The following is a 104,282-nucleotide window of genomic DNA, read 5'->3' as shown; positions in this document are numbered from 1 at the left end:
CTACACGCGATGCTCCGCACCACCACCCCCTACCAGCACAAACCGGCAGAGAAAATCGCCCTCGCCGCTTGACAGAAACCATAGGGACACCCCCCCCGGGGCGAGGTCGGTGCCGACGATCGCAGGTTGCGAAGCGGGCACAGATCCGCGGTGCCCGCCGCTGGGGGAGCGAAACCTCACCGGATGCGCTAAGGAGAGAGGATGAGTGGCTTCCGGCTCCATCGCAGACTGCTGCTGACCGCGGGTTCGGGTGCGTTCGGCATCACCGTCCTCAACACACTCACCGGCTGTAGTGAGACGGAGAAACCCGGCACCGGCACGCCGGCCACCGGCGCCGGCCCGAGCGCCGGTGCGAGCACCGGTGCGAGCGCCGGGCCGGGCGTCGACTGGCACCGCGTCGATCTCGACTTCGTCGCCGTCTACCTGCTGGTCCGCAACGGCGAGGTGGCCGTCGTCGACACCGGCACGGCCGGTTCGGCGGCCGCGGTCGAGGCCGGTCTCAAGGCCGCCGGCCTGGGCTGGGGCTCGGTCAAGCACGTCATCCTCACCCACCAGCACGAGGACCACGCGGGCGGGCTGGCCGAGATCGTGCCGCAGATCTCGGCGACCCTGTATGCGGGGACCGACGACGTCGCCGCGATCGACGCGGCCGGGAAGCAGATCCAGGGGGTCAAGGACGGCGACGACGTCTTCGGCCTTCAGATGATCGGCACCCCCGGGCACACCCTGGGGCACGTGTCGATCTTCGAGCCGGCGACCGGGGTGCTGGTGGCCGGCGACGCGCTGCGCAACCAGAACGTGCTGGAGGGCTCGGCCCCGCTGTACACCGCCGACGCCACGCAGGCGGCCGCCTCGGTGAAGAAGCTGGCCGGCCTGGACGTACGGACCATCCTGCCCGGCCACGGCCGGCCGATCACCAGCGGAGCCAGGGAGGCGCTGCAGAAGCTGGCGGCCACCCTCCCGTAGGGCCATCCCTTCGCCCGGCCGGGAATGTTCAGGTTCACCCGGTTCCCGCCGATCAGCACAGTGACGCCGGACGCGGAGTGAGTGTCAAGTGACGGAAACAGGGCTGACCGGGCTCGAACTGGTCGACGAACTCGGCCGTGGCGCGTTCACGATGGTCCACCGGGCCCGTCGCGGCGACCGCTGGTACGCGGTGAAACGTCCCCTCGCCGATGCGAGCGCCGATCCGGGGATCCGGACCGAGTTCAGCCGCGAGGCAGCGCTGCTGGCCTGCATCGACGACCCGGGTGTGGTCCGGGTGCACGCCGTCGGCGACCTCGACGGCGTGCCCGCGATGGTGCTCGACCACCTGACCGGCGGCTCCCTCACCGAGCAGCTCGGCGGCACGCTCAGCCAGGAGTGGGTGGTCGCGATGGCCGCCCGGCTGGCCCGTGGGCTGGCCGCCGCGCACCGCCTCGGCCTGGTGCACCGGGACATCAAACCGGGCAACATCATGGTCGGCCCGGACCAGCCGGCCACCCTGATCGACTTCGGTCTGGCCCAGATCGGCGGCGAACGCGGCGACACCGACGAGGCGGTCGGCACCTTCCTCTACAGCTCGCCCGAGCAGTCCGGGATGCTGAAACGGCCGGTCGACGGCCGATCCGACCTGTACTCGCTGGGTGTGGTGCTGTTCGAGTGCCTGGCCGGCCGGCTGCCGTTCGAGGCCGACGACGTGGGCGAGCTGCTGCGCCTGCACCTGGCCGCCCCGGTGCCCGACCTGGCCGAGCTGCGACCCGGCATCGACCCGGCACTGCACGCGGTGGTGACCCGGCTGCTCGCCAAGGACCCCGACGACCGCTACCCGGACGCCGCCACGCTGCTGGCCGACCTGCGGGGCTGCCCCGGAGGGGAGGCCGCCGCGCAGCCCGCGGTCACGAGCTGGCCGATGCGGGGCCGGGCCGAGGAGGCCGACCGGCTCAGCCGCCGCTGGGAACGCGCCCGCGCCGGACAGGGCGGGATCGCGGTCGTCCGTGGCGCGGCGGGCGCCGGCCGTACCCGGCTCGCCCAGGAGCTCGCCGCCGAGGCCACGGCAGGCGGGTTCCCGGTGTTCTGGGCCACCTGCCGCCCCGATGAGGCGTCGCCACTCGCCGCCGCCCGCGAGGCGGTCACCTTCTGGCAGGCCGGTGTACGCCGGCTGTCACCGGAGCAGCGTGCCGCCGTCGACGCGCAGGTCACCGAGGCCGCCACGACCGCCGGGCCGGGCCTGCTCGCCCGGCTCTTCGGTGACCTGATCCCGGCCGTCACCGCGGAACCCGCACCCGGCGGCGACGAGCACGTGCTCGGCGCCGGTGCCGCGTTCCTCGGTGAGCTGGCCACCCGGGCCGGCGGGCTGCTCCTGGCCGTCGACGACGCCCAGCATCTCGACTCCGGCAGCCGCCAGCTGATCGAGAAACTCGCCGCCGAACTGGCCGGGCTGCCGATCCTGGTACTGCTCACCGCCCCGGACGGCGCCGACGACCCGGCCGCCGGGCTGGAGAGCACCGGCACCCTGGAGGTGACCTGCGCGCCGCTGCCCGCGCCCGCCGTCGCCGACGTGATCGCCTCCCGCCTGCCCGGTGCCGAGGTCGGCGTCGAACTGGTCCGCCACGTGACCGCGCGCACCGACGGGACCCCGCTCGCGATCGTCAGCTACCTGTTGCGGCTGCTCGACGCCGGCCTGCTCAGCCCGGTCTGGGGCGGCTGGCGACTGGACCTGCCCGGCGCCGACGCGCTGCCCCCGGCCGCCGACGTCCGCGACCTGATCGCCGCCCGGCTCACCGGGCTGTCCGCCGAGACCCTGGACTGCCTGACCGTCGCCGCCGCGGCCGGCATCCGGTTCCGGCCCGAAGTGCTCTTCCAGCTCGGCGAGGCGGACCGGGTGCTCGCCGCCCTCGCGGCCGCGGGCGACCGGCACGTCCTGGAGCCCCGGCCCGGTGGCTGGTACGCCTTCGTCCACCCGCAGCTGCGCGAGGTCCTGCTCGACCGGGTCGGCGAGGCCGCACTGTGCCGGCTGCACGCCGACCTGGCCGCGGCCCTGGACCGGCTGCCCGAGGACCTGCGCGACGAGGGACACGCGTACGCCGTGGCCCGTCACCACCGCCGCGCCGGTGACGCCTCCGCACCGGAGGACCGCCGTCGCAGCGCCGCCGAGGCCGGCCGCCGTGCCCTCGCCGACCAGGCCCCGGCCGAGGCGATCCACTACCTCACCGACGCCGTCGACGGTGATCCCGCGGCCGACGGCGAGCTGCTGCACGTGCTCGCGCAGGCCTATCTGGCGGACGGGCGGTTCGACGAGGCCGACGCGGTGCTCGGCCGGGCGCTCGCGGGCACGGCCGACCGGCTGCAACGGGCCCGGCTGCTCACCACCCGCATCGAGCTGCACCACACCCTCTGGGACGACGAGAAGGCCCTGGACACGGCCCGGTCCGCGCTCGCCGAACTCCGCCGTCCGCTACCCGGCCGGGGCCTGCTCGCCCTGGTGCAGACACTGTTCATCGCGATGGCGGGCGGGCTGGTACGGCGTACCAGACTGGGGTTCGGAACCGCTCGCGGCCGGGACCGGGAGACGCAGGCCACGCTCGCCGCCGTCCTGGACGCCGGCGGTTATGCCGCCGCGGTCGGCCTGCGCCTGCGGGAGGCCGGCATTCTGGCGTTGCGGGCCATGTACGCGGTGAACCGGCTCGGCCCCTGCCCGGAGTACGTCCGCGTGTACGCCCTGATCGGCTACGTCACCGCGATGATCAAACTGCGCGGCACGAGCGACCGCTGCCTGAACCGCGCCGACGCGGTGGCCGAGGACCTCGGCGATCCCGGCCTGGTCGCCTATGTGGAGTGGCTGCGCGGTGTCGCACGGCTGTTCAGCGGGGCCGACGACGGCAGCGCCTGGGAGAAGACGATCACCCGGAACGCCCGCTGGTACGTGCCGGCCCAGCTCATCCCGGGCTACGCGACCCTCGGGATACGGTTCCTGCTGCGCGGTTACATCGACGAGGCGGCCCGCGAGTACGAGCGCGGCATGCAGCGCCTCGGCCACCACGAGCTGGCCCTCGGCACCTCGCTCGGCATGCTCAGCGTCATGGTGCCGGCCGGGCAGAGCCGTTTCGGTGACGCCGCGACCGCCCTGAAACGGCTGCGTGAGCTGTTCCCGCCGGGTGCCGGCACCCGCGTGCAGCGCGCCAACATGCTCACCGCGGCCGCCTGCACCCTGATCGAACAGGGTGAGGTCGGACCGCCGCTGGAGGAGATCTTCGCCGAGTTCCACGCGCTCGGGCTGCGCAACAGTGAGCTGATGCCGCAGCACCGGTGGATCTACGTCTACATGGCGCACGCCCGGCTGATCCAGTTCCGCTTCGCCTCCGACGCGGACCGCCCGGCCCGGCTCGCCGTCGCCCAAAAGGCCGTCAAGGCGCTCGGGCGGATCGGCGGCACCCCGCTGCTGCGCTGCGTCTACCTCACCACGAAGGCGTCCCTGCACCTGGCCACGGGCGACCCGCAGCGCTGCATCAAGGTCGCCGACGAGGCCGAACGCCGGCTGCGCCGACTCGACGCACCGTTCGTCCAGTACGAGGTGTTCCGCATCCGGGCCCGTGCCCTGCGGGCCATGGGGCTGGCCAACGAAGCCGACCGGCAGGCCCGGTTCGCGCTCGGGATGGCCGTCTTCCACGGCTGGGAGCAGCGGCGCCGGCAGACCCGTACCGAATTCGGCGTCGACGAGGGCGCCGGCACCCACCGCCGGACCGTCGCCGAACGTCGCCCGACCACCGGCCGCAACCGCCACCTGGAGGCGCTCCAGCAGGTCGGCACCGCGGCCGCCACCATCCTCGACCCGCAGCAGCTCGCGAGCGTCGCCCTCGACGAGATGCTGCGCATCCTCGGTGCCGAACGGGCGATCTTCTTCCTGGTCGACGACAACGGCGAACCGGTCCGCTACGCCGGCCGCGACGTGTCCGGCGACCTCCCCGAGACCGGCGAGTACGGCACCAGCCTGGTCCGCCGGGTCGCCGAGACCGGCGAACCCGTGGTGATCACCGGCACCGAGCAGGGCGCGGCCCTCGGCTCCCGCAGCGCCGTCGTGCACGGCCTGCGCAGCATCCTGATCGCCCCGGTCCAGTTCAAAGGCCGCATGGTGGCGGTGGTCTACCTGGACAGCCGGCTCGCCCGGGGCATCTTCACCGACGAGGACGTCGCCGTGCTCACCGCGGTCAGCAGCCACGTCGCCGTGTCCCTGGAGACCGCGCGGGCCGCGCAACTGCACTCGGCCGTCCAGGTCGCCCGCCAGCAGCAGGCGCTCGCCGAGATGCTGCGCGCCGGCCTGGCCGAACTCACCGCCATCCTCGAACCCGACAGACTGCTGCGCCACCTCTGCGGCATGCTGCGGGCCCAGCTCGGCGGCACGGCCGCCTGCCTGATCGGTGCCACCGGCGAGGTGCTGCACGTCGACGGCGCCGCGCCGCCGGACACCATCGCGACACCGGTGCAGCTCACCGTGGGCGACGCCCCCGAGCTTCTCGATCCATCCGAGACCGCGGGGGTACGGGGGAGGCTGCTCGCCGGCGCACCCGGTGTTCTCACGGTGCCGCTGATCGGCCGGGACGGCCCGGTCGGCATGGTGCTCGTCGGCGGATCGGCACTCGACGACACCAGCCGTCAGGTGGCGGCCGCGCTGTCCACCCAGGGCATGGCCGCCTACGAGAACGCGCGCCTGTTCAGCCGGGTCCAGGAACTGGCCACCACCGACGAGCTGACCGGGCAGCACAACCGGCGGCACTTCTACGCGATCGCCGGGGCGCTGGTGCAGGCGGCCGCCCGCAACGGCCGGCAGCTGGCGGCGGTCATGCTCGACATCGACAAGTTCAAGAACATCAACGACACGTACGGCCACGGGGTGGGGGACGAGGTCATCCGTACCGTCGCCGCCCGGATCCGTAGCCGTCTGCGCCACTCCGACGTCCTCGGCCGGTACGGCGGTGAGGAGTTCGCCGCGGTCCTGCCCGACCACGACGGTCACGCCGAAGACCTGGCCGAGCGCGTCCGCCTGGCCGTCTCGTCCGAGCCGGTGCCCACCCAGGCCGGTCCGATCCCGGTCACCATCAGTGTCGGTCTGACCAGTCTGGCCGACGAGAGCAGCACTCTCGACGAACTTCTGGCACGCGCTGATCATGCCCTTTACCGGGCAAAAGAGGCAGGACGCAACCGCGTGATGGTGGACTGACATCCTTGCATCCGGGCTTTACGCTCTGTGGTCATGCACACGCTTTCAGTGGGAGCGACCGGCGAGGAACGCGCGAGAGCCGTCTTCTCCGGTCTGCTGGCCGGCTCGATCGGGCTCGCGGTCGCCGTTTTCGGGTTCGTCTTCGCGCACGCCTTCTACCCGCGCGACTACTTCCCCCGCAGCCTGTTCCAGGGCGACCCCTCCGAAACCGGCTGGACCCCCGATCTCGGCCCGGACGAGTTCGAGCCCTCGGTCTCCTACTCCTCCGAATTCGAGTCCTCCGTCTTCGGGATCCACGGGACCGGCTCCCACGGCACCGACCTGCTCTTCGCGGGCGTCGGCCTGTTCTTCTTCGCCTTCGGCACGCTGTGGACGCTCTCCTTCCTCAGCATGATCGCGCGGACCTTCCGGGCCGCCGCCTGGCTCGACGGCACCCGCGCCCACGTCCGCGGTCTCTTCCGTACCCGCAGCATCGACCTGGCCACCGCCTACGTCCATCAGGGCGCCCACACCGTACGGATCGGTCACCGGGTCGTCTCGACCCCGACCCTGGAGGCCAGCGACCCGGCGACCGGCGCGAAACTCACCCTCCGTCTCGAAGGCCTCGGCTCCGGCCGGCTTCCCCCCAACGAGCTGCGCGCCCTCGCCGACGCGATGTCCCGTGGCCGGGGCGGCTCCGACAACGACCGGGACGTTCTCCAACTGGCCGAAAATCTACGCACCGGCGCCGTGTAGCAGCGCCCAGACCACCTTGCCGGTGGGTGTCGGCTCGGCGCCCCAGCCGGCCGCCGCGGCCTGCACCACCCGGAGGCCGCGGCCCCGTTCGTCGAGGGGCCGCCCCGGGCTCACCGGCGCCGGAGCCCGCAGCCGCGGCAGCCGCGGATCACCGTCGGACACCGCCAGGCACAGGCCGTCGCCCCGGCGGGTCAGCGTCACCCGCACCTCGGTCCGGGCGTGCTCGACCGCGTTGTGAACCAGCTCGGACAGCACCCGCCGCGCCGGATGCAGCAGGCCCGGCAGCCGCCAGGCCAGACAGGCGTCGGCGACCAGTGCCCCGGCCAGGCTCGCGGCATCCGGATCCGGCGCCAGCACCACCGTCAGCGTCTCCGTCATGACTGAACGCTAAGCGGCCCCCCGCCCCACCCCATTACCCCGACTAATCACCGCGCCGGTTGGCTTTCGCCGCGCCGGGCGCGCCGGTTGGTCCTCACCGTGCCGGGCGCGCCGGCTGGTTTTCGCCGCGTCACCGCCTCGGGCAAATCCGGCTGGCTGTCACCGCTGTCTCAGGAGGCCTGAGACAGCGGTGACAGCCAGCCGGATCGTGCGGATCTAGTCGCGGATGCCGGCCCGGGCGGCCAGGCCCCGCAGGCGGCCGTCCCGCCCGTACCGCGGGCGGGACAGCAGGGCCCGCAGTGCCTGGCGCGCGCCGTCCGACGCACACACCTGCTGCGGCGCGATCGTCTCGGCCCGGTAGAGCGCGGCCGCCGCCGCGTCGTCCCGGCCGCGCCCCTGGAGCAGAGCCCGGGCCAGGTCGATGAAGTAGGTGGCCCGGCGCTGCGCCGACGGCAGGGCCTCCGGACGGAACCCGGGCGGCGGTGCGCCGGCGGCCGGCCCGTCCCCGAGTGCCACCAGAATCGCGAGACGCCACATCCCCACGTTCGTCGGCCCGAAGCTGAACCAGTCGTCCGGTCGCTCGCCGGTGTGGGCCGCGACCCGCGCCGCCTCGTCGAGGTGCGCCGCCGCCACCGCGGCCCGCCCGGCCCGCGCAGCCATCTCCGCCCGGATCAGATGGTGCATGCCGTAGCTGCCGGCGGTAACCGGATCCGATCCGACGTACGGATGCAACCGCGCGATCCCCTCGTCGACGACCCGCTCCACCCCGGCGGCGGCGCCGACCGCCCGGATCCGCGCGTAGTTCGCCAGCCCCAGGTGGGCGGGTTCGCCGAGCTGCTCCGCCGTCCGCATCGCGACCCCGGCCGGAACGAGCGTCAGATCCGGATGCCCGAGCTGCACACAGGTCGCCACCGTCGTCGCACACACCTCGATCACACTCCGCAGATGCACCGGGTCGCTCCATCCGGCGGCACCCCGCGACGCCAGCACGCCCAGAGCCTCCGCGAGCGCCGGGACCAGCAGGTCGTAGCGGCACGCGCCGTAGAACCGGTCCAGAGCGGCCGTGTCCACGTCACCGGTCTCCGGCTCTGCGGTACCGGCCACCAGCGGCTCGGCCAGCGCGACGATCCCCGCCCGCAGGCGCGCGATCGCCGCCGGGCCCACCGGTGATCCCGTCGCCCCGTCGTCCGGCCACCCGGTCAGCTCACCGACCGAGATCTGCAACGCCCGGGCCAGCGCCTCCCGCGCGGCCCGTCGCTCCAGGGGCGCCGCTCCACTCTCGATCTGCGCCACATACCCCTGGCTGAATCCGGCCAGCTCCGCCAGCACCCGCTGACTGAGTCCCCGTCGAACCCGCCAGCGCCGCAGCCGCGCCCCCACATGCTCCATGTCGTGATCACCCACGCTCAGCAAACACGCCCACGAACACCGCACCGACGGACACCATGTCCGTCGATGACCCCCCGGCTGGCCTCCACCGCTGTCTCAGGCCGCCTGAGACAGCGGTGACGACCAGCCACGGGTCGTGGATCTTGTCCGGCTGGCTGTCACCGCTGTCTTAAACGGCCTGAGGCAGCGGTGTGGACCAGCTGCGGGGTCGTGGATCTTGCGCGGCTGGTTGTCACTGCTGTCTTGAGGGGCCTGAGACGGCGGTGAGGGCCAGTTGCGCCGTTGAGTGACTGCGGGCCGGTTTCTCGGCGCATCTCGGTGATCCGGGTGACTCTGGAATGCTGTGAGAAGACCACTGTCCGCGCTCGTGTGCGCGATCCTGCTGGCCGTTCCGGCGCCCGTCGCGGCCGCGCCTCCGGCGTCGGCCTATGTCATCCGGCCCGGCGACACCCTTTCGTCCATTTCCCAGAGGTACGACGTCCGCGTCGCCCATCTGCGTGAATGGAACGGGATCGCCCGCGGTGAGCCGCTGCGCGTGGACGGTCTGCTGCGCCTGACCGCCCCGAAGTCGCCGCTGCCGGCCTGGCGCACCCGGGTGCTCACGGTGACCGCCGCCGAGGCCAACGGTGACCCGGCCCGGAAGTGCCCGGTCCCGGCCGCGGATCTGCGGAAGATCTGGGTTCGTTATCTGGGTTTCGACGCCCGTGCCCACGACGGTTGGGTGATCATGCATCGCACGCTGGCGGCGCCGGTCCAGCGGGCGTTCCGGCGGCTGTACCGGTGGCGCTTCCCGATCATGGCGATGGCACCGATGGTGGTCGAGGACAAGACGGTGCTGACGCTGGGCTACGAGTGCCGGTTCGTGGCGGGCACCACGCGGTGGTCGCAGCACTCGTACGGCCTGGCGATCGACATCAACCCGCGCCAGAATCCGATGATCCGTGGCGACTACCTGGATCCGCCGAACAGCCGTACCTGGCTGGCCCGGGAGCGCTACTGGCCGGGGATGATGCACGAGGACGGGGCGGTGCCCGCGTTCACGGCCGAGGGGTTCTACTGGGGCGGCCGGTGGAAGACTCTCCTCGACTACATGCATTTCAGTACAAATGACCGCTGAAGACCCTGTTCAAGATCTCGGATCGGGGGGTACGAGAGGTGTGACCGTATCCGCCGGAAAGAGGAGATCAGATGAGTGCCGTCGCCAACCCGGCCACCGTCGCCGAGTGCCTGCGTGTCGGGGCCGGGTTCTCGCAGGGTGACCGGAACTGGATCGTCGAGCAGGTGGGCACGCTGGACACGCGACTGGCCGCCTTCCACGCCGACTCCACCGAACTCGAGATCTCGGTGAAGGACCGGGCGTCCCGCGGCCAGAAGGTCACCCTCGAGTGCTGGGTCAACGGAGGCGACAAGATCGTCACCACGTCGTCGGAGGAAGACCTGCACGCCGCGATCATGGACGTCCGCGACGACCTGCGCCGCCGGCTGAACGACGCCAAGACCAAGCAGGAGCCCCGCCACAACCGTCACCTGCGTGAGGTTCCCCAGCCCGCTGATCTCGAGGTCTGAGACGTAGTCCCGTGTGCCCCGGCCGGTCGGCCGGGGCACACGTGTGTCCGCCGGATGCCCGCAGTCGGAACGACATCGGTTTTTCGAGAATGGCACGGCACCTCGACGGGGCGGGCGCACGCGCCGCCCCGCGTCGGCCGTGCGCCCACCGGGAATCACTTATCGAAGTAATTCCGTCTGCAACTGTCAAGAATGGTTAATGAGCTTGACGCCGCATCCCGTCGAGGTGGTGCATACCGAAATATAAGTGCCCCGGTCGATGAGTGCCGTGGCTGGTGATCAATGCCACGTGCCTCGTCGGCATCAGTTTTCGCGAATGGGCCAGGCTTCACGAGTCGGTACGATCCGGGCGCAAGGCGGCGTGAATAGCCGTGCGGAATTGTTCGGTACTGAGAATTTGCGGGCGCAATGGAAATGCGTCGATATTCGTGTGGCGTACCGCGTACCGGATGAAGTGAAAAAGAAATGCCCCCGCCCTGAGGAGGGCGGGGGCGGACCCGATGTCAGGCCTGCGCGGGCCGGGCCTCCGGCGGCGCAGCCGCACCGGCGGGGGTGTCGGCCGGGGGAGGAGGCGGCGCGTCAGCCGGGGGAGGGGACGACGGTGGCGCGCTGATGGGTGGTTCGGCCGGGCCGGCCACCGGTGGCGCCGGATCGGTGAGCTGCTCGCGGAGGTAGCTCCAGATGACGGCGATCATCGCGGCGACCGGGACGGCCAGCAGGGCGCCGACGATGCCGTAGAGGCTGCTGCCGAGGGTGACCGCCAGCAGCACCACGCCGGCGTGCAGCCCCAGCCCGCGGCTCTGGACCATCGGCTGGAAGACGTTCCCCTCCAACTGCTGCACCACGATGATGATGGCCAGCACGATCAGCGCGTCGGTCCAGCCGTCGGTGACGAAGGTGATGACGACGGCGACGAAACCGGCGAAGAGGGCGCCGACGATCGGGATGAAGGCCGTCACGAAGGTCAGCACCGCCAGCGGCAGGGCCAGGTCGACGCCGAGGATCGCCAGACCGACACCGATGAGTACGGCGTCGAGCAGGCCGACCAGGGCCTGTGAGCGGACGAACGCGCCGAGAGCGTCCCAGCAGCGCCCGGCGACGGTGGGCAGGTCGGCGGCGAGCCGCCCGGGCAGTTGGCGGCGCAGCCAGGGCAGGAAACGCGGCCCGTCCTTGAGGAAGAAGAACATCAGGAACAGCGCGAGGATGGTGTTGACCAGCCCGTTGAACACCGAACCGACCCCGCTGAGGGTGGCGGTGGCGATGCTGCCGACACTCTCCTGGAGCTTGGTGCGGGCGGTGGTGATGTAGTTTCTCGCCTCGTCGTCGCTGATGTTCAGCGGCGGCCCCTCGATCCAGTCCTGCATCTCGGTGATGCCGGCCGTGACCTGCGTCGCCAGCTCGCCCGACTTGGCGGCGACCGGCGCCACGATGCCGACCATCGTGCCGATCGCGACCACCAGGAAGAGCAGTGTCACCAGGCCGGCCGCGAGGGCGGGCGGCCACTTGTGCCTGCGCAGGAACCGGACCGGTGGCCAGGTCAGAGTGGTCAGCAGCAGCGCGATGACGACCGGCCAGATCACCGACCAGGCGCCGCCCAGCATCCGCCAGGCGACCCAGCCGGCCAGCAGGACCAGCAGCAGTTGCAGCGAGATGCTCGCCGATGTGCGCAGCGCTGTCCGCGTCTTTCTCGAATTCAAGCCGGTGCCCATGTGATCACCCTAGAAGCACCGGCCGCGGGCTGCGCGCCGGGACGCGCAGCCCGTACCGATCAGAGACCGAGAGCGAACCTGATCAGGTCCCCGATCCGGAACTGTCCGGTGGCCGGGGCGATCGGGGCGGCCGGGCGGAAGCCCGGATTGACCGAGAGATAGCTGCTCTTGTCGGCGTCGAGGATGCCCAGGATGACCTCGGTGACGATCCGGCCGCCGACCGGGCCGAGGCGCTCGCCGGCGTGGGTCAGCTCGGCCTCCTTGAGGATGTAGAACCAGAGCGGCGCCTTGCCGTTCCATCCGGCGTTCGCCGGGTCGGGGAGGCCGAGCTGGGCGTTGGTGAGCGGGGTGACCCCCATCCGCGTGGCGACGTCCTGGCCGGCGGGCAGGCCGAGGCGGCTGCCGCGGATCAGGTTGCGTTCGGCCAGCGACGGCGTGCCGTCGTCGACGACCGTGGTGGGCAGGTTGAAGAGCGGCAACGAGAGCTTCCCGTCGATGCGGCGGGACGCGTTGCGCGGCGCCGCCGGCTTTCCGGGTACGTCGAAGAAGTGCCACCAGTCGATCTCGAGGCGGGCCGGCAGTGGCCGGTTGCCCCGCAGGTCACCGCCCGGCTGGCCGAAGATCGCGGCCGCCGAGGTCTGCCCGTTGCGCTGGTTCATCAGGTATCCGGCCCGCACCATGCTGTGCCCGAACCGGTAGGCGGCCACCGAGTACTCGATCGGCATCATCGGCCGGTGCGGGTTCTTGGGCTTGTAGAACTCCCGCTTGACCTTGCCCTTGTTGTCCAGGAACCGGCCGATGACCTCCGGCCCGGCGATCCTCTCCAGGAAGTCGTGCACGATGATCCACTGGAAGTGCCAGCGGGTGATCCGCTGCGCCTCCGCCAGGCTGGTCGCCAGGCCGGTCGCCAGGATGCGGTTGTGGAACTTCGCGAACGCCAGGTGGAGCTGCGCGACGATCAGGTTCTCGTCGTTGCGGGCGTCGCCGATGATCGCGGTGCCGTCGTCGCGGCGGGGCAGGTCGTCGACGCCGTCGGCATTGCGGACGATCTTCATCCGGGTGCGGTCGGCCTCGTACAGGCCGGGGTCCACGGCCGGGCCCCGGCCGTAGAGGGAGCCGAGGTCGAAGAGCGGCGTGTCGAAGTTGGTCAGCGCCAGCGGGTCGGCCTGCGCGTCGGCCAGCGGCGTCCGGTCGAGGGTCATGTCGTGGTCGATGAACTGCCCGAGGAACGTGAAACCGGCCGGGATCCGCGAGTTGTCGAGGTCGGCCGGGTTCGGCGTGTTGGGCTCGCCCATCTGCACGGCGAGCGAGCGGAGCAGGTCGTCCGGCGGCTGGTACGCGTCGGCCTGCTTGAACATGATGCCGAAGCGGCCCTCCTTGTCCCGGCCGGCCTTGACCGCGATCTCGCTGCCCCGATTGGCGGCGACGGCGTGTTTCCAGTCGACGGGCACGGCGCCCGGGGCGGCGGCGTGGGCGGGCGTGGCGGCGGCCTGGGCGGGCGTGGCGATCCCGGCGGCAGCGGTGGTGCCAACCGTCGCCGCGACGGCGGCGGTGCCGGCGAGCAGGGTGCGCCGTTCGATGTTCGTGTCAGCCATGGTCGCTGAAGGTAGTCAGATACCTGGATCATTGCGACATCGTGGTACACGATCGGATGGATGGTCTAAACCGTCGCGGGAACAGTCCGAAACCGCCCGCGCCGGATGCCGTTGAGTACGTGGGCGGGCCGCTCACGACGTCGTGGGCATGATCCTTCCGACGGTGATGTCCCGGGTGCACAGCCGTACCGCGGGATCGTGGACGGTGAGCTGCACCGCGTCGCCCGCGCCCTGCACCCGGAAGTAGATCTGGTTGAGCCCGCGGCGCACCTCGAACCGGTGTGACCCCTCGCCCAGCCGGAACGTCACCGTCGAGTCGCCCGAACTCAGGTATCCGACGTAGACCCACCACGGCCAGTCGGCGGCGGGGGCCCGCAACGGGATCCGGGCGGCGGTGCCGAATCCGGCCTGGTGGCCGCAGCCGTCGTCGGGGCCCGGGAGGATGTCGATGCCCTGCACCGTCGCCGGCCGGATCCGTCCGGTCTCGTCGAACATCGACGGTGCCTCGGTCTCGGTCACGAAGGTCGGCCGGAGCGGCGCCGCGCGGAAGAAGTGCGACTGGAGATTGTCCGGATAGAAGTAGCCGGCGACCACCTGGTACGGCACGGTGTCCTCGACCAGGTCGGTGCCGGGCACCATGGTGGCGAGTTCGGCCTGCGTCGTGTCCAGATAGGCCTTCGCGTGTTTCGTCTGCCAGTTGTCGTTGAACCGGGCGATGCTGGTCAGCGTGCCCATCGACACCGTCACCGCGGCGATCACCGCGGCGACCAGCCCCACCGCGTAGGCGCCCGGTTCCCGCAGCGCCGGCGGCACCGCCCACACCGCCGTGTCCTTCTCCGCCCGGTCGCGCAGCCCCAGCAGGGCGACGCCCACACACAGCGCCGCGACCACCACCGCCTCCGCCACGTACCGCGGGACCAGGGCGCCCAGGGTGCCGAGCGCACCGCCGAGACGGGTCACCACGAACAGGGTGGTGACCATGGCGACGTATGTGAACAGGAGCAACCAGGCCCGGCTCGCTGTCCGGCGGCTCCGCACGGTCACCACGACCAGGGTCAGCAACGCCGCCCAGGCCAGCCAGATGCCCAGGTCGGGCGTGGCGACCAGGGGCGGGCCGTCGCCGGCGTACTCCCAGACCCAGGGGCCGCCGAGCAGCCCGGGCACGAGGGTGGTCCCGATGAGGTCCACCACGAAGGTGACCACGCCGCTGGGCGAGCCGGGCTGCTGCAACTGCGGCCGGGGCAGCGACATGTAGTACGGAACGTAGGCGGCCGTGACCGCGGCCAGTGCCAGCCAGCCGACCCAGAACCGGCGGATCGCCGACCAGATGCTCGCGAACGTGCGCCCGGTGCTCAGCAGGAAGACCGCGAACAGGAACACCAGCGGAATGATCAGCAGTGCCTTGGTGTCGAAGGCCAGGCCGAACAGCACCGCCAGCACCAGGGTGATCGCGTGGCGATGACGACCGGTACGCGCATACCGCACCTGCGCCCCGAGGGCGACGACCATGGCCAGCTGCACCGGCAGCATCAGCAGGCCGACCATCCACAGCGAACTGACCTCCAGGGTCAGCGGGCTGAAAAGGAACATGCACAGGGGAACGAGCAGCGCCCATCCCGGGCGCAGCAGGGAACGCAACAGCCGGTAGAAGGCCACACTGACCGCGGCCTGCCCGACGACGAGCAGCAGCAGCCAGGGCCACCCCTCGAAGCCGTCGACCCGTACGAGCAGCCAGGCCACCAGCAGACCGCCCGGCATCAGGTGGTCGTTGAAGACACCGAGCAGGAAGTCGGGGGTCAGTCCGGTGTCGATCGCCCGGTTGGCGATCACGAACTCGTCCTGGGAGAACCAGCCCCGGTCGGCGATGGCCGCCCGCCATGCCACCGACGCCACGATCAGTGCGATCGCCACCGCCCGGACCGGATCCGCCTTCGCCCAGCGGGCGAGTCGGCCGGGTTCCTCCGACACCGGTTCCTCGGTGGAACGTTCAGCCACTCGGGGCTCTGGCTTGGACATGATCGATAGAGTGCCACACCTCGATGACCAGTAGTGACCCGAGTCAGTGGCCGTTCGGATGGTGCCAGAGACACGTCGGACGGTCAGCCGCCGATCCGCCGGACTCGTTTGTGGAGAGAAGGTACCGGCACTTGTTCGTAGGTGTCCGAATGGGACAGCGGCCGTCGGCCGTACGACCGGCGGCGATGGACGAACGCGACCTGGCCGGCCATGGCAAAAGGCCCGCATTCCCAGTGATGGGGAATGCGGGCCTTTCAGCTGGAACCGAAGCGGTCAGCTCGTTGACTTGCTGCTCTCGCTGTCCGCGCCGACCTGGGTGACCGGCTCGGTGATCTCCTCGTGCTTACCGCCCGCCGCGTGCTTCGCCGGCACGGCCCGGCGGCCGGTGGTGACCATCCACAGACCGGCGATCAGCAGGAGCGCGCCGAGCACCGCGGCACCGATCGGCAGGTAGCGGCTGATCAGCAGAACCTGCGACTTGTTGGCACCCGCCGACTCGACGCTGTTGGTGACGGTCTGGTCGGTGTACGCGAACACGGCGTCGAGCAGATCGGTGGGCTGCCCGACGTTCGGGACCAGCTTCTTGCTCTGCTGCTCCTGGACCTTGACGAAGGTGCCGCTGACCGGCTCCACCCAGATGGTGCGGGTGTTGGCGTAGGTGACCTGGCCGCTGGTGGCGTCCGGGGTCGCGAACGCGCTGAGCAGCGACTTGATCCGGTCCTCCGAGAACGCCAGCGGCGTCGTCGGGATGACCTGCTCGAACTTGTAGGTCTCCAGGCCCTGGATGTCCTCGGTGCCCTTGTATTCGATCGGGAGCGCCTTCTTCAGGTCCCGGTCGAAGTACTGGTAGGTCGTCTGCTCGGTCCCGAACGGGAACTTGTAGAGCTGACCGGTGAAGGACACCTTGGCGGGGGTCGCGGGCTTCGCCACGTCCTCGAGTTCCTGACCGGGCCACTCGACCGCGCCCGCGGTCTTCCGGTCCAGGGCCAGCCGCGCCTGGTACTTGTTGATGTCCTTGCCCTGCTCGACCCACTTCACGGTGCCATTGGCGCGCCAGATGACCGTATTGTCGTCGATCGTTCCGCTTTCGAGCTCCAGGTCGGTGGTGTCCATCAGAGTATTGATCTCCGTGGTCGACTGGAGCGTACCCGTCTCGATCTTGACGATCGGGGTTTCGCCACCCTCGGTGAAGAGGAAGCGTGCGTTCTTCGCTTCGGCCACGCTCGGCTTCAAGCAGTCCTCGGTGACCCCCGGCGCGCACGATCGGAGGTCATAGGGCAGCCGGGCCGCCGACGGCGCCACGTAGAACGCCACCCCCGCGGCCAGCACCACCGCGAAGAAGCCGATGCCGAACAGCACGGCACCCAGACGAGCTTTCACTGATCCTCCCATTCAGACGGCCGACTGCTATCCCTTAAGAGTGAGCCCGTCGCCGATAATGACCGGAGGTTACTCGTCGGTTACATGGTTACGGAACCCTTGGACGGCACATGTCTGCACCGATTTCAACGCCCACCCTGCACCGCGTCCCGGCCCTCGACGCAGTCCGCGTGATCGGCTCGGTGGCCGTCGTCGGACATCATGTCGGTTTCGCGACCGGCGTGAACACCTCCGGCGGTGACTGGGCCGGCTGGCTCTCCCGCCTGGACGCCGGTGTGGCGGTGTTCTTCGTGCTCTCCGGCTTCCTGCTGTTCCGTCCGTGGGTCCATGCGAAAGCGACCGGGAAGGCAGCTCCGGACCCGGCCAGATATCTCTGGCGCCGGGCCATGCGTATCCTGCCGGCCTACTGGGTGGCCGTGGTGGTCTGCCTGTTCGTCCTGCCCCGCAACGCGGACGTCACCAACGCCGACTGGATCCGGCACCTCACGTTCACCCAGATCTACGAGGCCGGAAATCTCAAGCACGGCCTGAGCCAGACCTGGAGCCTCGCCACCGAGGTGGTCTTCTACCTGCTGCTCCCGGTGTTCGCGACGTTCCTGATGTCCGGTCGCCACCGGTCCGGCCGTCCGTGGACGATCGTGGGCGTCTCGGTGCTGATCACGGCCGCCTGGGTCGGCCTGATCGCCGGTGGGGTGCTCACCCCGACGCCGCACACGATGTGGCTGCCCGCCTATGCCCTGTGGTTCGGCGCCGGCATGCTGCTCGCCGCCGTGCACGTCGGGCTGCGCGACGGCCGGATGCCGCGCTGGGGCTTCCTGGACGCCATGGCCGCGGCCCCGCTGGCCTGCTGGGCGGCGGCCGTGGCGGTCTTCGCCATCTCCACCACCCCGGTCGGCGGGCCGAACGGCCTGGAGGAGCCGACCGCCGGTGAGTTCGCCGCCAAGCTGGTTCTCTACACGCTGCTCGCGGTCCTGATCGTGGTACCGCTCGCCTTCGGCCCGGAGACCAGGACGAAGCTGGCGCTCGGCGGCGGCACGGTCAAGTGGCTCGGTGCGGTCTCCTACGGCCTGTTCCTGTGGCATCCCTTCGTGATCGAGTCGATCTACTGGGTCACCGGCCGGCCCGAATTCTCGGGTTCCTTCCTCTGGACCTTCGTCATCACCCTCGGCGGCGGGCTGGTGCTCGCCGCCGTCTGCTACTACCTGATCGAGAGCCCCTGTCAGCGCTTCAGCCAGCGCTGGCCGCGGACGCCCCGGCCGGGCAGCACCGAGAGCCAGAGCAGGACCGCGCAGGCCAGCGCGGTCAGCTGAGGCAGCGCAGCGGTGTGCCCGCCGATGCGCATCGACAGCCAGGCGGCGAGCGCGAAGAACACCACCGGCAGCAACCAGTCGGCGAGCAGGCTGAGCCGGCTGAGCCGCCTGCGGTCGTACGTTCCGAAGTACGGCCGCAGCGCCCGCAGGACCAGGATGGCGGCCGCCATGATCAGCGTCAGGCCGACGGCCGCGCTGCCACCGGCCAGCAGCAGCGCGATGCCGCCGAACAGCGCCGGCACGAGCAGGTGCCGGCGGCCGCGGACACCGGCCGGGGCGGTCGCGGCCGGCCCGCGGGAACCGGGCAGACGGCTGGAGCCGGCCAGCACCGCCACCACCGCGACCCCGGTGAGCAGCAGCGCACCGCCGCTGATCGCCGTGGTGTAGATCCGGTCCGGCCCGAACCGGAGCACCACCTCGCCGGACGCGCCCTCCGGCACCAGCCACGCCTGCTGCCAGCCGTCCACCTTGACGACCGGCAGTTCCTCGCCGCCGATGGTCGCGGACCAGCCCAGGTTGGCGTTCTCCCGCAGCGCCAGGACCCGCCGGCCGGCGTACGGCTCCAGATGCAGCCGCCGCAGGGTGGCGTTCCACGCGTCGACCCGGACCGGAACCTTGACCGAGGTCGTCGCGGTGGGATAGCTGACCGGGTCGACCCCCTGCCGCGTTCCGGTGGTGACCGGTGTGGCGCCGCGCGGGGTGAGGGTCACCTGCGCCGGTACGGCCACGGCCGACGCGGTCGCCACCAGGTGGGCCTCGCCCGCGCCGATCGGCAGCGCCTTCCGGGCGTCGGTGCCGCAGACGAGTGCGTCCACCTCGCGTAGCTGCAGCAGGTCGCGCCGGCTGGCCACCAGTGAGGTCTGCCGGATCGACCCGTCGACGGAGATCCGCGGTCCACTGCCGCAGCCCAGGTCGACCTTGGCGGCCGCCGCGTTCAGCACGGGCTCCTGGTCGGGCAGGGCGGTGAGCTCGCTGACGGCGACGGGCAGCGTGCGCTGCGAGTTGCGGTACGGGTCGTAGCTGCCCGCCGGCAGCGAGTCGGAGATCAGCACGGTGAGTTCGCTGGTGTTCATCGGCGGCGTGAAGGCGAGGATCCCGTCGGCGTTCAGGAACCCGGTCCGGATGTCACCGGTACCGATCACGGTCACCTTCAGCGGCTGGGCCGCGGCCGTCCCCGGGGTGAGGGTCAGCCGGACCCCGGAGACCTCCCGCCGGGCCGGCCAGACCAGGCGCAGCCAAGGCTCCCGGTCCTCGTCGGCGGCGTGCCAGGCGGTGCCGGGATCGCCGTCGGCGACCGCGCCGGGCCGGGTGGCCGGTTCCGGCACGCCGATGCTGGACGCGGTGACGGTCGGGCGGATCCCGCGGGTGACCGAGGCCTTGCCGCCCGCGTCGAGCAGCGCGTTGAGCGCCGATCCGGGGCGGGGCCGGGCCCGGACGGCCACGTCGTAGTCCGCGGCGACAGGCTGGGTGGTGGCCCGGTTGATCTCGGTGCCGTCCTCGGAGGCGCGGGCCAGGTCGGCGTTGCAGGCGACCCGGCCGTCCTCGCCGAAGTAGCACGCGGGCACGGCCGGGGCCGCGGTGAACACCATGGTCGGCGCCGTGCCGGCGATCGGTGTGGCGGGCACCCGCAGGGTCCGTTCCGCGCTCACCCCGGGGAACGCCAGTTCGGTGATGCCGACCCCGCCGAAACCGAGCCGCCGGTCTAGTACCTCGTCGAACGAGATCCGGATCCGGTCGGTGGGCAGGGTGCGGCCCAGCGGGACGGTGGTCGTGATCTTCGTGTCGACCGCGCGGCTGACCGGCGGATGGCCGGCGGCGGTCACGGTGACCCTGGTCGGCATCGAGTCGGTGCCCTCGTCGAACCGGAGGCTCACCGAGCTGATCACCCGGGGGGCGTTGAACCGCACCTCGAACCACTGGTCGGTGGCGATGGTGCCGGGTGCCGACCGCCAGGAGGTGCCGGTGTCGCCGTCCATGGCGGCGTACGGCTGGTAGGCGGGACGGGCCCCGCTCAACGGCTGGGCGTCGGAGAAGGCGCTGGAGGCGGTGATCGAACTGATGCCCCGGTACTCGGCGACGGTCTCGTTGCCCTCGGCCCAGGCCGGCAGGTAGTCGCGGGCCGGAGCACCCAGAAGGGCCTGGTCGGTCGCCTGCATGGTGGCCGAGGCGCTGTCGTGGGACAGGCCGAAGGCGACCTCGCGGCGGCGCAGGCCGTCGGTCACGATGGCCGGACCGTCCGGGGTCGCGTCGGTCCGGTCTCCGGCGAGCACCGTCGGACCCTCCGGCAGCACTCCCGCGTTGGCGGCGGCCAGCACCGACTCCGGTCCGCCGACGACGGTGGTCAGGCCGGCCGCGTCGTACGCCACCACCGGCTCGGCCGCCTCCTCGACGGCCCAGATCTCCAGGGTGCGCATCTCGACGTCGAGCCCGTTGTCGATGTAGATGCCCGGTAGCCGGCCGCCGCCCACGTGCGGCCCGAAGGCCCGCACCGGCCGCAGACCGGGTGATCGGGACAGCGCCTGCCGGACGATGACCGGCTGGGTGGCGCCGGATCGGCCGTACGCCAGATCCGAGCGGAGCAGCAGGTAGCGCACACCGGACCGGCGCAGGTACTCGGCCAGCCCGGCGGAGCCGGAACCGCTGGTGAGGGTCTGCTCGATGGTGTCGAGCACCCGGATCGTCTCCGGCGGCGTCAGCGGGATCGAGCTGCGCACCCCCCACCGCTTGTCCAGGAGCGGCTGGGTGATCTCGTCGCTCGGGCTGCCCCACAGATAGCGGGGGAAACGGGAGCCGGGAACCACGAGGACGTGCTCCTGGTCCAGGTTCTTGTTGAGCCAGGCGGACGCCTCCCGCCAGTATCCGGGCACCTCCTGGAAGCTGCCCTGGGCCGCCAGTCCGCCGCCGAGTGCCGGTGCGGCGACACCGGCGACCGCGATCAGGGCGATGCCGCCGATCCCGGCGGCCCGCAGCTGGGCGAGCCGGAGCCGCGGGCGGGGGACGGTGGCGGCGGCCCGGCTGAACAGGGTCAGCAGGTGGGCCATCCCGAGGATCAGCGGCAGGCGCACCACCACGTCGAACTTGTGCACGTTGCGCAGCGGGGCGCCGGCCGCGTCCAGGAATGCCTGCTGCTTTTCCGGAAAGAGCCCGGAGACGCTGCCGATATGGCCCAGACCGACGAGGGCTAGCCCGCACAGCAGGCCGGTGATCAGGAACCAGCGGTGCGGCATGCCACGGCGGGCCAGCCCGGCGACACCCAGGCCGGCGACGACCAGGGTGGCCAGGATCAGGCCCTGTTCCGTGGCGATCCGCCAGGCGGCCGTCCACGGCGCCCCGAACGAGCTGGAGAGGTAGGCGTGCCAGTGCGACGCACCGCGCAGCACCGAGACCATGTCGGTCGGCGCCGTCGTCACGTTCGCGGTCTCGATGTAGTCCAGGAACGGCGGGCTGTAGCGGCCCAGCACGAGCAGTGGCCCCAGCCACCAGGCGGTGGCACAGGCGACCGCCACACCCCAGGCCAGCAGGGCCTTGACGCGCAGGCTGAACGGGCGCAGCCCGAGCAGCCACAGGCCGGCGAGCGGCACGACGGCCAGTACGGCGGTCGCGTTGACGCCACCGGCGCAGGCCACCGCGATCGCCGAGCGGGTCACCGCGCCGGCCAGCGGCCTGCCGTGCGCCAGGCCGACCAGGGGGATGAGCACCCAGGGGGCGACGGCGCTGGGCCACGCCTCGACGGAGATCGGGCCGAGTTCGGTGATCATCCGCGGGGAGAGCGCGAAGGCGACGCCGGCGAGGAGGCGGGTCCACGGCGAACCGATGCCGAGACGCTCGGCCAGCTTCACCACGCCGGTGCAGGCGACCGTCATGACGATCGACCACCAGAGCCGCTGGATCACCCAGGCGGGCAGCGCGATCGACTTGCCCGCCAGGAAGAAGGCGCCCATCGGCCAGAGGTAGCCGTACGCCTGGTTCTGGAGTTGCCCGAAGGTTCCGTTCGGGTCCCAGATGCTCAGGGACCGGCCCAGCCACCCGGCCGGATCGACCACGAGGTCGACCTTGGTATCGATGACGATCTGGCCGGGGTCCTGGAGAAACGCCAGCGCGGTCAAGCCGAGACAGACGGCGATGAGGCGCATCCGCCACACCGCGGCCGGTGCGACACCGCCCACGGGAGCTGGCCCGGACTCTGCCCGTGGGTGGCGCATTTTTCTCCCTGTTCCGCCATTGCGGTGTTACTGGACAACCCCATAGTGTGACGCGACCCGCGAATATTACTCGCTAGTAGAGGTGACTGTGGACGTACCGGCGGCCGGAACCCGGCAAGTCTTGTTCCTCAACTGGCGGGACACTCGCAACCCCCACGGTGGCGGATCAGAAGTCTACGTGGAGAAGATCGCCGCGGAACTGATCCGGCGGGGGCACCGGGCCACGCTCTTCTGCGCAGCTCACAGCGAGGCTCCCGCGGATGAGGTGACCGAGGCCGGGCTGCGGGTGCTGCGCCGCGGTGGGCGTCACACGGTCTATCTTCAGGCCGCGCTGCTCTATCTGATCGGCGTTCTCGGGTTCGGGCCGTTGAGCCGGCGGCATGGCGGCCGCCCCGACGTGATTGTCGACGTCGGTAACGGTTTGCCCTTCCTTTCCCCGCTCTGGGCCTTCTGTCCGGTGATCGCCCTTGTGCACCACGTGCACCGGGAGCAGTGGCCGGTGGTGCTGACTCCCAGGCTCGCCAGGATCGGCTGGTGGATCGAGTCGTGGCTGGCGCCCCGGGTGTATCGCCGGTGCCGGTACGTGACGGTCTCCGCGGCGTCCCGGGACGAGATGGCCGTGCTCGGCATCGACCCGGAACGGGTCACGATCATCCACAACGGGACGCCGGAGATGCGGCCCGCCGCGCCGGTGGCGCGCAGCGCCGAGCCGTCCCTGGTCGTGGTGGGCCGGCTGGTCCCGCACAAGCGGGTCGAGATGGCGCTGGACGCGGTGGCCGGCCTCGTCGGCGAGTTCCCCGGCCTGACCCTCACCGTGGCCGGGCAGGGCTGGTGGGAGGACGAACTCCGGGAGTACGCCGTCACCCTCGGGATCGCCGACCGGGTGCGGTTCGCCGGCTTCGTCAGCGACGAGGAGAAGCGGGTCCTGATGAGCGAGGCATGGGTCGCGCTGACCCCGTCGCTCAAGGAGGGCTGGGGCCTGACCATCGTCGAGGCCGGCGCGGTCGGTACGCCCAACATCGCGTTCCGGGGTGCCGGCGGTGTGGAGGAGTCCCTGGTCGACGGGCGGACCGGGCTGCTGGCCGACGATCCCGCCGACTTCACCGCCAAGGTGCGGCTACTGCTCGCCGACGATGCTCTGCGCGCCGAGATGGGCAGCGCGGCACGGGTGCACGCGGATCACTTCACGTGGCCGTCCGCGGGAGAGAAGTTCGCCGCGCTCGTGATGCGGCCGGTGATGGTCCCGGCGACAACGCCGGGACCACGCACTCACCTGGTTCCGTAGACGCCCGTCGTCAGGGTCGCCTCGTCGACACTGGCCGCGGCCTCGGTCGGCGAGCTGATCACGCTCGCCGCGAGAGCGGCCGTGCCGAGGATGCCCAGCGCGAGGGCCGCGACCCCGGCGACGACGAGCGGTAGGGTCTTGCGCATTCTTGACTCCTCCTGTGGACCATGTGCTCTGCGTGCGCGGGACGCTACCACGTAGTAACTTCCCTGCGAAGGGTGTTCTCGAACAGATCCAGGTCGGTCCCGTCGTGCACCAGCCGTAATCCGGTCAGAGAGGCACTCGGGATCGCGGGAGCCCCCACGACCCGTTGCACCACCACCCAGCGCACCCCCAGATCGGCCAGTGGGGCACCGGTTGTGAGAGCTTGCCGGACCGCGGCGGCCCGGCGGTCCTCGCCGCCGACCACGATCCGCCCGACCAGCAGCCGGTCGTCGGTCAGCACATCGGCGTCGAGATAACGCGGCAGCGGATCGAGCACGGTCCGACCGTGGTTCCACGGATAACTGTGATAGGCGGCGAGCGGCAGTGACACCACCGGACCGGGATCGGCGGCCACCAGGCGGGCCACCACCGCGAAGTCGGCGGGATAGGCCACCGGCCGCAACCGGTTCCCGGCGCCGAACGCCAGATCCGGCTGCAACGCCACCGGCAGCAGCAGCGCGGCACCCAGCACCACCCGGCCGGTCGCGCGGTCCGCGATCCGGGCCGCGGCACGTTCCGCGCCGAGCGCCGTCCCGAGACAGAGCAGAAGGGTGTACGGCATGACGAACTTCTGCCCGTCCCGGAGCAACCCGGCCCCGGGCACCGTCATGACCAGCCACTCCAGGAGATCCCGCACGCCGGGAACCACCCCGAGCAGGGCTGTCGCGAGCCCGCCCGCAGCCAGCACCGTCAGCCGCGTGGCGGTCCCGGCCGGCCAGCGTCGCCACAGCTCGTGCAGGCCGAACCCGGCGAGCGCCAGCACCACCAGCGTCCCCAGCGGGGCCAGCACCGACGCCCGGCTCGGCAGCACCGTCTGTGCGTTCCACGTCCCACCGGTGCCGAGCAGTGCGCCGAGCGCCCCGGTCCAGTCGTTGCCGCGGGCGGCGAACGCGGCCACCCCGTCCGGGTCGCTGCGCCCGTCCGCGTCGGTCAGCGCGGCCGCCAGCAGCCACGGGGAGTTGAGTAGCAGGGTCACCCCGGCCGCGAGCCAGGACGACGTCAGCACCACGACCGTGGCCAGCGCGATCAGGCCGCCGGTCGGCGTGACCGCGGCGAGCGCGGCCCAGCCCGCCAGCGGCAGCAGCGCGCGGCGATCCCCGGCACGCACCCGCAGCGCGGCGGCGGCCAGCCAGGGCAGCGCGGCGTACGCCAGCAGCAGACCCCACTGCCCGAGCAGCAGCCGTTCGGCGAGGTACGGCGCCCATGCGTAGGCGACCGCCGCGACCAGCCGGGTGCCGGTCCGCTCAGCCGGGACCAGACGGCCCGCGCCGAGGGCGGCGAGCAGCAGGATCGCGGCCAGGAGCAGCCGCTGGAGCAGCCAGCCCGGTACGACCTGGGTGGCCAGCGAGACCAGCGCGTCCAGGGGAACCGCCCGGGGCAGGGTCGCCGACGGCAGGACGAGGTCCCAGCGCAGCGGCTGCCGCGGCACGAACACCATGTCGTAGGAGAGCACGTAGCCGGGCGCGGCCAGTGGAGCCAGCACGAGCACCATGACGAACAGCGCGGTGACCGGTAGGGCGAGCCGTCGCAGGACGAACCTCCTCTCCTCGGGTCGCTCCCCTAGTGTGATCCACGCATTTCAGCACGATGAAGCAGGGACGAGCATGGCGAAGCTGAGCAGTATCGGTACGGCGGGACTGGCGGTCACCGTCGCCGGTGTGCTTGCCAACGGGCTGGCGTACATCGTGCCGGTGGTCGGCGCACGCCGGCTGACCGCGGCCGACTTCAGTGTGCTCGCCACCCTCCTGGCGATGACCGCGATCGTCGGGGTGGCCAGCACCGGCCTGCAGATCGCGGTGGCCGTGCACCGGGCCCGTAACGGACCGTCCCCGGCCGGCCGTTCCACTGTGCTGACGATGGCGGCGGCGGCCGGCGCGCTGCTCCTGGTCATGCCGGTCGCGGTGGTCGTGCTGCGGCTGCCGGTGCCGGCGACGCTGCTGGCCGCGGTCTCCACGGTCGGTGTGGTCGCGGCCGGGCGCTGGCTGGGCGAGATGCAGGGCGACGAACGTTTCCTGCCGCTCGCGGCCGGGCTGGCCGTGGTGGCCGGCGGCCGGTACGGCGGGGTGGTGCTGGGACTGGCCGCCGGGGCGGGCCTGACCACCTCCCTGCTGATCGGTGCGGCGACGGCGATCCTCGCTCTGCCGGTGTTGCAGCTGCTGGCCCGGCGGCCCGGGACGCCCGTGCACGGCGAGTCGATCGCCGTGCACGCGGTCTTCACGGCGGGCGCCGCCACCCTCGCGACGCTCGTCGTCTCGTACGCCGATCTGCTGTTGTCCCGTCGTTTCCTGCCGCCGGACGCGTCGGGCGCCTACGCGGTCGGCACCGTGCTGACCAAGGGCGCACTGTGGGCGCCGCAGGTGGTGACGGTGCTGGCGCTGCCCCGGCTGGCGCAGGGCGACCGGCGGACGCTGCGCCTCGGTCTCCTGCTCGTCGGCGCCTGCGGTGCGTTCCTGGTGACCGCCGCCGCGCTGGCCGGTGGCCTGGCGTTCCGGCTGGCCGGTGGGCCGGACTACGCGGGCCTCGGCCGGTACGCTCCGGTCTTCGCGGCCACCGGCGCCTGCTACGGGCTGGTGTTCATGCTGATCAACGCCCAGGTGGCGGCGGGCGCCCGGTGGCCGTCGGCGCCGCTGTGGGTGGTCACCGCCCTGCTGGTCGCGGTGGTCTGGCTGGCCGTCCCGCACACGGTGGCCGGCATCGCCTGGAGCGCGTTCGGGGCGGCGGTGGCCGCCCTGACCGTGACAGGTGCGCTGGTAGCGGTACGACTCCGGACATCCGTTACCGAAAGGCAATCTGAAAGTGCGACCCTCAGCGTCGAATGACAGCGGACGGGGGTCTGGGCATTGCGTACGGTGACGCGTCGCGTCCTCATCGGCGGCGTCGCCGCCACACTGGTCGCCGGAGCGCTGGCGACGGCCGTGGCGAAGTCGGTCGATGTCGGCGACGAGGAGGGCAGGTTCTCGGCCGGTGACCTGACCACGATGTTCCAGGAGTACGGCGACACGTCCGGCACCTGGCTGGGCGCCGACCGGACCGCCTCGGTGGCACTGTCCGGCGGCCGGACGCTCTGGCTCTTCTCGGACACCTTCCTCGGCCGGCCCGGTCCGGACGGCTCCCGGCCCCGCAGTTCGGGGCTGATCAACAACTCGGCGATCGTCCAGCAGGACGGCCGGCTGGACCGGTTCCACTACGGCGGAGATCCGTCCGCCCCGGCCGCGCTGGTGCCGACCCCGGCCGCCGCCGAGTTCAACTGGATCGGTGACGCGGCGGTCGCCGGTGGCCGGGTGCAGGTGCTGGCGAACTCGTACCGCCGCTCCGGGGCCGGCCCCCTGGACCACAAGCTCACCGGGACGATGCTGGCCGAGTTCAGCGAGGGCAGCCTGACCCCCGGCCCGGTCCGGAAACTGCCGCTCGGTGACCGGATCTCCTGGGGATCCGAGGTGATGACCGAGGGCGGGCGCTACTACATCTACGGCACCGAGGGGTCCGGGGCGATGAAGTTCGCGCACGTGGCCCGGACGGCCGGTCCCGATCTGGGCGGTGCGTGGGAGTTCTGGAACGGCAGCGGCTGGTCCGCCGCCGAGAAGGACTCGGCACGACTGCTCAGCGGCGTGGGCACCAACTACGGGGTACGCCGGGTGGGCGACCAGTATGTGCTGGTCACCCACGAGAACAACCTGATCTTCAGCGCCGACTTCGTGGCGTACACCGCGGACTCCCCGACCGGGCCGTTCAGCGGGCCGCACTATCTGTTCCGCGCGCCCGAGGTCGCGCAGGGGCACATCGTCTACGACGCCGATCTGCACCTGGAGCTGTCGCGCAAGGGACGGCTGCTGGTGTCGTACAACGTCAACAACCTGGACGAGGCGGTCACCTACGCCGACGCCGGGGTGTACCGCCCCCGGTTCGCCGAGGTCGCCTGGCCGCCGGCCGGCTCGGCGCGGGGCCCGGCGGCGCCCGGCGGGCTCACCGCCGTCGCCGACGGTGCCGGCACGGCGAGCGTGGCCTGGCAACCGGTCGCCGGCCAGGACATCTCCTACCGGGTGTACCGACGCGACGTCACGGCCGGGCAGACCCATTTCGTACGCCTGCCCGGTGACGGTCCGGGCTCGGCCACGACCTATCGCACCGAATTCCTGACCAACGGCCACGACTACGAGTTCGCGGTCACCGCCGTCTCCGAGCGTGGCGAGAGCCCGCTGTCCCCGCCCGCCGGGATGCGGGCGACCGTGCCGCCACCGGACGCCCCCGGCACGGTCGAGGTCCGGGCGCTCTCCGACGGCCGGGTCACCGTGCGCTGGGGGGAGGTCCCGTTCGTCCAGTTGTTCCGGGTGTACCACCGGGACCTCACCGCCGGGCAGCGCAAACCCGAGGCGGCCGGCACCTATCCCGGAGTCAGCGCCACCATCGGCCCGCTGCGGCACGGCCACGAATACGAGATCACCGTCGTCGCGGTCGGCGGCGGCGGGGACAGCCCGCCGTCCGCGGGTGTCCGGGTCACACCGCGCGTGGCCCCACCGGCGGCACCCGGGCAGCCCGGCGCCGTGGCACGCGAGGACGGCTCCGTCCGTCTCACCTGGCCGTCCGTGGCACCCGGGCTGTCCTACCAGGTGTTCACCCGCGAGGCCGGCACCGGCGGCGACTGGGGCGTACCCGGACTCACCGACCGGACGACCTTCGACACCGCCCCGCTGCGGCACGGCCGCGAGTACGAGTTCGCCGTCGCCGCCGTCAACTCCGGCGGGGTGGGCGAGAAATCGCCGCCGGTACGGATGCGGGCGGTGGTGGCCGCGCCGGTCAAGGCGCCGACCCGGCTCGAGGTGGAGGTGGAGGTCGAATCGGGCACCGCGGAACTCACCTGGCGGTCCGCCGGTGCCGAGTGGTACCGCATCTTCCGCCGTGACGTGACCGCCGGGCAGAAGGAGTTCGTCCAGGAGGAGATCGCCGTCAAGGGCACCAGGGCGGTCGTGCACAACCTGGCCGACGGCCACGAGTACGAGTTCGCGGTCACCGCGGTCAACGACGGCGGTGTCGGGCCGCGCTCCGAGGTGGTCCGGGTCCGGCTCCCGTCCGTGGCGCCCACCGAGGTCACCGCCCGCAGCGACGAGCCCGGCACGGCCACGGTCGTCTGGACCGAGATTCGCCGCGGACTGACCTACCGGGTGCAACTGCGTGACGCGACCACCGGGGAGTCGTGGCGGACCGACCCGTACCCGGTCACCGGAAACCGGTACCGGACCACCATGCTGCCCGGCGGCCGTCGCTACGAGTTCCGGCTCCAGCTGCCCGACGGCACCATGTCGGCGACGGCCACCACCACCATCCGATGACCCCCGCCACTCACAACGGCCGGGCGGGGGAGGTGACCTTCGGGTAATCGGCGACGCACCTTCAAGTGACCACGTGGAAACCGGGCCTTTCTAGGTTTGGTGGCGAGCTGAACGTGAAGGGGTGTCCGTGGCTGCCGATGTCACCGGAGTGCGAACCGTGTGCGGATACTGCGGCGTCGGCTGTGGGATGGTGCTCGACGTCGCGCGCCAGGACGACGGCCTGCTGAAGGTGATCAAGGTGAGCGGGGACCGGGACCACCCGGCCAACGCGGGACGCCTGTGCACCAAGGGCGCCACCAGCGCCGACCTGCTCGCCGCGCCGGGCCGGCTGGACACCGCCCTGATCCGCGCCGACCGGGGGGCCACCCCGTCGCCGCGGGGCGTGGACGAGGCGATCAGCGAGACGGCCCGGCGCCTGCGCGCGATCATCGACGAGCACGGCCCGGACGCCTTCGCCATGTACGTCTCCGGACAGATGACCCTGGAGGCGCAGTACCTGGCGAACAAGCTGGTCAAGGGCTTCATCGGGACCAACAACATCGAATCCAACTCACGGCTGTGCATGGCCAGCGCCGGCACCGGATACAAACTGTCGCTCGGCGCCGACGGGCCACCCGGCTCCTACGACGACCTCGACCACGCCGACGTGTTCCTGGTGATCGGCTCGAACATGGCCGACTGCCACCCGATCCTCTTCCTGCGGATGATGGAACGGGTCAGGGCCGGGGCCCGGCTGATCGTCGTCGACCCGCGGCGTACCGCCACCGCCGAGAAGGCCGACCTCTTCCTGCAGATCCGGCCCGGCGCCGACCTGGCCCTGCTCAACGGCCTGCTGGGGTTGATCACGCCGGACCTGGACTTCATCGGGTCGTGGACCGAGGGCTGGGAGGCGATGCCCGGGTTCCTGGCCGACTATCCGCCGGACCGGGTCGCCGAGCTGACCGGGCTGGCCGAGGAGGACATCCGGACCGCGGCCGAGTGGATCGATGCGGCCGGGAACTGGGTCAGCCTGTGGACCATGGGCCTCAACCAGAGCACCCACGGCACCTGGAACACCAACGCCCTGATCAACCTGCACCTGGCGACCGGCGCGATCTGCCGTACCGGCAGCGGCCCGTTCTCGCTCACCGGCCAGCCCAACGCCATGGGCGGCCGCGAGATGGGCTACATGGGCCCGGGGCTGCCCGGTCAGCGGTCCGTGCTGGTTCCCGCCGACCGGGAGTTCACCGAGGCGGTCTGGGGCGTACCGGCCGGCACCCTGCGCACCGACGTCGGCAGGGGCACCGTCGACATGTTCGAGCAGATGGCCGCCGGGCGGATCAGGGCCTGCTGGATCATCTGCACCAACCCGGTCGCCTCGGTCGGCAACCGGCGAACCGTCATCGCCGGCCTCGAAGCCGCCGAACTGGTCGTCACCCAGGACGCGTTCGCCGAGACCGAGACCAACGCCTACGCCGACATCGCGCTGCCCGCGGCCATGTGGTCCGAGGCCGACGGCATCATGATCAATTCAGAGCGCAACCTCACCCTCGTCCACCCGGTGGTCCCGGCACCCGGCGAGGCGCTGCCCGACTGGCAGATCATCGCCCGCGTCGCGGCGGAGATGGGCTACCGCGAGGCCTTCACCTACGGTTGCGCCGAGGAGATCCTCGAAGAGATCAAGACCTTCACCAACCCGCAGACGGGGTACGACCTCCGCGGCATCACCTACCAGCGGCTGGCACAGGGCCCGGTCCAGTGGCCGGCCGCCCCCGGAGGCCCCGACCGGAACCCGGTCCGCTACCGCACCGACGACGGCGGCCTGCGTTTCGCCACACCCGGCGGCAGGGCCGTCTTCCACGCCCGTCCGCACACCGACCCCGCCGAGATGCCCGACGACGACTACCCGTTCGTCCTCAACACCGGCCGTCTCCAGCACCAGTGGCACACCATGACCAAGACCGGCAAGATCGCCAAGCTGAACCGGCTCAACCCGAAGCCGTTCCTCGAGATCAACGCCGTCGACGCCGAGCGGTACGAGATCACCGCCGGTGACCTGGTGGAGATCGCCTCCCGCCGCGGCCGGGCCGTACTGCCGGCCGTCGTCACCGACCGCGTCCTGCCGGGCACCTGCTTCGCACCGATCCACTGGAACGACCTGTTCGGCGAGTACGTCAGCGTCAACGCGGTGACCAGTGACGCGGTCGATCCGCTCTCCTTCCAGCCGGAACTGAAGGTGTGCGCGGTCGCCCTGACCCGCGTCGCCGCCGCCCCGGCGCCCGCCCCGACCGGCGCCGCACCCGGCGGCCCCTCCGCCGTCTTGCCCGGGGGCCAGTCCGCCGTCTTGCCCGGGGGCCAGTCCGCCGTCTCGCCCGGGGGCCTGCCCGCTCTGTCGTCCGGTGGGCCGTCCGCTCTGTCGTCCGTTTCCTCGTCCGACGGGCCTTCCGCTTCTTCGCCCGACGAGCCTGCCGTTTCTTCGTCTGGTGGGCTGTCCGTTTCTTCGGCCGACGGGCCTGCCGTTCCTTCGGCCGGTGGGCTGTCCCTCTCTTCGGCCGGTGGGTCCTCCCTCGCTGACGCCGTCTTCTCCGTCGAGGCGAACGCCTTGCTCGCGCGGCTCGGCCTCGACTCGGCGCCGCCCGTCCTCGACGAGGGCCAGCGGCGGTATCTCGCCGGGTTCCTCGCCGGTGCCACGCTGCGGCCCGGACCGGCGGCGCTGCCGGCGAACGCCCCGTTCGACCCGGACACGGCCATGTGGGTGAACGGGCTGCTCGCGGGCGTGCTTCCGGCCGTACCATCGCCGGGTCTCCTGCCCACCGTGGCGCCGGGCCTCCCGCCCGCCGTGGAGCCGCCGGCGGTCCGTCTCCAGGTGCTGTGGGCCTCGCAGACCGGCAACGCCGAGGATTTCGCGCGGGTCGTCGCCGGACGCCTCGCCGAGACCGGGCGCCCGGTGACCGTGCTCGGCATGGACGGCCCGGCCGCCGACCTGCTCGATCCCGGCGCGGACCTGCTCGTGGTGACCAGCACGTTCGGCGACGGCGACGCACCCGACAACGGGTCGACGTTCTGGGACTCGCTCGCCGGCGACACCGCACCCCGGCTCGACGGGCAGCGGTTCGCGGTCCTCGCCTTCGGCGACTCCAACTACGACGACTTCTGCGGACACGGCCGCCGCCTCGACGAACGCCTCGCCCAACTGGGCGCGGTCCGCCTCGCCCCGCGCGCCGACTGCGAGCCGGACTTCGAATCCACCGCCGACGGCTGGCTCTCCTCGGTCCTGACCGCCCTGGCCGACGCCCCAACAGCCCCTACCCCACCGCCCGCGGCACCCATTACGTCGCCTCCCTCGCCGCCTGCCTCGCCCCTTGCCCTGCCTTTCGCCGGTTCTGCGTCGCCTATCGCTGGTCTTGCCTCGTCATCTGCGCCGCTTGTTTCGCTTCCCGCTGGCCTGGCGCCGCCCGCTGCGTTGGGTGCATCCCCTCCCGTGCCGCTCCCGTCGCCGCCTGCACCCCTTGCGTCACCTGCGGGACCCTTTGCGTCGCCGACTGCACCCTTTGCGTCGCCGACTGCACCCTTTGCGTCGCCGACTGCACCTCTTGCGTCGCCTGCTGCACCTCTTGCGTCGCCAGCTGTACCCCTTGCGCCGCCGCCTGCACCTCTTGCGTCGCCTGCTGCACCTCTTGCGTCGCCCACGGCACCCTTTGCGTCGCCTGCTGTACCCCTTGCGTCCTCCGCTGCATCGGTTGCGTCGCCTGCCATGCCGCTTGCTTGGCCCGCTGCATCCGCTGCATCCGCTGCGTCGCCGGACGGAGCGCTTGTGGTGGCCGCGGCGCCCGATGTGTCCGCTCCGGTCGTGACCGCGCTCGCCGGGCCAACGAAGGCCGCGCCGCTGGCCGCGGCTCTCATCGGCAACCGGCTGCTCAGCCTGCCCGGCTCCGCCAAGGAGGTCCGGCGGTTCACGCTGGACACCGGCGGGATGCTCGACTACCAGGCCGGTGACGCGCTCGGCGTCTGGCCGGTCAACTGTCCCGAACTCGTCAGCGAATGGCTCACCGTCACCGGCCTGCCCGGCGACGCCGTCGTCGAGCTCGACCGGCTCGGGGCCCTGCCGCTCGCCGATGCGCTCAGCCGTCACCTCGACATCACCCGGGTCACCACCGACCTGCTCAGGTTCGTCGCCGAACGCAGCGGCTCCCCGCAGATCCGCACCCTGCTCCGCGCCGACAACAAGGGCGAACTCGCCAAATGGACGTGGGGCCGCCAGGCCGCCGACGTCATCGCCGAACACCCGGTCGACGCCACCGCCCAGGAATGGACCCGCGTCCTCAAGCGCCTCCAGCCCCGCCAATACTCGATCAGCTCCACCCCTCTCACCGATCCCGGCCTGGTCAGCCTCACCGTCTCGGTGGTCCGCTTCGACAACCACCGCGGCCGTCCCCGCAAGGGCGTCTGCTCCACCCACCTGGCCGACGCCCCCGCCGGCGCCGCCGTACCGGTCTACGTCCAGCGGGCCCCGCACTTCCGCCCACCGGCCGACCCCAACACCCCGATGATCATGGTGGGTCCGGGTACCGGCATCGCCCCGTTCCTCGGTTTCCTCCAGGAACGGCAGGTCACCGGCGCCCCCGGCGGCAACTGGCTCTTCTTCGGCGAGCAACGCAGCACCACCGACTTCTACTACGCCGAGGAGTTGGAGGCCCTCCGCGCCGACGGCATCCTCAGCCGGCTCGACGTGGCGTTCTCCCGGGACCAGCGATCCAAGATCTACGTGCAGGACCGCATGCGCGAGAAGGGCGCCATGCTCTGGGCGTGGCTCCAGGCCGGCGCCCACTTCTACGTCTGCGGAGACGCCAGCCGCATGGCCCGCGACGTCGACCGTGCCCTGCACGACATCGCCGTCAACCACGGCCGCCTCACCGCCGAGGCCGCCACCGCCTACCTGAAACAGCTGGCCACCGACAAGCGCTACGTCCGCGACGTCTACTGACCGGGCCCCGCGTCCGAGACGTCTACTGACCGGGCCCCGCGTCCGCGACGTCTACTGACCGGGCGCCGCGTCTGCGGCTTCCACTGAGCTGGCCCCGCGTCGCGGCGTGTCACTGCCTTGCCGGGCACGCCGGTTTGTGGCGGCGTCGATAGCCGGTGTCGTGTCTGTTGGCCGCTCGATCCCGCCCGGGGTGATCGGCCTGCCGCAGGTCGCCGACGGGCAGGTCGCCGACGGGCAGGTCGCCGCCGCCTTCAGCGCACGGTGGCCAGCGCACACAATCGCTGAATGTGGGCTTCCGCTTCGTCCTGGCACGGATAGGCGCACACGATTGACAGATCGTGGGCGTTCACCACGGTCAGGGCGATGACAGGGACGCACACAACGCTTGTGTGCGCCCCTGCCATCGCTCGCAGACCACTGACCCCGTGCGGTGCAGCCGATACCGCCCTCTCCGCGGGCGGTAACCACCACAACTCATCGCCATGGGCCGCCAGCCCTGGACCCGAGATCCCTCCAGACGTTGCGAGGGTCAGGCCATGCGGGCGACGGCCGCCCGGAGGCGGGCCACGTCCCGGCGGCGTTGTTCCATGGTGGTGGCGATGCCGACCAGGAGCAGACCGCCGACCGCGAGTGGCACCCAGCGGGGCAGCAGATCCCAGAACTGCACGAGTTCGTGCAGGGCGACGAGCAGCAGCGTTCCGCCGCCGGTGACGACCGGGGCCTGGAGGCGGGCCCGCGCACCGGCGAGTAGCACCACCAGCGCCCCCACGCCGAGCAGCAGCCGGCGCAGGTAGTGCGGTTCGTCGGCGGTGCTGTTCGCGATGACGGCGAGGGTCGGCAGGAACGCGGCGGCCAGCGCGGCGCCGTAGGCACTCCAGGACGGCAGTTCGGGCCGTCCACGACGGGCGAACCATCCGGCGACGACCGCCAGCGCGGCAGCCGGCAGGGTGTACACCTCGGTGGTCTCCACGTCCCGCGACGACAGCAGCAGCCACCAGCCCACCAGAGCCACCGATCCGGCGGCGACGGCGTACCCGAACCGCCCCCGCCGGGTCTCACCCGGCCGCAACGCCCGGACCGTGAGCACCAGCGCCCACAGCTTGCAGACCAGCGCCGCCCACCCGAGGCTCTCCGTGAGGAAGACCGCCACCAGCGCGGACGCGTGCCCGACGACGAGCGGCGCCCATGCCTCCCCCGGCCGGCGGGACGCCAGGACCCACTCCAGGGCGACGACCGAGGCCGCGGCGGCGAGGACGAGCAGCGGCGGTCCGGCGATCCCGAGGTCGGCGAGATCAGCGATCGTGTACGCGACGACGACCACCGAGACACCCCCGGCAAGCCAGCCCGCGACCCGGTCGGACTCCGCCCGAGCGAATACCCCGCCGGCCAGTCCCGCCCCGAGAACCAGGACGAACGCGGCGATCGTCGCCCCGTGCCCCGCTGTCGACCCGGCCACCCCGGCAGCGGCCAGTGCACCGAACAGCACCGTCAGGAGACTGCCCACCGTGTGCCGTGCCGGAGCCAGCGCGACTCCGAGCAGCCCGGCCAGCCCGGTGATCAGTCCCGCGATCGGCACCGCCGGCCACGCCGCCCCGCCCGCCGCGAAAACCAACGGCACGAGCACCGCGACAAACGGCGCCGCCGCACACGCGGCGATCACATCAGCCGAAATCGGAACCCCGGCCGGGCCGCCATCCGAGCCCGGAATCCCGATCGGGTCGCCGTCCGAGCCCGGAACCCGGGTCGGCCCACCAGCCGAGCCCGGAACCCGAGCCGGTCCACCAGCCGAGAACGGAACCCGAGCCGGTCCACCGCCCGAGCCCGCGGCTCCGGCTGACTCGCTCCGCCGACCACCGGCGGAGCCGGCACCCGCGCGATCCGACTCAGCACTGAAGGCCTCCGGCGACGAGCCGCCGGGAAGGGGTCCCTCGAAAGCCGCGTCGCCCGGGGCTGCACCGCCCGGGGCTGCACCGCCCGGGGCTGCACCGCTCTGGGCTGCACCGCCCTGGGCTGCGGCGCCGGAGACCGCAGCGCCAGAAGTCGCTCCGCCCGGGGTTGCCCCGCCAGAAGTCGCTCCGCCTGGGGTTGCACCGCCAGAAGTTGCACCGCCCGGGCTCGCGTTGCCCGGAGCTGCACCACCCCGGGCCGCGCCGCCAGAAGTCGCGCCGGGATATCCCGGCGCAGCGTGGCCGGCGACCGGCCCGCCGGGTGCGGAGTGGAGGGTCGCGGAGTCCGAAGTGGTGCTCCCGGCGGGCCGGGAGACCAGGACGAGGGAGCCCGAGCGGACGAGGAGCCGGCTACCGGCCGAGGCCGCGAACCCGGCGGCCGTAAGGGCGAGCAGAGACGACCAGGCAACCGGCGACTGCTGCGGTGCGATGCCCGACCAGACGTTCCGGAGGGCGGCCCACGGTTCGAGGAGTACGACGGCCAGGTCCACGGTGGTGAGCGCGAGCAGCGCCAGCCCCGGCAGGACGGCCGCGAGGGCCCCGGCCGCGGACCGGGCGGCGGGGATCGGCAGTAGCGCGACGATCAGCAGGAGCGCCGCCGCCGAGTACAGCACAGCCGGGTCGTCACCGGCTGCCGCCCACATCGGCGCGAAGCCCGTCACGACGAGAGCGACCCCGAGCGACTGCGGACCATAGCCGGGAAGCCACCGGTGGACCGCATGCGCCACGAGGCAGAGCAGCACCGCTGTACCGAGCAGAACCCGGACCCGTCCGGTGACCGGCACGTCCGCGGCGAACAGGGTCAGCCACACCGCCGCGGGTCCGGCGAAAAGTCCCGCGACGAGCGCCCCGGCACCCACATCGACACCGCGGGGAGCGTTGCGCAGCCCGAGAGCGGCACCCACCCCGAGCACAGTGATGACCCCGAGGACCGCGGCGATGACCTCGGCGTTCCCGAACCCGGTGACTACCGCATGCATGCCCCCGACCAGGCAGAACGTAATCCGGTAGCCGGTGTCCCGCAGCGTCTGGGCACGAGCGGCGAGCCCCAGCGCGACCGCGGCGATGACCAGCCCGGCGACCGTAGCCGTCCACCAGGCCAGCCCGAAGGCCGCCGGAACGATCAACCCCACCACGGCGAGAGCGGTCAGGCCCAGGTTCGTGTGGGTCCGGCGGGGAAGCATGAGCGCGTACGCGAGAGCGGTCACGACCGCGGCGACGACCAGATCGGGTCCCGGCCCGGCGACGGCCCGTTCCAGCGGCGCACCGAAGACGGGCCGTGCCGCTTCCGTGCTGCGAATGGCCCCCGCCACCGCAGCCGACAAGACGGTGACGGCCGGAGCCACCCCGACCAGAAGCGCACCGACCCAGGCCCCGAACCCGGCCTCACCGGACACCCACCGTCGCAGCCAAGCAACGCCTGCCGCGTCCCCCCAGGAGCCGCCGCCTCCGGAGGAGCGGACGCCACCGGAGGAAGCGGCGAGGCCGGAGGAAGCGGCGAGGCCGGAGGAAGCGGCGAGGCCGGCGGAAGCGGCGAGGCCGGAGGAAGCGGCGAGGCCGGAGGAAGCGGCGAGGCCGGCGGATGAGGTGGCGGAGGCCGACGAGGCCTCCGAGGCCGCTGGGGTGGCAGTGGCGGAGGAGGAAGCCAGCGCGGTGGCGTCGGAAGAAACGGTGGATGCCGCCACAGAGCCGGTGGTGGGAGCGAAGAAGGGCGAAGCGGCCGACTCGGTCGGCGGCGGGCCGGGGATCGTGGAGATGGGCCGGGCGGGCGGCGCCCACATGGCGGTCGAAGCGAGGAGCGGCCGGGCCCGGGGAAGGGCGGCGGTCACCGCGGCGAGGACGAGGGCGACCACGGCGAGCCGCCCGGCCGCCCAGTCGGAGCCTTGGGCGCCGATGGGCAGGGTCCAGGCCCAGCGGGTGGCCGCGAAGCCGGCGGCGACGACGAGCAGCCCCGCGGCGAACGCCTGGGCAACCGGCCGCCGGGCCAGGATCGACCAGGTCAGCAGAAGGATCGGCGGCAGGAGCAGGGCCGTCCCGGCGACCGCGGCCGGCCCCGGCCGGGTGGCCACGACGACGTCGCTGAGGGCGATGAGTGTGCCTACGGCACCGGCGAGGACAGCGCAGAGGTACGCGAGCACCCCGATCCCGTCAGCCTTGAAGCGGGCCGTCCGGAAACGCAGGACGGCGAGGTCGAGGGCCGCGACTGCGGTGAACGCCAGTGACCAGCCGGTGAGGTCGGCACCGCCGGCGGCGGCCAGGAGCGGGAACACCGGCTGGCTCATGAACAGCGCGGCGATCCGTGGCCCGCGGAGTCTCGTCACGGACGCGTAGCCGAGGGCGAGGACCGCGGTGACGGCGAGGACCGTGGCCACGTACCCCCAGGGGTCGTAACGCCGCACCCACAGGAAGTCGACGGCCCACGCCGCGTAGCCGTCGAGAAGGATCATGAGCAGGCCGACGGCGGCGAGGGTTTCCGCGGCGGCTGTGAGGCCGCGCCGGACGGCGAACGGCGGCACCGCGAGGACCGCGACGGTGGCGCCGGCGAGCAGCAGCGCCCGTCCGGTGACGCCGACCTGCGCCCACGCGACGGCGGTGAAGACGGCGGCCGCGACGACGAGGAGCAGCCCACCGAGGGTGAACAGGACGTTCTGCACGGTCAGGGTGCTGAGGCGGGGCTCGACCGGCGCGGGTGGGACGACAACGGCAGGGGCTGGAACCGGTGCGGGAGCGGGGGCGGGGCTGCGCCGGTCGACGACCCGCGCGGCGATCTGGTTGCGGGTGGCGCGCGTGTCGTGCAGCCGCCGGTCGAGGGCGGTGGCGTGGGCGCGGGCGTCGTGGAGCTGCCGGGTGAGGTCGGCGATCTCCCGGTCCAGGCGGATTACTTCGGCGGCGTCGGCGTCGGGGCCGGCACCGCAGCCGGGGCAACCGTCCGGGAGGGTCGCGGTGGCGCCGCATCGAGGGCAGGGGTACGAGGTGGTCACGGCCGTCCCGGGAGAGGTGAGCTGGGAAGGACAGCTTGGCGCATCGACGCAAGCCCGGGCGGGACATTCCTCCGCGGTGAGCGCGGGCGGTGAACCCGGTTCCGCCCGCGCCGGTAGTAGAGGACGAGACCCGCCGCACGGAGGAGGCCCACGCGTGAGCGCCGCCGACCTGATTCTGATGGCCGACCGGATCCACACTCTGTCCGGTGACCGGGCCCCGACCGCTGTCGCGACGGCCGGCGGCGTGATCACCGCGCTCGGCGATCGGGCCGACGCCCGGGACTGGCGCGGCCCGCACACCGAGGTGCTCGACCTGGGGGACGCCACGATCACCCCGGGCCTGGTGGACGGGCACTTCCACCCGGTGATGGGGATCGGCCTCACCCGTGGTGTGGATCTGTCGTCCGTCCGTACCGTCGAGGGGCTGAAGGCTGCCCTGCGCTCCGCGGACGTGGCGCCGGGCGGTTGGCTGGAGGGCTGGGGTCTCGATCCGAACGCCTTCGCGGGTGCCCCGATCACCCATGCGCCGCTGGTCGAGGCGGTCGGCCCGGACGTCCCGGTGTTCCTGCTGCTCTTCGACGCGCATGCGGCGCTGGTCAGCCCGAGGGCCCTGGCGATGGCCGGTGTCGACGGGCCGCGGACGTTCATGTCCGGCGCGAGTGTGGTCTGCGACGCCGGCGGTACGCCGACCGGGCACCTGCTCGAACCGGAGGCCCTCGATCTGGTCCGCACCCTGCTGCCGGACGACGCCCCGGCCGAGCGCCGGGCCCGCCTGACCGATCTGCTGCGGCGGATGGCGGCGTGCGGGCTGACCGCGGCGAACGCGATGGATTTCGAAGCGGATTCCCTCGACCTGTTCCGGGCCCTGGAGGACGAGGGGGAGTTGCCGGTCCGCTGGCGGTTCGCGCCGTTCGTGATGCCCGGAACCGGCCGGGACGGCCTGGACGCGGTGCTCGCCCAGCAGCGTCTCGCCGGCCGGCGCTGGCGGGTGGAGGGCGCCAAGTTCATGATCGACGGGACGATCGACGGCGGCACCGCCTGGCTCGACGAGCCGGACACGCACGGTGAATCGACCGCCTGCTTCTGGCCGGACCCGCGCGACTACAGGTCCGCCGCGGCGTTCCTGGCCGGGCACGGTGTCCCGCTGGTCACGCACGCCATCGGCGACGCCGGGATCCGGTACGTGCTCGACACCTACGCGGAGGTGCCCGCCACCCCGGTTCCGCACCGGGTGGAACATCTGGAGACGATGCCGTCGGAGCTGATCGGGCGGTTCGCCGCGCTGAACGTGACGGCCGGCATGCAGCCCACCCACTGCACCGGTTACATCCGGGCCGACCACAGCGACAACTGGTCGACCCGGCTCGGCAAACGCCGTGCCGACCGCGCGTTCCGGGCCCGTGACCTGCGCGATCAGGGGGCCCGTCTGGCGCTCGGCTCGGACTGGCCGATCGCGCCGTTCGACCCGCGCGCGATCCTGGCCGCGGCCCGCCTGCGCCGGCCGGCGGGGGAGCCGGGTGTCGAGGCGGTGCTGCCGGAGCAGGCCCTCACCGCCCGGATGGCCCTGGAGGGCTACACCAGCGAGGCGGCCGCGGCGGCGGGACAGGCCGGCCGGTCCGGCCGTCTCGTGCCCGGTCACCGCGCCGACCTGACGGTCTTCGGTCTCGATCCGCTGGCCGCCGACCCGGACGAGTTCGCCGAGTCCCCGATCGCCCTCACCGTCGTCGACGGCCGGATCGCCCACCGGGCGTAGTGGCCCGCCGCCCGGTGGATGCCGGCGCCCGACTTCGACCGCACCACGTGCCGGCCGACGGTCACACGCCGGGTTCCCGGGCAGTGTTTCTGACGCACCACGTGCCGGCCGACGGTCACACGCCGGGGTCCCGGGCAGTGTTTCTGATCCGGGCCGCCTGCGCGATCTGCATCGCCCGGCCCCGCTCGAGAAAACCGGTGACCAGGCGCAACTCCTCGGTGGTGTATCGGGTGAGCAGCCGGTGCCCGGCCTCGCCGATCGGACCGTAGAGCCGGTCGATCACCTCGGCGGTCTCCGGGGTGACGGTGACGACGGCACGGCGACGGTCGTCCGGATCGGTGTCGCGGCGCAGGTGACCGGCTGCGACCAGCCGCTGGATGGCCGCCGTGGTGGCTGCCGGGCTGAGCCGGGCGGCTTCGGCCACAGCACCCGCGGTCATCGTCCCGGCCGCGTCGACCAGCCCGAGGATCCGCAGGTCGGTGCGGTTGACGGCGAGTACCTCGGCGACCGCCTCGTCGACCTCGTCGGTGGCCGACCCGAAGGCCGCGGCGGCGTCGGCGGCGGCTGCCAGGGGAGTCTGCTCGCCGGACGGCCGGACGGCACGTCGGCCGAACACGGATTGTTTCGACACTCGAAGGAATATACCGTACCGTGGACATAATGCTTCGATCATCGAAAGGATTGCCGTGATGGCCACTGCGCTGCGATTGCCCCGCTGGCTGCCCGCCGTCAACCGGGTGGTCCGGGTCCTCAGTCGGCTCGGGTTGCGACTGGGCACCGTCCACGTGCTCACCGTTCCGGGCCGGCGCTCCGGCACGCCCCGTCCCACGCCGGTCTCCCCGCTGATCGTCGAGGGCCGCCGCTACCTGGTGGCCGGGCTCCCCGACGGGGACTGGGCCAGGAACGTGCGCGCGGCGGGACGGGGTGATCTCGCCTCCGGGCGCCGGCGGGAGCACGTCCGGCTCACCGAGATCACCGACGGGGGAACGCGGCGTGCCGTGATGCGGGCGTTTCCCGCCGAGGTGCCCCACGGAGTGCCGTTCTTCGTGCGGATCGGGCTGGTCGCCACCGGCGGTGCGGACGAGTTCGAGGCCGCTGCCGACCGGGTGGCCGTCTTCGAAATCGTCACTATTACGTCCTAACGTACAAATGATATCTAGCCTGTAAGAATGGCTCTCATAACACATAGAACATTCAAGTTCCCTGCCGTCCTCGCCGTTTCCGCGGGACTCGGCCTGTCCTCGATCGCCGGCCTGCCCGCTCCGGCGAGCGCCGTGGCTCCGGTGATCGCGGGTGTGCCCGAGCCGCCGGACCGGCAGGAACAGCTGGAGAAGGCGCTCATCACCGGGAAGGATGTGCCTGCCGGGTACATCAAGCAGGACGAGGAGGGCTTCGCCGAGATCCTGGCAGCGATGCTCACCTCGGAGGAGCTGAGCGGCAATCCCTGCGAGGCCGCCGACGACGTCTCGGCGCTGACCGCCACCGGTCCGGCGATCCCGACGGATGAGCCGGTTCCCACCGTCCCGCCCGCGGACGTACCGGGCCCGTCCGCGCCGGAGCCGGTCAAGGCCAGCCCGCCCCCGCCGCCGGTGACCGAGCCCGACTTCGACGACGTCCCGCCGACGGCCGGAGTCGCCTTCACGCACGAGAAGACCGGCGCCGTCATCGTCGAGGCGCTGTCCGCGGTCGGCGAGGACGAGGCCCTGCAGCTGGTCGACCATGTTCAGGAGGTCCTGGAGGACTGCCCGCTGATCGAGGTCGAGGGCGCCAAGATCATGACGCAGCCGCTGGCCTGGAATCCGCAGCTCGGCGACGAGTCGATCACCGGGATCGTGACCCTGGACGCCCGGTTCTTCGGCATCGACATCTCGGCGCGGGTGACGTTCGCGCAGGTCGCCTACCGCGATGTCGCCCTGACCGTGGGCCTGGTCGGCGCGAACGACCCGAAGGACCGCGAACTCAAGAAGATCACCCGGGCCGCCGTGCGCAAGCTCGTCACGACGTCCGGCGTTTCCACCGTGCATTGATTCAAGTCGTTCCGCGCACCTGCCCACGAGGAGGAGACCGATCGGGTAGGTGATCAAGTTCCGAGACGGGCACCCCTTGCCGCGCGATCACCGCCGGCTCAGGGTGCCCGTCCCGCTCTCCGCCGGCATCCTGGCCGCACTGGAAGGTAGCCGTACAAAAACCCTCGGTGACCTGCGGCAATGCCGCCGCGACACGCGAATGTGATCGCTCTCACTTTCCCGACGTTGACGCCCTGCACCACGCCCTGCCGCCACTTCACGACAGTCTCGATCGCATCGCCCGGCGCCGATTCTGCGCCAAGATACTGCGCGGCGGCCGCGGGGCCGCCGGCATGCGAGCGGGAGGAATCCGCGTGGACGGGCGTGACGGCGGGCAGCCGCTGGATCCGGCGACCGGGGAGCGGCGCCGGCCCTCACGGGCGGACAGCCTGCGGCTCACCCGCATGCCACAGATTCCGCGTGCCGCGCCGCCTCCCGGCCAGGGCGGTGGTCCGGCCGGTCCGCCGGCTCCCGCCCGGCCCGTTTCGCCACCCGAGGCGGTACGCCCGAAGCGCCCCACCGCACGCCGCCGGGCCTGGATCGTCGCCGGGGCCGTGCTGCTGCTCGCGGTACCGATCGCCCTGGCCGCCGTCCACCGCACCCGGGAGCGGCCCCCCGCCGCGGCAGCCGCGCCCGTCCCCATGGAGTCCACAGCGGAGCCGGAGACTGCCGCCCCGTCAGCGTCGCCACCGGCGATCCCGCCGATCACCGGCGTCGCGTCCTCCGCACCGGTCACACCGTCGGCGAGCGTTCCGGCGTCCGGCGTGCCCAGCGCGAAACCCGGCGTGACGGGTAGGGCGAACCCCTCCGGGGCGAACCTCGCGCTACAGGGCACGGCGAGTGCATCCGGCTCCGAGGGGGACCCGTGGAAGCCCGCCAACGCCATCGACGGCGATCCGTCGAGTCGCTGGTCGAGCGGCTTCTCCGACACCCAGTGGTTCCGTGTCGACCTGGGCCGGAACTGGCAGATCTCCGAGATCGTCCTGGTGTGGGAGCACGCCTACGCCACCGCCTACCGGGTGGAGACGTCCCGTGACGGCAAGACCTGGAAGCGCGTCTACTCGACGACCACCGGCACCGGCGGCACGGTGAAGATCAACGAAACGGGCGTCGCACGGCACGTCCGGATGTACGGCGTCAAGCGGGTCAGCACCTACGGATACTCACTGCTGGAACTCGAGGTCCGCTGACCCCGGGCAACGACAGCCGGGCACCTCCTCACCGGTTCCCAGACCGGGCCGGGATCTCCGTCGCGCTCCACCGTAGCGCGGGAACGATCGTCCGGCACCTGTCACCGTACGTAGTGGACACTCGGTTCCGTCACACTCCCACCCTGCGTGACCATCGATCGATCCCCCCGTGGTGGGGTTCCGGAATATTTTTTCGAGCACTTCCCGCACGTACCGTGAGCTGCGCTTTTGATGCTCCTTTCCGGGGTCGTAACGGATCCTTTCGGACGAGGGCGTTGAACCTCTCGGCGGCCGCCGCCCGTATGGCCCCCCAACCGACGGCATGGATGTTCAACGACGAGGAGTGATTATGAGGGCGCGCTCGTACCGACGTGACAACCCGGACAACCGGCGGAAGACGATCGGCGCGGTGGTGATCGCCGGAGTGCTCGTGGTCAGCGGCGTGGCCGGTGTCCAGTTCGCGAACGCCAGCACCGAGAAGAAACCCGAGGCGGCGGCCGCGGGCGTGATCTCGGTGAACGGCGAACAGTTCGACATCTCGCAGTGCACCGAGCTTCAGGTCGACGGCGCCAACGTGATCTGCAACGGCGAGGAACTGGCCCCGGTCGAGCAGCAGGCTCCCGGCGAGGCTGCCGGGGACGCGGCCGTCGCCCTCGAAACGGCGTGCGACACGTTCGCCGCCGACGCGGCCGCGGCCGCCGGTGAGGCCGGAGCCGAGGACGCCGCCGAAGCCGCCGAGCAGGCCGCCGAGAACCCGGCCGCCGCCAAGGCCGAGAACCGGGCTCTCGCCAAGAAGTACGCCAAGGTCCTGAAGGCCGCGAAGAAGGAAGCCGCCGGCAAGAACGCGAAGGGTAAGGACAAGAAGGGCGCCGAGGCGGGTGCCGCCGAGGAGCAGGGCGCCGCTGAAGAGGGTGCGGCCGAGGAAGGCGCGGCCGGCGAGCAGGGCGCTGCCGAGCAGGGTGCCGCCGACCAGGCCGCCGCTGCGGGTGTCGCCGTCACCTCCGCCCAGCAGGCGTTTCTGCAGTCCTGCCTGGCCCTGGCCGACGCCAAGGCGGTAGCCGCTGCCGCCGGTGCCGGTGACGCGGGCGCCGAGGACCAGGGTGCCGCCGAAGAGGGCGCTGCCGAGGAGGGTGCCGCTGACGAGGGTGCCGCCGAGGAGGGCGCCGCGGGCGAGCAGGGTGCCGCCGAGGAGGCCGCCGGACAGCCGGCGACCACCAAGCGCCGCTGACCCTGCGATGACGTGACGGTGGTGCGGGCGACGAGGCGGAGCCCGTACCACCGTCACTTTCGGCATTTCCGCCCCCCGCGGCCGGCTGACCCGGATCGTCCGTGACCGGGCCGCGCGACCGGCGGCGGCCCTCCACTTCGGATCCGCCGGCCGGTGCTCGTGCCGTCGGTGCGCCGCTATCGTTGCGGGATGCCGGTTCGTCATGCGGTGCCCGGGGATGCCGCCGCGCTTGCGGTGGTGCACGTCCGCACGTGGCAGGCGGCCTACGCCGGGCTGATCCGGCAGGACCATCTGGATTCGCTCGATCCGGCCCAGCGTGAACCCGGATGGCGGCGGTGGCTGACCGGCCTGCGGCCACCCGCCGCCATTCTGATCTGGGGCGACGGTGTCACCCCGGACGGGTTCGTGGCCGTCCAGCCGAGCCGTGACCCCGACGCGGACCCGGCGGTGACCGGCGAGATCACCGCGATCTACCTGCTACCGGCCCATCAGGGGTCGGGCGCCGGGCGGGAGCTGATGACGGCGGCCGTGGACCATCTGACGTCGGCCGGCTTCCGGCGGGCGACGCTGTGGGTACTGACGACCAACGCCCGGGCCCGGCGGTTCTACGAGGCGGCGGGCTGGTCTGCGGACGGTGCGTCGAAGGTGGACACGTCGCACGGGTTCCCGTTGGAGGAGGTGCGCTATGGCCGTACCCTCGACGGGTCTTGAGGATCTGATCTTCGAAGCCGCCGGTCAGGGCTTGCGGCCGACCGCTCCGTAGATCGCGACCTGATCGGCCGGTGGTCGCTGGTGGGCCGGAACTTCCGGGAGCCACTCCGAGACCGGGACGATGCCGGGGCCGATCAGGCCGAGACCGGTGAAGAACTCGGCGAACTCGGCGCGGGTGCGCGGGTGCGCGTCGGAGCGACCCTGGGCGATCATCTGGCGGGCGACCGCGGCCGCCTCCGGGTCGCTGAAGTCGAGGGTGAAGTTCGACGCGGCCAGGTAACTGCCGGACGGCAGGGCGGCGAGCAACTCCCGGACGGCCGCGCGGGCCTGCGCATGGTCGGCGATGAAGTGCAGCACCGCGATCAGGACCAGCGCCACCGGCCGGTCCAGGTCGAGGGTCTCCTTGAGCTGCGGGTGACCCAGGATCGCCCGCGGATCACGCAGATCGGCCTCCAGATACCGGGTGGCCCCCTCCGGACTGCTCGTGAGCAGCGCGCGGGCGTGCACACTGACCATCGGATCGTTGTCGACGTAGACCACCCGGGCGTGCGGGACCCGGCGCTGGACCACCTCGTGGGTGTTCTCGGCCGTCGGCAGGCCGGTGCCGATGTCGAGGAACTGGTCGACCCGTGCCTCCTCGGCCAGGAAACGCACCGCCCGTTGGAGGAACGAGCGATTCTCCCGGGCCGCGAGCCGCACCGAGGGGTGGGCCCGCTCGATCATGTCGCCGGATTCCCGGTCGGCGGCGAAATTGTCCTTGCCGCCCAGCCAGTAGTTGTAGCGGCGAGCCGGATGCGCCGTCGACGTGTCCAGCCCCGCCGGCACCGTCTCGTCCACCACGGGTGCCCCCTGATCCGTGTCGATGTCCAGCGACTTTACCGCGGATCCACATAGGAGCGGTGAAATCTTCCGGAAACTTTCGCGTTGGACCCCGGCTGCATCCGGCTCAATGTGCCGGTATCCCCGAAGTTCGACATGCATCGATCATCACAGGCATCGTCGAAGCGGCCGGCTGACACACACAGCCGGTCCATAGCCTCCGGTGCTTGCATGATGGCGTGACACCCACCGGCCGGCACATCGGAGGAACCGTGACTGCACAGCACCATCCGGCTTATCAGGGGCGTCCACTCCCCAACCCGGACGAGGAGATCTTCGACCAGGGTCTCGGGTTCGACCTGGGCACCCTGATGGGCCGGCGGCAGCTCCTGCGGGCCTTCGGCATCGGCACGGCGGCACTCGGCCTGGCCGCCTGCACCTCCCCGTCCTCGCCGACCGGATCGTCCGGCTCCACCGCCTCGCCGGCCTCGTCCGGCTCCTCCGCCCCCTCGGGTGCCTCAGGCTCGCCGGTCGCGCCGGCGGAGATCCCGGACGAGACGGCCGGGCCGTACCCCGGCGACGGCTCCAACGGTCCCGACGTCCTCGAACAGAGCGGCATCATCCGCAGCGACATCCGCTCCAGCTTCGGCGACGCCAGTGGCATCGCCGAAGGTGTGCCGATGACCCTCGAGCTGTCGATCAAGGACCTCGCCGACGGTGGTGCCGCGTTCGCCGGAGCCGCCGTCTACATCTGGCACTGCGACCGGGCCGGCCTCTACTCGATGTACTCCGGCGGCGTCACCGAGGAGAACTACCTGCGAGGCGTCCAGATCGCCGACTCGGCCGGGAAGGTGAGGTTCACCAGCATCTTCCCGGCCTGCTACCCCGGGCGGTGGCCACACATCCACTTCGAGGTGTACCCCGGCGAGGCCGCCATCACGGACTCCACCAAGGCCGTCGCCACCTCGCAGGTCGCCATCCCGAAGGAATACTGCGACGCGGTCTACCGGGAGAAGGGCTACGAGGCGTCGATCACCACCCTGGCCCGGCTGACTCTCGAGAGCGACATGATCTTCGGCGACGATGCGGGCGCCAAGCAGTTGGCCACCGTCACCGGTGACGTGAGCAGGGGATACGCGTTGTCGCTCAGCGTCGGCGTGAACCCCTGAACGTCTCCGGCTGCCGGGGCCGCCCCACGCGTCATCCGGTGAAGCCGGACAGCCACTGTCGCCCGGCGTGCATGAAGTCGCGACTGGTCGTCGTATCCGGCGCCCACGCCTCGAAGCCGTGCGGTGCGCCGGGAACGGCGTGGAAGGTGGCCGGCACGCCGGCGGCGCGCAACCGCTCCGCGTATGCCCGGTCCTCGTCGTGGAACAGGTCGACGTCTCCGACGCCGATCCACGCCGGTGGCAGCCCGGTCAGGTCATCGCGGCGGGCCGGCACCGCATGAGCGGGGGGTTCTTCCGTACCGGTCGCGCCCGGTTCGGACCCGAGGTAGGCGCCCCACCCGTACCTGTTGTGCCGGTTGTTCCAGACCCGGTGGCCTATCTCGTCCAGGTCGCGGCGTGCCGCCGTGCGGTCGTCGAGCATCGGGCAGAACAGCCACTGTGCGATCGGCTGCACGCCGTCTTCGTCGTGCAGCCGCTGCGCCAGCGCCGCCGCCAGGCCGCCGCCGGCACTCTGGCCACCGACGATCACCCGGCCCGGATCGACACCCAGCCGTGCGGCGTTGCGCAACAGCCAGGTCCAGGCCCGATGACAGTCGTCCAGTGGCGTCGGAAACGGGAACTCGGGCGCCAGGCGGTAGTCGGCCGCCACCACGACGATGCCCAACTCGGCAGCGGTGCCGCCGCAGAACCGGTCATCCTGCCTGGCCGCGCCGAGAACCAGGCCACCACCGTGAATCCAGAGCAGCGCGGCCCGCGAACGGGCCTGCTCCGGCCGGTGGACCCGGACTCCGGGCGCTCCGGGAATGGCCTGCTCGGTCACCACGCCGGGGGAGGTGACCGACCGCATCAGAGGCAGTGCGAGCCGGGTCAACCGCCGGAACCACGCGGACTCCAGCGGCATGGTCGGCATACGCCGCACCGGCCCACGCAGGTCCGGCGCGATCCGCGACAGTTCCATCCTCCGGCTCGACATGGGTCAGAGGACCTTGGTGCCGTACATCTCGCCGAGGGGGTCGGCTATCAGTTCGATCCGGGCGCCGTCCGGGTCCTGGAAGTAGACGGAGACGTCGCTGTGGACCGCATGGTCGACGGACGCGGCGGTGAGACGCTGGACGATCTCCGCCCATCGGGAGGGCTCCACGGAGATGGCCAGGTGGTGCAGGCCGCCGAGGACCTCGGCGTAGGGGCCCAGGTCCAGACCGGGTAGGTCGAAGAAGGCGAGGAGGTTGCCGTTGCCGATGTCGAAGAAGAAGTGCGACGAACCGGGGTAGTCGCGGTTCTCGATCAGTTCGGTGAGCGGAAACCCGAGGAGGTCCTGGTAGAAGCGGACCGTCTGCTCCACGTCGCTGCTGATCAGGGCGGTGTGGTGAAGGCCCCGGGCGGTGGATGGTGGCCGTTCGGCCGGCGGGCGCAGGTGTTCCTCACGGATGCGGTGGCGGGTCGCCTCGAACGCGGCGAGGTCGGTAGGAGAGTCACCCATTCCTGGATCTTGCCCTGTGGCGTACCGGTCTCTCCCGGCAACTCCCGACTTGAGCGGCACGCGGCAATAACGACCACTGTGCTGGTTCCGGAAATCGTTCGGAACCTTGACAGAGGATTGGCGGCGATGGATGAATGTGTTCAACCCTGTGTGAGCCCGTTCGGTCTTGCGGGGTTCCGGTTGTCCTCCCGGTTCTGTTCGTCCGCTCTCAGCCTCCGTTGTCCGGCATGTCCGCCGTGACCAGGCGGTTCATGTTCGCGGAACTCGGTGTGCCCGTTCCCCTGAGGAGTCCGATGCGCCGATTCGTCGCCCGTACCTCCGTGGTGCTCGCCATGGCCGCCACCGGCCTGGTCGGTGCCGCCGCGCCCGCGGCGGCCGTCGTTCCGAAGACACCGCCGCTCACCACGCCCTGGACCAGCCAGGTCTCCACCACCAACCCGCTGCCGGAGTATCCGCGGCCGCAGATGACCCGGCCGGACTGGCAGTCACTGAACGGCGAGTGGCAGTTCCTCAACCCCGCGACCGACCCGGCCGGCAACGTCAACCGCAACGCGGCCCCGCCGATCGGGCAGACGCTGCCGGAACGGATTCTCGTGCCGTATCCGGTCGAGTCGGCGCTGTCCGGGATCATGCGCAACGACAACCGTGACCTGATGTTCTACCGGCGGACCTTCACTGTGCCGGCGGGCTGGGCGGGCCGTCGGGTGCAACTGCACTTCGGCGCGGTCGACTACGAGGCCACCGTGTGGGTCAACGGTGTGCAGGTGACCACGCACAAGGGCGGCTACGACCGGTTCGAGGTGGACGTCACGCCGCAGCTCAACGGCGGTACCAATGAGATCGTGGTCCGGGTCTACGACCCCACGAACGGGCGTGGCGAGGAGCAGCCGTCCGGTAAGCAGGTCGACAACCCGAGCGGGATCTTCTACACGCCGACGTCGGGGATCTGGCAGACCGTCTGGCTGGAGCCGACCCCGGTCTCGTCGGTCTACTCGGTCGACATCTATCCGAACATCACGGCCAACACCGTACGGGTGCGCGTCTTCACCCGGGGGAACGTCACCGGGCACAGCGTCTTCGCCGAGTCCCTCGCCGGAACCACGGTCGTGGGCAGCGCCACCGGTGGATTCACCGACTTCACCGTGCCGGTGCCGAACGCCCGGCGGTGGTCGCCCGACGATCCGTATCTCTACCACCTGCGGGTCAGCCTGCGGAACGCGAGCGGGGCGACCGTCGACCAGGTGACCAGCTACTTCGGTATGCGCGAGGTCGGCACCAGGCTGGTCAACGGGGTGCTCCGGCCCACGGTGAACGGTGAGTTCGTCTTCCAGGCCGGCACCCTCGATCAGGGCTTCTGGCCGGACGGGTTGTACACGGCTCCGACCGACGCGGCACTCGCCTTCGACCTGCAGAAACACAAGGACCTGGGCTTCAACATGGTGCGCAAGCACATCAAGGTGGAGCCCGCCCGGTGGTATTACCACGCCGACCGGCTCGGCCTGCTGGTCTGGCAGGACATCCCGTCCGGCGGAGACGACACCAAATCCGCCGCACAGATCGCGCAGTTCGAGACCGAGGCCCGGGAGATCGTCGACGAGCACCGCTTCTCGCCCGCGGTCATCACCTATGTGCCGTTCAACGAGGGGTGGGGCGAGTGGAACCTCGCCGAGACCCAGCGGGTCACCCGAAATCTGGAGAACTACGACCCGACCCGGCTGATGAACGCGCATTCCGGCTTCAACTGCTGTGCCTCCAAGGGCGACCCGGGCACCGGGGACATGATCGACTGGCACGTCTACACCGGACCGGACGCACCGTCGCCGTCGTCCACGCGGGTGTCCATCCTCGGCGAGTTCGGTGGGCTCGGCCTGCGGACGCCGGGGCACGAGTACAGCCCCAACGGACAGTTCTTCGCCTACGAGCAGATGTCGAGCAACGCTCAGCTCAACGACCGGTTCACCGGCATGATCCGAGATTCGGAGCGGCTGATGACCGGCAAGGGTCTCTCCGGCTTCGTCTACACCGAGATCACCGACGTCGAAGGTGAGTACAACGGGCTGTTCACCTACGACCGTCAGGTGCAGAAGGTGGACACCAACCAGGTCCGGGCCGCCCTGACGAGCCTGATCCGGGCCTCGAAGAACCAGAACTCGGCGACGCCGCTGACCCTCGGGCACGTACGGTCCTTCCAGGTCACCACGGCCGGCTACACCGATCGGCATCTGCGGCATGCGAACTCGGTGGCCCGGACCGATGTGATCAGTGGTGACGGGGCTCGGCAGGACGCGTCGTTCCGTACCGTCGCCGGGCTGTCGGACCCTCGGTGCTACTCGTTCGAGTCGGTCAACGTCCCCGGCCGGTACCTGCGGCACGCCGACAGCCTGGTGCGCGTCGACGCGGACACCGGTGGGTCGTTCGCCGCGGACGCCACCTGGTGCGGCCGGCCGGGACTGGCGGCCGGTGGGATCTCGTTCGAGTCGGCCAACCTGCCCGGGCGCTACCTGCGGCACGCCGGTGGCCTGGTCCGCATCGACGCCGACACCGGTGGCACGTTCGCGGCGGACGCGACCTGGAACGTGGCTAACCCGGCGCTGTGGCGCAGTGCGGTGCTGCTCCCATTCGACGTGCGCCGGTCGCTTCAGGTCACCACCTGGGGATACACCGACCGGTACCTGCGGCACGCGGACAGCCTCGGCGGGACCGAGGTGGTGAATTCCGGCAGCAGCGCCCTGCTCAAGGGCGACGCCACCTTCACGCTGCGCCGTGGGCTGGCCGATGCGTCGTGCTACACGTTCGAGTCGGTGAACGTTCCGGGGCAGTATCTGCGGCACGCCGCCAGCCGCATCCGGTTGGCAGCCAACGACGGGTCGGCGCTGTTCGCGGCCGACGCCACGTTCTGCGCCCGGCCGGGGCTGGGCGGGGCCGGTGTGACCTTCGAGTCGATCAACTTCCCGGGCCGGTTCCTCAGGCACTACGACTCCCAGGCCTGGATCGCCTCCGGCACCGGATCCGGATTCGAACGTCCGCTGACGCTGAGCGCCGACAGCAGTTGGACCGTCGCCAGCCCCTGGAGCGCGTAGCCGCACCCGTTCCCGGAACGGCCGTCCGAGACTTGCTCGGGCGGCCGTTCCGGCTTCCGCCCGGCAGCGGATGGGGCGAAACGGCAGGGGAGGGCGGCTGCGGTGGGCGGGAAGTCCGGCCCGTACCGAATAAGAAGGGAAGGATCTTTTCGGACTGGTCCCATGGAGGTATCGAAGCGGTAAAATGAGCGACCATGGGAGCGCTCCCAACGCTGCTCTCTGTCACCCGGCGAGTCCGTGGGGTGGCTCCGACGGCAATGGGGGAGGACCTGTTGCGCTACGGGCATTTCGACGATGAGCAGCGCGAGTACGTCATCGAACGGCCGGACACGCCACTGCCGTGGATCAATTACCTCGGCACGGACGCCTACTTCGGGATCGTGTCCAACACCGCGGGTGGCTACTCGTTCTACCGTGACGCCCGTCTGCGGCGGCTGACCCGTTACCGCTACAACAACGCGCCGCTCGATGTGGGCGGCCGTTACGTCTACGTGCGCGACGACGTCAGCGGCGACTACTGGTCGCCGTCCTGGCAGCCGACCCCGGAACGGGAAGTGGACGACTACGAGTGCCGGCACGGGCTGTCGTACACGAAGATCGGCTCGTCCCGCCGGGGCATCCGGGCGGAGACGCTGTATTTCGCGCCGCTGGGCGAGACGCTGGAGGTCTGGCGGGTCCGGGTCACCAACGACCGGACCGATCATGCCGAGTTGTCGCTGTTCTCGTCGGTCGAGTTCTGCCTGTGGGACGCGCAGGACGACGCCACGAACTATCAGCGTAATTTCAGCACCGGCCAGGTCGAGGTCGTCGACGGGGTGATCTACCACAAGACGGAGTACCGGGAGCGCCGCGACCACTTCGCCTACTTCGCCTGCTCCGAGCCGCTCGCCGGGTTCGACACGCAGCGTGAGGCGTTTCTGGGTGCCTACCGGGGCTGGGATCGGCCGGTCGCGGTGGAGACCGGTCTGTCGAAGAACTCGGTCGCGCACGGCTGGCAGCCGATCGGCAGCCACCACGTGCGACTCCGGCTCGCGCCGGGGGAGACCCGTGAGGTCGTCTTCGTCCTCGGCTACGCCGAGAATCCGAAGGACGACAAGTTCGACCCGCCGGGCTCGCAGACGATCAACAAGACCCGGGTGAAGCCGGTCATCTCCCGGTGGCTGCGGCCCGAGGTCGTCGATCAGGGGTACGCCGACCTGCGCGCCTACTGGGACGGACTGCTGAACGGTCTCCAGGTGACCACGCCGGACGGTGACACGAACCGCATGGTGAACGTGTGGAACGCCTACCAGTGCGTGGTGACGTTCAACATGAGCCGGTCGACGTCGTTCTACGAGTCCGGCATCGGCCGTGGCATGGGCTTCCGTGACTCGAACCAGGATCTGCTCGGGTTCGTGCACATGATCCCGGAACGGGCCCGCGAGCGGATCCTGGACATCGCCGCCACGCAGAAGGAGGACGGCGGCGCCTACCACCAGTACCAGCCGCTGACGAAACGCGGTAACAACGACATCGGCGACGGCTTCAACGACGACCCGCTGTGGCTGATCCTGGGCGTGGCGGCCTACGTGAAGGAGACCGGCGACCACACGTTCCTGGACGAGCCGGTGCCGTTCGACAACGTGCCGGGCAGCGAGGTTCCGCTCTACGAGCACCTGCGCCGCTCGCTGCGGTACACACTGGACCGGCTGGGCCCGCACGGTCTGCCGCTGATCGGCCGCGCCGACTGGAACGACTGCCTGAACCTGAACTGTTTCTCCGACACTCCGGGCGAGCCGTTCCAGACCACCGAGAACGCGTCCGGCGGGGTCGCCGAGTCGGTGTTCATCGCCGGTCTGTTCGTGCTGGCGGCCAAGGAACTGGCGGTGATCGCCGGACTGCGCGGCCAGGACGGCGAAGAGGTCGTCTACCGGGCGGCGGCCGAGAAGATGGCCGGCACGATCACCGAGCACGGGTGGGACGGGGCCTGGTTCCGCCGGGCGTACGACTTCCACGGCACCGTGATCGGCTCGGGCGAGAACGACGAGGGCCAGATCTTCATCGAGCCGCAGGGCATGTGCGTGCTCGGCGGGGTGGGCCTGGAGGACGGGCTGGCCGTGAAGGCGCTGGACAGCGTGGCCGAGCGGCTGGCCACACCGCACGGGATCGTGCTCCAGCAGCCGGCCTACTCCAGCTACCGCATCGAGCTGGGCGAGATCTCGTCGTACCCGCCGGGATACAAGGAGAACGCCGGCATCTTCTGCCACACCAACCCGTGGATCATGATCGCCGAGGCGATGGTGGGCAACGGGGACCGGGCTTTCGACTACTACCAGCGGCTCAACCCGTCGGCCCGCGAGGACATCAGCGAGACGCACCGCTGCGAGCCGTACGTCTACGCCCAGATGATCGCCGGCCGGGACGCGCCTACCCACGGCGAGGCCAAGAACTCGTGGCTGACCGGCACCGCCGCCTGGAACTACGTGGCCATCAGCCAGTGGATCCTGGGTGTCCGCCCGGACTTCGGCGGTCTGCGGGTCGACCCGGTGCTGCCGGCCGGCTGGCCGGGGTTCACCGCGACCCGCGGGTTCCGTGGCGCCACCTACGAGATCAGCGTGACCGGCAGTGGCCGGGTCACGCATCTGCTGGTCGACGGTGAGCGTGTGGAGGGCACCCTGGTCCCGCCGGCTGAACCGGGCGCGGTGGTCCGGGTGGAGGCGGTACTGGGCTGATTCCACACGCCGGACCGTTACCTTCGTGGCGGTCGAACGGCGTGTCGCGAGCCGGATGCGCACCGTACCGTGTGGAGGGTCGGACAGTGCCGTCGACGGGTATGGAGGGGCACCCGGCTCGCGGAGGAACCAGTGAACGAATGGACCAGATATGGTGCGAACAGCCCGATCCCAGCCCGGTTGCGCAGCCGTCGGCGGCCGGTGATCTGGCTGTTCATCGGCGTGCTGCTGGTGGTCGGCGCGATCCGGCTGATCGGGGAACACAAGCCCGGGGCCGCCGGTGTCCTCGGGTTCGCCGGTGGGGTGACGATCCTGGTCCAGACCGGCAAGCTGATCTCCCGTACGCGGACGCTGCGCGGACGGCCGCGCCTGGCGGCCCGTCGCGGCTGGACGTATCGCGCGGAGGATGCCGCGTTGCCCGCGTCGACCCGGCTGGAGCAGTTCCTGCGCGCCGCGCCGCCCGCCTTCGCGGTGGTCGCCGGCACCGCGAACGGGGTGGAGTTCGTCGTCTTCGACCAGACCCGGGACATCGGCGGCCATGACACGTTCTACCTGGCCCGGCTGCCCCGGCCGCTGCCGGTGGGCCGGGTGTCGATCGCGGACGGCCGGCTGATCGGTGGTGACATCGGCACGCCCGAGGTGGCGGCGCTGTTCACCAGGGACCTGTTGCAGCGCATCGAGCAGGCCCTGCCGGGCTGCGGTTACGTGGTGACCGGCGAGTGGGTGAACACGCCGGTCACCGCCCTGCTCAGCCCGCGACCGCGGGAGATCGAGCAGCGGATCGACGCGATGACCCGCGTCGCCGCGCTCCTCTCCGACGCGGCGGACGAACTGACGTCGGCGGGCTGAATCCGGGGCTCAGCGGGGTAACCGCAGGCCGGACATGCCGCCGTCGACCGCGAGGGACATCCCGGTGGTCGCGCCCGCGGCCGGGCTCACCAGGTACTGGATGGCCGCGGCCACCTCGTCCGCGCTGACCAGCCGCCCGGTCGGCTGGCGCGCGGCCAGCCGCGCCTTCTCGCCGTCGGGATCCTCGGTACGGGCCAGCAGCCGCCCCACCCACGGGGTGTCCACGGTTCCCGGCGCCACACAGCACACCCGGATCCCGTCGCCGACCAGGTCCGCCGCCATCGCGAGGGTGAGCGCGTGCACCGCGCCCTTGGACGCCGAGTAGAGCGCCCGCTGCGCCAGCCCCGCGGTCGCCGCGATCGACGACAGGTTCACGATCACCGGGTTCCGGCTGCGGCGCAGATACGGCAGCGCGGCCCGGCTGGCCCGCGCGATCCCGGTGACGTTCACGTCGAGCACCCGTGCCCATTCGGTGTCGTCGTTGTCCTCGACCGTGCCGACCGCGCTGACCCCGGCGCTGTTGATCAGAAAATCGACGCCGCCGTACGTCTGCGCGAGCTCGGCCATCGCCGCGTCGAGGGACTCCCCGTCCGCCACGTCGCATTTGATCGAGTGGCCCTGCCCGGCATTCAGGTCCAGGACGCCGACCTTGGCCCCGGCCAGGGACAGCCGTCGTGCGCAGGCCGCCCCGATCCCCGAACCACCGCCGGTGATCGCCGCGACGAAACCGTTCAGCTCCATGCCGCCCCCTCCGGGTACGCGTACCGGACCAGCGACTCGGGTCGCATCCGGGTGGAGAAACCGGGCGCGGTCGGAGCCCGGTAGGCGCCCCGCTCGACGACGACCGGGTCGGTGAAGTGTTCGTGCAGGTGGTCGACGTACTCGATGACCCGGTCGTCGAGACTGCCGGAGACTGCCACGTAGTCGAAGAACGACAGGTGCTGTACCGCCTCGCACAGGCCGACCCCGCCGGCGTGCGGGCAGACCGGCCGGCCGAAGGCGGCGGCCAGCAGCAGGATCGCGATGTTCTCGTTGACACCGGCCACCCGGCAGGCGTCGAGTTGCACGAAGTCGATCGCGTCGGCCTGGAGCAGCTGCTTGAACATGATCCGGTTGGCGACGTGCTCGCCGGTGGCCACCCGGATCGGGCCGCCGCCGGGGCCGGCCTTCGTCAGGGCACGGCGGATCGCGGCGTGGCCGAGGACGTCGTCGGGGCTGGTCGGCTCCTCGATCCACCACGGGTCCCAGGGGGCCAGGGCGGTCATCCAGTCGATCGCCTCGGTCACGCCCCAGCGCTGATTCGCGTCCACGGCGATCCGGATGTCGGGGCCCACGGCGTTGCGGGCGAGCGCGAATCGGCGTACGTCATCGGTCTGGTCTGCCCCGACCTTGAGTTTGATCTGCCGGAAGCCGTCGGAGACGGCTTGTCGCGCCAGCCGGTCGACCTTCTCGTCGGGATAGCCGAGCCAGCCCGCCGACGTCGTGTAGGCGGGATACCCGACCTCTCGGATGTGGCGCGAGCGGGCCGTGCGCCCCGGAACCGCGTCGCTCAGCAGGTCACGGGCGGCCTCCGGGGTGAGTGCGTCGGTGAGGTACCGCCAGTCGACCAGGTCGACAAGTGCCTCGGGCGACATCTCGGACAGCAGGGACCAGAGGGGCCTGTTCGCGATACGGGCGGTGAGATCCCAGGCGGCGTTGATCAAGGCTGCCACCGCGAGTTGCATGACCCCCTTCTCCGGCCCGAGCCAGCGGATCTGGGAGTCATGAGTCAGCCGGCGGGAGAATTCCCCCAGGTCGCCGATGTCGATGCCGGTGATCAGGGGCGCCAGGGCGTCGAGAGCCGCCCGGCAGACCTCGTTGCCCCGGCCGATGGTGAACGTGAAACCGTGTCCCGCCCACCCGTCCTCGGTCCGCAGGATCACATACGCCGCCGAGTAGTCCGGATCCGGATTCATCGCGTCCGAGCCGTCCAGCTCCCGGGACGTGGGGAACCGGATGTCGAAGGTCTCGACCGCGGTGATCCTCATCCCTTCACCCCGGTGCGCTGTCGCCCCAGCCCGTCGATCTCGATCTCCACCACGTCGCCCGGCTTGAGATAGGGGAAGCGGCCGGACAGCGCCACCCCCTCCGGCGTACCGGTGTTGATCAGGTCGCCCGGTTCGAGCACGGTGAACTGCGACAGGTGCCAGATCAGAAACCCCACGTCGAAGATCATGTCGGTGGTGCTGGAGTCCTGCCGGGCCTCGCCGTTGACCCACGACCGCAGCCGCAGCGGGAAGCTCACCTCGTCCGGGGTGACCAGCCACGGCCCGAGGGGGTTGAACGTCTCGCACGACTTGCCCTTGGACCACTGGCCGCCCGAGCGGTCCAGCTGGAACTCGCGCTCCGACACGTCGTTGACCAGCACGTATCCGGCGACGCAGGCCAGCGCCTCGGCGGGCGACGACAGGTAGCGGGCGGTCCGGCCGATCACCACGCCCAGCTCCACCTCCCAGTCGGTGCGCCCGGATCCCGGCGGTAGGAGGATGTCGTCCTCCGGGCCGACGACCGTGTTCGGGGCCTTGTAGAAGACGATCGGCTCGGCCGGTGGGGCGGCGCCCGACTCGGCCGCGTGCGCCGCGTAGTTCTGGCCGATGCAGAGGATCACGCCCGGCCGGGCGATCGGCGGCCCGATGCGGCCGCCGTCCACGTCCGCGGGCGGCAGCGCCCGTGGATCGCCCCGGTAGCCGCCGGCGGCCAGGAACGCCGCGTCGATGTCGGCGGTCACCGGCGTCAGGTCGTAGAGCGAGCCTTCGGAGTAGAGGACCGGCCGCTCGGCGCCGGGTGGGCCTACCCGCAGGTATCTCAACTACAGCTCCCATCGATAGACACGGGCGGCGTTGCGCCCGAAGATCCCGGCGGGCCGGCCGCCCAGGACCGCCGTCATCAGGTCCACCACCTGCTCGTACGTGGCGACCAGCTCGCAGACCGGCCAGTCCGACCCGAACATCAGCCGGTCCGGTCCGAACAGCTCCCGCGCGGTCTGCACGCACGCAGCTGGGGCGTCCGGACCACCAGCTCGTTGACCAGGCCGGCGGCCGCGACCGTGGACAGCCCCGCGCGTACCGAAGGCTGGGCAGCCGGTCCAGGCCGTCGGCGGCCGGCCACGGGTGGTCGGCCGTCCAGAAATGCTGGTGCGCGTCGACGACGATCACGGCACCGGCACCTCCGGATCCAGCAGCCAGGCCGCGGCCAGATCACGCCACAGGCCGCCCGGGATCTTCACCGACGCCATCGCGGCCGCGTCCGCCGCCTCCTCCGGGGAGCGCATCCCCACCAGCACCGACGCGACCGCCGGATGGCCGAGCGGAAACTGGAGGGCGGCGGCGCGCAGCGGGACGTCGTAGCGGTCGCAGATCTGCTCCATGGCCTGCGCGCGGGCCAGGATCTTCGGGGGCGCCGGCTGGTAGTCGTAGGTCGCGCCGGGCACCGGGGCGGCCAGGACGCCGGAGTTGTAGACGCCACCGACGATCACCGAGATCCCGCGGCGGTGGCATTCCGGCAGCAGGTCGGCCAGGCCGGACTGGTCGAGCAGGGAGTAGCGGCCGGCGAGCAGGAAGCAGTCGAAATGACCGGTCCCGGCGAAGGCGGTCAGCATCGCGGACTGATTCATGCCCGCGGAGATCGCACCGATCGTCTTCTCCCGCTTCAGGGACCGCAGGGCCGGCAGCGCCTCGGTCATCGCCTGATCGAAATGATCGTCGGGATCATGCAGGTGCAGGAGGTCGACACGGTCCAGGCCGAGCCGTTCGAGACTCTCCCGGTGCGAGGCGCGCACGCCCTCGAACGAGAAGTCCCACGAGATGTCGCCGCCGCCCTCGGCCCATATCCCCGGCGTCTCCGGATCGCCGGGGAAGATGCGGCGGCCGACCTTGGTGGCCAGTGTGAAACAGTCCCTTCCCCGGAGCGCGGAACCCGCGCGCCGCTCGGACAGCCCGGCGCCGTAGAGGGGGGCGGTGTCGAAGAACCGCACTCCACGTCGCCACGCCTCGTCGACGGCGGCCGCTGCCGTGCGGTCGCCGACGGCTGAATAGAGTCCACCGATCGGCGCCAGCCCCATGCCGAGCCGGGTCACGGTGACCTCGGTGCCACCCAGCGGCACCCTTGCGAACGGATCCACAGAAGGGTCCTTTCGTAGATCCTATAGGATCTACGAAACTGTTTAATGGTTGTCGATGCAGTAGTCAAGCCGACACGGGAAGAGAAGATGATCCGCCGCTCAGTCCTCAGCGACGACGTCCACGAGTCGCTGAAGTCGCTCATCCTGGAACACCGGCTCGCCCCGGAGGACCGGCTCAACATCGATGCCCTCGCCCGCCAGTTCGACGTCTCGCCCACGCCGGTCCGCGAGGCCCTGGCCAGACTCGAATCCGAAGGCCTGGTCCGCAAGCGCCCGCTGGCCGGTTACACGGTCAGTCCGCTGCTCACCCGCGACGAGTTCCATCAGATGTTCGACATGCGCCTGATCCTCGAGGGCTCCGCCGCCCGCTGGGCCGCCGAGCGTGCCGGCGCCGAGGACCGGGCCGCGATCACCGCCGAGGCCGCCCGCCCGGCCCCCGAGGAGCAGATCGACGCCGACGGCCGGCGCTCCCACGCCCGCTTCACCGCTCTGGACGCCCACTTCCACGACGTCGTCGCGGCCGGCGCGGACAACCCGCTGTTGCGTGACGCGATCACCCGGCTCCACGCGCACCTGCACCTCCATCGGCTGTACTTCCCCTACACCGAGACCCGGACCACCCTCGGCGAGCACCGCCGCGTGGCCGCCGCCATCGCCACCGGGGACCCCGCCGCCGCCGAGACGGCGATGCTGGCCCACCTGACGGCCGCCCGGGACCGCCACCTCCGGGCCTTCGGCTGAACCCATCGCGCGCAAGCACGCGGGGAGCCCGCGCACGGCCGGCGGTTCCGCTCACTAAACCTCAAGACGGCACCGGGGGCGTCGAAGAGCACCGGTATGCGGCGGCTGGGGAACCTCCTGATCGGCCGGGACGCGACGTCGTACCGGCCGGCTGAGACACGTGCCGGCCGTACCGTATCGGTGGGCTTCGCTGTCCTGGCCGTGGGTTTCGCGCTCGGTTACGTGACTGGCGGGGTGTCGGTGCGCACCAGTCTGATGCTGCTTTCCGGCATGATCGCCGCCGTGTCGATCGCGGCCGGCCTGCGCCGGCACCGGGTGACCGACCAGCGTCCGTGGGTTCTGGTGATCCTCGCCCTGCTGCTGCTCACGGTGTCCAACGCGGCATGGTTGTACGCCGCGCTGGCGGGTCTGGTGAGGCCGCCGGACCTGCTGGTCGTCCCGCCGCAGCTGGGCGGCTACGTGTTCATGCTGGCGGCCAGCCTGCTGATCGTGCTCCGGCACGCACCCCGCGACGCGAGCGGCACGATCGACGCCGCCGTATGGGGCATCGCCCTGGCCGCGCCGGTGTGGGAGTTCGCCTTCCGGCCGCACATGCTGCGCGCCGGGATGGGCACGGCCGGGCTGTTCCTGGTGCTCACCCAACTGCTGGTGCTGCTCGGTATCTGCGGCGCCCTGCTGCGGGTGGCCCGGACCAGCGAGGCCGGGCGGGCCTGCCTGAACTACCTGTTCGCGTCGCTGGGCTGCACCATCCTCGGCATCGGGCTGATCAACATGGGGCCGGTCACCGGCGACAACGCGTCGCTGCCAGCCCTGTCCTTCGCCATCGGCTATCTCGCCCTCGGTGCGGCCGGCCTGCACCCGAGCGTGAAGCAGCTCAGCGAGCCGGCCGCGAACCTGGCCCCGCCCACCCCGAAACTGCAACTCGGCGTGCTCGGTACGGCGCTGCTGCTGATCCCGCTGTGCGGCGCTCTCGGCCAGTTGCTCGGGCAGCCCGCCGACGGACTGCTGCTGACGATCGCGCCGCTGCTCAGCATCCCGCTCGTCCTGGTGCGGATCAGCCGGCTCAAGCACGCCCTGATCTACCAGGCGACCCACGACGAGCTGACCGGCCTGGTGAACCGGCGGCAGCTGTTCACCGAGATGCAGAAGGCGATCGCCGCGCACGCCGGCGGCGCACCCGGTGACCTGGCGTTGATCTACTGCGACCTGAACGGGTTCAAGCCGGTCAACGACGAGTACGGCCACGAGGCCGGTGACGCGGTCCTGCGCGCCACCGCCCGGCGGATCACCGAAGCGGTCCGGACCGGGGACGTGGTGGCCCGGATCGGCGGCGACGAGTTCCTGATCTTCTGTGTCGACGCGGACGACGCGACGGCGCGGGCGCTCGGTGACCGGATCGCCCGGTCGATCGCGATGCCGGTGCCGTGGGGCGGCAGCGAACTGGTCGTCACCGCCGCCGTCGGCGCCGTCACCCGGACCGAACGCCGCATCGTCGCGCCGGACGAACTGCTCGCCGCCGCGGACGAGCGGATGTACGCCGACAAGCGTGCCTCAGCGCAGGGCCGGCAGAACCTTCGCCCCGAACGCCTCGATGAACGGCATCAGGTCCTGCCCCACGTGGTGCAGGTAGATCCGGTCGAAGCCGAGAGCCGCATAGCCTCGTAGCCACTCGACGTGCCGTTCCAGGTCGGCGGAGATGTTGACGACCTCCGCCACCTGCTCGACGGTGACGTTCTCGGACACCACGTCGAATTCCTCGGCGGTCGCCAGATCCCAGCAGACCGGCGGTGGGAAGGTGTTGCTGCGCCACTGGTCGTGCGCGATCGTCTCGGCCTCCTGCTGCGAGCCGGCCCAGCTCAGGTGCACCTGGAGGCAGATCGGGCCGCGGCCGCCGGCATCCCGGTAGGCGGCGATCATCGCGCGCAGCTGCTCCTCGGGGGCGTTGACCGTGACCAGTCCGTCGGCCCATTCCGCGCACCAGGCGGCGGTGGTCGTGCTGGTCGCGGCGCCGATCAGCGGTGGGGTGACCTCCGGCCGGGTCCAGAGGCGCGCCCGGTCGACGGTGACCAGCCCGTCGCGGGACACCTCCTGCCCGGCGAGCATGTCGCGGATGACGTCGACGGACTCGCGCAGGCGGGCGTTGCGGACCTCCTTGCGCGGCCACTTCGCCCCGGTGATGTGCTCGTTGCTGAACTCGCCGGAGCCCAGCGCGGCCCAGAACCGGCCCGGGTACATGCTGGCGAGGGTGCCGATCGCCTGCGCGATGATCGCCGGGTGATAGCGCTGGCCGGGCGCGTTGACCACCCCGAACGACAGGTTCGTGGCCTGGAGCGCGGCACCCAGCCAGGACCAGGCGAAAGCCGACTGGCCCTGGCGGGCGCTCCACGGCGAGAAGTGATCGGAACACATGGCGGCGTCGAACCCGGCGCGCTCGGCCGCGATCATCGCGTCCAGAAGCGCGCCGGGTGGGATCTGCTCGTGCGAGGCGTGGATGCCGTACTGGGTCATGGACCTCTACATACCCATTACTCCGGTGCCATGACCAGGATTCCCAGGCACATCTCGTCGCTGGTGCCCTCACCCCACACCACATACCGTGCCGGCAGTTTCTGCAGCTGCGGCAGCTGCTTGCGCAGCGTCGCATCGTGGGTGCAGGTCACCCGGACGGTGTCCCCCTTGGCGATCCTGATGGGCTTCGCCAGGGGTACGAGCGCCTGGTTGTCGAAGTTGTACTCCGGGACGTCCAGCAGGGTCTGCGCCTTGGCCGTCCCCGGGTTGAGTTCGACCTTGATCGCCCGGCCCAGCAGGTGCATGTGCCCGGCCGCCATGTAGACCGTGCCACCCTGCTCGATCGGCTGGTCACAGCTCTGTGTGTTGCCGGATTTCGGGGCGGCCCCGCCGTTGCACCACTGGTTGAGCTGTTTGACCGTTTCCGCGGACTCGGCGCCGAACCGGGTGCCGACATCGGCGACCGCGGCGTCCCGGTCGCAGAGCGCGCCGGTCTCGCCCGGGGCGCAGGGCAACTCGATCGGGGCCATCACCAGGCCGGTCTCCAGCGGCTTGAGCCCGGCCGCCGAGGAGATCCGCATCTGCATGCCGGACGCGTCCGCCCCGGGGCTGCCGTCGGGGGCCCCGAGCAGGTTGTAGTGCACCTGCATGACGAGCTTGCTGCCGGGCGGCATGGTGAACCCGAACCCGGACGGCATCAGCGTCTCGCCGGCGCCCGGCGCCCAGTGCGCCACCCAGGCGGTCTGCCCGTCGACACCGCTGTCGCCGAAGCAGGTCCACCCCTCACCGGCGGTCCCGGCGTCCACCTTCTCGGCGGATTTCGCCTGCTCGGGGCTGAGCCGGTAGAAGATCGCGTGGTGCACGATCGCCGCGTTCTGCGGCAGGAACTGGCTGCCGGTCAGGTAGGCCGACTCGGTCAGCCCCGGGTCGACGAGGAAGCACCGATACTCGTCGGTGCCCCCGTTCGGTGCGGCCGGGGTGTACGGCGTCTTCAGCCCCACCTCGACGAACCGCTCGCCCTGGCGTAACGGGCTGGCCGGTGGCGCCGAGCCGGAGCTGCTGTGACCGGTGTGCGGGCTGGCCGGCGGCGCGACCGCGGCCGGCTCCGGATCGTTGGTGCCGCACGCGGCGAGGAACAGCGTGGCGGCGAGAGCGACGGCGGTGGCGGGGCGGGCGAACCTCACTGCGGGCCTCCCAGGGCCGGACGACGAATCCGCCTCATCCTTTCAACCTTCACCCGCGCCCGCATATCCGTGGTAACCCGGACGAGACCCTACTAATTGATCATCAGGGTGGAATCAGGGTCCTACACTCGGCGGTGCCTCGGCTGTCTCCACCGGCGCGATCGGCCGCTCCGCCGGTCCCTGGTCGTCGCGCACCGCGGCGAACGCGGCGAAGCAGAAGAAGATCACGACGGCGGCGGCCGCCACGGCGATCCCCGCCCACAACGCGGTCCGGGAGACCGGCCGGTGGGGTGGCGCCGCGGGCATCGGCGGCGCCGTCGGGTACAGCGCGGGGGCGGTGACCCGGGGCAGGTCGGTCTGGGTGTCGGCGGCGGCCACGATGCTCTCCGGGTCGCCGAGGCGCTCCAGGATCGTGCGGACGTCGGCCTCCGACTCCGCGCCGGACTCGGCCCGTGCGATCTCGATGTGCTCGCGCAGATCGCCGATCAGCTCCTCGCGGCGCCCGGCGGGCAGTCGGCTCGCGGCCCGCTCCACCCGTGCCAGGTAGGCGGCGACCAGTTCGTCGGTCTGGGTCATCTCAACTCTCCGTTCCCAGGATGCGGTCCACACCGCTGCGGAAGGTGACCCACTCGGTGCGGAAGTGGGTGAGAGCCGCTTCGCCGTCCGCCGTGAGGGTGTAATAGCGCCGTGGCGGGCCCGCCGGAGCCTCGCGCCAGGTGGTCGCGATCCGGCCGTTGCGCCGTAGGCGCGACAACAACGGATACATCGTCCCCTCACTGGTGGTCATGCCGAGTCCGTTGCTGAGCTGGTGCACCAGCTCCACGCCGTAGAGCTCGCGCTTGTCGAGAAGCGCGAGCACGCAGTACTCGATGGTGCCCCGGCGCAGGGCCGTGGTCAGTGCCGCTTCGTCTGTCACGCCCACAAGGTACCTTGCGCCGCAAGGTACGGCAACGAAAAAGGGGCTGGTTCCCACCGCTGTCTCAGCGCCGCTGAGATAGCGGTGGGAACCAGCCGGATCGTCAGCTGGTGATACGGAACGTGGCGTCGGCCCTCTCGGTGGCGGTGCTGATCGGGTCGACGCGCAGCAGGTAGTCGTAGTGCCGCAGGTAGCGGGTCGGGTAGTTGTACGACTGGAACGACGACCAGGAACCGTCGGCCAGCCCGGCCACCTGCTTGAACGTGGCGTCCGCGGCGAACGTGGCGGTGCCGTCGTTCGCGGCGAGCTGCCCGTCGTAGCCGTAGTGCCGCAGGTAGTGGCCGGGGTAGTTGACCGACTCGAACGACACATGACCCGAGCTGTTCGCCAGGCCGGGGACGATGCGGAACTGGGAGTCGCGCAGCGGGCTGACGTTCGCGTCGATCCGCACGTCGAAGTTCGAGTGCCGCATGTACCGGGTCTGGTTGTTGTACGACTGGACCCGCTTGAGCGTCGTGGTGCCCGCGCCCCACTTGGCCAGCACCCGGTTCTCCTCGGCCGCGGTCAGGTTCAGGATCGAGCCGTGCCGCTTCTTGGTGGTGCCGAGGTTGTAGTCGCTACGGGTCGCGAAGTTGGCGGTGCTGCCCAGGTTGGTGGACCGCACCGGCATGTATCCGCGGCCGGTGGCGTACTGGTCGACCCAGAGGTGCCACTCGTTGGCGCCGTTGGTCTGCGCCCACATCGGACCCTCCACGACGTTCCCGCCGGTCGCGCCGTTGGAGATGCCGAGGCGCTGGAGGTCGCCGATCCTGGTCCACGCGCCGAGGATCGAGTTGCCGCCCTCGATCGTGATCTGCCCGTCGGCGGACGCCCGGTAGTAGCGGTAGCCGCCCAGGCTGTTGGCCACCTCGACGATCTGGGTGTCGATGATGCCCTGGCCGGATCCCCGGTCGATGTAGAGCTGCGGGGCGGTCACGGTACGGAAGTCGCTGGTCCGGACGTACCAGATGCGGTGCTTGGTGACGCCGTTGAGCGCGGAGTTGGTGGCCCAGTAGATGACGTAGTCGTTGGTGGCCGGGTTCCAGATGGCCTCCGGCGCCCACGCGTCACCGGCGCCGGAGATGCCGCCGGCCACGTTGATCAGCCGGGGTGCCGACCAGTTGACCAGGTCGGTGGACTCCCAGACGACCAGGCTCTTGCTGCCCCTGGTGGAGGCGTCGCTCCACGAGGTGCCGGCGGCGATCCGCAGGTCGGTCGCGATGATCCAGTACCTGTCGCCGTTGGGGGAGCGGACGATGGCGGGGTCGCGGACGCCCTTGGTGCCGACCGTGGACAGCAGCACCGGGCCGCCGGCGTTCAGGTCGGTCCAGTTGCGACCGTCCTTGCTGTGGGCGAGGTAGATCTGCTCACCCTGGCTGGACTCCCCGATGAAGTGGGCCATCAGGTAGCCGGTGAACGGATCGAGGGCGCTGGCGGGGGCGGCCAGGCCTGTAAGGAACAGGACGAAGGTGGCGAGGAACGCGCTGGTGCGACTGAGGACTCGGGGCATCGAAACTCCGATTGTTAGCGCTAACGCACGGGGGATTGTTTCGAAGTGTTGACGCACGTAACTTTCTTGTCAAGAACTCGGCTGGCTCTCACCGCTGTCTCACGGGCGTCGAGACAGCGGTGAGAGCCAGCCGGAGACCCGTCAGCACTCGGTGACGTTGACGGCCAGGCCGCCGCGGGACGTCTCCTTGTACTTGTCCTTCATGTCGGCGCCGGTCTCCTTCATGGTCTTGATGACCTTGTCGAGGGACACGTGGTGGCGGCCGTCGCCGCGCAACGCCATCCGCGCGGCGGTGACGGCCTTGACGGCGGCCATGCCGTTGCGTTCGATGCAGGGGATCTGGACCAGCCCGCCGACCGGGTCGCAGGTGAGGCCGAGGTTGTGTTCCATGCCGATCTCGGCGGCGTTCTCCACCTGCTCCGGTGTCCCGCCGAGCACTTCGGCGAGCCCCGCCGCGGCCATCGCGCACGCCGAGCCGACCTCACCCTGACAGCCGACCTCGGCACCGGAGATGCTGGCGTTGCGCTTGAAGAGCATGCCGATCGCACCGGCCGTCAGCAGGTACCGGACCACGCCCTCCTTGTCCGCGCCGGGCACGAAGTCCAGGTAGTAACGCAGCACGGCCGGAATGATCCCGGCGGCCCCGTTCGTCGGCGCGGTCACCACCCGGCCGCCGGCCGCGTTCTCCTCGTTCACCGCCATCGCGTAGACGGTCAGCCACTCCATCGCCAGCTCGGCCCGGTCCCCGGCCACCCGCAGCTGACGGGCGGTGGCCCCGGCCCGCCGGCGCACCCGCAGGCCGCCGGGGAGCACACCCTCGGCGTACAGGCCGGCGTCCACGCAGTCGCTCATCACCTGCCAGATGTCGAGCAGGCCGGCCCGGATCTCCGACTCGGTACGCTGCACGCCCTCGTTCGCCAGCATCAGCCGGGAGATCGACAACCCGGTGCTGCCGGCGTGCGCCAGCAACTCGGCGGCCGTGCCGAAGACGTAGGGGACGGTCGTGTGCGCAGGCCGTACCACATCCGTGGTCGCGCCGTCGACGACGAACCCGCCGCCGACCGAGAAGTAGGTCCGGCGTGAGATCTCCGAGCCGTCGGCGCGCAGCGCCGTGAACAGCATCCCGTTGGGATGCCCCGGCAGCACCCTACGGCGGTGCAGCACCAGGTCGACGCCGACCTCGCGCTCGCGCAGCAGCCGCAACCGGCCGTCCGCCCGGATGCGCGCGGCACGCGCATCCGCGGTGATCACGTCCACCGTCTCCGGAGTGTCACCCTCGAGACCGAGCAGTACGGCCTTCGGCGTGCCGTGCCCGTGCCCGGTGGCCCCGAGCGACCCGAACATCTCGGCACGAACCGTGGCGACGTGATCGTCTCCGGCCAGACGGCCGGCGAAGAGGCGGGCCGCCCGCATCGGTCCCACGGTGTGCGAACTGGACGGGCCGATGCCGACGGAGAACAGATCGAAGACGGAGATGTGCTGCTCAGGGCTCACGATGCACTCCTTTGTGCGTCGACGGCCGGGGGAAGCCGACGGACGTGGTTACGTGAGCGGGGGTGCCCGCGGTTCAGCGACGGTCAGTCGCAGACGCCGGCCATCGGGTTCTTGCGGGCCACCACCACGGGCAGCTCGTGCCGCCGGTGATGGTCGGTGTGCAGCCAGCGCATCATCGGATACATCGCCAGCAGGAACCGGGCGGTCATCCAGGCACGGACGTACGATCCACGCCGCAACCGGCCGATGTGCCGGGCGTACCCGCGCTCGGTCATCAGCAGGTAGTGCCGGAACCCGGCGAAATCGCCCTTCACCCGGCGTGACGACGTCCCGGCCACCAGCCGCCGGGCGTACCGCACCGCATAGCCGCCCTCCCGCAGGTGGATACCGAGATCCAGGTCCTCGTGGAACCGCTCGTCGGTGCAGAGGGTCGCCGCCACCGCCAGCCAGATCGGCCGCCGGATCGCCATGTTCGCCCCGAAGACCCAGTCGAGACGCCCGTTCGGAACCGTCCACAGACCGCGGATCAGCGCGTCGCCCCGGGCCGCCACCCGTGGCAGCGTCACGTCGTAGTAGCGGACCGGCCCGGTCGCCGCGTCCACCGACGGATCACCGAACGTCGCCTCCACCGCGGTCAGGTGGTTGGCCGGCAGCCGGGTGTCCGCGTCGATGCGCACGATCACATCTCCGGTCGCCGCGTTCAGGCCCCGGTTGCGGGCGTGCTGCACCCCCTGGCGTTCCTCGCGGAGAACGATCACCCGGTCCCGGAAGCCGTGCAGGATCTCCGCGGTCCGGTCGGTGGAGTTGTTGTCGACGACGATCACCTCGTCGGCGGCCCGGGACTGCGAAAGAACAGCCTCCAGGCAGGCGCCGATCATTGCTTCTTCGTTGTACGCGGGAATGACGACGGAAATACGCAGCCCGGACATCGGTCCTCCGATTGACGCATCGGCCTGCAGGATTTCGCGCCGGTGGCGGACGCGACAACGCAGGTTGGGCGACGAATCGGTGGCGCTTCGATGAGCGTCAGGCGGTGATCGGAGTCCAGGTCGGGAACTTCGGCAGGCGGTTGTCACCCGAGGAGCGGCCACGGAGCCGCCGGTTGATCCACGGCAGGACGTGCTCGCCGTAATAGCGGGCCTCGTTGAGGATGCGGAAGGCCGGTGCCGGGCCGGGGTCGAGCGTGTGCGGCGGGGCCGGGTGGCCCAGGGCGCCCAGCACCAGGGACGCCACCCGGCGGTGACCGGCCGCGTTGAGGTGCAGACGGTCGACCGACCAGTACACCCGGCGGCGCAGCTCGACGTCGCGGAAGCAGTCGACGAAGGTCACGTCGTAACGGGGGAGGAGCTCGGCCACCGCGGCGGTCAGGATCTCGCCGCGCTGCCGGAAGGTGGCACCGAACGGCAGGTGGTCGGCGGGGTCGGCGCCGCTGAGCACGACCAGCCGGACCCCGGCGTCGGCACAGCGCCGCACGGCCCGCTCGGTCAGCTCGATCAGCCGGTCCAGTGACACGCCGCGGCGCAGCATGTCGTTGCCGCCGCCGTTGAAGGTGATCAGCGTCGGGGCGGGGGTGAGCGCCAGGGCGGCCTCGAGCTGGTCGGTCACGATCGGTTCGAGCAGGCGGCCGCGGATGGCGAGATTCGCATACTCCACCGGGCCGTCGGCGATCTCGGAGAGGCCGGCGGCGACCAGGTCGGCCCAGCCCCGCTCGGTGCCGTCGGGAAGGGTGTCGCCCAGACCCTCGGTGAAACTGTCGCCGATCGCCACGTAGCGCGTCATCTGGTGCCCCCGCTGATGAAACCGTTCCTGATCGGCGTCGACGCTATACGACCGAACGGTCGCAAAGCTAACCTCCACGGCGGCGACCTTCGTCACGCACCACACCGGCCGCCGCCGCGGGACGGCTACCCGGGCCAGTCCACGCTGAGGTACCTGGTCTCCTGGAACTCGCGCAGACCCTCCCGGGCGCCCTCCCGGCCCAGACCGCTCTGCTTGACGCCGCCGAACGGCGCGGACGGGTCGGAGACCAGACCGCGGTTGACGCCGACCATGCCGGCGTCGATCGCCTCACCGAGGCGCAGCGCACGGGCCAGATCACCGGAGAAGACGTACGCGGCCAGGCCGTACTCACTGTCGTTGACCAGGTCCAGCAGCTCGTCCTCGGTGGACCAGGTGGTGATCGCCGCGACCGGCCCGAAGATCTCCTCCCGCAGGATCGCCGCGTCGGCCGGCACGTCGACGAGCACGGTCGGCGGGTAGAAGTGACCGGGCGCGTCCGGCAGGGCGGCCCGATGGCTGATCCGGGCACCGGCCGCGACCGCCTCGTCCACGATGCGGGTCACCCGGCGCAGCGCGGCCGCACTGATCAACGGCCCGATCGCGGCACCGGCGGAGGCCGGCCCGACACTCAGCTCCGCCACGGCCGCGCCGAACCGCGCCACGAAGACCGCCGCGATCGACGTGTGCACGTAGAACCGGTTCGCCGCGGTGCAGGCCTGCCCGCCGTTGCGGAACTTGGCGATCATCGCCCCGGCGACGGCCGCCTCCGGATCGGCGTCGTCCGCGACGATGAACGGCGCGTTCCCGCCCAGCTCCATCGACGAGTTCACGACCCGGTCGGCGGCGTGCCGCAGCAGCACCCGGCCGACGGCGGTACTGCCGGTGAACGAGATCTTCCGGACCCGCTCGTCATCCAGCCACGCGCCGACCACACCGGACGAGCCGGTGGTGGTGACCACGGTGAGCACGCCGTCCGGGAGGCCCGCCTCGGCGAGCAGCGCGGCGACGGCCAGGGCGGTGAGCGGTGTCTCGGCGGCCGGTTTGACCACGGCGGTGCAGCCGGCGGCGAGCGCCGGGCCGATCTTGCGGGTGATCATCGCGGCCGGGAAGTTCCACGGCGTGACCAGCGCGGCGACACCGACCGGCCGGTGCGTGACGAGGGTACGGGTGCCGCCCGCCGGCGATTCACCGAAGTCGCCTCCGGGCCGCACCGCCTCCTCGGCGAACCAGCGGAAGAACTCGGCGGCGTAGGTCACCTCACCGGCCGCATCGGTCAGCGACTTGCCGTTCTCCCGGCTGATCAGTTCCGCGAGATCGTCGCGATCGCGGATCATCAGCTCGAACGCGCGGTACAGGATCTCCGAGCGACGGCGCGGCGGAGTCCTGGACCAGGACCGGAACGCCGCGGAGGCCGCGTCGACCGCATCGACGGCATCCGCGATGCCCATGTCCCGCACGGTGGCGACCACCGCCAGGGTCGCCGGGTCGACGACCTCGAATGTCACCGCATCCATGTTCACGCCGTTCAGTCTCGGGCCGCCGGCCATGCCCGTCCATTACCGTGACGGCAGCCTGACTATGCCGGGGAGGCATGATGGAGCTGCGCCATGTCCGATACTTCGTGGCGACCGCCGAAGCCGGCACGGTCAGCGGTGCCGCCGCCCGGCTGCACCTCACCCAGCCCGGCCTCTCCCGGCAGCTCCGCCAGCTCGAGAAGGACCTCGGCGTGCCGCTCTTCGACCGCTCGGCCGGCCGGACGGAACTCTCCACGACCGGCCGCGCACTCCTGCCGCAGGCTCGTGACCTGCTGCAACGCGCGGACGCCCTGAGGGTGGCGGCGTCCTTCCACGCCCTCGGCCGACTGGAACGACTGACCATCGGCGCGCCCACGGTGACCCTGACCGACGTGGTCGCCCCGTTCATCGCCACCCTGGCGCCGGACGATCCGACCATCGACGTCCTCGGTGCCGACGGCCGGAACCCCGCCGACACCCTGCGGCTGGGCGCGGACCTGGCGATCGGCACGATCCCGGCGTCACCCCCGCTCCACCAGATGCCACTCGCGGTCCTGCCGGTCTGGGCCTACGTCCCCGCCGGCCACCCGTGGGCCGGCCGGACCGGTGTCCCCCTCCCCGAACTGCTGGACGAGTCCCTGATCCTGCTACCGCCGACCTTCACCGCCCGGCAGTCGCTCGATGCCGCGTCGAGCGACCGGTCGTACGGACCGGTCATCGAAGCCGCCAACGGAACCGTCGCCCAGGCGCTGGCCGCCGCCGGCCGCGGTATTGCGGTCGCCTCCGACGACCCCCGGTTCGGACTGATCCCGCTGGCGGTGGAGACCGGCGGCCACCGGCTCTCCATCCGGCTGCGCGCCGTCTGGGACTCCCGCCATGCCGCCGCCGCCACGATCGAGGACTTCGCCGCCCGCCTCGGCCACTTCATCCGCGCCCGCTACCACGTCTCCGTCTCCTGACCGGGCGCCTCGCCTCCGGCCGTCCGGTCGACATCGTCCAGGTGATCTCAGGTCCGGCCCCGGGGTGCCGATTCGCTGCGGCATGGATCGCGTTGACCTGGACGGCCGCTGGTTCGGCTCGGGACACAGCACCCTGACCGATCCGGCCGCGGCCGGAGCCGAAGCGGCCGCCGCCGCGCTCGACGGGCGTACACCCGTGGTGGTGTTCGTCTTCTGTTCGGTCGGCTATCACGTGCCGGAGCTGTTCGACGGCATCCGGGCGCGGGCCGGTGCCGACACCGTGATCGTCGGGTGCAGCACGTCGGGGCAGCTCGGGGGCGGTGCGGTGAGCCGGGACGGGGTCTCGGTGACCGCGTGGGGCGGGGCGGGGTTCGCCGTACGCACCCATGTGTCCCGCAACGTCTCGGGCCGCCTGCGTGACGCCGGGGTGGAGGCCGCCTCCTGCCTGGGCGCCGTCGACCAGCCGCACCGCGCGCTGCTGATGCTCTGCGACGGGCTGACCGGCAACCAGCACGAGATCGTGCGCGGCGCCTTCTCGGTGGCCGGTGCCGCCGTGCCGCTCGTCGGCGGCTGCGCCGGCGACCACCTCACCTACGTGCGCACCTATCAGTTCCACGGCGGCCGCGACGGGGTGGAGATCCTCTCCGACGCGGTCGTCGGCGTGGCCGTCGGCTCGGACGCGCCGCTCGGTGTCGGCATCGCCCACGGGTGGCGCAAACAGGGCGACGCGATGATCGTGACCAGCAGCCGGGAGGGTCGCGTCTACGAACTGGACGGCGAACCGGCCCTGGACGTCTTCCTGCGGCGGCTCGGTGTCGACGAGTCGATCCTCGACGACGACGAGGCGTTCCGGCACGCGGCGTTCCTGCACCCGCTCGGTCTCTCCCGGCGCAGCGGTGAGGACATCCGGGTCATCCACGACGGGGACCGGGACGACCGCTCGGTGTTCTGCCTGGCCGATGTGCCGCAGGGCGCCCTGGTCTGGCTGATGGAGAGCGACCCCGGATCGCTCACCGACGCGGCCGGACAGTCCGGGGCCCAGGCCCTGCAGACGCTCGACGGCGGCCCGGCGCTCGGGGCGCTCGTCTTCGACTGTGCGGCCCGCCGGGTGGCCATCGGCGAGGACGGGGTCGGGTCGGAGAACGACGGTATCGCCAAGGCGATGCCGGATGTGCCGTTCGGGGGCTTCTACACCACCGGTGAGATCGCCCGGGTCCGTGGCGCGCTGGGCATGCACCACTTCACCGTGGTCACGCTCGCGCTGTCCTGAAGGGGTCGACGTGAACCACTGGTCCACACATCAGCTCACCGAGTTCTTCGCCGCCGTCTGCGAATCCCAGGACGAACGCGGCGCCATCACTCTCGCCGTGGAACGCGCCGCCGAGGTCCTGGAGGCCGAGGTCGGTGCGGTGCTGCGCGGCGACCGGGTGGAGGTGGCCCGCGGCGTCGACCGGGACCTGCTCGACGTCGCCCTGCCGGCCGGTCCGCAGGCCGTGCTGTCGCTACCCGGGCTCGACGACCTCAACATCGGGTCGGCCCGGTTCGGCACCGAACCGCGCGGCCTCCTCATGGTGGCCCGCGCCGGCGACCCGCTCGATCCGGAGGAACGGCAGCTCCTCCAGGCCATGGCACAGACCCTCGGCCTCGCCCTGTCCAACATCGCCCTGCTCACCGCGGAACGCCGGCTACGGGCCGAACGCGAACGCGAATCCGCCGAACGCCTGGCCCTCGTGCAGTCGCTGCGCGAGGCCCGGCACGACTCGCTGACCGGCCTGCCGACCCGGGTGCTGTTCCTGGAGATCCTTGCCGAGAAGCTGCACACCACCGCGCCGACCGGCGTCCTCTTCATCGACCTGGACCGGTTCAAGGCGGTCAACGACAGCCTCGGCCACCGGGCCGGCGACGACCTGCTCGGCCACGTGGCCGCCCGGATCCGGGACTGCCTGCGGCCGGTCGACACCGGCGCCCGGATCGGCGGCGACGAGTTCGCGGTGCTGCTCGACGACACCGGCGCGGAGAACGCGGTCCCGGTCGCGTGGCGGATCATCGAGTCGCTGCGCCGCCCGTTCCGGATCGCCGGACGCGACGTGTTCATCGGCGCCAGCATCGGCATCGCCACCGGCACCTCCGGGTTCGACGCCGACGACCTGCTCGGCAACGCCGATGTCGCGATGTACCGGGCCAAGAAGGACGGCCCCGGCAAGGTCGTCGTCTTCGAGCCGGCCATGCACGCCGAGGCCCTGGCCCGGCTCACCCTGACCGCCGACCTCAGGCACGCGCTCGCCGCCGACCAGTTCCGGCTGCTCTACCAGCCGCTGATCCGGCTCGACAGCGGCCGGGCCACCGGCGTCGAGGCGCTGATCCGCTGGTCGCGTCCCGGTTCCGGGTTCCTGCCGCCGGCCGGGTTCCTGCCGCTCGCCGAGGAGAACGGCATGATCGCCGACATCGGCCGCTGGGTGCTGCGTACCGCCGGGGCACAGGCGGCCCGGTGGCGGCGGACCATCCCCGAACTCACCCTCAACGTCAACGTGTCCGGCCGGGAACTCGTCGATCCGGGTTTCGCCGCCGACGTCGAGCGGACCCTCGCCGACTGCGGGCTGCCGGCCGCCGCGGTCACCCTCGAACTCACCGAGTCGGTGCTGATGAGTGACCCCCGTACCGCCGTGGCCAGCCTCACCGACCTGCGTGACCTGGGCGTCGGCCTGGCCATCGACGACTTCGGCACCGGCTACTCGTCGCTGTCCTACCTGCAGCGGCTGCCGGTCGACGAACTCAAGATCGACCGGGCGTTCATCAGCCGGGCCGAACCCACCACCGCCGACCTCGCCGTCATCCGGACCGTCGTCGAACTGGCCCGCGCCCTGAAGCTGCGCACCGTGGTCGAGGGCGTCGAGACGGCGGCACAGCACCTGGCGATGCGTGAGTTGGGCTGCGACTACGGGCAGGGTTACCACCTCTGCCGGCCGATCGAGCCGGAGAGCGTACCGGCGGCCTTCGCGGGGCCGCTGACCGACTGACACGGGCCCTCCCGTCGCGGTGATCACGCCGGGCCGGGTGGTCAGCAGGATCGAGGTGTTCTCCGCCGCCGGGACCGGCCTAGGCTTCGTCCCCGTCTACCGGTCGATCTCCTGATCGGCGCCGCCGGGCCGGCGACGATACCGGCCCGGCGGCATCCCGAAACGGCGTTTGAACGCCGCCGCGAACGCGAATTCGGAACCGTAGCCGACCCGCCCGGCGACCGCTCCGACGGTCAGGTCGGTGCGCCGCAGCAGCCCGGCCGCCATGGTCATCCGCCACCAGGTCAGATAGGTCAGCGGCGGCCGGCCGAGCAGACCGGTGAACCGGCGGGCGAACGGCGCCCGCGACAGCCCGCCCGTCGCGGCCAGGCCGGCGACCGTCCAGTTCCGGCCCGGCTCGCGGTGCATGGCGTGCAGAGCCGCGGCGGTCACCGGGTCGGCGAGGGCCGCGGCCCAGCCGGTCCGGTGCCGCCCGCCCAGACAGGTACGCAGCAGGTGCACGAGCATGGTGTCGAGCAGCGCCGGGATCAGGGCGTCGCTGCCCGGGCCGGGTTCGGTCAGCTCGGCCGCCAGATGGTCGACGACGGCGGCCAGCCGCGGATCCGACCCGGCCGGGACGTGGATCAGATCCGGCAGGTCCCGGACCAGCGGGTGCACCAGGTCCGGATCCAGCTCGTACGCCCCGCACAGCGTGACGGTTGCGCCGGCGCCCGCCCGGGGCGGTGGTCCGCCCGCCGGGGCCGGGGCGCAGGCCGGCGCGATCGGCCGGGTGCCGGGCGCATCGGCGAGCGCGTGCCCGTCCCCGTGGGCACGGAACACGATGTCGCCCTCGGCCAGGCGCACCGGCTCGGCCCCGTCCCGCAGCAGCACGCAGGACCCGCGCAGCATCACGTGGAAACCGGCCGCCCCGGGCACCGGCGCGAACTCCTGCGCCCACGGCGCCTGCCACGCCACCAGTGCCGATCGGGCCCGCCCGGTGCGCATCACGGCGAGCACGTCACTGAGCACGTCCATGCCGAGACGATCGCACAGGAAAGCGAGACCGTGAAGTATTCATCGTCTCGGCGGCTCTGCCTACGGTGCTGTCATGAGAGCGATGCGCATGCACGGGTACGGCGGACCCCCGGTGATCCACGACGACGAGATCGAGCCGCCCGTCCCGGGTCCCGGCGAGGTCCTGCTCCGGGTGGAGGCCACCACGTTCAACCCGTCCGAGGCCGGTCTGCGCCGTGGGCTGCTGCGGTCGGTCGTCGCGCTCGATCTGCCGTACACCATGGGTCTGGATGTCGCCGGGACCGTCGTGGCGGCCGGATCCTCCGGCCTCGCCGTGGGGGACCGGGTGATCGGCCGCCTCGACGGAGGCGCCGCCGCCGACTTCGCGGTCGCCCCGGCGGACGTGCTGGTCCGCGTGCCGTCCGAGGTGGACCTCGCGGAGGCGGCCGCCCTGCCGATCGCCGGGCTCACCGCGTGGCAGGCCGTCTTCGAGCACGCCGCGGTGACCGCCGGGCAGCGCGTCCTGATCAACGGGACCGGCACGATCGGCCGGTTCGCCGTCCAGCTGGCCCGGCACGCGGGCGCGGACGTCGTCGCCGTCTCACCGTCGCGTGACGTCGACCCGCCGACCGGGCCGGTGGACGCCTTCCTCCATCTCGTCCCGGCCGAGCCGCGGCACACCGCGCTGATCCGGGCCGGCGGGGTGCTGGTCTCCGCGACCACCCCGGCCGCCTGGCTGCCGGCCGGTGACTTCCGGGCCCGGCACTTCATCGTCCGCAACGACACCGCGCAGCTCGCCGCCCTGCTGAACCTGGTCGCCACCGGTGCGGTCGGCATCACCATCGCCGCCCGGCGACCGCTCGCCGACCTGGCCGCCGTCCACGAGGAGGCGGAGAACGGCCGTCTGCCCGGGAAGACCCTGCTCCTGCCGGCCGCCCGGTGACTGACCGCCTCGATCACCCCCGCGGCGGCGGTGGCGTGCCGGGACCGGCCGGGAGGCCCGCGACGCGCAGGCACTCCGCGCACGCCGGCAGCGTGGTGATGTCCACGCGCGTGTCAGTGAGGTGCATGTCGTAGGCGATGTCGATCGCCCACTGATCGTGGCCCCAGACCGGCCGCCCCGGAGCCGAACACAGGGTGAGCCCGATGCTCCCGCCGTCCTCGCCGGGGGCGTCCTCCAGAGCCACGGACAGATGCCGCAACGTGCCGTCCGTACACGGTCGAGGTGTCATCGGATCCTCCTGCCACCGGATGTGTCACCGATCCCCGTGACAGCGAAGCGTATCCATGTCCCGCAAGCGGCCGGGCGTCGATACGGTGGGCCGGTGGGGAGCCTTCTGGCGCTGGCGGCGGCCGCGTTCTGCTACGTCGCCACGGAGACGATGCCGGTCGGCATCCTGACGCTCATCTCGGGAGACCTCGGCGTCCCACCCCAGGCGGTCGGTCTTCTGATCACCGGGTACGCCGTGACGGTCGCCGTGGTCACGATCCCCCTGACGTACGTCACCCGGAACGTCCCCCGGCGCCGCCTCCTGATCGTCCTGTCGGCCGTGCTCGCGCTGGCCGACCTGCTCTCCGCCGTGTCGCCGTCCTACCCGGTCCTGCTCGGCGCCCGTCTGCTGGCCGCCCTCTCCCAGGCGATCTTCTGGGCGGTGGTGGCCCCGGTCGTGGCGGCCATGTTCGACGTCGCGGTCCGGGGCCGGGTGAACGCCGTGGTGTTCGCCGGCGCGTCCCTCGGCCCGATGCTGGGCGTGCCGGCCGGCACCTGGATCGGTCAGCAGTACGGCTGGCGGGCCGCTTTCCTCGCCCTGTCCGCCCTGGCGCTCGCCGCGTTCGCCGCCCTGGCCGCGGGCATGCCGGCCGTCGAGGTCGCGGCCACGCACGCCGCCGCCGGCACGCACCCGGACCGCCGCCGGTACGCGATCCTCGTCGCCGTCACCACGCTGTCGGTGGCCGGGCTGTACGTGTCGTTCACGTACACCGAGGTGTATCTGACGCAGGTGACCGGTTTCGCGGCGGCCGCGCTGGCCCCGCTGCTGCTCGCCCGCGGGATCGCCGATTTCGGCGGCATCGCGGCCGGTGGCTGGGCCGCCGACCGTTGGCCGCGCGGCGCCGTCACCGGATCGGGGGCCGTCCTCGCCGCCGGCCTGATCACCATGTATCTCACCGCCCAGGACCGGGCGGCCACCGTGGTTCTGGTGGCCGTCACCGGGTTCGCGATCGGCGCGCTCACGCCGGCGCTGCAGAACCGGGTCCTCGACGTCGCGCCGGGCAGTACCGAGATGGCCTCGGCCGGCAACTCGGTGGCCTTCAACGTCGGCATCGCGGCCGGTTCGCTGCTCGGCGCGGGGGTGCTCGACGGTTCCGGGGCCAGGGCCACCGCGCTCGCCGGTGGGCTGCTCGCGCTGGCCGCGCTCGCCCTCTTCCTGGCCGAACCGCTGCTCACCCGGCGTACCCCCGAGGTCATCGACCGGTGATCGCCCTGGCAAGCTTCGGCAGGTGGAAGCACTGCGGCTGATTCTTCTCTTCATTCACCTGGTCGGTTTCGCCCTGCTGCTCGGCGGCGCCGTCACCCAGTTCGTGTCCGGCAGGTTCCGGATCAACCCGGCGATGCTCTGGGGCTCGATCATCCAGCTCGCCAGTGGCATCGCGCTGGCGGCGCCGCTGCGCGGAGGCGGCGTCCTCGAACCGAGCCCGGTCAAGCTCGGTGTGAAGGCACTCTTCGCCGTGCTGATCTTCATCATGGTGTTCTTCTCGCGCAAGCGTGAAGACGTCAACAAGGGACATTTCATGGGCATCATCACGCTGACCGTGGTGAATGCCGCGGTGGCCGTCTTCTGGAACTAGGCGGGCCGGCAGTACTCCTCCGCGCCCGCCTCGAAGCCCCGGTCGAAACCGAGGGCGAAGCCGCGGGTGTAGTCGGTGGCCTCGTAGGTCTGCGCCCGGATCGGCTTGGCACAGTCGGTCCGGGCGGCCTGCATGCCCCGGTCGAAACCATCCTGGTAACCCTGCTTGAACTGGCGCCCGTCGACCGGCGCGGCGAGAGCGGGCGCCGGGGCGACCGGGCCCAGAACCGCCGTGACCAGCAGCAGCGCGATGCCGAATCGTCTCGCTTTCATGACCTTCAGAATCTACGCGGCGTGCCCGCGCCCTGTGCGGCGAACGGAAGAACCCGCGGATAGGTGTGATGCGGACGGCGTGGGCGTGCGCGCGGCGGCGGGCGCCGGTAGTCTCGATCGGATTCTTGTGGGTAGGAGGCCCGCTCGATCATGCCCACGGCAGGGGCACTGGGCCGTTGCGTAGGATCTCTCGCCGCACGACCCAACCAAGGGAACCGAGGAGCACGATGCCGCTCACTCCAGCAGACATTCACAACGTGGCGTTCAAGAAGCCGCCGATCGGGAAGCGTGGATACGACGAGGAGGAGGTCGACGCCTTCCTCGACGAGGTCGAGTCCGAGCTGACCCGGCTCCTGGAGGAGAACGGCGCCCTCAAGGACACGCTCCAGCGCGGCGGTGGTGGCGGCGGTGGCGGCGGCAACCCTGCCGCGACGATGGTCCTCAACAACGAGTTCGCCGACCTGGCCGCCCAGTTGGAGCGGCTGCAGGAGGCGCGGGCCCGGGCCGAGCAGAACGCCCGTAACGTGCAGGACCAGCTCCAGCGCGCCCGTAGTCAGGCGCCGTCGGGGGCGCTGCCGACGCTCAACGCCGCCGACGACGACCGCAACTCGCGGGTGCTGATGATGGCCCAGCGCACCGCCGACGAGCACATGCGCGACGCGCAGCGCGAGTCCGAGACGCTGATCACCGGCGCTCAGGGCAAGGCCGACCAGCTGGTCAGCGAGGCGCAGATCAAGGCCGCGACCATCGAGTCCGACGCCCGGCGCAACCACACCGAGGCGATGGACAGCCTGGTCGAGAAGCGGGCCGCGGCGCTGGACGAGATCGAGCGGCTTGGTCAGCTCGCCACCAGCTACCAGGAGGCGCTGACCAACCACGTCCAGCAGCAGCTGATGGACCTGACCGCGGCGCCCGAGCCCGGCGGCCGCGACATCTGACACCGATCGCCGGAAAGGCCCGCCCCCTGTACGGGGAGCGGGCCTTTCCGCGTCAGTACGTCAGGACTCCGGGTGGTGCGGCTTGTGCCCGCCGTCGCCGGTGTTGAAGGTGCCCTGCGGGCCGGCCGGGGCCGGCAGCCGGATCGGCTTGCCGGGAACCGGCCTGCCCCGCACGCCGTTCACCGACTCGGTCGAGTAGGCGAAGGTGAGCTGCGCGAACGCGATCAGGTCACTGTTCACCTCCAGGGCCTTGAGGTCCAGGTTGGTGATGTCGTCGCCGGCCTCGTGGTAATTCGGGTCGAACGACGCTCCGGCCGTCCCGCCCCAGATCGCGGCCTGCTGCTCCGACTTGACCACCTCGGCACCGGTGAACAGGCCGCCCGACGGGATACCCGCCTCGATGAACGCCTGGTAGTCGCTGCGGCCGGAGAACTCGGCGTCGTCGTACGGCAGCTTCTTCCACGTGTAGTAGGACTCGAAGAGTTCCTCGAGCGCGGTCGAGCCCTCCGGCACCACGACCGGCGCCGGGAACGACGACTGGTCCGCGTCGTACACCTGGAAGATGTAGTTCGGCGAGCCGACCATGTCGTAGTTCAGGTAGAGCGCGATCTTGTCCTTCTCCGCCTGGGACAGCTCCGCGACGTACGCCGCCGAACCGAGCAGACCGTCCTCCTCGGCACCCCACCAGGCGAACCGCACGGTGTTCTGCGGCTTCGTCTTCGCCAGGGTCAGCGCCGTCTCCAGGATCGCGGCCGAGCCGGAGCCGTTGTCGTTGATGCCCGGGCCGGCGGTCACGCTGTCCAGGTGCGAACCGGCCATCACCACGTTGTCGCGGTTCCGGCCGGGCAGTTCGGCGATCACGTTGACGTCGGTCCGGGTCTGCGTCGGCAGGACCCGCACGTGCGCCGTCGAACCGGCGGCCGCCAGGGCGGAGCCGTCGGCGAAGGAGGCACCCACCACCGGGATCGTGACGTCCGGGGCCTCGCCCAGCGTGCCGACGATCAGGGCCTCCCGGGTCGGGTCGTTGCCCTGGTTGAAGAGGATCACGGCCTCGGCGCCCGCGGCGTCCGCGTTGCGGGCCTTGATCACGAAGTCACAGCCGCCCCGCTGGACCAGGGCGATGTCGGCGGTCCCGCTGAAGTCCAGGCCGGTGAAGTCGGCCTCCTCGCAGGCGCTGGTGCTGGCCCGGGTGCCGGTCAGGTTGATGTCGACCGGGACGACCCCACCGGTCACGTCGCCGGACGGGCTGTTGGTGAAGGCACCGGTCTCGTACGACGCGGCCGTCGGGGTGATCTGGTCCAGCACCGCCGGGAAGGCGAACTGAAACTCGAACGGGTCCAGGGTGACCCGGTAACCGGCCTTGCGCAGCAGTCCGGACACGTACTTGACGCTGTCCGCGTACCCCTTGGTGCCGGCCGCCCGGCTACCGGGGTAGTGCGGGTCGGTGCTGCGGTCGGCGATCCTCTGGAACTGCTTGAGGTGCTTGAGCACCCCGTCGACCGACACGCACTTCAGAACCTCTGCGTAGGTGTCGTTGACCTGCCTGGCGCACTGGTCGTGGCCATGTCCGTGTCCGTGTCCGTGACCACCTGCCGCGGCGGCGGTGGCCGGGGCGACGGTCAGCACGGTGGCGATCGCCGCCGCACTCAGCACACGGACCGATCGGCGCCGGGTCGGCGCCACGTCGTCGTGACTCATCTACCTGTTCTCCTGTCCATAACGGAGCTCGCATCACCGTAGAAGAAGGCGGGTGTCGATGACCACCGGCTGAAATCGGCCCGTCCTGCGTGATATGCGGCGGAGCGGGACTCACGGGTTCCGCTCCCGCCGCACACGCCGGAGGGAGAATCGGCCGTACCGGATCGCATTCGCCGGGCAAACCGGAACCGGATCGTCCGGAATCTTTCCTAGCATCGCCGGTATGGCTATCGCACGTTTCCCCACCATCGTCCTGGACTGCCCGGACCCGTCGGCGCTCGCGAAGTTCTACGGCGAGATGCTCGACTGGAAGGCCGAAGCCTCCGAGGACTGGGTCGACCTCAAGGCAGACTACGGGCAGTGCATCTCGTTCCAGCAGGTCGAGAACTATCGGGCGCCGGTCTGGCCGGAGCAGGAGGTACCGCAGCAGATGCACCTCGACGTGGTCGTCGACGACCTCGACACGGCCGAGGCCGCGGTGCTGGCGCTCGGCGCCACCAAGCACGCGACCCAGCCGGGGACCACGTTCCGGGTGTTCCTCGACCCGGCCGGGCACCCGTTCTGCCTCTGCCTGAGCTGATCGGGAGCGGACGGCCGCGGACGCCGACCCGAAGGCCGGCGCCCGCGGCCCGGATCAGCGCCCGCGGACGAGCGTGATGCGGTAGGTGCGCTGTGCGGAACCGTCCTCACCGGTACTGACGACGGTGCGGGTACGGCCGGAGCCGGTGACCGCGACGGTCGCGTACGGGTCGGTGGTCACCGCGGTCACCTGGACGCACGACAGGTCGCGCACCGGCACCCGCCAGGTGGTGACGGCCGGGTTGAACTTCTTGATCGGCACACCGTCGACCAGGATCGACGTGACCGACGCGTCGGTGCCACGGCCGGGCGCCTTGGCGTACACCTGAAGCTCGGAGACGGTCAGGTAGCCGTCGGGCGTCGGGGTGAGCCGGAGGCAGACCGTGCCGGCGGAGCCGGTCGCGAGCGGAACGTCGACGACGGCCGACGTGACCGTGATCGGTGACCCGGTGACCTGGCAGCCGCCGTCGGCGGTCGGTGTGCCGGCCTGGACGGTGGCGGCGACGCCACCGCCGGACGAGTTGTCGGGGTAGAAGTGCAGCACCGCCCGGCCTGCCGAGGCACCGGCGGGCAGGGTCGCGGTCAGCGTCTCGACCGGGTTGCGGCCGGACCCCTTCCAGTTCGACCAGGCCTTGTCGGTGAGGTTGCCGTTGGTGAGACCGGCCGTCGAGTAGCCGGGCTCGGTGTAGGAGGCGCCCACCGTGATGCCGTCGAGCAGCCCCTCGGACGGCGCGGTGACCTGCACCCGCACCGTGGCCGGCAGCGTCTGTCCGGCGACGATCCGCGCGGTGCCGGCCACGGTCACGACGCCGGTGCGGCTGTAGTCGCCGGTGCCCCAGGTGACCGGGACGGTCGCGCGCCCGCCGTGCCGGCCGACCGCGGTCACCGTGCCCGGCATTGCCGGGATGCCGCCGGTGTAGGCCTTGGCCCGGGTGGGTTCGGTGGCCGTCCACACGTCGACGGTCACCTTGGCGGTCGCGGCGATCCGCCTGCCGAGCGTGTCGGTCGCGGTTCCCCGGACCAGCACCACGCCCGGCCTGCGCCACTTCGACGCGGCGGGCAGGGTCCAGGTGACCGGCAGGGCGCGGCTCTCGCCGCTGGGCAGGACGGCGGTCACCGTCGCCGGGAGCACGGGCGCCCGGCCGGGCACGGTGTGGGCCAGAGCGATCTCGGTACGCCCGACCGTCTCGTCCTTGAGCGCCCACCGCTGGTTGCCCGCCGAGGTGGGCAGGTAGGTCCCGACCGGGGACCCGTCGGCGGTGGCCTCCCCGTTCACGTCGAGCAGCCGTCGTGCCCCCACGTTGACGAGCGTGTACGTGCCGTCGCCGGTGGTGGAGAAGAGCCACAGCGCCCCGTCGTCGACGGTGCCGGCGGTCTCCGCGACGGCCCGTCCGTCCCGGACCGCGAGCCGCTGCCCGGTGCCCGCGTTGATCACCTGGTAGCGGTCGTTCCCGGACGGCTGGACGGTCCACAGCTGGTTCGCGGCCGTGGTGTCGCCGGTCCGGATCACGATGCCGTCACCGGACGGGGTGAGCGAGCGCCCGCTGGCCACCCCCTGGAGCCGGTAGGTGCGGTCGGCCGACAGGTGCGTCGCGCCCGGGTCGGTGACGCCGCTGACCAGGAACGTCGTGACCGACTGCGCGGGTACGGTGAGGGTCGCCTTCGTGCCGGTGACGCGGACCGGTGTCCCCCGGACGAGCTTGCCGCTCGCGGCGGTGACGACCGGGGTGACGGTCGCCCTCCTGATGTCGAATCCGGACAGGTCGAGCGTGACCGTCTCACCGGTCGCGGCCGGGTTGGCGTGCACGACGGTCGCGCCGGTCGGGGACACCGCGGCGATGCTGCGGGTGCTGTCGGTCTTCACCAGGTGATCGCCCGGCTTGACGTAGTGGGTGAAGTTCCGGATCGTGTCGAACTTGGTGTTGGTCCGCACCGGGCACGTGGCCAGGGTGTCCGTCGCCGTGCAGTCGAACGGCACGTGGATGGATCCCCATTGCAGGTTGCCCTCGGCGACCATGTTCTCCGCGTCCTCGACCGGCTGCCACAGCACCCAGGCCGACGGCTCCAGCTCCCGCAGGTCGTCGATGATCCGCTGGGCCATTCCGAGACCCGAGTCCATGCTGGTGAAGTCCTTGCCCCAGCTGCCCTCGACCTCGCTCATCCACAGCGGCCGCTGCTCGGCCTTGGCGATGTCCCGCACGCTGGTCCGGCCGCCGGTGCCGTAGGTGTGCACGTTGATCCGGTCGACCGCGTCCCGGGCGGCGGGGGTCATGCCGTACCAGTCGGTGACGAGCGTCCCCGGGTTGGTCTCGTCGGGTGCCGCGATGGCGCGGTCCGGCGCGGCACGCCGCAGCGCCTCGATCACCGCGGCCTGGAGCGCGGGCCCGGCGTGGGCGCCCTCCTGACGGCCTCCGGTCGGCTGGCCGTCAGATCCCAGGGTGGTACGCCAGTAGTTCGTGTTCGGCTCGTTGAGCGGCTCGATGGCGTCGACCGTGATGCCGTGCGTCTTCTCGAGGAACTCGGTGACCCGGACCAGGTAGGTGGCGAACTCGTCGAGCCGGTCGGCGCGGATCTGATCGGTGTTGGGGTCGAAGCCGCCGCTCACGTAGCCACTGACGGTCTGGAACCAGGGCGGCGAGTTGCTGAACGTCTCCCAGTGGTCGATGTCGGCCTTGATCCGGTCCACCCACCAGCGCTGGTTCGCGTCGGCGTTCCAGTCCCAGTGCTCCGGGTTAGCCGGATCCCACCAGTCGGAGTCGGCCGGGGTGTAGCCGGACGGTGCCTTCCACCAGCCCGGGACGTCGCCGCCGGGCCGCAGGTAGGAGCGCACGGTCGGGGCGTTGCCGCCGCCGATGTTGTAGCGGGCGATGTTGAGGTTCAGTCCGTCGGCGCCGAAGAGCAGGTCGGCGAGCCGGTTGCGGATCTCGTCGGGGTAGTCGCCGGTGGCGTGCGAGAGCCAGGCGAGGCTGGTGCCCCAGCCCTCCCACTCCGGTCCGCGGTAACTCGGGTCGATGGTGATCGTGGTGGTGGCGGCGGCCGCGGGGGCGGCCGTCGCCGGTGCTGCCAGGGTCGAGACGGCCAGCGCCGTGGCCGTGAGGAGCGCTCGAATCTTCATCGCAGTCCCTCGTTTCGTCGGCTGGCCCTCACCGTCGTCTCAAGGACGTTGAGACAGCGGTGGGAACCAGCCCGGTGGGATGTTTACGTAAACATTTGGCTATATGGATGTCAATGTCGAGCGGGCCGGGATACCCCCCGGCCCGCTCCGCCGCGTCAGGCGACGATGCCGCCGCCGTCCAGGCTGGTGTCGGTCACCTCATGGACGACCTTCCCGGTACGGGTGTGCCAGATCCTGATCAGGATCGCGTCCTTTCGGCCGTCGACCACCGTGACCAGGACGCTGTACCCGGAGACGCCGCCGACCGTCCCGCTGCCGAGCAGCAGCGCACCCGGCCCGCAGGCCAGTGCCGGAGTCAGGTTCGCCGACTCGAAGACACCCTTCGGCGTGCTGATCCACGCCTTCCCGGAGGTCTTTCCGGACCGGGCCAGGAACGCGAAGTCGGTCGTCCCGCTCCAGCCGCTGCCCGCCACGTAGCCCGCCTTCGGCTGGTGGACCGTCACGAACGGCAGGACACCGCTCGCCGAGGCCCCGTCGTCGTCGCGCACCGTCACCGACGGCCGGAACAGGCCGGCGACCGTGTACCGGTGACGCACCGTGCAGACGCCCGCGGACACCGTTCCGGCCGACGTGGATCCGTCGCCCCAGGTGGCCGTACAGCCGAGGGTGTCGGCGCCCGCGTCGCGGACCGGAACCCTCCGGACGATCTCGGTCTTCGTGGCGACCGGCGCGTCCGGCGCCGGGTGCCCGCCCGGGACGGTGACCGTCGGCGTCGCGTTGACCACCGTGACCGTCGCCGAGTCGCTGCTGTCGCCCGCGGTCAGCGTGACCGTGTAGGAACCGTTGTCGGTGCAGGTCAGCGTGGTCGCGGCGGCGTGCGGGTCGGCGAGGACACACCCGCTGCCGTGGACCGTCCAGGTCGGCCGGTTGGCGGTGTTGGAGACCGTGCCGGCCAGGGCGATGGCGCTGCCCTCGGGACCGCCGGTGTCCGGCCCGGCGCCGGCGACCGTCACCGGGGCGATGCTCTCCAGCGTCGGCACGACCGGCTTGATCGCCCCGTCCGCCGCGAACTCCAGCTTGTCGATCGTGGTCTCCCGGTGCGTGCCGTCGCCGCCCGGGATCGCGAACCGGTGGTACGCGGTGTACCAGGAGTCCGAGCCCGGGACCCGCACCACCGAGTGGTGACCGGTGCCGAGGATGCCCAGTGACGGGTCCTTCGACAGGATCACGCCGACCCGGTCGCTCCAGGGCCCGAGCGGGGACGACCCGGTCGCGTACGCCACCCGGTAGTCGGCACTGCGGGTGTCGTTCTCCGACCACATGAAGTAGTAGACGCCGCCCCGCTTGATGACGAAGCCGCCCTCGTTGTAGTTCGTGGGCTTGTACGTCTTCACCAGCGCGGGGTCGAACGACACCATGTCGTCGTTCAGCGGCACCTGGTACGAGCTGCCGTTGCCCCAGTACAGGTACGACTTCCCGTCGTCGTCGGTGAACACCGCCGGGTCGATCATCTGACCCGGGTAGGTGCCGCCCGCGACCAGGGGCCTGCCGAGCGCGTCGGTGAACGGGCCGGCCGGCGAGTCGGCCACCGCGACGCCCAGGTGCTTCGCCGTGTTGCCGGTGGCCAGGCCGCCGCTGAAGTAGAAGTAGTACCTGCCGTTGCGCGCCGCGATCGTCGGTGCCCATGCGCTGTCGTCGGCCCAGCTCACGTCCGGCCCGAGGTCCAGGATCACCCCGTGGTCGGTCCAGTTGACCAGGTCCTTCGACGACCAGGCCTTGAACCGCGTGCCGGACCAGCCGGCGAACCCGTCGGTGGTCGCGTGGATCCAGAAGGTGTCGCCGAAGACCGAGATGTTCGGGTCGGCATTCAGGCCGGGGATGATCGGCGACTTCATCACGAGGGCGCTGACCTGCCAGGACCGTTTCGCCCCCTGGCTGTCGGTGACCTGGTAGGTGACCGGCCTGGTGAAGTCCTGTGGTGATGCGGGGCTGATGCTCGAGCCCGCCGCCAGCACGAACGACGGAGACAGCCGCGTGACATCGGTGCCCGGCTTGACCGGCAGCTTCACCGTGCCCGCCGTGTCGTCGATGATCGCGTCGGCCTTCAGCTCCGGCAGGGTCACGCCGCCGATGCTCGTCGTGCGGCCCGCCAGCTCCAGGATCTTCGCGGCCGGCAGCGCGACGTCGTAGATCCGGAAGTCGTCGACCTCACCGGCGTAGTACGGGTCCGCCGCGTAGAGCGACCGGCCGACGTAACCGCTGTACGCCTTCGTGGCGTCGTACAGGTCGGACGGCTTCACGGTCACGCCGGTCGCACCCGCCACCTTCGTGCCGTTGAGATACATCGCCGCGGTCGACCCGTCGATCGTCACCGCGATGTGCTGCCAGCCGCCACCGGGCAGGGCCGCGCTGTGCGACAGTTGCGACTCGGCCTGCCAGGAGCCGGTGGTGATCGCCGAGAACAGCACGTTGCCACCGTTGCGCGGACTGGTGAACAGGTACTTGTCACTGTTCGGGCCGAGTGCGTAGAGCCACTGGTTGACCGTGGTGGAGGCGGTCCACTTCGTCCACACCGACACCGTGGCGGCCTGCGCGCCCTTGAGCACACCGTTCGGGATGGTGACGTACGGCGAGTTCGCACCGCCGGACATCCTGAACGAGCCGTCCTGCACACCGGTACCCCAGGCGGGAGTGCGCTCGTAGGTGCCGTTGAAGTCGTTGCCGGACGTGTCCCGGGCGACCGTGCCGCTCGTCTCGTCGAACTGGTAGCGCAACCGCAGGCCCACCGCCGGGGTCGGCGGCTCCTCGTACTTCGCCGAGATCCGGTCGTACTCGGCGCGGGTGACGGGCAGGATCGTGCCGTGGCGCGGGCGCTTCGGCAGGCTGTAGGCCGGCTCCGGCGTCCACACCCCCGAGTTCAGGTCGGTCGTCGAGAACGGGACGTAACCGCGGCCGCCGTACTCGTCGATGAACAGGTACCACTTGTCCTTGCCGTTGGCAGCGGGGGAGTTGGACTTGAAGACCAGCGGGCCCTCACCCTGGCTGAGAGCTCCGGAGCCGATGCACTCGGCCTGGAGGTCCCAGCTGGTGTCGAGCAGGTCGGCCGACTTCTCCTGGATCAGGAACTTGCTGCACGGCGAGTTCGACGAGTTGTTCCGCTCGTCCTTGGTGATCCGGTGGTAGACGCCGTCGTGCTCGATCACCGTGGAGTCGATCACCGAGTAGCCGGGGTCCTTCCACACCTTCGCCTCGCTGAAGGTACGGAAGTCGCGGGTGGTCGCGTACATCATCTTGTTGTAGGTGCTGCCGGTGTGGTTCGGGTCGTCCGCGGCGTAGAGCTTCGACGCCCAGAAGACCACGTAGGCGCCCAGCTCCTTCGAGTAGAAGGCCTCCGGTGCCCAGGTGTTGCCGGCGGTGTCCGGGGAGACCTTGACCAGGCGCTGGTCGGTCCAGTTGACCAGGTCGGTCGACTCCCACACCATGATCGACTTGCTGCCGGTGCGCTGGGAGGCGTCCCAGTCGCCGTTGCCGTAGATCTTGAGATCGGTGGCGATCTGGTAGAACTTGTCGCCCTCCGGCGAGCGGATGATGAACGGGTCGCGCAGCCCCTGCGTGCCGAGCGACGAGGTCAGCACCGGGTTCCCGTTGTTGATCTCACGCCAGCTCAGCGGGTCGTTGCCGTTGCTCAGCGCGTTGTAGACCTGTTCGCCGTTCGAGGAGCCCTCGCCGGTGAAGTAGCTGAACAGGTAACCCTCGAACGGCTCCGCGGCCGGCAACGGGGGCACCTTCGCGGTGAGATCACGGGTCGCGGTGGCCGTGCCGACGGTCACCGTCGCGGTCAGCGTGACCGTTTTCGCCGGTGCGCCGGGGGCGGGGCGGTGCACCTCGCCGGTGGTGGAGATCGTCGCCGGGTCACTGGAGGCCCAACTCGCCGATGCGGGGAGCGTCAGGTTTCCCCGTACGTCATCGAGGTTGTGGATCGTCAGGGCGTTGACCGCGGCCTCCGCATTGGCCGCGTCGTCGAACGCGGCCCGGACCGTCACCTCGAAGGTCTTGGTCTCGGCCCGGTTGCCGCGGCGCAGCGTCGCGGTCAGCGTGGCGTGCGCGTCCGGCTCACCGGCCGGCGGGCGCACGATCGTCCCGGCGTCGCTGATCACGTCACGGTCGCTGGAGGTCCAGGAGACCCTCGAGCCGTACGGTGCGGTCGCCGGCAGATTCAGGTCAGCGGTCAGACCGCTCGTGTCGCCCAGGTCCAGCGCCGCGACGTCGGCCGTGACCGCCTCGGTGTTCGCGCTCTCCGCCAGGGTCTCCACCTCGCCGGCGTTCAGTGCCCGGTCATAGACCCGTACGTCCCGGAGCCGGCCCTTCAGCAGCCGGTCCCCGGTGTAGTTCGACCTACCGAAGTGGTTCGCCGTCGTCGTGCCACCGCCGATCGCGCTCGGCAGCACGCTGATCGCGGTGTTCGTGGCCACCGCGACGCCGTCCTCGTAGAGGGTCCCGGTGGAACCGGTCTGCGTGTACGTGACCGTCTTCCACGTGCCGCGCGCCAGGTTGTGGCCGTCGGCGGGCCGGGTGTTCTGCTCGCCCGTCCAGTTGCCCGTGGAGATCCCGTTCCGGTAGCCGTTCCCGGTGGCGAAGAGGTAACCGTTGCCGTACCCGGTGGCCGCGTCGGTGTTGCCGAACCCGTAGAGGAAGTACGGGGTGCTCTGCGTCGCGTCGATCTTCACATCGAACGAGACACTCACCGAGTCGAGCGACTTCAGCAGGTCGTTCGGCGCCTTGACGTACGTGTCGGAGCCGTTCAGCCCCAGACCCTGACCGGGCTGCCAGGCCGGGGTGCCGACGACCGTGCCGTCGCGCCCGTTGCCGGACGAGTCGGTGGCCACGGCGCCCGACGACTCGTCGAGTCGGTACCAGAGGACGAGCCCGTCGGCGGCGGCCGCCACCGACGGGACAGCGAAGGAACCGGCCGCGACGGCCAATGCGGTGAGGGGCGCCAGCACGAAAGCTCTACGGCGCCCGGGGCGCCTGCTCATCAGCATGTTTCTCCCAGCCGAGGACGACCGCGCCCACCATCGACAGCGGGCGCGTAACGGGGGTGTTGCCAGAGTGTTAGCGCTCACAGCCACGGCGTCAAGAACTTGTCAGCCCCTTTGTTTCTCCAATGTGTCCGTCCTATTCCCATCGCCGCCGGCGCCGGGCTATCCCCCGAGACCGGTCCACCGGCGCCATCGGCGGATCGTGGGGAGCAGCTCCTCCTCGCGGGCGTCGGCCATCGCGCGGACCCACATCGACTGGTAGGCCACGTCCAGAGCCGGGCCGGCCAGGTCGATCTCGAAGAGCATCCGGGTGGCGGAGGTGGCCTGGCTGGCCATCGCCATGTCGCGGGCCCCGCGCTGTGCCCGCGGATCGTCGGGCCCGTCGAACGGGAACGTCACGATCAGCGCGATCATCTCGTAGTAGTCGCCGAACGCCAGCATCCCGGTGGCGGTGGTCAGATAGCGGACGTGGGTGGCCTCGGGGACGTCCGGCGGCTCGGCGCACATCACGCCGACGGCCCGGCGGCGCATCCGGCCCGCATGGTGCAGCTGCGTGGTCCGTAACCACCGGCCGGCGCTGGTGGTGGCGAGCCGCGTCGCGTCCGGGCGGTCCACTGAGCGCAGTTGCAGCAGGTGCAGCTCGGCCAGGTCGTCCAGGAGCAGGGCGGCGATGCGGGCGATCTCGGCGTCCGGTGGGGTGAGCGTCGCGGGAAGGGTGGTGACCTCCCGGCCGGCGATGGCGGCCTTCAGCTCGGTGAGCGCCTCGGCCCGGCCGTCCGGCCCCGCCTCGTTCAGCAGGGTGCGCAGGCTACGGCTCATCCACAGCGCCATTTCCCTACGATACTGCCCGAAGCGTCCGTATTCGAGCGTCATCTATGTCTCGAAGGTGACGGCCGTCCCGGGGCCGAGCAGGGGACGGGTGCGCCGTGTCGGCACCGTCGCCGGGTGGGCGGGCCGGCCTGGGCCTATCCTCAGTCGTTGTGGCGGTGAATGACAACTCGGCGAAACTGGCCGTTCTGATCGACGCGGACAACGCGCAGGCGTCGATAGTCGACGGGCTGCTCGCCGAGGTGGCGAAATACGGGACGGCGCACGTCAAGCGGGCCTACGGCGACTGGACCGGCACCAGTCTGCGCGGGTGGAAGGATCAGCTGCTGGCCCAGTCGATCCAGCCGATCCAGCAGTTCTCCTACACGACCGGCAAGAACGCCACCGACGCCGCGATGATCATCGACGCGATGGACCTGCTGTACACCGGGCGGTTCGACGGGTTCTGCATCGTCTCCAGCGACAGCGACTTCACCCGGCTGGCGTCCCGGATCCGCGAGTCCGGCCTGACCGTGTACGGGTTCGGCGAACGCAAGACCCCGAAGCCGTTCGTGGCCGCCTGCGACAAGTTCATCTACACCGAGAACCTGTCCGAGCCGGAGGACGTGCCCGCGCCCCCGCCGAGCCCCGTGTCGGCGTCCGCCCAGCTCCGCGGCGACACCAGCCTGATGAACCTGATCCGCTCCGCGGTCGAGGCCGCCTCCGGTGACGACGGCTGGGCGCCGTTGGCCGCGGTCGGGCACATCGTCACCAAGCAGCGCTCCGACTTCGACCCGCGCAGCTACGGCTATCCCAAACTCGGCGGGCTGGTCACCGCGATCGGCCTGTTCGACATCGACCGGCGCGACTCCGGCGACGGCAAACCGGCGATCATCTGGATCCGTGACAAGCGCCGGCCGGGGAAGAAGGCGGCCGAGTGACCGTGCGCGGGCGGCGGCGCGACGCCGAGGAGAACCGGGACCGGATCCTGCGGGCGGCGCGCACCCTGCTGGCCCGTCAGCCGGCGGCCAGCATGGACGACTTGGCCCAGGCGGCCGGTGTGGTTCGGCGGACGGTCTACGCCCACTTCGCGAACCGGGACGAGTTGCTGGCCGGGCTGGCCGACAAGTGCTCGGCCGACCTGCTGGAGGCGCTCGGCCGTACCGATAGATCCGGTCTCGACCCGGAGGTCGCGATGGCCGACTTCGCGCTCACCCTGTGGACCGCAGGCGAGCAGTATCGCCTGCTCATCTCCCTGGCGGAGAGCGACCTCGGGATGGCCGGGCTGCGGGAGCTGCTGCATCCGATCGCGGCGCAGAGTCGCGCGCTGCTGGAGCGCGCCCGGGACAGCGGGCGGTTCGCCACCCACCTGCCGGTGCCGGTGCTGGCCGCGGCCCTCCAGGCGATGACCCTGGCCATGATGCAGGCCGCGAACGACGAGTGGTGGGCCGACGACGGCACCCGGGCGGCGGCCGCCGTGCTGGTCGCCGCCGGACTGCCGGCAGCCGCCGCGGAGGAGGCCATCCGGCGAGCCATGTCACAGGATGTTGCACACGCCTGAGCATGAAAACTAGCCTGCTGGGGTGAACACCGTGCTGGCCGGCATCGTCATCGTCTTCTTCGGCGTCCAGGGCATCGCCCGGCTGACCGCCGCGCCCGAGGATCAGCGGGCCGCCGCGTACCACTTCGGGGTGTCCCTCTCCGAATACCGCAAGGTCTCCGGCCTGCTGATCCTCGGCGGTGCCGGGCTCGCCGCCGGTCTCGCGGTGCCCCCGATCGGCATCGCCGCGGCCGTCGCCCTCGTCGTCCTCATGCTGATCATGGCCGGGCTGCGCCTGCTCTGCCAGGACGGCGCCCTGCGGGTCGCGCTGCCGCTCGTCGTCGCCGCCCTCACCGCCGGAACCATGGTGTGGTGATAACGGTGTGGTGAGAAGGCCCGGCGCCGGCGTCCAGTCCGGGCCCGTCCGGGTGGACCTGACGATCCGATGCCGACTGTCCGGTTGTGGGCACTACGATCCGATGACGGTCGATGAAGGGGACCCTGGATCGTCATGGACGTACTTGTGGTGGGTGGCGGCATCGCGGGACTCGCCCTGGCACGGGCGCTGCGCCGCCGCGACGTTCCGGCGACCGTCGCCGAACGCGGCATCGACGACGGCGGCGGCCTGGCGATCAACCTGCCCGGCAACGCGATCGCCGCGTTCGCCGCACTCGGCCTCACCGACGGACTCAACAAGATCGGCCGCCCCACCGGGCGCCGCGAGTACCGTTCCAGCCGCGACCGGCTCCTCTTCGAAGTCGACGAGGACGCCTTCTGGGGCCCGGAGGCACGGCCCCGGTGCGTGCGCCGCACCGACCTCCTCGGATTGCTGGCCGACGGCCTCGACGCAGGCATCCGCCGATCACTTCCGGTCACCTCGGTCCGTCCCGTGGCCGGCGGCGCGGACGTCGAGTTCGGCGACGACACCGGCCAGCGTTTCGGTTTCGTCGCCGGCGCCGACGGCGTGCGCTCGGTCGTCCGGGCCACCGCGATCGGCGCCACCGCCACCCGCGAAGCCCTCCTCAGCGCCGCGAGCTGGCGTTTCATGGCACCGAACCCGGGCGTAGACTGCTGGACCCTGTGGACCGGCCCCGGCGGCGCATTCCTGCTCATCCCGGTCGACGACCACGAGGTCTATGGCTACGCGTCGGCGACCGGCGGCGGCCCGGTCAGCGCCGACGCCGGCTGGCTGCGAACGTCGTTCCGCGACTATCCGGCCCCGGTCCGCACCGTCCTCGACGGTATGACCGACCTCTACCACTCACCGATCGAAGAGGTCCGCACTCCGACCTGGTCCGCCGGCCGCTGCGTCCTCGTCGGCGACGCCGCCCACGCCACCGCACCCGTCTGGGCCCAGGGCGCCGCCCTCGCCGTCGAAGACGGCCTCGTCCTCGCCGACGTCCTCGCCACCACCGACTGGGACGACGCCGGCGCCCACTACGAACGCCTCCGCCGCGACCGCGTCACGCACGTCCAGACCGCCACCGACCGCTTCTCCCGCGCCGCGGCCCTCCCGTCGTGGCTGCGCCACACACTGCTGCCGCTGATCGGCCCGCGCACCTACCGGGACACCTACAACCCGCTCCGCCACCCGTTCCCCACCCCCTGACCGCCCTCTCCCGACCCCTCAACTCCTGCTCGTGCGGCCCGCCTCCTGCGTCCACGACGGACCCGGACGAGCCGACGAGTCGAACCTCTGCCCTGTGCGCGGTTTCTCAGGCAGCGTCTGCGTCCGGTACACGTCTTCACTCGCCGACTGCTCCCTGGCCGTCGCCGCAGCCTCACGACCCCCGAAACAGCGCTGCGATCCAGCCAGAGCCGCTCGGCTGGCTGTCACCGCTGTCTCCCGATCCCTGAGGCAGCGGTGGGGTCCAGCCGGTCAGGTCCAGCTGGTTGTCACCGCTGTCTCGTGACGCCTGAGGCGGCGGTGTGAACCAGCTAGAGCCGCTCGGCTGGCTGTCACCGCTGTCTCCCGATCCCTGAGGCAGCGGTGGGGTCCAGCCGGTCAGGTCCAGCTGGTTGTCACCGCTGTCTGGCAACGCCTGAGGCAGCGGTGGGGTCCAGCTGGGCAGGTCTGGCTGGCTGTCACCGGTGTCTCGCGGTGCCTGAGGCGGCGGTGGGGGCCAGCCGGGGCTGATCCGCCGTTGCGCGGGCAGTCATGGTTCTCATCGATGGGTGCGGCATGGGGAGCGCTGAGGCGTCCGCGCTCTTCGCGGTTCTCGACGACGGTGGGAGCACACGCAGCGCGATTGTGTTCACTGGCTATCGCTATCGCGGCGACCAATGAACACGTAGTTGACAACGTGGGACCTGGCGACCGTTATGGCGATGGTGAGTGCGCACGCAGGCTGATCGTGTGCCGCCGTCGTCGTTCACCACGCGCCCCGGACCGCGCCCTCGGGCTTGTTGATGCTTCCGCGGGGGCGGGCAGGCTGTGCGGGTTCGCACGAGCTGCCGCAAGGAGTGGGCGTCAGACTGGGCGGCAAACGGGTTTACTCACCAACGCTCTTCAGCCGCTCAAGATTGAGCCGATCAAGAGTTAACTGACGCGCCGAGTCCTGCTCGTCCCCATCCCATCCTGGCCTCGGGCCGCGACGGGGGAGACGGTCCGCGAGGCGACGGATCACGCCGACCGGCGGCGACCATTGCTGACGGGCTGGCTGTAACAGGCGGCTGCTGCTCACGGGCTGGCTGAACAAGCGGCTGCTGCTCGGGGCCGACTGAACAGGCGGCTGCTGCTCAGGGGCTGGCTGAAGCGGAAGTTGCCGCTCGTGAACGTGGATGAGACCACCCGCCGATGCTGCTCGGCGCCGTCGTCCACGCCGAGCTGATCATGAGGCCGCTGCTTGCGGGGACGGCGGTTCTCGGTCAGTTGGGGGTGAAGAGGCCCTGCAAGCCGACGATGATGGCGATGATGCCGAATACGGCGACGAGTAGGGCGGGGCCGGCGAGGTCGGCCGGGCTAGAGCTCGCGGCCGGGGCGGGGGACGCCGCACGATCGGGAGAGCCAGAGCCAGAGCCAGAGCCAGAGCCAGAGCCAGAGCCAGAGCCAGAGGAAGAGCCGGGGACGGGACCGGAGCCGGGGGCGGTGGAGGCGGGGACCGGGGTGGCGAGGGCGAGCGGCCGCCGGCCGGTGAGACGTTCCCAGGCGAGGATGACTCCGACCGCGATGCCGACGACCTCGAAGTGGAACAGGTGCGGCCCGGAGATCAGGTGGACGATCAGGAAGTAGCCGCCCGCCACCAGGGCGACGATGCCGACCAGCCAGCGCCATGGGGCGATCTTGGCGGTCGGCCGGGCGATCACCGGGAAGCGGCCGAGCAGGGGAATGGCGAGCAGCAAGCCGCCGATGATGTTGGCGGCGTCGAGCAGCAGGGCCATCAGCATGGGTGTCCGTCCTTCGGTCAGCGTCCCGCCGCAAGCCTAGCTTGGAGCGCTCCCATCTGCATCGCCGTGGATATGCCGGAGCACTGAGGTGCATGGCGGATGGGCCGAGCGGCGGGCCGCCACGGCGACGGCCGGGCAGTCCGGAGAACGAAGTGGATCAACCGGGAGCAGGCGGTGGGGAGCGGATCCTCGGTCTCGCGAGGAGTGGGTGAATCGGCCGGGTAGCGAGGAGGGAAAGCGAGTGAATAAACGGGGTGGCAGCAGCCGGGTGGCGGAGGGGGCGGGTCTTCCGGGTGTCGGGAGCCGCTGGCCAGCGTGTGGCGGGGAGCGGGTGAAAGTTGGACGGGTCACCGGGCGGTGGGGAGTGAGGCGAGGAGCCGATGGGTCAGCCGGGCGGAGAGGTTGGGTTCACGGGTGACGGGAGGTCGAGGGCCTGAGTCAGTCGGGCGGCGAGGAAGGGCAGGGAGGTTGGGCTCACGGGTGGCGGGGAGTTCGAGGGCCTGAGTCAGCCGGGCGGCGAGGAAGGGCGGAGAGGTTGGGCCCACGGGCGGCGGGGAGGTCGAGGGCTGAGTCAGCCGGGCGGCGAGTAAGGCAGAGAGGCTGGGCTCACGGGTGGCGGGGAGTTCGAGGGCTGGGCCAGCGGGGTGCGAGGAAGGGCAGAGGCAGGCCACGGGTGGCGTGCAGTGTTGAAGGGCTGGGTCAATGGGGAGTTCGAAGGGCTGGGCCAGCGGCATGCGAGGAAGGACAGAGGCGGGCCCCGGGTGGCGAGCAGTGTTGAAGGGCTGGGTCAGCGGGGAGGGTTGGAGTGCGGGTCAGCGGGGTGGTGGTGGGGGATCAGGTGGGGAGGGGCGTAGGAGGGGGCGGGTGAGGCGGGTGGCCAGGAGGGCCACCAGGCACAGGGCGGCCAGGCTGAGGAAACCCGCCCGGAAGGAGCCGGTGGTGTCCTTGACGGCGCCCAGGGCGTACACGAAGGTGAAGCTGCCCAGGTTGGCGCAGAAGTTGCCGAAGCCGCTGATCAGGCCGGCGTTGCGGTCGCCGAGGACCTGCAGGGGCAGGGCGAACAGCGGCCCGAAGTAGATCTGGATGGCGAGGGAGATCAGCGCCACCACGCCGAGTACCCCGATCATGCCGGGCACATAGGTGAGCAGCGTGAGCCCGACGGTCAGGGCGGTGAGGGATGCGCCGATGACCAGGAGTGGGCGGTTGATCCGGTCGGACAGATAGCCGCCGAGGTAGTTCACCGGTGCGCTGATCGCCGACGCGGCCGCCGCGACCAGGCCCGCTGCCGCCAGGGACTGTCCGCGGTCGACGACCAGATAGGTCGGCAGCCAGAAGGTGAAGCCCTGCGCCACGGCCAGCCGGGTGAACTGGATCACCCCGGTGAGCTGCACGATGCGCTTCCGGATCAGGTGGGGCAGTTCGGTGAACCGTACCGTCGAGATCGTCTTCTGTGGGGTCGCCGGACCGGCCAGGAACCGGTAGAGGAGCAGCGACAGCAACCCGAAGCCGGCGAACAGCAGGAACAGCAGCCGCCATCCGAGCGGGCCGACCAGCAGTGGCCCGACGGCGCTGAGCAGGATGTTCGACGAGAAGCCGCCGACCACGTAGAGGCCCATCGCGGTGGCGCGCCGGCCGGACGGGAACAGCCGGGTCATCAGCAGCATGCCGGGGGTGAAGACCAGGGCCCGGAAGAAACCGGCGAGCGCCTGATCGATCAGGAGCAGGGGGTACGAGTCGAGCACCGCGAACAGCATCGCCAGCAGGTTCATGCCGAGCAGCCCGATCATGAACAGCCGTCGTGGGGTGAACCGGTCGGCGAGGTAGCCGGACGGGACCTGCATGAGGGCGTACGTCAGGTTGCTCGCCGCGGCGAGGGTGCCGGCCTGGGTGAAGGTGAGGCCCAGGTCGGTGCGGATGAGTGGCAGGAACAGCCCGATCCCGCCGAAGATCAGGCCGATGCTGCTCTGGCAGACGACCAGAACGGTGATGATCGGCCGCCGGGACCGGGTGTCGCTGATCGTCACCCGTGGATCGTATGCGGCTAGCGTGTGCGCATGTCCGACACCATCGACGTACCCGGTTATCTCGCGCGTCTCGGTCTGCCGGAACTGGCCGGGCACGAGCCGTCCGTGCCGGCGCTGCGGGCGCTGCACCGGGCGCATGCCGAGCGGGTGCCCTACGAGTGCCTGGAGATCCATCTGGACCGGCCGACGACGGTCTGCCCGGTCGAGTCGGCCCGGCGGATCGTGAACGGGCGCGGTGGCTACTGCTTCCATCTGAACGGGGCGTTCTCGGCGTTGCTGCGGGCGCTGGGATATCAGGTCACCCGGCATGTCGGCGGCGTGCAGGGCAACGCCGACCCGCCGGCCGGGGCCACCGGGAACCATCTGGTGCTCACCGTCTCGGGTCTGCCGTCGGCCGAGTCGCCCGGCGGCGACTGGCTGGCCGACCTCGGCATGGGTGACGGCCTGCACGGTCCGCTTCCGCTGGTCGAGGGCACCTACACCGACGGGCCTTTCCGGTACGGCCTGCGCCGGTCCGGGGTGGAGCCGGGTGGGTGGCGGTTCGACCACGACCCGCAGGGCGGCTTCCGGGGGATGGATTTCCGGGCCGGCCCCGCCCGGATGGCGGACTTCCGGGAGCGGCACGAGGAGTTGATCACCTCGCCGGAGTCGGGTTTCGTGCGGGTCGCGATGGCCGCGCGCCGGGACGCGACCGGCGCCGATGTGCTGCGGGGCCTGACGCTGACCCGGATCGGCGCGGATCCGTCGCGGACCGTACTGCCCGATGAAGTCACCTATTTCCATGCGCTCGCCGACATTTTCGGCATTGTTCTTCCGGGGCCGGATCGGGCTGTTCTGTGGCCCCGTGTCCTCGAATCGCACGAGCGTCATCAGCAGGCCCAAGCGGCCGCATAGCTGGATTTGCCAATACGAATGATCTTCTGATTAGGTAAGCCTTACCTTACCTAGTTAACGGAGGTTCAGGCGTGGGGGCACGCATGAGTCGAAATGTCTGAAAATATAAGTAAAGTCATCCTTGCCGAGAAGGTTGACATCGATGAACTTGCCGCGGTGTATCGACGGGTCCACGCCGCCGATCTGCACCTGACCGACCACAGCGCACCGTCGGTCGAGGACCGTCTCCGCTGGACCGCCGAGGCGCCCGGCTTCCAGGCCGCACTCGGCTACGTGGACGGTGAACTGGCCGGGACCGTGATGGGCTGTCCACTGCCGGCGGAGACCCTCTGGTGGCGCGACATGACCGATGTGAACGATCCCGATCTGGTCGCCGAGTGGGAGGGCCGCACGTTCGCCATCTGCGAGGCGTTCGTCGACCCGGCCCAGCAGCGGCACCGGCTCGGCGTCCGGATGGTGGCGGAGCTGCTCGATCAGCGTAAGGAGGAGCGCGTCTCACTCGCGGTCGCCGAGACCAACACCCGGGTGTGGCACGCCCTCCAGCGCCTCAGATTCGAGCACGTCGGGGACCTGATCCCGTTCCCCGGCTGGCGTTCGCACCGCATGCTGGTGCGCGGGCTCCCGCTCAGCTCCTCGCGCTGAACGCCTCCGGTGGGTTCCGCCAGGACAACGCCCGGGTGACCAGTGCCAGGTCCCCGGGCGGGAACCCGCCGGCCCGCCGGGGCGACGACCCGGCGTCGCAGACCAGTGCGCCGTCCTGATCGGACCAGCGGGCCGGCCGGTCCAGCAACTGCCGGGCCGTCTCCAGGGCTTCGGTGGGTTTCGCGTCCGGGGCGCAGACCGCGATCAGCGCGTCGGCGAGCAGGTCGGCCGCGGTGGCCGGGGCGTCGCTGTCGCCGATGGCCGGGTGCAGCAGGACCAGGCGCTGCGCGGGAGTCCCGAGCCGGCCGCGCTCGACCAGCCGGAGAGCCTCCGGCCAGGAGAGACCCGGGCCCCAGCCGTGCCCCTCGACCGAGGCGACGCTCAGGCACCGGCCCGTGCCGGCCGGCAGCACCACGTAGTCCAGGCCGCCCTCGTCGTCGTGGCCGTGCCACTGGATCACCGCGAGGTCGGAGTCGCCGGCGCCGAACCGCAGCACCGGCCAGCGGCCCGACGCGGCCACCTCCGCCCACAGGCCGGGCGTGCCCGGGGCGGCGTCGATGACGGCGCCGGCCAGGTCGGTGTCGGCGAAGCCGTCGAGCAGCCCGGCCCAGAACTCCGGCCGGTCCAGCAGCCAGGAGCCGTCGCTCAGAATGCCGGGATCGATGTCGTCGTAGCGGCCGGTGTAGTCGGCGGCCTGATCAGCATCCAGCATCGGGCGAGCGTAGCCGTGCACCCGGGCCCGGCCGGGGCTGGATCTCCCGCTGCTTCTCGACGAGATGCCCGTCCGCGCAGGTGACGGCGATGTGGAGTTCGGCGCCGCAGTCGCGGTGGGCGTACTGGATGGGCGGGCCCTCAGCGTCGGCCAGATAGCGGTTGCCCCAGCCGGCGAGCGCGATCATCACCGGGTAGAGGTCGAAGCCCTTCTCGGTGAGCCGGTACTCGTGGCGGACGCGAGAGCCCGGTTCCCGGTACGGCTCACGGCGCAGCACCCCGTTCTCGACCAGGCTGTTGAGGCGGTTGGTGAGGACCTGACGGGGTACGCCGGTGCGCACCCGCATGTCGTCGAAGCGCCGGATGCCGGAGAACACCTCGCGCAGCACCACGAGAGACCACTTCTCGCCGAGGATGGCCATCGCGCGTTCGACGGTGCAGTTGTCGACGGACCAGTTCAGGGCGGGGGGAGTGGTCATGTGAGGAAGGCTAAGTCTCGTTGACAGACTCATCAAGCCTCTGCGAGCCTGCATCCATGACGCAGACCCAGGACGACACCCGTACCCGGACCTTCGGGTGGACCGACCCGGCCGAGCATGCGAGCCAGATCGGCCGGCGCAGCGGGCTGGAGCTCCTGCGGGCCATGTCGGCCGGCGAATTCCCGGCGCCACCGATCATGCACCTGATCGACACGGTCGGCATGCGGGTCGACGAGGGCAGCGTCACCGTCGAGCTGGACCCGCAGGAGTTCCACTACAACCCGCTCGGCACGGTGCACGGCGGAGTCCTCTCCACGCTGCTCGACACCGCCGCCGCCTGCTCGGTGCACAGCACGCTGCCCGCCGGGGTCGGTTACACGAGCATGGACCTCAACGTGAAGTTCCTCCGCCCGGTCACCATCGCCTCCGGACGGCTCACCTGCACCGGCAGTGTGCTCCAGCGCGGCCGGCGGACCGCCCTCGCCGAGGCCCGGATCACCGACTCGGCCGGCCGCCTGATCGCCCACGCCACCTCCAGCTGCATGCTCTTCGAGATCCCCACGGCCTGATCTACTCCGGCGGATCCTCACCGGTCAGGCCGTCGATCGACTCGCGGATCAGGTCGGCGTGACCGACGTGCCGGGCGTACTCCTCGATCATGTCGATCACCATCCGGCGCAGGCTCGGCGTACGCCCGTCCGGCCGGGTGAAATCGGCCGGATGATCCAGGCCGCCCGCGCCGGCCGCCTCGGCGATGTTGGCGCGGGAGCGTTCCACACACTCCTGCCAGAGCGCGTAGAGGAACTCCGGGCTGTCGCCGGCCGCGCTGCGCCACTCCCAGTCGGCCTCGGTGTCCCAGTCGACGTCCCGCCACAGCGCCGCCGGCTGCCGCCCGAGCCGGATCGAGAAATACATGTCCTCGCAGAGCGCCAGATGCTTGAGCAGCCCGCCGAGGGTGATCGAGCTGGCCGCGGCGGTGGCCCGCAGTCCGTCGGAGTCGAGCCCGCCGGTCTTCCAGGCGAAGATGCGGCGCTGCCGCTCCAGCGAACCGATGAGCGTGTCCACCTCGTTGCCCGCCGCGGGTGGTCCGGTCAGAGTCATGCCCGCACGCTAATCTCGGTTCCGGACGAACGGCTTCCGGAATCCGCCGGGGGTACGACGGATCTGCCGGGGGTGCGATGGAGAGCCCGACCGCGCGGGCCCTCATGGCGTTCGAGGCCGTGCAGGGCAGCCCCGGCATCACCGCCGACCGGCTGGCCGAGCGCCTCGGCGGCATCTCCGACCGGGCCGCCCGCCGCTACATCGCGATCCTTCGCGAGGCCGGCATCCCGATCGAGTCGGTCCGCGGCCCCTACGGCGGCTACCGCGTCGGCCGTGGCGCCCGCCCCGCGCCGCTGATCTTCACCCAGGCCGAGGCGCTGGGACTGGTCATGGCGGTGCTCGACGGCCATCACGCGGCCGGTGACACCACCGATCCGGTCGGCAGCGCACTCGGCAAGATCGTCCGGGTCCTGCCGGAGGCGCTGGGCGCCCAGGTCGAGGCGGTCCGCCGGACCGCGGCGCCCGCGCCCGACCGGGCGGCGGCCCGGCCCGACCCCGAGATCACGTCACGGTTGGTGCAGGCTTGCGCCCAGAATCAGACGGTACGGGTGAACTACCGCTCCGAGGCCGGCAACGAGTGGACGACCGACGCCGACCCGTGGGCGATCGTCGTCCGGCACGGCCGGTGGTACCTGCTCTGCCACGCCCATCGCCCGGCCGCCCGCCGCACCTACCGGATCGACCGGGTCACCCGGGTCGACATCCTGCCCACCGGGTTCGTCCCGCCGTCCGGCCTCGACCCGATCGCCGTCCTCGACGAACACCTGGCGACCGGCTGGGAGTACGACGCGGAGATCCTGATCCACGCCGAACCCGACCGGGTCGCGGAGAGCGCCGGCACCGCCCTCGGCACCCTGCGGCCCGGCCCCCGGCCCGGAACCACCGTGCTCACCGGCACCACCAGCGCCCCCTACTGGTATGCCCGCCAGCTCACCGCCATCCCGGTCCCCTACCGCATCCTGGGCGGCCCCGAGGTCCTCACCGCCGCCCGCGACATCGCCACCCGCATGCTCGACGCGACCACCCCGGCCCCCCTCGACCCCACCCCCAGAACGCCGTAACGCCCGTTACCTTTTTGATCGTCCCCACCGGGGACTGCTCGGTCGCTCGGTCCGGTATGACTTACTGCCCCTGTCGTACGCATGATCCGGGGGGTGT

The 104,282-nt window shown here is 71.3% G+C and carries 78 protein-coding genes; 38 read left to right on the top strand and 40 right to left on the bottom strand.

All coding sequences use genetic code 11. The features are described from left to right. The first annotated feature begins 201 nt into the window (after nt 1–201). The 3 genes from BC793_RS42400 (at nt 202) to BC793_RS42390 (ending at nt 6,931) form a co-directional block, all read left to right on the top strand. A complete protein-coding gene (locus tag BC793_RS42400; RefSeq protein ID WP_109602283.1) occupies nt 202–966 on the top strand; it encodes an MBL fold metallo-hydrolase in 765 nt (254 codons plus the stop codon). 88 nt (nt 967–1,054) lie between these two features. Then, the gene (locus BC793_RS42395; RefSeq protein ID WP_109602282.1) at nt 1,055–6,196 is read left to right on the top strand and encodes a diguanylate cyclase; all 5,142 of its coding nucleotides are present in this window, start codon (nt 1,055–1,057) and stop codon (nt 6,194–6,196) included. 33 nt (nt 6,197–6,229) lie between these two features. After that, entirely contained in the window at nt 6,230–6,931 is a 702-nt protein-coding gene (locus BC793_RS42390; RefSeq protein ID WP_146246717.1) for a hypothetical protein, read from the top strand. Here the strand turns inward: BC793_RS42390 and BC793_RS42385 are convergent. Continuing rightward, nucleotides 6,911–7,309 (bottom strand): ATP-binding protein, encoded by a 399-nt coding sequence (locus BC793_RS42385; RefSeq protein WP_109602280.1) that lies wholly within the window; start codon nt 7,307–7,309, stop codon nt 6,911–6,913. The genes BC793_RS42390 and BC793_RS42385 overlap by 21 nt on opposite strands. 216 nt (nt 7,310–7,525) lie before the next feature. Then, a complete protein-coding gene (locus BC793_RS42380; RefSeq protein WP_146246716.1) occupies nt 7,526–8,698 on the bottom strand; it encodes a helix-turn-helix domain-containing protein in 1,173 nt (390 codons plus the stop codon). A gap of 343 nt (nt 8,699–9,041) precedes the next feature. Between BC793_RS42380 and BC793_RS42375 the strand changes: the two genes are divergently transcribed. Continuing rightward, nucleotides 9,042–9,815, top strand: a complete 774-nt coding sequence (locus tag BC793_RS42375; protein ID WP_109602278.1) for a M15 family metallopeptidase — start codon at nt 9,042–9,044, stop codon at nt 9,813–9,815. A 71-nt stretch (nt 9,816–9,886) separates the two neighbouring features. Next, entirely contained in the window at nt 9,887–10,264 is a 378-nt protein-coding gene (locus BC793_RS42370) for an HPF/RaiA family ribosome-associated protein (RefSeq protein WP_109602277.1), read from the top strand. A 503-nt stretch (nt 10,265–10,767) separates the two neighbouring features. Here BC793_RS42370 and BC793_RS42365 read toward each other — a convergent pair. The 4 genes from BC793_RS42365 to pgfA all read right to left on the bottom strand — a co-directional run bounded on the left by BC793_RS42365 (nt 10,768) and on the right by pgfA (nt 16,964). Then, nucleotides 10,768–11,973 (bottom strand): AI-2E family transporter, encoded by a 1,206-nt coding sequence (locus BC793_RS42365; protein WP_109602276.1) that lies wholly within the window; start codon nt 11,971–11,973, stop codon nt 10,768–10,770. Nucleotides 11,974–12,032: 59 nt separating this feature from the next. Continuing rightward, nucleotides 12,033–13,568: a peroxidase family protein gene (locus tag BC793_RS42360; RefSeq protein WP_109602275.1), complete on the bottom strand. Its 1,536-nt coding sequence runs from the start codon at nt 13,566–13,568 to the stop codon at nt 12,033–12,035. A gap of 132 nt (nt 13,569–13,700) precedes the next feature. Further along, entirely contained in the window at nt 13,701–15,584 is a 1,884-nt protein-coding gene (locus BC793_RS42355) for a hypothetical protein (protein ID WP_109602274.1), read from the bottom strand. A gap of 273 nt (nt 15,585–15,857) precedes the next feature. After that, nucleotides 15,858–16,964 (bottom strand): cell envelope lipid trafficking protein PgfA, encoded by a 1,107-nt coding sequence (gene pgfA / locus BC793_RS42350; protein ID WP_158319543.1) that lies wholly within the window; start codon nt 16,962–16,964, stop codon nt 15,858–15,860. A 110-nt stretch (nt 16,965–17,074) separates the two neighbouring features. Here pgfA and BC793_RS42345 point away from each other — a divergent pair, with 110 nt between their 5' ends. Next, nucleotides 17,075–18,274 carry an acyltransferase family protein gene (locus BC793_RS42345; protein WP_109602272.1) on the top strand — a complete coding sequence of 400 codons (1,200 nt, stop codon included), beginning with the start codon at nt 17,075–17,077 and terminating at the stop codon, nt 18,272–18,274. Here the strand turns inward: BC793_RS42345 and BC793_RS42340 are convergent. After that, on the bottom strand, nt 18,184–22,407 hold the full coding sequence (locus tag BC793_RS42340) for an alpha-(1->3)-arabinofuranosyltransferase (protein ID WP_158319542.1): 4,224 nt from the start codon (nt 22,405–22,407) through the stop codon (nt 18,184–18,186). The two genes, BC793_RS42345 and BC793_RS42340, sit on opposite strands and share 91 nt — an antisense overlap. A 157-nt stretch (nt 22,408–22,564) precedes the next feature. Between BC793_RS42340 and BC793_RS42335 the strand changes: the two genes are divergently transcribed. Further along, the gene (locus tag BC793_RS42335; RefSeq protein ID WP_109602270.1) at nt 22,565–23,761 is read left to right on the top strand and encodes a glycosyltransferase family 4 protein; all 1,197 of its coding nucleotides are present in this window, start codon (nt 22,565–22,567) and stop codon (nt 23,759–23,761) included. On the opposite strand, the gene BC793_RS49985 is transcribed toward BC793_RS42335, so the two are convergent. Then, a complete protein-coding gene (locus BC793_RS49985) occupies nt 23,746–23,907 on the bottom strand; it encodes a hypothetical protein (RefSeq protein WP_158319541.1) in 162 nt (53 codons plus the stop codon). The two genes, BC793_RS42335 and BC793_RS49985, sit on opposite strands and share 16 nt — an antisense overlap. Before the next feature lie 44 nt (nt 23,908–23,951). Next, entirely contained in the window at nt 23,952–25,466 is a 1,515-nt protein-coding gene (locus tag BC793_RS42330) for an MmpA family trehalose lipid delivery protein (protein WP_487246609.1), read from the bottom strand. 103 nt (nt 25,467–25,569) lie between these two features. Here BC793_RS42330 and BC793_RS42325 point away from each other — a divergent pair, with 103 nt between their 5' ends. The 3 genes from BC793_RS42325 to BC793_RS52015 all read left to right on the top strand — a co-directional run bounded on the left by BC793_RS42325 (nt 25,570) and on the right by BC793_RS52015 (nt 34,255). Next, entirely contained in the window at nt 25,570–26,784 is a 1,215-nt protein-coding gene (locus BC793_RS42325) for an MATE family efflux transporter (protein WP_203896584.1), read from the top strand. 30 nt (nt 26,785–26,814) lie between these two features. Next, entirely contained in the window at nt 26,815–29,292 is a 2,478-nt protein-coding gene (locus BC793_RS42320) for a DUF5005 domain-containing protein (protein WP_109602268.1), read from the top strand. Nucleotides 29,293–29,419: 127 nt separating this feature from the next. Beyond that, entirely contained in the window at nt 29,420–34,255 is a 4,836-nt protein-coding gene (locus tag BC793_RS52015) for a molybdopterin-dependent oxidoreductase (RefSeq protein ID WP_109602293.1), read from the top strand. Between the two features lie 529 nt (nt 34,256–34,784). Here the strand turns inward: BC793_RS52015 and BC793_RS42310 are convergent. Then, nucleotides 34,785–39,182: an SCO7613 C-terminal domain-containing membrane protein gene (locus BC793_RS42310; RefSeq protein ID WP_109602267.1), complete on the bottom strand. Its 4,398-nt coding sequence runs from the start codon at nt 39,180–39,182 to the stop codon at nt 34,785–34,787. Between the two features lie 154 nt (nt 39,183–39,336). On the opposite strand from BC793_RS42310, the gene BC793_RS42305 reads away from it, so the two are divergent. Next, nucleotides 39,337–40,935, top strand: coding sequence for an amidohydrolase (locus BC793_RS42305; protein ID WP_239170618.1), 1,599 nt, complete (start codon nt 39,337–39,339; stop codon nt 40,933–40,935). Between the two features lie 115 nt (nt 40,936–41,050). Here BC793_RS42305 and BC793_RS42300 read toward each other — a convergent pair whose 3' ends face one another. Continuing rightward, nucleotides 41,051–41,566 (bottom strand): MarR family winged helix-turn-helix transcriptional regulator, encoded by a 516-nt coding sequence (locus BC793_RS42300; protein WP_158319540.1) that lies wholly within the window; start codon nt 41,564–41,566, stop codon nt 41,051–41,053. A 58-nt stretch (nt 41,567–41,624) separates the two neighbouring features. On the opposite strand from BC793_RS42300, the gene BC793_RS42295 reads away from it, so the two are divergent. From BC793_RS42295 to BC793_RS42275, 5 genes are all read left to right on the top strand, one after another. After that, nucleotides 41,625–42,077: a nitroreductase/quinone reductase family protein gene (locus BC793_RS42295; RefSeq protein WP_109602265.1), complete on the top strand. Its 453-nt coding sequence runs from the start codon at nt 41,625–41,627 to the stop codon at nt 42,075–42,077. Nucleotides 42,078–42,104: 27 nt separating this feature from the next. Further along, nucleotides 42,105–42,962: a hypothetical protein gene (locus tag BC793_RS42290; protein ID WP_146246715.1), complete on the top strand. Its 858-nt coding sequence runs from the start codon at nt 42,105–42,107 to the stop codon at nt 42,960–42,962. A 353-nt stretch (nt 42,963–43,315) separates the two neighbouring features. Continuing rightward, entirely contained in the window at nt 43,316–44,191 is an 876-nt protein-coding gene (locus BC793_RS42285) for a discoidin domain-containing protein (RefSeq protein WP_146246714.1), read from the top strand. A 349-nt stretch (nt 44,192–44,540) separates the two neighbouring features. After that, a complete protein-coding gene (locus tag BC793_RS42280) occupies nt 44,541–45,419 on the top strand; it encodes a hypothetical protein (protein ID WP_239170619.1) in 879 nt (292 codons plus the stop codon). Nucleotides 45,420–45,608: 189 nt separating this feature from the next. After that, nucleotides 45,609–46,130, top strand: coding sequence for a GNAT family N-acetyltransferase (locus tag BC793_RS42275; RefSeq protein WP_109602261.1), 522 nt, complete (start codon nt 45,609–45,611; stop codon nt 46,128–46,130). 24 nt (nt 46,131–46,154) lie between these two features. Here BC793_RS42275 and BC793_RS42270 read toward each other — a convergent pair whose 3' ends face one another. Beyond that, entirely contained in the window at nt 46,155–46,970 is an 816-nt protein-coding gene (locus tag BC793_RS42270; protein WP_239170620.1) for an SAM-dependent methyltransferase, read from the bottom strand. 251 nt (nt 46,971–47,221) lie between these two features. On the opposite strand from BC793_RS42270, the gene BC793_RS42265 reads away from it, so the two are divergent. Further along, nucleotides 47,222–48,118 (top strand): dioxygenase family protein, encoded by an 897-nt coding sequence (locus tag BC793_RS42265; protein ID WP_239170621.1) that lies wholly within the window; start codon nt 47,222–47,224, stop codon nt 48,116–48,118. Between the two features lie 31 nt (nt 48,119–48,149). Here the strand turns inward: BC793_RS42265 and BC793_RS42260 are convergent, their stop codons facing one another. Both BC793_RS42260 and BC793_RS42255 read right to left on the bottom strand, forming a co-directional pair. Beyond that, nucleotides 48,150–49,091, bottom strand: coding sequence for an alpha/beta hydrolase (locus tag BC793_RS42260; protein ID WP_203896585.1), 942 nt, complete (start codon nt 49,089–49,091; stop codon nt 48,150–48,152). A 3-nt stretch (nt 49,092–49,094) separates the two neighbouring features. Beyond that, entirely contained in the window at nt 49,095–49,598 is a 504-nt protein-coding gene (locus tag BC793_RS42255) for a VOC family protein (RefSeq protein ID WP_109602258.1), read from the bottom strand. A 293-nt stretch (nt 49,599–49,891) separates the two neighbouring features. On the opposite strand from BC793_RS42255, the gene BC793_RS42250 reads away from it, so the two are divergent. From BC793_RS42250 to BC793_RS42240, 3 genes are all read left to right on the top strand, one after another. Beyond that, nucleotides 49,892–52,678, top strand: a complete 2,787-nt coding sequence (locus tag BC793_RS42250; protein WP_203896586.1) for an AbfB domain-containing protein — start codon at nt 49,892–49,894, stop codon at nt 52,676–52,678. A gap of 242 nt (nt 52,679–52,920) precedes the next feature. Further along, a complete protein-coding gene (locus tag BC793_RS42245; RefSeq protein ID WP_239170622.1) occupies nt 52,921–55,389 on the top strand; it encodes a glycoside hydrolase family 94 protein in 2,469 nt (822 codons plus the stop codon). A 180-nt stretch (nt 55,390–55,569) separates the two neighbouring features. After that, complete coding sequence (locus BC793_RS42240; RefSeq protein ID WP_146246713.1) at nt 55,570–56,238, top strand: hypothetical protein; 669 nt, start codon at nt 55,570–55,572, stop codon at nt 56,236–56,238. 9 nt (nt 56,239–56,247) lie between these two features. Here BC793_RS42240 and BC793_RS42235 read toward each other — a convergent pair whose 3' ends face one another. From BC793_RS42235 to BC793_RS42215, 5 genes are read right to left on the bottom strand one after another with little or no spacing between them, the layout of a single operon-like run. Beyond that, entirely contained in the window at nt 56,248–56,979 is a 732-nt protein-coding gene (locus BC793_RS42235; protein WP_109602256.1) for an SDR family NAD(P)-dependent oxidoreductase, read from the bottom strand. After that, nucleotides 56,970–58,265 (bottom strand): enolase C-terminal domain-like protein, encoded by a 1,296-nt coding sequence (locus BC793_RS42230; RefSeq protein ID WP_109602255.1) that lies wholly within the window; start codon nt 58,263–58,265, stop codon nt 56,970–56,972. Before BC793_RS42230 ends, BC793_RS42235 begins: the two co-directional genes overlap by 10 nt. Beyond that, nucleotides 58,262–59,086: a fumarylacetoacetate hydrolase family protein gene (locus BC793_RS42225; protein WP_109602254.1), complete on the bottom strand. Its 825-nt coding sequence runs from the start codon at nt 59,084–59,086 to the stop codon at nt 58,262–58,264. Before BC793_RS42225 ends, BC793_RS42230 begins: the two co-directional genes overlap by 4 nt. Continuing rightward, a complete protein-coding gene (locus BC793_RS52735) occupies nt 59,087–59,407 on the bottom strand; it encodes an amidohydrolase family protein (protein WP_346265302.1) in 321 nt (106 codons plus the stop codon). 21 nt (nt 59,408–59,428) lie between these two features. After that, nucleotides 59,429–60,397 carry an aldo/keto reductase gene (locus BC793_RS42215; protein ID WP_239170623.1) on the bottom strand — a complete coding sequence of 323 codons (969 nt, stop codon included), beginning with the start codon at nt 60,395–60,397 and terminating at the stop codon, nt 59,429–59,431. Nucleotides 60,398–60,484: 87 nt separating this feature from the next. Here BC793_RS42215 and BC793_RS42210 point away from each other — a divergent pair, with 87 nt between their 5' ends. Together BC793_RS42210 and BC793_RS42205 are read left to right on the top strand one after the other, a co-directional pair. Then, nucleotides 60,485–61,138 carry a GntR family transcriptional regulator gene (locus BC793_RS42210; RefSeq protein WP_239170624.1) on the top strand — a complete coding sequence of 218 codons (654 nt, stop codon included), beginning with the start codon at nt 60,485–60,487 and terminating at the stop codon, nt 61,136–61,138. Between the two features lie 96 nt (nt 61,139–61,234). Next, nucleotides 61,235–62,803, top strand: coding sequence for a GGDEF domain-containing protein (locus BC793_RS42205; protein ID WP_109602252.1), 1,569 nt, complete (start codon nt 61,235–61,237; stop codon nt 62,801–62,803). On the opposite strand, the gene BC793_RS42200 is transcribed toward BC793_RS42205, so the two are convergent. From BC793_RS42200 to BC793_RS42160, 9 genes are all read right to left on the bottom strand, one after another. Next, nucleotides 62,690–63,646 carry a TIGR03885 family FMN-dependent LLM class oxidoreductase gene (locus BC793_RS42200; RefSeq protein WP_109602251.1) on the bottom strand — a complete coding sequence of 319 codons (957 nt, stop codon included), beginning with the start codon at nt 63,644–63,646 and terminating at the stop codon, nt 62,690–62,692. The two genes, BC793_RS42205 and BC793_RS42200, sit on opposite strands and share 114 nt — an antisense overlap. 17 nt (nt 63,647–63,663) lie before the next feature. Beyond that, complete coding sequence (locus BC793_RS42195; protein WP_109602250.1) at nt 63,664–64,830, bottom strand: monooxygenase; 1,167 nt, start codon at nt 64,828–64,830, stop codon at nt 63,664–63,666. Between the two features lie 114 nt (nt 64,831–64,944). Further along, a complete protein-coding gene (locus tag BC793_RS42190; RefSeq protein ID WP_109602249.1) occupies nt 64,945–65,406 on the bottom strand; it encodes an HAAS signaling domain-containing protein in 462 nt (153 codons plus the stop codon). Nucleotide 65,407: 1 nt separating this feature from the next. Continuing rightward, nucleotides 65,408–65,746 carry a PadR family transcriptional regulator gene (locus BC793_RS42185; protein ID WP_239170625.1) on the bottom strand — a complete coding sequence of 113 codons (339 nt, stop codon included), beginning with the start codon at nt 65,744–65,746 and terminating at the stop codon, nt 65,408–65,410. Nucleotides 65,747–65,849: 103 nt separating this feature from the next. Further along, on the bottom strand, nt 65,850–67,295 hold the full coding sequence (locus BC793_RS42180; protein WP_109602247.1) for a glycoside hydrolase family 43 protein: 1,446 nt from the start codon (nt 67,293–67,295) through the stop codon (nt 65,850–65,852). A 141-nt stretch (nt 67,296–67,436) separates the two neighbouring features. After that, nucleotides 67,437–68,789, bottom strand: coding sequence for an L-serine ammonia-lyase (locus tag BC793_RS42175; protein ID WP_239170626.1), 1,353 nt, complete (start codon nt 68,787–68,789; stop codon nt 67,437–67,439). A gap of 83 nt (nt 68,790–68,872) precedes the next feature. Beyond that, the gene (locus tag BC793_RS42170; protein ID WP_109602246.1) at nt 68,873–69,718 is read right to left on the bottom strand and encodes a glycosyltransferase family 2 protein; all 846 of its coding nucleotides are present in this window, start codon (nt 69,716–69,718) and stop codon (nt 68,873–68,875) included. 97 nt (nt 69,719–69,815) lie between these two features. Further along, entirely contained in the window at nt 69,816–70,568 is a 753-nt protein-coding gene (locus tag BC793_RS42165) for an SGNH/GDSL hydrolase family protein (protein WP_109602245.1), read from the bottom strand. Between the two features lie 125 nt (nt 70,569–70,693). Then, complete coding sequence (locus BC793_RS42160) at nt 70,694–72,082, bottom strand: NAD-dependent succinate-semialdehyde dehydrogenase (protein WP_109602286.1); 1,389 nt, start codon at nt 72,080–72,082, stop codon at nt 70,694–70,696. Between the two features lie 80 nt (nt 72,083–72,162). Between BC793_RS42160 and BC793_RS42155 the strand changes: the two genes are divergently transcribed. The 3 genes from BC793_RS42155 to BC793_RS42145 all read left to right on the top strand — a co-directional run bounded on the left by BC793_RS42155 (nt 72,163) and on the right by BC793_RS42145 (nt 76,058). Continuing rightward, nucleotides 72,163–73,041, top strand: a complete 879-nt coding sequence (locus tag BC793_RS42155; protein ID WP_109602285.1) for a LysR family transcriptional regulator — start codon at nt 72,163–72,165, stop codon at nt 73,039–73,041. 82 nt (nt 73,042–73,123) lie between these two features. Continuing rightward, nucleotides 73,124–74,311 carry an FIST signal transduction protein gene (locus tag BC793_RS42150; RefSeq protein WP_109602244.1) on the top strand — a complete coding sequence of 396 codons (1,188 nt, stop codon included), beginning with the start codon at nt 73,124–73,126 and terminating at the stop codon, nt 74,309–74,311. A gap of 10 nt (nt 74,312–74,321) precedes the next feature. Next, complete coding sequence (locus tag BC793_RS42145) at nt 74,322–76,058, top strand: putative bifunctional diguanylate cyclase/phosphodiesterase (RefSeq protein WP_109602243.1); 1,737 nt, start codon at nt 74,322–74,324, stop codon at nt 76,056–76,058. A gap of 96 nt (nt 76,059–76,154) precedes the next feature. Here the strand turns inward: BC793_RS42145 and BC793_RS42140 are convergent, their stop codons facing one another. Further along, nucleotides 76,155–77,072, bottom strand: coding sequence for an AraC family transcriptional regulator (locus BC793_RS42140; protein ID WP_109602242.1), 918 nt, complete (start codon nt 77,070–77,072; stop codon nt 76,155–76,157). Between the two features lie 73 nt (nt 77,073–77,145). Here BC793_RS42140 and BC793_RS42135 point away from each other — a divergent pair, with 73 nt between their 5' ends. Beyond that, nucleotides 77,146–77,994 (top strand): NADP-dependent oxidoreductase, encoded by an 849-nt coding sequence (locus BC793_RS42135; protein WP_109602241.1) that lies wholly within the window; start codon nt 77,146–77,148, stop codon nt 77,992–77,994. Between the two features lie 13 nt (nt 77,995–78,007). On the opposite strand, the gene BC793_RS42130 is transcribed toward BC793_RS42135, so the two are convergent. After that, nucleotides 78,008–78,283, bottom strand: coding sequence for a hypothetical protein (locus BC793_RS42130; RefSeq protein WP_203896588.1), 276 nt, complete (start codon nt 78,281–78,283; stop codon nt 78,008–78,010). 93 nt (nt 78,284–78,376) lie between these two features. On the opposite strand from BC793_RS42130, the gene BC793_RS42125 reads away from it, so the two are divergent. Together BC793_RS42125 and BC793_RS42120 are read left to right on the top strand one after the other, a co-directional pair. Then, nucleotides 78,377–79,528: an MFS transporter gene (locus BC793_RS42125; RefSeq protein WP_158319539.1), complete on the top strand. Its 1,152-nt coding sequence runs from the start codon at nt 78,377–78,379 to the stop codon at nt 79,526–79,528. A 22-nt stretch (nt 79,529–79,550) separates the two neighbouring features. After that, on the top strand, nt 79,551–79,898 hold the full coding sequence (locus BC793_RS42120) for a hypothetical protein (RefSeq protein WP_109602239.1): 348 nt from the start codon (nt 79,551–79,553) through the stop codon (nt 79,896–79,898). On the opposite strand, the gene BC793_RS42115 is transcribed toward BC793_RS42120, so the two are convergent. Further along, on the bottom strand, nt 79,895–80,170 hold the full coding sequence (locus BC793_RS42115) for a hypothetical protein (RefSeq protein ID WP_109602238.1): 276 nt from the start codon (nt 80,168–80,170) through the stop codon (nt 79,895–79,897). The genes BC793_RS42120 and BC793_RS42115 overlap by 4 nt on opposite strands. Nucleotides 80,171–80,397: 227 nt before the next feature. Here BC793_RS42115 and BC793_RS52570 point away from each other — a divergent pair, with 227 nt between their 5' ends. Continuing rightward, entirely contained in the window at nt 80,398–81,108 is a 711-nt protein-coding gene (locus BC793_RS52570; RefSeq protein WP_109602237.1) for a DivIVA domain-containing protein, read from the top strand. Nucleotides 81,109–81,168: 60 nt separating this feature from the next. Here BC793_RS52570 and BC793_RS42105 read toward each other — a convergent pair whose 3' ends face one another. Then, nucleotides 81,169–82,806, bottom strand: a complete 1,638-nt coding sequence (locus BC793_RS42105; RefSeq protein WP_109602236.1) for a M28 family metallopeptidase — start codon at nt 82,804–82,806, stop codon at nt 81,169–81,171. A 223-nt stretch (nt 82,807–83,029) separates the two neighbouring features. On the opposite strand from BC793_RS42105, the gene BC793_RS42100 reads away from it, so the two are divergent. Then, the gene (locus tag BC793_RS42100; RefSeq protein WP_109602235.1) at nt 83,030–83,386 is read left to right on the top strand and encodes a VOC family protein; all 357 of its coding nucleotides are present in this window, start codon (nt 83,030–83,032) and stop codon (nt 83,384–83,386) included. A gap of 54 nt (nt 83,387–83,440) precedes the next feature. Here BC793_RS42100 and BC793_RS42095 read toward each other — a convergent pair whose 3' ends face one another. The 3 genes from BC793_RS42095 to BC793_RS42085 form a co-directional block, all read right to left on the bottom strand. After that, nucleotides 83,441–86,500, bottom strand: a complete 3,060-nt coding sequence (locus tag BC793_RS42095; protein WP_109602234.1) for an RICIN domain-containing protein — start codon at nt 86,498–86,500, stop codon at nt 83,441–83,443. A 155-nt stretch (nt 86,501–86,655) separates the two neighbouring features. After that, entirely contained in the window at nt 86,656–91,536 is a 4,881-nt protein-coding gene (locus BC793_RS42090) for a family 43 glycosylhydrolase (RefSeq protein ID WP_203896589.1), read from the bottom strand. Nucleotides 91,537–91,701: 165 nt separating this feature from the next. Beyond that, nucleotides 91,702–92,370: a hypothetical protein gene (locus tag BC793_RS42085; RefSeq protein ID WP_109602232.1), complete on the bottom strand. Its 669-nt coding sequence runs from the start codon at nt 92,368–92,370 to the stop codon at nt 91,702–91,704. A gap of 149 nt (nt 92,371–92,519) precedes the next feature. On the opposite strand from BC793_RS42085, the gene BC793_RS42080 reads away from it, so the two are divergent. The 4 genes from BC793_RS42080 (at nt 92,520) to BC793_RS42065 (ending at nt 95,495) form a co-directional block, all read left to right on the top strand. Next, nucleotides 92,520–93,287: an NYN domain-containing protein gene (locus BC793_RS42080; RefSeq protein WP_239170628.1), complete on the top strand. Its 768-nt coding sequence runs from the start codon at nt 92,520–92,522 to the stop codon at nt 93,285–93,287. Beyond that, the gene (locus BC793_RS42075; protein WP_109602231.1) at nt 93,284–93,907 is read left to right on the top strand and encodes a TetR/AcrR family transcriptional regulator; all 624 of its coding nucleotides are present in this window, start codon (nt 93,284–93,286) and stop codon (nt 93,905–93,907) included. The genes BC793_RS42080 and BC793_RS42075 overlap by 4 nt, the downstream gene beginning before the upstream one ends. Before the next feature lie 22 nt (nt 93,908–93,929). Continuing rightward, a complete protein-coding gene (locus BC793_RS42070; protein ID WP_109602230.1) occupies nt 93,930–94,262 on the top strand; it encodes a DoxX family protein in 333 nt (110 codons plus the stop codon). A 135-nt stretch (nt 94,263–94,397) separates the two neighbouring features. Further along, nucleotides 94,398–95,495: an FAD-dependent monooxygenase gene (locus BC793_RS42065; protein WP_373871309.1), complete on the top strand. Its 1,098-nt coding sequence runs from the start codon at nt 94,398–94,400 to the stop codon at nt 95,493–95,495. A gap of 1,259 nt (nt 95,496–96,754) precedes the next feature. Here the strand turns inward: BC793_RS42065 and BC793_RS50845 are convergent. Both BC793_RS50845 and BC793_RS42055 read right to left on the bottom strand, forming a co-directional pair. Beyond that, nucleotides 96,755–97,273, bottom strand: coding sequence for a hypothetical protein (locus BC793_RS50845; RefSeq protein ID WP_203896590.1), 519 nt, complete (start codon nt 97,271–97,273; stop codon nt 96,755–96,757). Between the two features lie 812 nt (nt 97,274–98,085). Next, on the bottom strand, nt 98,086–99,297 hold the full coding sequence (locus BC793_RS42055; protein ID WP_239170629.1) for an MFS transporter: 1,212 nt from the start codon (nt 99,295–99,297) through the stop codon (nt 98,086–98,088). Between the two features lie 30 nt (nt 99,298–99,327). Here BC793_RS42055 and BC793_RS42050 point away from each other — a divergent pair, with 30 nt between their 5' ends. Next, entirely contained in the window at nt 99,328–100,191 is an 864-nt protein-coding gene (locus BC793_RS42050) for an arylamine N-acetyltransferase family protein (protein ID WP_109602227.1), read from the top strand. Nucleotides 100,192–100,347: 156 nt separating this feature from the next. Continuing rightward, nucleotides 100,348–100,833 carry a GNAT family N-acetyltransferase gene (locus BC793_RS42045; protein ID WP_239170630.1) on the top strand — a complete coding sequence of 162 codons (486 nt, stop codon included), beginning with the start codon at nt 100,348–100,350 and terminating at the stop codon, nt 100,831–100,833. Here BC793_RS42045 and BC793_RS42040 read toward each other — a convergent pair. Both BC793_RS42040 and BC793_RS42035 read right to left on the bottom strand, forming a co-directional pair. Continuing rightward, nucleotides 100,817–101,545, bottom strand: coding sequence for a hypothetical protein (locus BC793_RS42040; protein WP_109602225.1), 729 nt, complete (start codon nt 101,543–101,545; stop codon nt 100,817–100,819). The two genes, BC793_RS42045 and BC793_RS42040, sit on opposite strands and share 17 nt — an antisense overlap. Beyond that, the gene (locus BC793_RS42035) at nt 101,532–102,023 is read right to left on the bottom strand and encodes a winged helix-turn-helix transcriptional regulator (protein ID WP_109602224.1); all 492 of its coding nucleotides are present in this window, start codon (nt 102,021–102,023) and stop codon (nt 101,532–101,534) included. The genes BC793_RS42040 and BC793_RS42035 overlap by 14 nt, the downstream gene beginning before the upstream one ends. Nucleotides 102,024–102,079: 56 nt before the next feature. Between BC793_RS42035 and BC793_RS42030 the strand changes: the two genes are divergently transcribed. Continuing rightward, entirely contained in the window at nt 102,080–102,592 is a 513-nt protein-coding gene (locus tag BC793_RS42030; RefSeq protein WP_109602223.1) for a PaaI family thioesterase, read from the top strand. Between the two features lies 1 nt (nt 102,593). Here BC793_RS42030 and BC793_RS42025 read toward each other — a convergent pair whose 3' ends face one another. Beyond that, nucleotides 102,594–103,124 (bottom strand): DinB family protein, encoded by a 531-nt coding sequence (locus tag BC793_RS42025; RefSeq protein WP_109602222.1) that lies wholly within the window; start codon nt 103,122–103,124, stop codon nt 102,594–102,596. Between the two features lie 77 nt (nt 103,125–103,201). Between BC793_RS42025 and BC793_RS42020 the strand changes: the two genes are divergently transcribed. After that, nucleotides 103,202–104,185, top strand: coding sequence for a helix-turn-helix transcriptional regulator (locus tag BC793_RS42020; RefSeq protein ID WP_109602221.1), 984 nt, complete (start codon nt 103,202–103,204; stop codon nt 104,183–104,185). The last annotated feature ends 97 nt before the right edge of the window (nt 104,186–104,282 follow it).

This window comes from Actinoplanes xinjiangensis (assembly GCF_003148685.1).
GTDB classification, from domain to species: Bacteria; Actinomycetota; Actinomycetes; order Mycobacteriales; family Micromonosporaceae; genus Actinoplanes; species Actinoplanes xinjiangensis.
Note: the sequence above shows the minus strand (reverse complement) of the source record. Positions and strands in the feature narration are given on the sequence as shown.

Bases quoted from the DNA above. Each gene is read 5' to 3' on its own strand.
- BC793_RS42170 (WP_109602246.1), bottom strand. From the start codon at position 69,718: ATGTCCGGGCTGCGTATTTCCGTCGTCATTCCCGCGTACAACGAAGAA.
- BC793_RS42275 (WP_109602261.1), top strand. From the start codon at position 45,609: ATGCCGGTTCGTCATGCGGTGCCCGGGGATGCCGCCGCGCTTGCGGTG.
- BC793_RS42230 (WP_109602255.1), bottom strand. From the start codon at position 58,265: ATGAGGATCACCGCGGTCGAGACCTTCGACATCCGGTTCCCCACGTCC.
- BC793_RS42130 (WP_203896588.1), bottom strand. From the start codon at position 78,283: ATGACACCTCGACCGTGTACGGACGGCACGTTGCGGCATCTGTCCGTG.
- BC793_RS42385 (WP_109602280.1), bottom strand. From the start codon at position 7,309: ATGACGGAGACGCTGACGGTGGTGCTGGCGCCGGATCCGGATGCCGCG.
- BC793_RS42065 (WP_373871309.1), top strand. From the start codon at position 94,398: ATGGACGTACTTGTGGTGGGTGGCGGCATCGCGGGACTCGCCCTGGCA.
- BC793_RS42235 (WP_109602256.1), bottom strand. From the start codon at position 56,979: ATGGAGCTGAACGGTTTCGTCGCGGCGATCACCGGCGGTGGTTCGGGG.
- BC793_RS42150 (WP_109602244.1), top strand. From the start codon at position 73,124: ATGGATCGCGTTGACCTGGACGGCCGCTGGTTCGGCTCGGGACACAGC.
- BC793_RS42050 (WP_109602227.1), top strand. From the start codon at position 99,328: ATGTCCGACACCATCGACGTACCCGGTTATCTCGCGCGTCTCGGTCTG.
- BC793_RS42370 (WP_109602277.1), top strand. From the start codon at position 9,887: ATGAGTGCCGTCGCCAACCCGGCCACCGTCGCCGAGTGCCTGCGTGTC.
- BC793_RS42340 (WP_158319542.1), bottom strand. From the start codon at position 22,407: ATGCGCCTCATCGCCGTCTGTCTCGGCTTGACCGCGCTGGCGTTTCTC.
- BC793_RS42250 (WP_203896586.1), top strand. From the start codon at position 49,892: ATGCGCCGATTCGTCGCCCGTACCTCCGTGGTGCTCGCCATGGCCGCC.
- BC793_RS42400 (WP_109602283.1), top strand. From the start codon at position 202: ATGAGTGGCTTCCGGCTCCATCGCAGACTGCTGCTGACCGCGGGTTCG.
- BC793_RS42260 (WP_203896585.1), bottom strand. From the start codon at position 49,091: ATGTCGAGCCGGAGGATGGAACTGTCGCGGATCGCGCCGGACCTGCGT.
- BC793_RS42365 (WP_109602276.1), bottom strand. From the start codon at position 11,973: ATGGGCACCGGCTTGAATTCGAGAAAGACGCGGACAGCGCTGCGCACA.
- BC793_RS42035 (WP_109602224.1), bottom strand. From the start codon at position 102,023: ATGACCACTCCCCCCGCCCTGAACTGGTCCGTCGACAACTGCACCGTC.
- BC793_RS42135 (WP_109602241.1), top strand. From the start codon at position 77,146: ATGAGAGCGATGCGCATGCACGGGTACGGCGGACCCCCGGTGATCCAC.
- BC793_RS42040 (WP_109602225.1), bottom strand. From the start codon at position 101,545: ATGCTGGATGCTGATCAGGCCGCCGACTACACCGGCCGCTACGACGAC.
- BC793_RS42290 (WP_146246715.1), top strand. From the start codon at position 42,105: ATGGCTCTCATAACACATAGAACATTCAAGTTCCCTGCCGTCCTCGCC.
- BC793_RS42190 (WP_109602249.1), bottom strand. From the start codon at position 65,406: ATGACCCAGACCGACGAACTGGTCGCCGCCTACCTGGCACGGGTGGAG.
- BC793_RS42280 (WP_239170619.1), top strand. From the start codon at position 44,541: ATGAGGGCGCGCTCGTACCGACGTGACAACCCGGACAACCGGCGGAAG.
- BC793_RS42105 (WP_109602236.1), bottom strand. From the start codon at position 82,806: ATGAGTCACGACGACGTGGCGCCGACCCGGCGCCGATCGGTCCGTGTG.
- BC793_RS42090 (WP_203896589.1), bottom strand. From the start codon at position 91,536: ATGAGCAGGCGCCCCGGGCGCCGTAGAGCTTTCGTGCTGGCGCCCCTC.
- BC793_RS52570 (WP_109602237.1), top strand. From the start codon at position 80,398: ATGCCGCTCACTCCAGCAGACATTCACAACGTGGCGTTCAAGAAGCCG.
- BC793_RS42255 (WP_109602258.1), bottom strand. From the start codon at position 49,598: ATGGGTGACTCTCCTACCGACCTCGCCGCGTTCGAGGCGACCCGCCAC.
- BC793_RS42210 (WP_239170624.1), top strand. From the start codon at position 60,485: ATGATCCGCCGCTCAGTCCTCAGCGACGACGTCCACGAGTCGCTGAAG.
- BC793_RS42115 (WP_109602238.1), bottom strand. From the start codon at position 80,170: ATGAAAGCGAGACGATTCGGCATCGCGCTGCTGCTGGTCACGGCGGTT.
- BC793_RS42345 (WP_109602272.1), top strand. From the start codon at position 17,075: ATGTCTGCACCGATTTCAACGCCCACCCTGCACCGCGTCCCGGCCCTC.
- BC793_RS42200 (WP_109602251.1), bottom strand. From the start codon at position 63,646: ATGACCCAGTACGGCATCCACGCCTCGCACGAGCAGATCCCACCCGGC.
- BC793_RS50845 (WP_203896590.1), bottom strand. From the start codon at position 97,273: ATGCTGATGGCCCTGCTGCTCGACGCCGCCAACATCATCGGCGGCTTG.
- BC793_RS42140 (WP_109602242.1), bottom strand. From the start codon at position 77,072: ATGGACGTGCTCAGTGACGTGCTCGCCGTGATGCGCACCGGGCGGGCC.
- BC793_RS42165 (WP_109602245.1), bottom strand. From the start codon at position 70,568: ATGACGCGCTACGTGGCGATCGGCGACAGTTTCACCGAGGGTCTGGGC.
- BC793_RS42205 (WP_109602252.1), top strand. From the start codon at position 61,235: ATGCGGCGGCTGGGGAACCTCCTGATCGGCCGGGACGCGACGTCGTAC.
- BC793_RS42295 (WP_109602265.1), top strand. From the start codon at position 41,625: ATGGCCACTGCGCTGCGATTGCCCCGCTGGCTGCCCGCCGTCAACCGG.
- BC793_RS42355 (WP_109602274.1), bottom strand. From the start codon at position 15,584: ATGTCCAAGCCAGAGCCCCGAGTGGCTGAACGTTCCACCGAGGAACCG.
- BC793_RS42180 (WP_109602247.1), bottom strand. From the start codon at position 67,295: ATGCCCCGAGTCCTCAGTCGCACCAGCGCGTTCCTCGCCACCTTCGTC.
- BC793_RS42095 (WP_109602234.1), bottom strand. From the start codon at position 86,500: ATGAAGATTCGAGCGCTCCTCACGGCCACGGCGCTGGCCGTCTCGACC.
- BC793_RS42155 (WP_109602285.1), top strand. From the start codon at position 72,163: ATGGAGCTGCGCCATGTCCGATACTTCGTGGCGACCGCCGAAGCCGGC.
- BC793_RS42025 (WP_109602222.1), bottom strand. From the start codon at position 103,124: ATGACTCTGACCGGACCACCCGCGGCGGGCAACGAGGTGGACACGCTC.
- BC793_RS42325 (WP_203896584.1), top strand. From the start codon at position 25,570: ATGGCGAAGCTGAGCAGTATCGGTACGGCGGGACTGGCGGTCACCGTC.
- BC793_RS49985 (WP_158319541.1), bottom strand. From the start codon at position 23,907: ATGCGCAAGACCCTACCGCTCGTCGTCGCCGGGGTCGCGGCCCTCGCG.
- BC793_RS42160 (WP_109602286.1), bottom strand. From the start codon at position 72,082: ATGGATGCGGTGACATTCGAGGTCGTCGACCCGGCGACCCTGGCGGTG.
- BC793_RS42020 (WP_109602221.1), top strand. From the start codon at position 103,202: ATGGAGAGCCCGACCGCGCGGGCCCTCATGGCGTTCGAGGCCGTGCAG.
- BC793_RS42360 (WP_109602275.1), bottom strand. From the start codon at position 13,568: ATGGCTGACACGAACATCGAACGGCGCACCCTGCTCGCCGGCACCGCC.
- BC793_RS42380 (WP_146246716.1), bottom strand. From the start codon at position 8,698: ATGGAGCATGTGGGGGCGCGGCTGCGGCGCTGGCGGGTTCGACGGGGA.
- BC793_RS42100 (WP_109602235.1), top strand. From the start codon at position 83,030: ATGGCTATCGCACGTTTCCCCACCATCGTCCTGGACTGCCCGGACCCG.
- BC793_RS42085 (WP_109602232.1), bottom strand. From the start codon at position 92,370: ATGGCGCTGTGGATGAGCCGTAGCCTGCGCACCCTGCTGAACGAGGCG.
- BC793_RS42030 (WP_109602223.1), top strand. From the start codon at position 102,080: ATGACGCAGACCCAGGACGACACCCGTACCCGGACCTTCGGGTGGACC.
- BC793_RS42390 (WP_146246717.1), top strand. From the start codon at position 6,230: ATGCACACGCTTTCAGTGGGAGCGACCGGCGAGGAACGCGCGAGAGCC.